The sequence below is a fragment of the Oleidesulfovibrio alaskensis DSM 16109 genome (assembly GCF_000482745.1).
GTDB classification, from domain to species: Bacteria; Desulfobacterota; Desulfovibrionia; order Desulfovibrionales; family Desulfovibrionaceae; genus Oleidesulfovibrio; species Oleidesulfovibrio alaskensis.
Genome location: NZ_AXWQ01000004.1, coordinates 285,353 through 400,695 on the forward strand (window position 1 = coordinate 285,353; position 115,343 = coordinate 400,695).

Genomic DNA, 115,343 nt, shown 5'->3' on the forward strand with positions numbered 1-115,343 from the left:
ACTGTATGCACAGGTCCGTAAACTGCCGCGGGGCGCAACGCCACACCGCGCAGGCAACAGAAGCATCCGGTCAAAATCAGGCCACGGCATGCAGCAGGGCCTGCCGTACCTCCTCGCACTGCTGTTCTTCAAGCAGCTTGTTGCCAAAGACATCGCGCACCGAAAAAGAATCAGACGTCTGCATTCCGTGGGTGGTTATGCGGGCAAACTGGATATCAAGCCGCATGGCCTGCATGGTGCGGGCAATGTCGTACAGCAGCACGGGCCTGTCTGGTGCAGTGATATCTATGACAGAATAAAAATCGGAAATGGCGTTGTCGATGGTTACTTCCGTGCGCCCGCCTCCTGCCTTCTGCACAGGGCTCAGCGACCTGCTGCGCATTTCTTCCAACCGGAAATCAAGCGACAGCTTGCCCGTAAGGGCAAAATGGACAGAACCTCTGACCTTTGCCCAGAAATCTCTGGCATACAGCGGGTCAGGAGGAGGCGATACCCGGAAGACATCCAGCACCACGCCGCCCCCCCAGACAAAAGCATCGGCGGAAAACACATCCAGCCCGTGCAGGGCCAGTACGCCGGTCAGCACCGAAAAAAGTCCCGGCTGGTCCTTGGCGGCAAAAACCAGCTCCCACACGTCACCGGCGTCCCGCGCCTCCAGCAGAACAACCCCGTTGGCACCCCGCTTTTCGCCCAGACGCCTGCGGGCGTCCTCAATGTCTCTTTCCAGCCGCAGCATAAGTGCGATATGGCGCAGTACGTCCTCAGGCTCGGTAGACAGCATGTACCGCGAAGGCACTCTTTCCAGCCAGCTTTCCGCCTGTTCCGGCGTATAGGGCAGCCTGCGTCCGTTTCTGCCCACAAGCTCGCGCACCATATCGTAATGACTCAGCATATCAGAAACAGCCTGCGGCGTTCCCAGTTCGCTGTCACTAAGCATATTGCGCACTTTACGGTACAGTTCTTCAAGCAGGCCGCTTATCCAGCTGTTCCACGCACGCGGGCCGGTGGCCCGCGCATCGGCACAGGCAAGCAGAAAGAGCAGATCAAGGCGCCGCATGCTTCCCGCCGTGCCTGCACAGCGGGCCACCACCGATTCGTCAGCAAGATCACGGCGCAACGCTGTACGGGAAAGCAGCAGGTGATTACGCACCAGAAACACTATTTCCTCGCGCTGCGCATCGCCCAGTTCCCACCGGCGCAGCAGGTTGTCCGCCACTGCGGCACCCGTTACCGAATGATCGGCAGAGCCGGTTTTGCCAAGATCGTGCAGCAGCGCCCCGAACATCACCGAAACCCTGCCCGACGTATCAAGCGAGTTCCAGAGCTCTGCCGCCACGCTGCCGGCAGAAGCGGAATCTTCCAGATGGCGCAGAGTAACAAGCGTGTGCAGCCCTACCGGATAGGTATGAAACCCGTCAAACTGCACACGGTCGCGCACCACCCCGTACTCCGGCACCAGAGCACTCAACAGGCCGGTGTCGTCCAGACGTCCGAAAACATCCCAGGCATTGCCCCCGCTGAGCAGGTCGGCAAACGCAGGCCCCAGATCGGGCAGTGCCGCCAGTTCAGCAGCCCGCTCCGTAGCCAGCCGGACAAGAGAACGGCGCATGCGCCACCCTGCCAGCGCTTTTTCCGGCTGCGCCGCGCTCTGCTTCATAAGGCTGAGCACCGTACGCGGTGTGGCTTCCTGCATTACCTGCTCCGCCGACAACCCGGCGGACGTGTTCATGGCCAAAGCTTCGCGGCAGGCCAGCGCCAGCGCCTTGACAGACCCCATACAGCGGTGCAGTTCGCCCAGAAAATGCTCCACTGCCAAAAGCCCGCCACCGTCGGCATACCCCATCCGGCGTGCCACATCCGGCTGCAGGTCAAGCGGCAGCAGATCGCTGCGCCTGCCGGTCAGGGCGTGCAGCCTGCACCGCACATCGTGCAAAAAGTCCACGTTGGTACGCAGCAGTGCTTCATCTTCTGCAGAAAAACCCACACGCCGCAGCGCCGCGTGCAGCCCGCAGCCGATGCCAAACCGGCACATGAGCATCCAGCGGATCAGGTGATAATCCCGCAGTCCGCCAAGCCCCTCCTTCAGGTTGGGCTCCAGCAGCAGTGCTCCGTCGCCATGCGATGCCAGCCGGCGTTCATGCTCCGTGTCCAGCCAGTCCGCAAAAGCTTTACCGCGCCGCGGGAGCACCTTTTCCTCCAGACGCTCCATCATTTCAGCAAATACAGCCTTGCTGCCGGTAACAAAGCGCGCATCAAGCAAAGAGGCCAGTACCTTATGGTCCTTTGCTGCCAGTTTCAGGCAATCTCCCACAGTGCGGAACCCGTGGCCGAGTGCATACCCTGCATCCCACAAAGGCAGAAACAGCGGCTGCGCAAGGTCGATGGCCTGCGGCGGTATGGAGCGGCGACAGAGAATAAGAATATCAATATCTGAGCCGGGGCACAGTTCGCCCCGCCCGTACCCGCCTGTGGCCACCAAAGCCACTTTGCCGCCGGCGGCTCCCGTTGAAGAAAGGCGCGAGACAAAATACCTGTCCAGCAGGGCGCTCAGTTCGCGCTCGTAGCGGGGCAGCCTTCCGTCGGGCGGTCCCCCGAGCTGCGAGTCAAAGACCGCACGTCCGGCCATGAGCACGGCACAGGAATCAGCGGCTTCATATGCGTCATGGCCGGACGGCGTCAGTTTTTCCACAGACATCAACTCTCCACAGGTTGCTTTTCAGGATGCAGACAGATCAGACAGCGCCGGTTCCGGTCTCTCCCGTCCGGATGCGCACCACGTCATCCACGGGAATGATGAATATCTTGCCGTCGCCGACTTTCCCCGTCCGTGCGGCTTTCATTACTGTTTCCACCACACTCTGCACCTGATCGTCTTCCACCACGACCTCAATCTTGGCCTTGGGCATGAAATCAACCTGATACTCCGCACCGCGGTAAACTTCCTTGTGGCCGCGCTGCCTGCCGAAGCCTTTGACCTCGGAAACGGTCATGCCTTTGATATCAAGCTCGGTAAGACTTTCTTTCACCTCATCCAGCTTGAAGGGCCTGATGATGATTTCAACTTTTTTCATACTGAGTCCCTGCCTTTACATCTGGTAGGCGGTTTCGTTGTGTTCACTCACATCAAGACCGGCAAGCTCGGCTTCACCGGAGACCCTGAGTCCCATGACCGCATCGACAGCCTTGAAAAGCAACCAGCTGGCAACATAGCAAAACAGCCATGTAGCCACAACCGAGACAAACTGCACCCAGAGCTGATATGCGTTGCCGTGCAGCAGACCGTCTGCCCCGCCCACGGCGGCATCGGCAAAAATTCCGGTTGCCAGCGCGCCCCACGTGCCCCCAATACCATGAATCCCCACCACATCAAGAGCGTCATCATAACGCAGCTTGTGCTTGAGAAACACACCGCCGTAGCACAGCACTCCGCCGGCCAGCCCGATGAACACCGCTGAAGCCGGTGTGACAAACCCTGCCGCGGGAGTAATGGCAACCAGTCCCGCCACGGCTCCCGAAGCCGCACCAAGAGTGGTTGCTCTGCCGCCATGCAGTTTTTCCACGGCAAGCCAGCCCACCAGAGCCGCAGCCGCGGCAAGATGTGTGGTTACAAATGCATTGGCTGCCGCGCCGTTGGCCGCCAGCGCGCTTCCGGCGTTAAAACCGAACCAGCCGAACCACAGAATACCTGCTCCCAGTACTGTCATGGGCAGATTGTGCGGAATAAATGCCTCGCGCCCATATCCGCGGCGCAGTCCCAGCACATTGGCAGCCGCCAGCGCAGCAGCGGCAGAGCTCATATGCACCACGGCCCCCCCGGCAAAATCAAGCGCACCCAGCCGGGCCATCCATCCGCCGCCCCAAACCCAGTGCGCCATGGGCGCATACACCAGCACAAGCCATAAAACAGAAAACAGCACCATCGCCCCGAAACGGATACGCTCGGCATAGGCACCCGAAATCAGCGCCGGTGTGATAACGGCAAACATGCACTGAAAAACCATGAACAGCAGATGCGGCAGATTATCGACAGGACCCGGTTCCGTGCCTACGTTATGCAGAAAAAGATACTCCAGCCCGCCGATAATGCCCCCGTGGTCACTGCCGAACGCCAGAGAATACCCCACTGCCCACCAGACAAGCGAGGCAATGCCGAGCAACGCCACGCTGTGCATGGTGGTGCTGAGCACATTGCGCGATCTGACAAGCCCCCCGTAAAACAACGCCAGCCCCGGTGTCATAAACATCACCAGAGCCGAACAGACAAGAATGAAAGCGGTATCTGCCGCGTTCATAGACTCCTCCTGAAGTAAAAACAAAAAATTGCAATCCCCTGCCGTTAGCCGGAAGAAAGCAAGCAGCAGGCCAGAAGAAGTTTTTTTCGCAATCATTGCAGGTTACGAAAGCCAGCTCATCCGCGCGGCATGGCAAAAGCACATATTTTATACATATTTGTTATTTTTTACAAATCAATAAACACAATTTTGTTAAAACAACAAAAGATACTTACCGAGGTAAGTTTTTTGTCTGCGCCCATTCCCATAGCAGCACTCGTGTGTTATGAGAGTAGTTCCTAATAATTCAAGACCTCTCTCCAAAGGAGATCCACTATGAACGAACGTACCGGAATCATCACGTTTAAAGGCAACGGCCTCACCCTGCAGGGAACCCCTGTGGAAAAAGGCGGCAAAGCCCCCGACTTTACAGTGCTTGCCAATGATCTTTCGCCCCGCACACTGGCATACTATAAAGGAAAGGTACTTATCCTCAGTTCGGTGCCTTCGCTCGACACCCCCGTATGCGATGTGGAAACCCGCAGGTTCAATCAGGAGGCAGCCAACCTCGGCGATGACGTGAAGGTGCTGACGGTGAGCGCCGACCTGCCCTTTGCGCAGGCCCGCTGGTGCGGCGCCGCCGGCATTGATGCCGTGGAAACGCTTTCCGACCACAAAGATCTTGCTTTCGGTAATGCATACGGCGTGGTCATAAAAGAACTGCGCCTGCTGGCAAGAGCAGTTTTCGTCGTCAACCGCGATGGCGTCATCACCTATCAGCAGATAGTGCCTGAAGTCACTTCGGAACCCGACTACGAAGCTGCCATTGCAGCCGCCAAAGCGGCATTGTAACCGGACCATGAAGGGCGGCCTGCAGGCCGCCCTTTTTTTTCAATACGTCCACACCTGACATTTGTCGCCTCAGAACCCATGCCACCACGGTATGCCCCGCAAGCATCTCGCCCTGCAGCCGCATGAAAACAGCATCCGGCCCCTCTGACTGAAAAAACGCCGCCGCCCGCAGCACGGCCGCGCAGCGCGTCCTTCTGTCACACTTGCCCGCCGCCCTCTCCTGCGCTAGGTTGCGGACTGCACATAGTCAGCCCAAAGGAGCCGCCCGTGACCACGGAACATATACGAACGCATATCATTACCACGGTGCTCAGCCGTCTTGACCGCGACCACAGCAGCCGTCAGGAAGCGCTGGAAGAATTCATGAGCGTAACCCTGCCCGCAGTGGATCAGCGTGCGGCACGGCAGGTATCGGGGCTGGTGCCCACCATTCCCGACACTATTTATGAAAAATGGGCCGCCATGTTTGCAGACCGCCTGCTGGAAACAGTTGAAGAAAAACAGCTCCAGATGCTGTGTGACGGCAAAAAAGACAATGAGGCCACCCTGTGCCTTGTCTATCTGATGTTTATGGAATCGGAAAAAATGGAAAAGCAGATAGCGGAAGACCTGCACGCGCTGGGCATGCAGTCATCCGCCTCTGACGCGGTGGGCAACATGCTGGGGGTTTATTTCCGCAGCAGGCTGGAACAAAGACAGCAGACAACACAAGAGGCATCTGCACGCTAGTAACAGCAACACGGATTCCGGCGTACACAGCAGGCAAGGGCCGCCGTGGCTGCGGCGGCCCGTACAGTTCAGTCACGCAGCCGCGCTGCCGGCACGGTTATCTTTTTTCAACCCGCAGGCCGGCTTCCTCGGCAATTACACCGTATGTACAGCCCCCGCACTCCAGTTCCCAGTCCATTCCGGGAAACAGACTGGCTCTGGCTGACCATTCATCGTTTACAAAGATGTCCTTGGCTCCGCCGTTTTCTTCATACCGCAGTTGCGTGTCACCGGCCAGCCGGGCAAGCTCCCCCTCTATAAGGAGCAGCGGCAGGGTCGTTGCGCTTTGCGTCGACATGGTAAGCACCTCCTTGGACATGGACTGCAGACACCGCGCACAATCAGACCGGATCCGGACCTGCACGGCGGTTCTGCCCGAAAAACAGTAAACACACACTTACATAATAGACATCAGCGGCGCCATGTCCAGCACCCAGATACAACCCGTAACCACAGAGAAATTCATGTCGCAGCATATACAAATCCTCTCCGCGGAACTCGGCGTTCCGCGCTCCGGCATCACCGCAGCCGCAGCCCTGCTGGACGAAGGAGCCACAGTGCCCTTCATCAGCCGTTACCGCAAGGAAGCCACCGGCGGGCTGGATGAAACCGTCATCACCGCCATACGCGACGGCATGACCAGACTGCGCGCTCTGGACAAACGTCGCGAAGCGGTCATTGCCTCGTTGCAGGAACGCGACCTGCTGACTGCCGAACTGCACGGTGCGGTTATGCAGGCCGCCACCATGACCGCGCTGGAAGACGTATACCTGCCGTACAAGCCCAAACGCCGCACCCGTGCACAGATGGCGCGGGAACGCGGACTGGAACCGCTGGCAGACCTGCTGATGCAGCAGCGCGGACGCAGAGTGCACGACGATGCACTTGCATTTATCACTCCGGACGGCACCCCCAAAGAGACAGCAGTGCCCGATTCCGCATCCGCCCTGGCAGGAGCCAGAGACATAGTGGCCGAACGGATAAGCGAAGATACTGCAGCGCGGCAGGCCCTCCGGCAGCTGTTCCGCGAAAAAGGCATAATAAGCTCCGCCGTAAGCAAAGGGAAAGAAGAGGAAGGCGCCAAATTCCGTGACTGGTTTGCCTGGTCGGAACCTGCGGCCAAGGCTGCGGGCCACCGCATTCTGGCCCTGCTGCGCGGTGAGCGTGAAGGTGTGCTGACGGTACGGCTGCGCCCTGACGACACGGCTGCGCTGACCCTGCTCAAACGCCGTTTTCTGAAAAAACAGGTTCCGCTGCACATGCAGGGATCTGAGGAAACCGACAGCGGCAATGTGGTACTGGCTGTTGAAGACGCATGGAAGCGTCTGCTGATTCCCGCGCTGGAAACAGAAACCATGCATTTTTTCCGTGAACAGGCTGAAGATCAGGCCATCAGGGTATTCGCCGCCAACTTGCGGGACCTGATGCTGGCACCACCGCTGGGGCAAAAACGTGTGCTGGCCATGGATCCGGGCTTCCGCACAGGGGTCAAAACCGTGTGTCTGGATGAGCAGGGCGCCCTGCTGCATCACCAGACAATTTATCCGCATACCGGAACGGGTAAAGCGCAGGAAGCCGCGTCGGCTGTACGGCGCATGGCGGAACAGTTCGGCATAGAGGCCATTGCCATAGGCAACGGTACAGCCGGACGCGAAACAGAGACTTTTGTCAAGGGACTGGGGCTGGCAGACCATATTGCCGTTGTCATGGTGGACGAGGCAGGCGCCTCTGTCTACTCCGCCTCGGAAACGGCCCGCAGGGAATTTCCCGACCACGATGTCACAGTCCGCGGAGCGGTTTCAATCGGGCGCAGACTCATGGACCCGCTGGCCGAACTGGTAAAAATCGACCCCAAAGCCATCGGCGTGGGGCAGTATCAACATGATGTGAACCAGACCGCGCTGAAACAGGCTCTGGATGATACCGTCATGTCCTGCGTGAACCATGTCGGCGTGGAACTCAATACAGCAAGCGCGGAACTGCTTGCCTATGTGTCCGGTCTCGGGCCGGCTCTTGCCAGCGGCATTGTGGCTTACCGCACTCAGAACGGTCCGTTCAAAAGCCGCAGCCAGCTGCTGAAAGTGCCCCGGCTGGGACCGAAGGCATTTGAACAGGCAGCGGGGTTTCTGCGCATAGGCACGGCCCTGCACGACGGCAACCCGCTGGACGCCACAGCGGTGCACCCCGAAAGCTACCCCGTTGTGGAACGCATGGCTGCAGACGCCGGCACCACCGTCGCCAGCCTCATTGCCGATGCGGGGCTGCGCGGGGCCATCCGCCCCGAAGCGTATGTCACAGACACCACGGGGCTGCCCACATTGCTGGATATTGTGAACGAGCTGGCAAAACCCGGACGTGACCCCAGACCGGCCTTCGAGCTGTTCCGCTACGCCGATGTGCATACTCTGGATGATCTGCAGGAAGGCATGGTGCTGCCGGGCGTGGTCACCAATGTGACCGCTTTCGGTGCGTTTGTGGATATAGGCGTACATCAGGACGGACTGGTGCATATAAGCCAGCTGGCAGACAAGTTTGTCCGTGATCCTGCAGAGGTTGTCAGGGTGCGTCAGCAGGTGCAGGTGCGGGTGCTTGAAGTTGATCATAAGCGCAGGCGTATCAGCCTGAGCATGAAACAGTCCGTCTGACAGCAGACTGCAGCGGCATAACACAACAGCGCCCCGCGGCTTTTCTGCCGCGGGGCGCTTTTTGTTATGCATACCTTGTGCAGGTTGTCAGCGGGGTGACGCACCCGCGGGCTGTACCGTCTGCACCGGTCATACGCCGCAATCAGCGGATGCAGGTGCCGTATCAATCCATATTGCGCACATCCGGCGGCATTCCCCGCCGCAGGCAGACACGCAGGGCTGCACCGGTCCCGGAAACAACAGTACGCCGCTCCGGTGAACAGCAGCACACCGCTCCGGATAGACAGCAGCACACCGCTCCGGATAGACAGCGGCACGCCGCTTCAGGCCCAGCCCTGCAGCGGTATCAGGCCTGTTCGTCACGCTGGCGTATTTCAGCCCGCTTGATCTTGCCGCTTATGGTTTTGGGCAATTCGTCCACATAATCTATGATACGCGGATACTTATACGGTGCAGTCACCTTTTTAACATGGTTCTGCAACTCTTTAGTCAGGGCTTCACCGGCTTCATAACCGCCGGCCAGCACCACTGTGGCTTTAACCGCCTGCCCGCGCAGAGGGTCGGGCACGCCGGTAACCGCAGCTTCAATAACTGCAGGATGGGAAACAAGCGCCGACTCAACTTCGAACGGGCCGATACGGTAGCCGGAGCTCTTTATGAGGTCATCCACGCGGCCCAGAAACCACAGATATCCGTCCTCGTCCATCCATGCCTTGTCGCCGGTATGGTAGTAGCCGTCAAACATCACCGACGCCGTTTTTTCCGGCTCGTCCAGATACCCCTTGAAAAGCCCCACAGGAGCGCCTTCGGCCACGCGGACACATATCTCGCCCTCTTCACCGGCGGGACACATATTACCGCCGGCATCCATCAGCACCACATCCCAGCCGGGCACCGGTCTGCCGATGGAGCCGGGCTTGGGCTGCATGTTGCGGAACGTGGCCACCTGCAGAGTGGTTTCCGTCTGTCCGTAGCCTTCATAAATGGGCAGTCCGGTGGCTGCCAGCCAGTCGGCGTAAACGCTTTCGTTCAGCAATTCACCGGCTGTGGTGCAGTGGCGCAGGCAGGAAAGGTCGCACTGCGAAAGGTCTTCGCGCACCAGAAAACGATACACCGTGGGCGGTGCGCAGAAGGTGGTTATCCTGTTTTCGGCCATGATGCGCAAAAGCTCTGCCGGCACAAACTTGCCGCGAAAATCATAAACGAAAACAGCGGCACCGGCCATCCACTGGCCGTAGAACTTGCCCCACAGCGCCTTGCCCCAGCCTGTGTCGGCAAGAGTCAGGTGCAGGTCTCCGGGTTCCAGGTCGTGCCAGTAGGCACCGGTCATATAATGTCCCAGCGGGTACAGATGGTTGTGTTCCACCATCTTGGGCATTCCGGTGGTGCCGGATGAAAAGAAAATCAGCAGCGGATCATCGCCTCCGGCATTTTCAGCCGGAGCGGCAGGTCGGGGAAAATCAGCCGATGCCTGCTGCACCATATCATGGAAGTCGCTCCAGCCCGCGGGCAGACAGCCTTTGCCGGACTGCACCAGCACATCAAGCGTTTCCGTCTGAGGACGGGCTTCTTCTATACGGCCTGTCAGCGATGATTCAACTATCATACCGCGGATGTTGGCGCGGTTGACACGAAAAACAATATCCTTGGGCATCAGCTGCGCGGGCGAAGGCACGGGCACGGCGCCCAGACGATGTAACGCCAGCATGCTTACCCAGAACTCGATGCTGCGGTACAGGATAAGCATCACACGGTCGCCCTTGCGCAGACCGCGCTGTTTCAGCGCATTGGCCATGCGGCAGGACTGACCGTGCAACCACCCGAAGGTGTAGTCGCGCCGGACGCCGGCATCATCCACATGCACCACGGCAACATCATCACCCCGTTCAGAGGCCAGTCTGTCCAGCACATCAAACGCAAAGTTGAAATTTGCGGGCACATTCAGGGTAAAATCTCTGCAAAAATCTTCGTAGCTGGCACTGACTATCTTCTTCATCGCCTGATTTCCTCTGTTCTCTTATACTGTTCTGTTGTGACTGCCTGCTCTGCAGGCCGGTTGCCTGTACTATGAGCCTTGCGGCCTGTTTCCATTCGCAGCGGCATCCCGCACCGGACAGCAGCACACACGGCACTGATTCCGGCCGAATGGAAACTAGCTAATCACATCCAGAAACACGGCGTCGGCGCCGTCAAGAGCACGCAGAGCATGCGGAATCCTCGACTCGAAATAGATGGAATCGCCCGGTTCCAGCACGTTGCGTTTGGACTCAAGCCATATTTCAAGCCTGCCTTCCAGCATATAGATGAATTCCTGACCGCTGTGTTCATTCCACGAAAGGTCGCTTTCGGCTTTAGGCGGCACCCGTACCATAAAAGGCTCCATACGACGGCCTGTCATACGCGAAGCAAGATTACGGTAGTCGTAGTCCTTGCGGCGTTCCACAGCCAGCCCTTCCCCTTTGCGCACCAGCGTAAAATCGTGCAGGTGAGCGTCGCCGCCCGACACAAGCGCCGTCAGATCAACTCCGCAGGCTCTTGCGACATCGGTAAGATAACTGACAGGAATCTCAACCTCTCCGCTTTCGTAGCGCTCAACAACCTGCGACGTCACACCCACTTTCTGCGCAAGCTCCTCTGCAGAAAAGCCTACAGCATCCCTGAGTCCCAGCAGGCGCGGGGCAATTTCCCTGTACGGCTGAGAAAAAGCATCGCTGCTCATTCTTTTCTCCTTTTTTCAAGTCTGCAGCGCTACACGGCGCCAGCAGCACATTCATTATCGAAACAAACGCTCTACCGCGGATTCACCCGCAGGCGCAAGCGCCAAATTACCGGCGTATTCACAGTTGCAGCAGCGGCCCTGCGCAGGATGCAAAAAAGGCACGAACCGGAGCGGTTCGTGCCTTGAAGCTGCTTGTTATCTGCAACCGGCGCCGCATAAAGCGGCCACGCCCCGACTCTGGTCAGGGGTGAATAATTCGTCCGTTGCGTTCCACCATATTTACAGCGTTCACCACCTGTCTGCCCAGCGGTGTTTCCTTATTCATTTCACGCTCTATGTTGGCTATACCTTTGATAACCGTGGAATGCTTGCGGTTGAAACGCTTACCGATTTCTTCCAGCGAAAGGTCGGTATGCTTGCGGGCAAGAAAGAACGCCGTGTTGCGCGCTATGACAAGCTCGCGGCGGCGGCTTCTGGACTGCAGCTGCTCTTTGGAAATATCAAACCCGCTGCATATCTGACGCACGATGGCATCAATATCAAGCACCGCTTCGCGCTTGGCGTAGTGGCCGATAATCTCCCACGCCATGTCCATGGTTATCTGCTGGTTGAGCAACCGCGCCTTGAGCAGCAGGTTACGCAGGCAGCTTTCTATCTGACGCACATCGGCGCGGATATTGTCTGCCAGCAGATCAGCCACCTGTTCGGGCAGCTGCACATGGTGCAGGCGGGCTTTTTCGCGCAGAATCTGTTTGCGGGTTTCAAATGTCGGCTTTTCAATGACGGCCAGCAATCCTGAACAGAAACGCGAGGTGAGCTGCGAATCAAGGTCATTCAGGTCTTTGGGTGCAAACGAGCTGGAAAACAGCACCTTGGCCCCGCGCGACTGCAAAGCCTTCACGGTGGAAAGCACTTCGTCCTGCATGCGCTGTTTGCCCTGAAGAAAGTGGACATCTTCAAGCAGCAGCACATCCACATCGCGGTAACGGGCTTTAAAGCGGTCCACTTCCTTTGCTTTCAGCGCACAGATAAGCCGCGTGGCAAATTCTTCCGCTGTCAGATACTCCACACGGGGCAGGGTACGGTTGCTGATATTGCAAAGCTGCTGCCCCACGGCATGCAGAAGGTGTGTTTTTCCGAGCCCGGGGTCGGAACTGAGAAAAAGAGTGTCGCTGCGGAAAGACTGCTGGCAGATATCCTGTGACGCCGCAAAGGCCATCTGGTTGCTTGGCCCCACAACAAATTCATCAAAACTGTGCATCCATTTGATGCTGTCCGCAGAACGGGACGCATAATGCAGGGGCAGCCCCATCTGCTCGGCACCGCTGGTTCTGGCAGCTGCCGGACGCTTCTGCGCGGGCACCTGCACCGGTCTGGGGGCGGCGGCGGGCTCTTCACCGGATACAACGGTAATGGTGGGCACACTGCCAAGCACAGAGGCAGCGGCTTTTTCGATTTCGTTCATTAGCCTGTCGCGGACCCAGCTGGCAACGAAGGCATTGGGCGCGACAAGACGAAGAGAGTCACCGGCCTGCTCTGCAGCAAGCGGTTTGATCCAGACCTTAAAAAGGCCCGGATTCAGATTGTCGCGGAGAGTATGTTCAATTTGCGCCCAAGCGTTTATCATGACGGGTTGATTACGTTCTATCTAAGGTTGCTGCAAGGATCGAAAACCGGACATCGGCACGAGTCCGGCGACGAGTTTTTCCCAAGTGACGGTACGCCTCAACACACTGTAGTTCCAGACAAAAACAGAAACATGGCGGATGACGCTGATCCCTGCGAGGCTATGCCCAGCAAGCATTTCCACACGGCTTCCACACCACAATCCACAGCTTGTGGAAAAAGTTTTCCACAAGACACAGAACGATTTTCTGCGTTTTGCTTAATAAAACTTCTTATTTTGGCGTTTTTGAGAACTGGCGAAAAGAAATCGCCATGTACGACAGTTCGGAATCAGGGCTGACCGCGCCCCGCATCACGCAGCGGATACCTGCCGCAGGTGAAGCGTTCTCCTTCGGGACAATAGCCCAGACGCACACATTTGGCTCCGGCGTGGCGGAAAATGACCGGAAGCGCGCCACGGCAGCGCTCCAGCATCATATCGGCCATATGGCGGATTTCCCACTGCGCACGGGAACAGCAGCGCTCTTCAAAAAAGTGGAGAAGCACTCTGCAGTTCATGGTCAGCACTATTTTGCTCTCGGCAGCCTGCGGCAGGACAAAGCGGGCGTCCTCATTGGCCTTGGCCCCTTTGCGTCCGTCCTGCTCCAGAATCTGCTTCAAATCGCGGTAGGCACTGCCCACTTCGGCCATAAAGGCCTCGAAACGTGCCCGTGCTGCCTGATTACGGGCAATGGCGGGCGGCAGTATATACTCGAAGTTACTTCCATCCACATACCGCTGGCTCTGCTGCGAATAAGAGGCAAGCCGGTGACGCACCAGCTGGTGCGTCAAAGCGCGGGAAACGCCCTCTACAGCAAAGGTAAAGCTGACATGCTCAATGGGGCTCGCGTGGCCGGATTCAAGCACCTGAGAAATGAAATCGGCCTGTTTCTGCCTGTCAATGTCGCCGGCCACCAGCCGCTGCCACATATCGCCTGCAAAACCGGCATGATAACATTGTCTGAATGCCGCATAGATGAGCGACAGAGGTTCGGGGGTATGGGCCAACAGCTCCACTCGGCATTCTTTACTGGGCATACTACATCCATCCGGTCTGGCTTCCCGCGGGGGAAATCAGTGCACCCGCCCGGAGGCGGGTGGTCTTGTTATTACGCAAGCAGATTCATATGGCGATACGCTTTGGCCGTGGCCATGCGTCCGCGGGGCGTGCGTTTAAGAAAGCCGCACTGGATAAGATACGGCTCATAAATATCTTCAATGGTGCGAACCTCTTCGGAACAGGCCACGGCAAGCGTTTTAACGCCCACAGGCCCCCCTGCAAAGTGTTCGATAAGCACCGAAAGCAGCTTGCGGTCCATCTGATCCAGCCCCAGCTCGTCCACATCCATGCGTGCCAGAGCGTCAGAGGCAAGCGCGGCGGTGACTGCGGCAGAATTCTGCACCGAAGCGAAATCGCGCACCCTGCGCAGCAGCCTGTTGGCTATGCGGGGGGTGCCCCGCGATCTGCGCCCTATTTCCACCGCGCCGTCTTCTGTAAGGGATACACCCATTATGCCTGCCGTACGTTTGACTATGCAGGCCAGCTCCGCCGGAGTGTAAAATTCAAGCCGGCTGATGATTCCGAAACGGTCGCGCAGCGGAGAGGAGAGCAGTCCGATGCGGGTTGTGGCTCCTACCAGAGTAAAGGGCTCAAGGTCAATCTTGACGGTGCGTGCACCCGGCCCCTGTCCGATGACCAGATCAAGCTTGAAGTCCTCCATGGCCGGATACAGAACCTCTTCCACGGCCACGGGCATTCTGTGAATTTCATCCACAAAAAGCAGATCACCTTTGCCCAGATTGGTCAGAATGGCTGCCAGATCGCCGCTGCGCTCAAGCACCGGTCCGGAAGTGCACACCATATTGACGCCCATCTCGGAGGCCATGATCTGGGCCAGAGTTGTTTTGCCCAGACCGGGGTTGCCGTAGAACAGCGTATGGTCCATGGCCTGCCCGCGGCCCCGGGCCGCCTGCAGATACACCCGCAGGTTGGCGCGCAGGTCTTCCTGCCCGATAAAATCATCCAGCGTTCTCGGGCGGATCGAATCATCAACACATTCCTGTTCCATCATCATCTCGCCTTTGCAAGCGCTTTAAGCGCCGCACGCAACGCTTCGCTCACATCCAGATCGGGATCCTGCTTCAGAATGTTTTTCAGCACGGGGGCGGCTTCTTCTTCGGCATAACCGAGATTGCCCAGTGCCTGAACGGCATCGCGCAGCACACTGCCCGGCACACCGGCGGCCAGACCGGCCGAAGCAGGCAGCGATTCCACTTTAAGCTTGTATTTCAGTTCCAGCAGAATGTGCTGGGCGCTTTTTTTGCCGATGCCGGAAACCCGCGTAAGCGCCGTCACATCATCGTCGGCAACAATGCGCCGCAGGTCGTCGGGCCGGTACAGAGAAAGCACGGCAAGAGCCGTCTTGGCCCCCACTTTGGAAATGGAAATAAGCACAAGAAACGTCTGCCGCTCATCCCATCCGGAAAATCCGTACAGTTCCAGCGCGTCTTCGCGCACCACCGTGTGGATGTAAAAAGAAACCGCCGCGCCCTGTTCAGGCAGCCGCGCAAGCAGATGCGAAGGCAGATGCACTTCGTACCCCACCCCGCCCTGCGTAACCACCACACAGCTCTGCTCGGTCACTTCGGCCACTCGCCCTTCAATATATGCAATCATGGCAGATTTCCTGAAGTAGGGTTGTACATCAACGGAACAGAGAATAAAAGGCCGCTGTCCGCATTGCGCGCCGGGTTCACAGCGGCAGGCAGAAGTTACCCCGCGGCCAGCCTGCGCAATCTGCGCATATTCAGATGACAGATGGCCGCGGCCAGCGCGTCGCCCGTATCCGGACCCCAGTCGCCTTTCACGCCCAGCAGGCGGGCCACCATAAAGCTGACCTGCTCTTTTTCGGCACGGCCCACTCCCACAATTGTTTTTTTTATTTCTGTGGGAGCATAGCTTGCTACAGGCAGGTGATGTGCAGCGCAGGCAGCCACTGCCGCACCCCGCGCCTGTCCCAGTTTAAGAGCAGAAGCGGCATTTTTGGCGGTAAAGACATTTTCAACCGATGCTTCGTCCGGCATATGCCGGGCAATCACCTCATGCAGCCCGTGATAAATAGCGCCGAGCCTGTCAGAAAATTCATCGCCCCGGGGGCGCACCGCACCGCAATCCACCAGCGTCAGCACGCCGGAAACCTCGCGCACGATACCCCAGCCCGTTGTTCTCGACCCCGGGTCTATGCCCAGCACCGTTATACCCTGCGTTGTCATTGCGCTCCGGCCGCCTTGTATGTCTGCCCTGCCCCGCCATGCCGGCGGAACAAGCCGGCCGGAACAGAGTTCCGGCCGGCCGTAAAGGCTAGTCTTCCATTTCGGCCAGCACTTCATCAGGCAGGTCGAAGTTGGCAAACACGTTCTGTACGTCGTCGTTCTCTTCCAGCGCATCCACCAGACGCAGCAGTTTCTTGCCGGTTTCCGCATCCACTTCGATGGTGTTCTGCGGCACGCTGGCCAGTTCCACCGATTCCGCGGTCACTCCGGCCTGCTCAAAAGCGGCCTTCACATCTTCAAAAGAAGAAGGATCCACATGCACCGCCCAGCTGTCGCCTTCATCGATGACGTCATCGCAACCGGCTTCCAGCCCGATTTCCATCAGCTGGTCTTCGGAATAGGCTTCCTTGGGAAAAGTCAGCACGCCCTTTTTGTCAAACATCCAGCCCACACAGCCGGCCTCGCCCATGGAGCCGCCGGATTTGGTCAGGATGTGGCGCACTTCAGCCACGGTACGGTTTTTATTGTCGGTGGCCACTTCAATCAGAAAAGCAATGCCGCCGGGGCCGTAGCCTTCGTACACCAGTTCAAAAATATCTCCGCCGGCCAGTTCGCCGGTACCCTTCTTGATGGCGGTCTCAATTTTGTCCTTGGGCAGGTTCACCGCTTTAGCCGCGGCAATGGCCGCACGCAGACGGCTGTTGGCCACCGGATCACCCCCGCCTTTGGCGGCGATGATTATTTCTTTGGCAACCTTGGTGAACGCCTTGGATTTTTTGGCGTCCTGACGTCCCTTGCGGTGCTGGATGTTTTTCCATTTACTATGTCCGGCCATACTTCCTCCTTAAAAAGGCAATGCCGGCAGCCACCGGAGCACCCCGCCGTGTCAGGCACAGCGGCAGCCCCCAGTCAGCGCGCCGCAGCGCGCTCCGGTCATTGCAAAACTGTTCTGCGAAAAAGACCTTTCAGTCTTCGCCCTCTTGTTCAGAAAACTCCGGCAGCCCTTTAAACCCCAGTCCGATATAAAAGGTTTCCTTACTCTCGGAGCGCGAGCTTTTGGGCTTGAACGACTTAACAGCGGTAAACAGCGTACGCATCTGCTTCACATACGCTTCTACATCCGGTCCCATGAAAATCTTGACCACAAAGCTGCCGCCTTCTACGAGATGAAGTGAGGCAACCGCAAGCGCTTCAAAGCACAGATTGGACGATCTGGCCTGATCGGTGAACTTGTGGCCCGTGGTTTTAGGAGCCATATCACTTATGACGACGTCAAAAGGACCGGTCTCGGACAGCGCCTGCTCGAATTCTGCAGAACGCTCGAAGACATCTTCCTGCATAAACGTGACATTGGACGGAAAAACAGTCTCTGTGGTCTGGATGTCGGCAGCCAGCACCCTGCCCGAAGGTCCGATTTTTTCCGCCGCGCCAAGCGACCATGACCCGGGGGCCGCGCCAAGATCGAGCACACGCATGCCTTGCTTCAAGATGCCGAAGCGTTTATCTATTTCTTTCAGCTTATAGACAGACCGCGCGGGATAATTCTCCCGTTTGGCCTTCAGAAAATAATGGTCACGATATTTTTTCATTGCTTCACCTGCGGCACTTGTATCCGAAAGTGCCCCGAACGCCAAGGCCGCTCATGACTGTACGCCGCACAACCAGCTTTCGTCCGCCCCGCATTACCGTGCGCAACTGGAACGGCACGACGCAGACCCTGCCCGACGGCGGGCAGTCGTATGAAACACTCACCGGCACAAAAAATGTTCTGGTGCTGGGCCTGGGCCCTTTTCCGGCTCAGGCGGCCGCGCTGGCTGACGCACTGGCGCGCCGGCAGACCAGCGCCACCGGCGGTCATGACAGCGGGGGGTATGTTTCCTATGTCGAATGCACGGATTTCGCAAGTCAAATGCCCGCATCGTGGCACGAGGCCATACCGCGTCACTGGCAAAACAGCACACCGGATGCCCCGCCGCCATACGACGGCACGGGCTGCGGCTCCGATGACTCTGCGCCTGCCGCAGAAAGTGACAGACTGGCACAGCTGGTGCGGAATCACGTGCGGCAGGGCGGCAGCATTGTCGCCTACAGGCAGAACGCGCGCCTTTTTCCCGGTTACTGGGGCAAAGCCCTTGCAGCGGCACGGCTGGAGCATATGCGGCGCGCATCCAGTACATCCGCCCGCTGTGAAAAAGATACCGTGCTGCTGGCCGGATCGCGCAGCGACCTGCTTGTACTTGAACTGCACCACGCCCTTACCGGTGCCGGACTGCAGGTTCAATGCATATCCCCGGACGACGGGCACGCTCTGCCCGCGGCCCTGCGCCACTGCAGCCCGGCTCTTTTTCTGTGCGTCAACTTCAAGGGGCTGGACACATGGGGCGAGCGGTTCAACCTGCTGGATGCGGCAGGCGTACCGGTGGCAGTCTGGTGCGTTGACAATCCGTGGCACCTTGTGTCCGGCATCCGGAGCCCTTTCTGGAAGCAGGTCAGACTGTTTGTGACCGACAGTTCTTTCTGCCGTCCTCTGCAGGAGCACGGGGCGCGCCATGTACAGCACCTGCCGCTGGCAACCATGGCAGAACTGTTTGACCCGGCACGGGTACAGGCGGCGCAGCTGCCGCCTGCAAAGTCGTGCGGCGCTCTACCGGACGGTCTGGAGCATATGCTCATCTTTGCCGGACGATCCGCCTTTCCCGACAGGGAACGCTTTTTTGCCGGATGCCGGTACCCGCACGCAGCCATGCAGCAGGCGGATGAAATGCTGCGCCACGGCGAGCGCCCCGACTTTGACTGGTGGTGCGCAACACTGCGCACAAGCCCGTTGTGGCCCTCGCATGAAGTACGCTCCGCCGGACTTGCCGCCGAGGAATGCGCCCGCCGCTGGCGTACCGCCTGTCTGACAGCCTGCGCGGCCATACCCGGCTCAGCGTTGACAGTTTTCGGCGATGACGGCTGGCAGAGCCTGCTGCCGCAGGGCACCGCCGTGCATCCGCCCGTGGATTACTATACCGTTCTGCCGCATCTGTATGCCCGTGCCGCCGCCACACTCAACCTGACCAGCATGCTGCTGCCCGCAGGGCTTACCCAGCGCAACTTCGACGTATGGGCTGCGGGCGGTTTCTGCCTGACAGACAACACCCCCGGTCTGGAAATTTTTCCACGGGAACTTGTATGCGAATCCTCCTTCCGCACTGCCGGAGAAATTCCAGAACTGTTCGGCCGGGTGCTGCATGACCACGCATGGCGTCGTCAGGTTGCACGGGCGTGGCACAGCCACATACTGGCCCGTCACACATACCATCACCGCATTGCCGCGCTGCTGGAAGCCTGCGGCTGCCGGTGACAGCTGTGCACCGTTTACAGCATGCAGCAACAGCCGGACCGTAAAAATCCGGCAGACCCGCGGGTCTGCCGGATTGCATTTTATACACGACGCACTGCAAAACCTTCAGGCGGCTGTCAGGCGGCAAACATGGTACGCAGCCTGCGTGCTGCTTCCACCATATTTTCCAGCGCGGCCACGGTCTCGGGCCATGCTCTGGTCTTCAGCCCGCAATCAGGGTTTACCCACAGGCGCTGAGGGGGAATGCGGCGGGCGGCTTTGCACAGCAATTCCACCATCGATTCCACATCAGGCACGTTGGGCGAATGAATGTCATACACCCCCGGACCTATTTCGTTGGGGTAGCTGAAATGCTCGAAAACATCGAGCAGCCCCATATCCGAACGCGAAGTCTCGATGGTGATGACATCAGCATCCATGGCGGCGATGGATTCGATGATATCGTTGAACTGCGAATAGCACATGTGCGTATGCACCTGCGTCCGCGCCTCCACGCCGTTGGCCGCCAGACGGAAGGACTCCACGGCCCAGCGCAGATATTCCGCCCATTCCGGGCGGCGCAGGGGCATTCCTTCGCGCAGAGCCGCTTCATCTATCTGAATGATGCCCACACCTGCCTTCTCAAGATCAAGCACTTCATCGCGGATGGCCGCGGCAAGCTGACGGCAGGTATCCTCGCGGGGCTGATCATCGCGCACGAACGACCAGTTAAGCATGGTCACCGGCCCTGTCAGCATACCCTTCACCGGCTTTCCGGTCAGCGAAGCGGCATAGGTTATCCATTTCACCGTCATGGGAGCAGGCCGCTCGATATCGCCGTACAGGATGGGTGGCTTGACGCAGCGTGAGCCGTAGGACTGCACCCAGCCGAAACGGCTGAAGACGTATCCGGAAAGCTGCTCGCCGAAATATTCCACCATGTCGTTGCGTTCGGCCTCGCCATGAACAAGCACATCCAGCCCAAGCTCTTCCTGCCGCGCCACCACATGTCTGATGTTGGCACGCATGGCTTCTTCATATTCCTGAAGTGAAAGCTCGCCCTTGCGGTATTGCTGTCTTACGGCACGAATCTCCGCCGTCTGCGGAAACGAGCCTATGGTCGTTGTGGGAAAAAGCGGCAGTTGCAGCATCCGGCGCTGCACAAGAGAACGCTGCTCATAGGGCTGGCTGCGGTCTCCCGCCTGACCGGACAACGATGCCACCCTGGCGCGTACAGCTTCATTGCGCACCCGCTCCGAACCGCGGCGGGAAGCGATGCTGCGCGCGTTACGGGCCAGCTCTTCGGCAACGGCGTTTCTTCCGCTGCGCAGGGCTGTTCCCAGCGTGTGCAGTTCTTCCAGCTTTTGCAGCGCAAACGCCAGCCATGAACGCACTTCACTGTCCATTGCGTCTTCTGCGGCAAGGTCTACCGGCACATGCAGCAGCGAACACGAAGGAGCCAGCCAGAGCCTGTCCTGAAGCTGTCCTGCCACAGGTTCCAGCCAGTCCAGCAGCGCCGCAAGATCGGTCTTCCAGACGTTTCTGCCGTCAATGACACCAAGCGAAACAACAGTTTCACCGGGCAGTGCGGCCACAAGACGCTCTACTTCATCCCTGCCGCGCACGGCATCCACATGGACTCCGGCCACGGGCAGCGCGGCAAGGGTTTCGAGATTGCCCTGCAATGTGCCGAAATAGGTGGCCAGCAAAATACTGACCGGCGTGCCGGCAAGATAGCGGTAGGCATCAGTCAGCGCATCAAGCCACGGCTTTTCCAGCTCGGTCACCAGCACAGGTTCATCCACCTGCACCCATCCGGCACCGTTCTGCGCCAGAGTTTCAAGCAGCTCTCTGTAAACCGGCAGCAACTTTTCCAGCAGCGCCAGCCGGTCCGAACCGTCTTTGGACTTGCCCAGCCACAGGTACGTCACAGGCCCGATAATCACGGGCTTGGCCTGCACCCCGCTGCGGGCAGCTTCTTTCAGCTGGCCGGTCAGCCGGTCTGCATCCAGCCGGAAACGGCTCTGCGCGGTGAATTCCGGTACAATATAGTGGTAGTTGGTATCAAACCATTTGGTCATCTCGCCCGCATGTACAGTGTGCGTGTCTCCGGCCGAAGCCCGACCGCGGGCCACCCTGAAATACGCCTCCGTATCGCCGCCGGGCAGATTTTTTACACGCTCAGGCACATTGCCGAGGGTAAAACTCATATCCAGCACCTGATCATACAGCGAAAAATCGCCCACAGGCACATAGTCCAGCTTGTGCTGCCACTGCAGGTTCCGCTGCCGCAAACCGGCGGCCACGGACTGCAGCGCATCTTCACCGGTGCGTTCTGCCCAGTACGACTCCAGCGCGAACTTGAGCTCACGCGAAGCGCCTATGCGGGGAAATCCCAGGTTGTGAATAATCATGCTCTGTCACTCCTTTTATGGTGTTGAATCAAAGGAGCAACGACATTCAAGCTCTGGATGCATCAGCGGTCAGGCAAGCAACCTGCCGCCGGTACGTGTCAGCCCAATCGCGAGACTGCCGTGCTCTTGTGCATGGTCGTCTCCTGGCTTCCGGCCCCATATGACCTGGTCTTCCCGCCTCTGCGGCAGTGACGTCGGCCGGGCTTGCCGGTTACAGTGGCGCGTCCGCTGCGGATTTGCACCGCATTCCGTTTCCATACACAAAACATCACAATATCAAGATTCATCAATATTCAAATATAAAGATAAACGCAACCAGTTTATTGTGCTGCGTGTACAATGCCGCAAAAAAGCCCGCCGTTACGGCGGGCTGAAAAACAACCGGAAAACATAGAAAGCAAATTATACTGAAGCGCTGCGCATGCAGATCACGCCGTGCGCACTGCCGAAACAACGTGCACAGGATCGCTGAGCGCCATCCGGCCTGCATGCCGGTCATCGGCCGGACGCGGCCAGTTGCGTACACTCACCGTGCGGAACGATTCCAGACCGCCCGCCGCCTGCAGCAAGTCCACCATCAACCCCGCCCGCTCAAACTCATGCAGCTCCGGCCAGATGCGTATTGTTCTGCCGGGGAACCACCTGTCAGAAACTGCCAGCACAATGATACCGCCGGGCCTGAGCACCCGCACGGCTTCGCGCAATACGGCCACGGGCTGCAAAAGGTACTCGACCGAAAGTGTGCAGATGACGGCATCATAAGACGCTGACGGCAAAGGCAGCTGCGGATCGGCATTAAGGTCATGCATAATGCGCTCATCCAGCACGGGGTTGTCATTTATTTCCGCCTCGCCCAGTCCCAGTCCTGTCACATGAGCGGCATGCCCTGCGGGCAGATGGGTACGCCATCCCGTCATGAGGTCCAGCACGCGGCCCCCACGCGGAACAACGCGGGCTATTTCATCGCGCAGATGGGCGCAAGCCTGCGCGTCTATATGGTCCACACTGCGCGGCACATCGTAAAAAGCGCGGTCGTCCACCTGATCGCAACGCATGAACGCATGCGGGTCGGACAGCACCTCAACAGGTTCACCGCTGATGCGCGCCTGAATACCCGGACCGCCGTCCGCCACAGCTTCCAGCCAGTGTGTCAGGCGCCCGCCTGTTTCCCCTGTCTTTTCAGCAAGATCAAGAATACGCGCCTCCATGCTGAAGGCTCTTCCGGCCAGCGGATGGTTGGCATCGACCACCATGCAGCGCGAATCCATGCGCACAATACGGGCAGGGCGCATGTCTCCTCCGAAAACACCCGGCAGACAGGCAAAAAACATCAGCGGGAAATAGCGTCCGGCACGGGGAACCGGATGATATCCGGGTACGCACCGGGAACGGAAAGAATTGTGCGGAACAGAATAGACGTAGGCGGGGTTATATGACGGCAATGCCTCTCCGGGAGCGTATTTCAGCAATATGCTGTCTCCGGTGCGGCAGCCCTCCAGAGCCTCACGCATGCGGGGCGGAAAAATATCGCGCCAGAAGTTGACCCTGCGCGCCCAGTAGCGCTCGGTGTGGCAGGCAAGGTCGCAGTTCCAGCAAAGGGTGAATTCAATGGTTGCCAGCGTGTTATCCGTTACATGCATATACTCCTTCTTTGCTCACCCTGAGTTGGGTTCAAGGTTGAAACCGCATACAGGCGGTTTGACAAAGCGGCTCCGCACGGGCGCGGAGCCGCCATCTGATAATTACAACAGCTTATTGCCCCGAACTGAATCTGCGCACACCTTCCACAAAACGGGCCAGCGTGGGGGACAGACTATGCGGAGCCAGACGGGCGTCAATCAGCTGAAAACGTCCGCGTTCGGCATGGGCCTGTGTCAGCGCACGTGCAAGCTCGGCACGGGTGGCGGCCCTGTGCCCCCGTCCGCCCAGACCGTCAGCCACCGCGGCAAAATCCCATTCGCCCAGATTGCTGTATGCTGTCTCGGGCTGGAAGACATGCAGCATTTCCCACGACGAATTATTAAACACCAGCACGATGGGATCGATACCCAGCCGCGTGCAGTTGCCCAGTTCCATACCGGTCATCTGAAAAGCGCCGTCGCCCACCAGAATGAGCGAACGCTCCTTTGTCGTTATCTGCAGCCCCATGCCCGCCGGCACCCCGAAGCCCATGCTGGCATAATACCCCGGTGCCACCATGGGAATGGCATCCACGCTCAGCATGGTGAACAGGCAGTCGCCTATATCGCTGGCAACGGGCATTGCTCCGTGCGAGGCAAAAAAATCATTAAGCAGCGCGGCTATATCCGTGGGAGTGATATCTGCGGCATCTGCCATGAAACCCCGCGGATTCACAGCGAGTCCCGCCCCCTGCAATGCCCTGTCGTCAGAAGAACCGCCGCAGCCCGAAAGAGCCATGTCAGCTTCCTGTCCGTCATCCAGCAATGCCAGCAGACGGTCCACCAGCGCTCCCAGCGGAATGTCATGATACACATGGTAGCCGACACGCACCTGTCTGTCCTCCGCATGCATCACACGCCTGCGGTCCAGCTGGCTTCCGGACACGCCGAAATTGGTATCCGACATGATAACACCCAGCAGCAGAAGCCCGTCGGAAGATTCCACAGCCTCGCTGAGTGTCTCGTCACCGGCCATGCCCAGATAGGTTCCTTCCAGACAGCTGGCCGAAGCTAGCAACCCGCGTCCCATAAAGCTGGTCACCACAGGCACCCCCAGCCGCTCGGCCAGCAGAGCCACTTTGTCTTCTATGCCGTAACGCCGCACCTCAACCCCCACCATCATCATGGGCAGCGCGGCGCTCTGCACGCGCTGCAGCACGTCGCGGGCGCAGGCGTCCACGGCGTCCGCATCCGTGCCGGAAGCAGCAAAAGCAGGCACAGGCGCACACGGTGCCGCAGGCAGATCACGCGGAATCTCAAGATACACAGGGCGGGAATGTTCAATACAGCTCTGCAGCACACGGGCTATGGTTTCAGGCGCAGTGGCCGGATCGTCCAGCACCGCCTGATCGCAGGTGACTTCTTTGTACATGCGGTACTGCGAGTCAAGATGCTTCGCCTGATGGTGCAGCAGCAGCCCATGTCCGCCTTCGTGGGTTCCCGGCGCGCCGGAAATGACAACCACAGGCGACTTTTCCGCATATGCCTGCGCTATGGCGTTAACCATGTTCAATGCGCCGGCTCCGTATGTCACTGCGGCCACCCCCAGACCGCCTCTGAAGCGGGCGGATGCGTCGGCGGCAAACCCCACGGCGGGCTCGTGGCTCAGCGTGACAAGCGGCAGAATACCCGTGGATTCGATTATCTTGAAATACGGCAGGGCAAAGTCGCCCGGAATGCCGTACACTTCTTTGGCGCCACGCTCTTTGAGAGCATGCAGCAACGCTTCGGTCAGATTCATATGATTTGCTCCTCGGTACGCATTCGGTGCGCAGGTTCGGTACGCAGATATAAGCAGGCGGACACCCTGTGCAAAAAGAAGTCACATCCGGCAGCGCCGCAGCACCGCACACCGGCGGTCACGCATAGAGCGGAGCCTCTGCCCGCAGCGGCATATCACATGCCGCACAGCTGACGGAATGCGGAGAAAGAAAGAACGCGTCTGCACCGGAAAAACCGGCACCTGACGAATCCGCCCGCATACACCCCACAGGCACAACCGGCAGCCCCGATTACCCGAGGCGGCCGGACAACCATCTTTTTGCAGTGTCACACACCTTCCTGCATAAAGCATAGCGCGTGCGCGCCCGCTCTACAATCCCCCTGCGGCGTGCTTTTTTCAGCGCAAAAAATCCGGTGCGGTCATTTCCGCTCCTGCGGAGCGGCAACCTGCCGTCAACAGGTTGCACACCTGCTGCACACCGTCATGCCCTGTCAAGAACAGCGCGCATAATGCGCGGCAGACTTGCCAGATCAGGGCAGATGGTAAAACCGGCCTCGCGCATGGCCTGCAGTTTAGCCTCCACTCCGCCGGTGGTTTCGTCCAGAATGGCTCCGGCATGCCCCAGCCTGCGGCCGGGAGGAGCAGTACGCGCCGCCACAAATGAAACCACCGGTTTGGAAAAACCTGTCCTGCGTACGTATTCTGCCAGTTCCTCTTCGGCCCTGCCGCCCACTTCGCCCAGCACCAGCACCGCACGGGTGGCGGCATCGTGGCGCACTCTTTCGCACAGGTCCACAAAGCCGGTGCCCACAAACGAATCTCCGCCCACCCCCACGCATACGGATTGCCCTATGCCCGCAGCGGAAAGGCGCGAAGCTGCCTCATAGGTAAGCGTGCCCGAACGCGAAAACACCGCCACAGGGCCGGGGCTGAACACATAACCCGGCATGATACCTATTTTAAGCTGATGCGGAACCACTATGCCCGGAGTATTCGGCCCCACCACACAAGTGGGCGACGGCTGGATATTTTTCAGAGCCGACAGCATGGCCGCCTGAGGTATTCCTTCAGTAATGCACACAACCCACGGAATTTCTTCCGCTGCGGCCTCCAGCACGGCATCGGGGGCAAATGCGGCCGGTACAAAAATGATGGAAGCATCAATACGGTGATGCCTGCACGCCTCATGCACGGAATCATACACCGGAATCCCCATCACCTCCTGCCCGCCTTTAAAGGGAGTGACCCCCGCCACAACCCGCGTGCCGTATTCCATCATCAAGGCGGCATGCCGCTGGGCAACGCGGCCTGTGAGCCCCTGCACCAGCACGCCGGAGCTGCTGTCCAGCCCCATGCCGTTATACACCGGCACACAGGCGGCAGCTTCCTGCCCGTTATGCTGCGGCACCGGATCAGGTTCCTGCGGCAACGGAAATTCAATACGGGGGACATCTGCGGGTTTCATGGACCGCAGCGCGTCCAGCGCTTCGTGCATTTCCTGTGCTATGGTTACCGAAGGATGAGCAAAGTCATGCAGCAGCGCCCGCCCTTCTGCGGATTCGTGGCCTGCCATACGCACCACGATGGGCTTTGGCGCATCACCGCCCTCCAGTGCATCCACAAGCGCGCGGGCCACATCGGCGCACGAAACAATACCCCCGAACAGGTTGATGAACACCGCGCGCACATTGCGGTTTTCAAACAGCAGATCAAGTGCGCGGCGCATACGCGACGCATCGGCCGCACCGCCCAGATCCATGAAGTTTGCCGCCGACAGACCGGAAAAATTAAGAAGGTCCATTGTGGCCATGGCCAGCCCGGCCCCGTTGACCAGAATCCCCACCCAGCCTTTAAGCTCCACATAGCTGAGTCCGGCTTCGCGGGCCAGATTCTCTTCACGCGAATGATGTTCCGGCGTATAGAACCGTTCGAGATCGGGCTGCAGGTCCACCACACTGTCGTCCAGCTCAACCTTGCCGTCCAGTGCCACCCAGCGGCCGTCGCAGGTAAGCACAAGAGGGTTGATCTCGGCCAGCAGCAGACCGTACTCTCTTACCGCCCTGTACAGTTTTTCCGCCATGGCCTTGAAACCGGCCCAGTGCTCCTTTTCAACTCCCATTTCAAAAAAAGCCGCACGCAGATGATGCTCGCGCAGGCCGCTGTCCAGCGGAACCCGCTGCACAAGCGGCTTCTGCTGACCGGTGGAACTCTCCACATGAATACCGCCCGCTCTGCTGGTGGTAAGCAGCAGGTCGCGCCGTTCGCGCGAAAGTACAAAAGAAAGATAGCATTCTCTGCGTATGTCCGTGGCGGATTCGATACGCAGAAAGGGCACCTTGTGTCCTTTGATTTCCATGGCGAACATGTCCTGAGCCGTCTCTCTGAGCTCCTTCAGGGTGGCGGCACAGCGTATGCCTCCGGCCTTGCCTCTTCCGCCGGTAAGCACCTGCGCCTTGAGAAACCACGGGGCGGACACGGCAGGAGTATATTCCGCCAGCTGGCCGGGCGTCAGCAAGTCGCCCGCAGGGGTATCTATTCCGGCTTCGGCAAACAGCACCTTGCTCATATGCTCATTCAGAAACATGCATCCTCCTTCACTGGCGCCGGTGCGGCGGCAATTCGGCAGCATCCGGCCCGCCGGAAGCTGCAAAAAAAGGCCGTCCCGCAATGGCGGACACGGCCTGAATGTCGTCGGTTTACATCCTGTGACAGCTCCTACAACCCGCAGTCTTCATTTATCAGCACCACACGGATGCGTCCCTTGGGAAACGATTTTTCCGTAATGGTCCAGACATTACATATTCTGTCAGGACTGCTGCAGTCGGTACAGTGCGAAGTCATCCTGCACGGAGTCTTTTTTTCAAGCCGCATGGTGTTGGTGGGCGAAGCGTAATCCTTTATTCTGTCCATGGCCGCGGGCACATCCTCAACCAGCTTGTTGCGGCCTATGAACAGCACCACATGACGGGGACCGAAGTTGATGGCCCCCACACGGTTGCCGATCATATCAAGGTTCACCAGCTTGCCGCAGGCGGTCACGGCGTTGGTTCCCGTAAGAAAAAGGTCACTCAGCAGTGCCTGTCTGCGGCGCTCCAGCGCTTCTTCGGCGGAAACGGACTTGTCAAAAGTATCAATGACCTCAAGCGAGGGATTCTGCCGTACGGCGTCCACTATGCCGGTGGCCGCCAGCGTCATGGAACCGCCGAAACTGACTGTGGAAGCACCGGTGGCGGGCAGAATTTCACGGAGAAAAACCTCTCCCGCCTCGTGGCAGTCGGCAGCCACGAAAACTTCAAAATTATTCCCCTGCAGACTTTCCGCCGCCTCGGCCAGACGCAGAGCCCACCATTTTTCAACCGGAGTGTCAGCCTTCGGTGTCACGGAAAAGGTATTCTTCACTTTCTGCTCCTTACTTCCCACTGCTGTAGGGTTGCTTGTTCCGGTACAACTCAAGCCGCTGACGCCACTTGCCCAGCACCGTTTCCGGATAGGCGCGGTCCATGGCCATCAGCAGCGCGCGCTCCTGTGCGGGCACGGCCATGTCAAACCGGCCCTGAGCTGCATAAGCCGCCGCCAGCGTATCAAAATATGATGCCACGGGCACAGGACTGAGGTCCAGCGCTTCGCGGGCATAGCGCACGGCACGCCCGCCGTCCCGCAGGGCGGCATCAGGCACTGTGGCAAGAAACCACGCAAACTCGTTCAGCAGATATGTATCCAGACTGTTCACGCTGTAAGCCGCTTCCAGATCAGCCAGTCCAGCAGGATACTGCTGCAGAGCCACATGGGTGTACATGCGGGCCACAAGCATTCTGACGTTGCGGGGATGCAGACGCACACCGTTATCCAGATCGTGCAGCGAACGGTGCAGATCAAGCCGCTCACGCCAGAGGTTTCCCCTGTTGAGCAAGGCGCCCGCATGTTCCGGATCAAGCCGCAGAGCCTTGTCAAAGTCAGCCATGGCTTTCTGCGCGTCACCCTGTGCAAGATACATCATGCCCCTGTTGTTCCAGACATCGGGATTTTCCGGGGCAAGCATGGCAACCACTTCCATATCGCGCCGGGCACGCGCCACCAGACCGGCTTCGTGCTCCAGAATGGCACGCTCCATACGCAACAGCGGCCTGTCGGGCTGCAGTGGCACCAGTCTGTCGTACCACTCCAGCGCGGCAGTCGTATCGCCGGCGGTACGCGCCACCAGCGCCATGCCGTGCATGGCGCGCCACGACTCGGCATCGCTCGTCAGCGCGGCATGATAATCTTCCGCCGCACGCTGCGGATACCCCAGAGCCAGCTGGGCATCCCCGCGCAAGGCCAGCAGAACGGCGTTGTCCGGCTCCAGCGCCAGCCCGCGTGCGGCCAGAGTCAGAGCTTCACCGGCACGATCCAGCGCCAGCAGAGCCTCCGCACGGTAACGCACAATGCGCACATCCGCCGACGGCAGGCTGAGGGACGGAGCCACTCCGCCTGTAGCTTTCAGAACTTCTTCCCACTGCCCGGTACGGGCCAGTGTCTGCACTTCGTCCGCCACGGCCGGCGGGGTTCCGGCTGCGGAAGAAGATGCGTTGTGCGCAGGAACGGCGGCATACGCCGCACACGGCCCCGCCACAAGCACGGCAGCCAGCGCCAGCAGGCAGCCCCCGCGGCGCATAAGACCACCGCACAGGCGACGGGAAGCACAAAACACACCTGCTTGCGGACTCCGGCCGGTTGCGGCGCCGGAGCGGCCTGCACCGGCAAAAAAGCGGTTAAAAACCATATTGCACATACTGCTTGTCTTTACGGTTGATCAGCTGAATATAGCGGTAGTTACCCTTGACATGCGCCTCCTCAACGGTGCGTATGCCGATGCCTCTGCATTTTTCACAGGCATTCTGCGGTACCTGCACACCAAGACTGAGGGGATTGGCCGTAGACCATGTTTCAATTTTCATCACGCCCGCACAATCAGGGCATATCCGCACCGACTCCACCTGACTTTCATTGATGCCGTCGGTATCGTAAAAGATGTCTTTTGTACGCACCCACCATTCGCCCGACTTCTCGCCCTGCCGCGGCTGCGAAGGCGGATTGAAATAAACCTTGAGCATCTCTTCGCAGAGGCGTTCCACATACTCGGTGATGCGCGGCGACTGTTCAATGGCGGCAGGGTCGAAATCCGGCTCGCGTACAGAGCTGTAATCAAGTCCGGCCATGGCCAGCGCAATGCCCAGATTCACATACGGCAGTGCCCCCTGAATGGCGTAGCCGCCCTCCAGCACAGCGATGTCAGGGTTCAGCCTGCTGTTGAGCGCGGCATATCCCTGTGCGGAAAAACGCATGTCAGTGATGGGGTCTGAAAAGTGGTTGTCCTGTCCGGCGGAGTTGATGACGATATCCGGTTTGAAGTGCTCCAGCACCGGCAGCACCAAATGGTCGATGACATGCAGGAACCCTCTGTCTGAGGTTCTGGGCGGCAGCGGGATGTTGAGTGTGCGACCGAGCGCATTGACTCCGCCCAGTTCAGCGGGGAATCCCGTTCCGGGAAAAATGGTGCGCCCGTCCTGATGCAGCGAGATGAACAGCGTGTCGGGGTCGTTCCAGTATATATCCTGCGTGCCGTCGCCGTGGTGACAGTCGGTATCAATGACAGCCACCCGCAACGGGCCGAAATGTTCCCGTATGTGCTCGATCATCAGGGCTTCAATGTTGACGTTGCAAAACCCTCTGTTGCCGTGCACCACTTTCATGGCGTGATGCCCCGGAGGACGCACCAGCGCAAACGCCTTGTCCTCTTTGCCTTCCATCACCAGCCGTGCCGCCTGTATGGCCCCGCCCGCAGAGACAAGATGCGATTTTGTGCACACCCTTTCTATGTCGGGAATGCAGAAATGCACCCGCTCCACATCTTCGCGGCCGGCCACCAGCGGTTTGTATTCCGTTATGCCGGGAATATCGAAGAGTCCCTCTTCACGCAGCTGGTCCTGTGTGTACAGCAAACGCTCTTCCCGCTCGGGATGCGTGGGGCTGATGGCCCAGTCATACGCGGGAAAAAAGATGATGCCCAGTTTATTGGCGGCTTCAAGCATGGGTACTCTCCCTGTGGCGGTAAGCAGTTCAGCCGATGGTAAACACATCGGCCACGGCGCTGCGGACCTGTTCAAAAACCTCATCGGGCGAAGCGGCCGCATCAATGATTCTGAATCGTTCCTTATTCAGAGCCGCCCACGTCAGATATCCTTCGCGCACTCTGGTGTGAAAGGCCAGACTCTCCGCCTCGAAACGGCCTTCCGTTGCGCCTGTGCCTTCCCGCAGGTTGCGGGTAGTGGCCCGCTTGAGACCGATTTCCGGCTCCAGATCAAACAGCAGCGTCAAATCAGGCCACAGCCCGCGCACGGCCACGTCGTTGAGCCGGTGCAGCAAAGCAGGGTCCAGCCCTCTGCCGTAGCCCTGATAGACCACGGTGGAATCGGCGTATCTGTCGCTTATCACAGCAACACCTTCTGCCAGCGCCGGCCGGATGACCTGATGCACATGCTGCGACCTGTCGGCAAGATACAGAAAAAGCTCGGTTTCCCCTGTCAGATCGTCATTGCCTATATCCAGCAGAATGGAACGCAGAATACCACCCAGACGGCTGCCTCCCGGCTCGCGGGTCAGCGTCGCACCGTGGCCGTGCTCCTGCAGCCAGTCCTTCAGGCGGGCAAGAGCCGTACTTTTGCCTGAACCTTCTATGCCTTCGAAAGTAATGAACATTGTTCTTCCCGTGGAGTTTCAGGACGCTTCCGTCTGACGGTTTCCGTTTCCGGAGTGCGCACAGGGTTGTACAAAAAGCGCTGCAATGTGGGCTGAAACGGCGTCCAGCCGGTCTCACCGTCCTCAAATCCTTTGAACAGACTGTTCAGCTGAGCCATTTTGGCATCCAGATTGTCGGCGTAATGAAGCACCATTGCCTCGCGCGTTTTGGGTCGGCGCGGCGAGCCGAACTCATATTCGCCGTGGTGGCTGAGAATCAGATGCTTGAAATGCACGGCAAGTTCGTGCTCAAGACCGGACCTGCGCAAAAACGGCTCCAGCTGTTCAAGGCCTATATGGATATGCCCCAGCAGGCGGCCTTCGTCTGTGTAGTCGTTGACCAGCCCGCCGGACAGTTCCCACGCCTTGCCTATATCATGAAAAATCGCGCCTGCCAGCAGTACCTGCCTGTCAATTTCGGGATAGTGGTCGGCAATGCGCATGCACAGCCCCGAAACAGAAAGGATATGCTCAAGCAGACCGCCTCTGTAGGCGTGGTGCACGCTTTTGGCTGCAGGTGCCGCCTTGAGCGCCTCTGCAAGTTCTTCGTTGCGCAGCACGCCGGTGACAAACTTGCGCCACGGCCGGTGGGTGAACACCTCCCGGCACAGCTCCAGCAGCTCGGTCAGCATTTCGGCGGGGTCACGCTCGCTGGAAACCAGAAACTGCCCCATATCAAGGGCTTCCAGTTCGTAGGGGGCAAGCACGCGCATGCGGTCCACGCTGATGTCTATCCTGTCGCGGAAAAGCCCTGCCCGGCCTTCCAGATGCACCACGTCGCCGGGGGTAAGGGTTTCAAACGAGGCACTGAGCGGGCTCCATATTTTGGCATTAAGCGTGCCGGAAGCGTCGCAGATTTCAAGACGCCAGAAAGGGCCGTTCTTTGCCTGCATCTGGTTGGCGGAAGCAATGAGGAACAGCCCGTTCACGTCGCCATTAACAGCAATATCTTTGATGAATTGTCTTTTTTCCATGTACATCGTATGCAAAACGTCAGCCGTCCGACGCGGCTGTCTCCTGATGAGCGGGGTTGCGTTATCGATTCACGGACCATTATCAATTTTCAGTCCGGCTTGCCAGCCGTGCCGCCCTGCGGCAAAAACAGCTTCGGAAGGCAGACCATAACGCAAGCCCCCGCAAGCAGAAAGAACTTTTCTTTTCCGCTTTCCGCCCGGCGCAACAACCGGAAGCCATCCGCCGGCGGGGCACCCCGGCGTTGTGCGCACCGCAAAGCGGACAGTCATCATACCACCCCGTAGGGAGAATACATGTTCATTGCACTTACCAACGACGACGGCATTCAGGCGCCCGGACTGCGCGCCATGTACAAGGCACTGAAAGAAGCCGGACACACCGTGCAGGTGGTGGCCCCGGTCACCGAACAGTCGGCCGTGGGACACGCCGTGACCATAGCCCTGCCGCTGAGGGTAAAAATATTTTCAGAAAACGGCTTTCAGGGCATGGGAGTATACGGCACCCCCACGGACTGCGTTAAACTGGGGCTGAACGCACTGCTGGACAAAAAACCCGACATTGTCGTTTCCGGCATAAACGCAGGTGCCAACGTGGGACCGGACATTCTCTATTCCGGCACGGTATCGGCCGCCACCGAGGCGGCGCACATGGGCTATCCTTCGCTGGCAGTCTCGTACGACAACTTCAAACCGGACGACATCGCAGCCCATGCCCGCTTCGCTGTCGAAATAATGGAATCCATGCCGTGGCAATCGCTGCCGCCGCGCTGCGTGCTTAACCTGAACCTGCCCGATGTCCCCATGCAGCAATGCAAAGGGCTTACCCTGTGCCCGCAGACAAGAGCTGTCTGGAAAGACTGGTACGATCACCGCACCGACCCGCGGGGCAATTCCTACTGGTGGTTAAACGGTATCATACCTCCGGAAACAGTGGCCGAAGGCACCGACAGAGACATGCTGACCCGCGGATACGCCACGCTGACCCCCCTGCGTTTCGACTTCACCGACAGGGAAACACTGGCCCGGCTGCAGCAGAATATGGACAGGCAGCGGCAGGGGTCTGAAGACCTTTGATTTTCTGCGGCTTGTCGTTTAAAGTGCCCGCGCTTTGATTGACAGGATGGTGTATCCCTCACTAGTGTGAAAGGGATAGAGGCAGATTCGTGGAGTGTCGGCCGCGCCATCCTCAATGCCTGGCTGACAAGTACCGGAGCCTTGCCGCTCCTTGTCATAACCGTCATTTGCGACCGGCGCAGCACAGCGCCGGTTTCGCCGAGGAGGACACCATGCCGCTAACAGGCCCAAAAGAAATGTTCGCCCGCGCCTACAAAGAAGGCTATGCCATAGGCGCCTTCAACGTGAACAACATGGAAATCATTCAGGGTATCATGCAGGCGGGCGCCGAAGAAAAGGCTCCGCTCATCCTGCAGGTTTCCGCCGGGGCGCGCAAGTACGCCGGCCAGACGTACATCGTCAAACTCATCGAGGCCGCACTTTCCGAATCCGACCTGCCCGTGGTGCTGCATCTGGACCACGGTTCCGGTTTCGATATCTGCAAAGACTGCATTGACGGCGGCTTTACCTCTGTCATGATCGACGGCTCCCACCTGCCCTATGAAGAAAACATAGCCGTTACCAGACGCGTGGTGGAATATGCCCACGACAAAGGCGTATGGGTAGAAGCTGAACTGGGACAGCTGGCCGGAGTGGAAGAAGACGTATCCGCCGAACATTCCGTTTACACCGACCCTGATCAGGCCGTGGAATTTGTGGAGCGCACCGGATGCGATTCGCTTGCCATCGCCATAGGCACCAGCCACGGCGCCTACAAATTCACGGGCAAAGCCACTCTGGATTTTGACCGGCTGTCCACCATCACCGACAAGCTGCCCGGATTCCCGCTGGTGCTGCACGGAGCCTCATCGGTACCGCAGGAGTTTGTGGCCATGGCCAACCAGTACGGCGGCGAAATAGGCGGCGCTCAGGGCGTACCCGAAGACCTGCTGCGCAAATCCGCCTCTTACGGCGTATGCAAAATCAACATTGATACCGATATCCGTCTGGCCATGACAGCGTGCATCCGCAAACACTTTGCAGAAAATCCCGCAGACTTTGACCCGCGGGCCTATCTCAAGCCCGCCCGCGAAGCTGTGAAAAACATGGTTCAACATAAAATCCGCAACGTACTGGGTTGCTCCAACAAGGCATAAAGGAACGCTAGCATGGCTGTTACGCTTGGCATCAACGGGTTCGGCCGCATCGGCCGCTATCTTGTGCGCCTTCTGGCAAATGATCCCGAACTGAATACCGCAGTGGTCAACGCCCGCGCCGACAACGAATCGCTGGCACGGCTTTTCAAATACGATTCGTGCCACGGCACCTACCCCGCAGAGGTAAAAGCCAACAGCGACGGCTTTACCGTGAACGGCAAGCAGATTGTCGTAACCCGTTACGGGCACAATGAATGGAAATGGGCTGACTACGGCGTTGATATCGCCGTGGAAAGCACGGGGACGGTAAAAGACAGGGCCGGACTTGCCCTGCATATGGAACGGGGCGCAAAAAAGACGGTTATCAGCGCTCCCTGCGCCGATGCCGACCTGACCGTGGTAATGGGGGTCAACGATCATCTGTACGATCCCGCGCAGCACGATGTCATTTCCAACGCATCCTGCACCACCAACTGTCTGGCCCCCGTGGTCAAAGTGCTTAACGACACGTTCGGCGTGCGCCACGGCCTGATGACCACCGTGCACTCATACACCATGAGCCAGCGGCTGCTGGACGGCACGCACAAAGACCCCCGCCGCGGCAGAGCCGCCGCCATGTCCATGATTCCCACATCCACAGGCGCAGCCAAGGCAGTGGGGCTGGTCATTCCCGAACTGGCGGGCAAGCTCAACGGCATGGCCATCCGCGTGCCCACGCCCAACGTATCGCTGGTGGACCTCACCTGCGAGCTGGGCAAGTCCGCCACGGCGGAAGAAATCAACGCCGCTCTGCGCGAAGCCGCAGCCACCACGCTGAAAGGCAACATGGGCTATACCGAAGAGCCGCTGGTATCCTGCGACTACATGGGCAGCACATTCGGCGGAGTTGTTGACGGACCGTGCACATCTGTCATGGAAGGCAACATGGCCAAGCTGATTATCTGGTACGACAACGAAGCAGGTTTCACCAACCAGCTCGTGCGTCTGCTGCGCAAGGTCGGCAACAGCCTGTAGGCCTTTTTTCGTACATATATGCCAAAAGCCCGCCGCACACATGTGCGACGGGCTTTTTTCACATCTGCTGTCAGCGTCAGGCAAACATGACTGCAGCCCAGCTTATGGCCTCGCTGTAACAGCGGCTCACCTCTTCGCCACTTACCCCAAGCCTGCGCGCCAGCTCCGCAGCCTGCTGCCAGTCACCTTTCTCGTATGCCGCGGCAAACCGCAGCCACGGCAGCAGCGGGCCCGGCCGCCCCAAAAGGGCGTCTGTCAGCTGCTCATCCAGAGGCATGCCCGCAATGACGGACTCCATGGAGACAGACAGCAATCCGTCAAGCATGGAGAGCAATCCGAGCATAAACATTTCCGATGCGGGGCGTCCGCAGCCTGTACCGCAGACCAGCTCAAGAAATTTTCCGCGCTGCGCGGCCTGAACAGCCACATGACGCGACAGCGGCGAAGACTCCATATCTGACAGTATGGCAACGCAGAGCCACCGGCGCAGCTTTTCCTGCCCGAGCAGCCCCGCAGCCTGCGAAACGGAAACCACCGGCGAAGGCAGAGCGAAAAATGCAGAATTGAGATAGCGCAGAAGCCGTGTGCTGAGAGCGGCGTCAATCCTGATGATGTCTCCCAGTTCGGCCATATCGTATTCGCCGGAAGCCATACGGGCCAGAAGCCGGGTCTTGACCGTTTCCGAGGATGTCAGCTTTTTTCCCGCCACCAGCTGCGGCCTGCTGAAAAAAAAACCCTGAAACAGGTCAAAGCCCAACTCCGCACACAGATCAAACATCTGCCGGTCTTCCACTTTTTCTGCCAGCAGAGTGCATCCGTACGGTCTGATTCGGGCGACATCGCGGGCAATGGCTTCACGCTCACGCCCCAGCACGTCAACCTTGACGATATCGGCAAGAGGCATAAGCGTTTCTGCAGCCTCCTGCCCTATATAGTCATCCAGCGCCACCATGTACCCGGCCTGCCGCAACCGCAGCAGTGCGGCCAGCACCTCCTGCGTCGGCTGCACGTCTTCCAGCACTTCAACCACGCATATATCGGGAGGCAGCATGGCAGGCACACCGTCCACCAGCATTTCGCCACTGTAGTTGATCAGCAGACGTTCTCCGGCGGCAAGTGCCGGTGCCACCATCTCTACGCCGTCGAACACCACGGACGATGTGGCCACATACGCATCCTCCGCCGGTCTGCAGACATTTTCGGGACACACCCGCGAAAGCAGTTCATACCCCCATATGCCGCCCTGAGCCGTAAAAACAGGCTGCCGCGCCACCCATACGGGTACCCCCGAAACCGTGGTGATGACGCCGTCATCCTGCACCACAGCCCCCTGCGACTTTGAAAGCAGGCTGCGCAAATGCTTCAGCAACATGACCCTCTCCGGAAAAACAGAATATCAGCGGAACACCGGCATGCCTGAACAGCCGTGTCTCCGGCGGCACAGTGGCCAGATGAGGTATTACTATAACAGGCAGGCAGAAAAAAGACAGTATAATGAGGACCGGATACGCAGCGGCTCTTCGCCAGATGCGCAGCGATTCTTCGCCAGATGCGCAGCGGCATTCGTCAAATGCGCAACGACTCTTCAAGAGACGAATCAGGAGCAACCACAAGGCTGCGCAGCACAGCATCAACCCTTACGGCACCGGCCGCAGCCCCTTTGACCTTACGCACGTCGCGCAGCAGGGCGCACATTATCCTCACGGCCGCGTCGTCGCGCTGCCAGCTGCGCGCAGCAGCCAGCGAAGCGGCCTCGATCATGGTCTGCTCCGGCACATGCTGGCCGGGATGATCCAGCCGCACCACCACATGCGCTCCGGGTCCGTCCTGCGCATGAAACCACAGATCAAACGCAGACCCGCCTTTGACCACGGCATCATTTCCCGCAGCATTGCGGCCCCGCAGCATCAGAAAACCGTCGCTGCTGCGAAAACGCAGCACCGGACCGGCGCTCTTTGCGGCGGCAGGACGCCCGGTGCGAACCTTGCCGCCATGGCGCTGCACGGGTGCCTCGCGGATGCCTTCGGGGCGCTCCCCCTGACGCACCCGTACAAGATCATTCTCAAGCACGGCTCTGCGCTGCGCCAGATTTTCAAGCCCGCGTTTACCCTTGGCCGCACGGCGGAACATGGCCTCCATGTTTTCGCGCACGGTAAGCAGCGGATCCAGCGCAATTTTTACCGGTGCGCCGTCTCGCCCTTCCACACGCACATCAGCCCGCCGCTCGTCAGAAGCAAACCGGTACAGACACCGCTGCAACAACACGGCATCCTGCTGTTGCGCCACGTACCCCCTCATCCGCTCTTCTTCCTGCTGCAGACGGGCAAGGGCACGCTGCACACGCTTTACCGCAGCGCCGGTTTCCTTGTCGGCATGGGCACGGCTGCGGCGGGCCATGTCGGTGTACAGCACAGCTTCCCCCGCAAGGCGCGCGCCCTCCATGGCCGATACCGCCACAGCCTCTGTCCAGCCGCTGCATTCCTGCGGGGCAAGAGGCCACGCGCTGACCGCCACGGCAGTGTGCCGCGCATCGTAGTAGACAAAAGTATCCCCGCCTGCGGGATTTTCCAGATCAAGCATCAGCGCGTGGGCGTCGGCAGGGTCCATATGCACAAGAGTACGGCGCAGAGCCGGAGTAAGCAGCGGCACCCCCGCGGGCCTGACTCCCTGCGCCACCTGACGCAGCAGCTCCGGCCAGTGCGGCGGTGCGGGCCAGTGCACATCGTCGCCGAAGCCTGCAGGCAATGACTCGGACAGGCTCAGGCCATGATGCAGGTCGGCAATAAGCCAGCGGCAGCTGCAGCCGGCAAACTCCAGTGCAAAACGCCTGTTGATCCAGTCAGAAACAACATTGGTTATTTTTTTGTTTTTCAAATACTTGCGCAGGCGCATGGTGGCCGCAGGCGGAGAAGACGGGTTATCCGGCCTGAGCGATGAAGGAAACAATAAAGGACAGGAGCGGCCGGAACGCAGCACAAGATTGAGCTTTGTTCCGGCCGCAAACAAGACAAGGGTATCGGTGGCATCAGCGGGGTGAAAAATTTTCTCCACCCTTGCGCCAGCCAGCAGCGGTGTCAGTTCCAGCACCAGACGGCGCAGAAAATGGGCATCCATAATGCGCCCTTCTGCAGAAAGCCGGACCTAGTCGCCCCGCAGGCTTTCGTCCTCTTCCTGCTTGCTTTTGCAGTTAATGCACAGCTTGGTCACGGGGCGGGCTTTCAGGCGGGGAACACCAATCTGTTCACCGCAGTCTTCGCACACGCCGAACGAGCCGTCTTCAATACGATCCAGCGCCTGCCGGATTTTTTTGATCAGACGGCGTTCACGGTCACGGATGCGCAGCGTAAATGCGCGGTCGGATTCCATGGTTGCCCTGTCAGCAGGGTCCGCGCACACCTCGTTATTATCAGTCAGATCTTCCAGTGTCGCGTCACCTTTCTCCTGCGCTTCTTCCAGCATGGAGTTCAAAAGATCACGGAAGTATTCAATATCTTTCTGATTCATGTAGCCCTCCTCGGCACGACGGGGAAGATAAACCACAGGCGTACAGTCCCGAATAACCTGCCTGTGATCATTACAAGCTCACTGCCATAAATCATGGGGGTCGGAAAAGTAAAGAGCCATTCACAATATTTCTCGGCCCCGCATGTGCTGCCTTGCAGGCGTAATCAGCTTGCACCCGCCCTTTTAGCACGACAGAGGCGCGGGCAACAGTAGTGCATGTGCTTTTTTTTCCGCCTGCTACCGCTGGCAGCCCGCTATAAACATAAAGAATTTACCGTAATCTCTAGAGAAAATCTAAAAAAACACTCTTTACACTTTTTTTCTACTTTTCCGCTTGACCACCCTGCGGGCTTTTGCTTATAAGGCTCTCCTCGTTGGGGCGAACAGCTCCACTAAGAGCGGGAATAACTCAGTGGTAGAGTGCAACCTTGCCAAGGTTGAAGTCGCGGGTTCAAATCCCGTTTCCCGCTCCAAACTGTTCTTTGATTTTTCTGAGGCGGCATAGCCAAGCGGTAAGGCAGAGGTCTGCAAAACCTCCATTCTCCAGTTCAAATCTGGATGCCGCCTCCAAACTCTCGCGGGAATAACTCAGTGGTAGAGTGCAACCTTGCCAAGGTTGAAGTCGCGGGTTCAAATCCCGTTTCCCGCTCCAAGAGTATACCCGCCTGCGGTGTGAAAACACCGCAGGTTTATTTCCTGCTTCCGCAGCGCGGAAGAGGCCGTGCGGGAATAACTCAGTTGGTAGAGTGTCAGCTTCCCAAGCTGAAGGTCGCGGGTTCGAGTCCCGTTTCCCGCTCCATGATCAAATGAGACCGCAGGGTCACAGCATATATATTTCCTTTGCGGGAATAACTCAGTGGTAGAGTGCAACCTTGCCAAGGTTGAAGTCGCGGGTTCAAATCCCGTTTCCCGCTCCATTTTCAAGGCCGGTATCCGTACCGGTCTTTTTTTATGCCCGCGTGCCGGTGGCCGGTACCGGCTGCCCGCACCTGACAAGTCAGAACGGATTCGCCTTTGCAGACGGACATCGCGCATGTTGCGGCCTTTCACTGCACGTAATACGGCACCATCCCGACATCTGTCCTTACCTCCGGTAAAAAGCCATCTTCACAGCTTTTACAAGACCGCCGCCCTTTCGCCCTGCGCAGTCCCGCATGTCTTTGCGCGGCATCCGCCGCTGCAGCTTCCGGCATACTCCGCGCTGCGGGCACGCTGCGAATATAAGGCGGCATCGGGTACACCGCCGCAGATACAGCCTTGCCTTTATATTTACGACATGTTCATAATACCTGCCGATACTCCCGTGACGCGGCAGAAAAAACCTATGCCTTCCGTCTACGGGCATGAAAATGCATCACGCCGTAAACCAGCGGCAGTTCAGCTGCCGGACCCGGACAGTCCGCCTGCCGCAGTTGCCTGCTACATTCAGGGTGCACCGCCATGATACAACTCTCCTCATGCCCCAAGGGCTGCTCTCAGGATCTGGATAAAGCCGTTCCCGCGGCAGAAACCGTCAGAATGGCCCGCGGCAGACTGCAAAGCCTGAAGCTTGATCTTCTGGCTGAAACGAGACGTGTAGACACCGGCAGGCTGGGTATTCCTGTTTTTTTAAGTGTGTGCGGGCATGACGCACGCACTGTAATGCCCACGCGTAAACAGATGGGTAAAGGAGCCTCGGCGTCACAGGCCGAAGCCTCGGCTCTGATGGAACTGGTGGAACGCTACAGTTATTTCCGTTTTATGCAGCAGACAGAGACGGTGTTTTCCGGCACCTGGTCAGAGGCAGAGGAGCATTTTCAGGGGCAGATTATGCCTGTGGAGCAACTGCTCCTTTCGGTTGGCGACACCTCGGACGCAGCAGCCGTACGCCCGCTGCTCGACCTTGTCCGCTGGCAGTTCTGTCCGGCTACGCAAATCAGCTCAGGGCAGCGTATCGCCCTGCCGCTGGACTGGTTCCGCACTCTGAATGAGTTCAACGGCTCTTCTGCGGGCAATACCTACGAAGAAGCGGTTCTTCAGGGGCTTTGCGAACTTGTCGAGCGGCATGTGTGCTGCATTGCCGCACGCGACAGGCAACCACAGCCCACAATCATGCCGCAGAGCACGGATGATGCCGTTTTGCTCGGCCTGCTGGACAAATTCACAGCCAACGGTATCGAGGTGCTGCTCAAAGACTTCAGCATGGGACTGCCGGCGCCCACCGTGGCCGCTCTGGCGTACGATCCCTCAACGCTCGGCACACGCTCGGAAATAGTGTTCACGGCCGGTACCGCAGCCACTCCGGCCAAGGCCGCCATCCGCGCACTGACAGAGGTGGCCCAGCTGGCAGGCGATTTTGAAACCGGTTCATGCTATGAAGCCTCCGGCCTGCCCAAGTACACCAGTGAGGCAGAAACCGGCTGGCTGAAAACAGGTCCGCAGGTGGCCTTTTCCGACCTTCCCCACATCGGCGACAACGACATATTTGCCGAGCTGACACACCTGACCGCAAAGCTCGGCATGGACGGCTTCCATGCATATTGCATAGACACAACCGCTCCGGAGCTGGACATTCCGGCAGTATACACCATTGTTCCGGGCTTCCGGTTCCGCGAGCGTGACAAAAACGCCTCTCCGGGCCTGTTCATAGGCCGTATTCTGAGCGAGCAGTACCCGCCGGAAGCCGCCGCAGACGGGCTGGAGCAGATACGCAAAGTATACGGAGACCTGCCCTGCCTGCCTTTTTATCAGGGAATCATCGCTCTGCGGCAGCAGCAGTACCGCCAAGCCGCTTCCTGCTTTGCGCAGGCTCAGCCCGTGCAGCCGGAAAAGGATTCGCAGGCCATGGCGGCCTTTTATCACGGCTACAGTCTTACGCTGGCCGATGCATGGGCAGAGGCTTTGCCCCTGCTCGACCGCGCCGTGTCACTATGCCCGCAGATGAAAGAATACATCAACCTGCGCGGAGTGGCCCGCTACCGGTTGCAGCAATACGAAGCCGCAGCGCACGATTTCCGGCACCTGCTGCAGACTCTGGACAGAGAGTCCGCCGTGGATCATGTGAATCTGGGGCTGTGCCATGAAAAGACCGGTAATACAGCCGCCGCTCTGCAGTGCTACCGCGATGCGCTTGCCATAGACCCTGCCCTGCAACGGGCCCGCCAACGCCTGCAGGCTCTGGAAAGTGCCGTATTGTCCGCGTCTGCCTGAGCGCCGCAGCTCCTGCCTGAACGCCGCAGCCCCTGCCGCTCAGTTTTGCACAGCTCTGCAGCATATTTTGCTTTACCGCGGCAATAGCCTGTGGAATAAAAAATAACACATACGCATACACACATTTCCGTGCATGGAGTATGTTGGGCGCACCGGACCGTTGCGGTCCGGGAATCCCCCCTGCGGGTCTGCAAAGAACCTTAACTATTATCGGAGAACACCATGGAAAACAGAACTCTTACTTCCGGTCCCGGCAAAGATTCCTGCAAAATGGCCACTCTGCCCCCCGCAACTCTGGCCTCCGGCCCCGGTAAAGACAGCTGCAAGATGGCCTCGCTTCCTTCGCACTCTGCCTGCGAATAATCCCCCCGCACCAATTATCAGGCGGCCTTCGGGCCGCCCTTTTTTATGCCCCTCAAAATCAGCCACTGTCCGCAAAAGACCGCACTTTTCCCCCCCTGTTGCGCACGGCATCTGCAGCGGGTCTTTCCGTCTCCGGCACCCGTGCCTGCCTCCGGTATTGTACCGCGTCTCCCGCGGTTGTTGTGTACTGCACTTGCGCAACATGACAGCCTTACGGCGGCATGATTTGCGCGCTGCCGTTATTGACAAAAAAACATACCAGATGGTATGTTTTGCCATGGCAATAGCTCACCGCAAAAAAAAAGAGCCAGAAAAAGTCCGGCGCGCACTGCTGGACTGCGCTGCCGCCATTGCTGTTTCCAAGGGTTTTTCAGGACTTACAGTACAAGCTGTGGCAGATGGAGCCGGAGTGACCAAGGGCGGCTTTTTTCATCACTTTCCCAGCAAGCAGGCCCTGATGGATGAAGTATGCGCGGAACTCCTGCGCTCCATTGATGCCCTTGTGGACGAATATATGGCGCAGGAACCGCAAGGGTACGGTGCATTCACCCGCGCGTATGTACAGGCCATACTCACGCCGGCAGAAAAAAGCAGCCCGTGGGTTTCGCTTTCCGTGGCGCTGGTGGCCGACCCGCAGCTGCGGTCGCTGTGGACAGGCTGGCTGCAACAGCGGCTGAACAGACACCGCCAGACAGACAACCATGCCGCGCTGGCCTTTGCCCGCTACGCGGCAGACGGCATCTGGCTGGAAGACCTGATGCTGGGCAAAAAGCGTTCAGCCGGTGAAACAGCCAGACTGCAGAAACAGCTGCTGGCGCTCATAGACAGGAAACAGGAAGCATGAATCCTACAGTAACATCATACGCGGCACTGGCTCTGGCCATCGTGGTTGAGGTCATCGCCACGTCTGTGCTGCCGCACACAAGAGAATTCACCCGCCCGTGGCCCACGCTACTGGTGGCAGTGCTGTACGCCACGGCGTTCTATCTGCTGACCATTGTCACCCGTGCCGTGCCCATAGGCATTGCCTATGCTCTCTGGAGCGGCTTCGGCATCGTACTCATTGCCGCGGTCAACTGGCTCATATTCCGGCAGCGTCTCGACACGCCTGCCATCATAGGACTGGGACTGCTCATATCGGGCATTGTGGTCATCAACGTTTTTTCTAAAACCGTCTCTCACTGACAACGCGCGCCAGACAGCCGGCCGGTGCTCCCAAAGGCACTCCGCACTGCTACACTCCATCCATCCGGCACAAGGCGTCCCCCCGGCACCGGCATCTGCTGCAGCGCACGCCAAAAACCCCCTCCGCAGACATCTGCGGAGGGGGTTCACTTGTTTTTACGGCGCCGTGTCAGCGTTTCTTTTTTTTCGCACCGCTGCTGCTTTTCTTGCCTTGTTCAAGTAACTTGTTACGTTTTTTATCAAAAACAAGAGTTGTACGCAGCGCGGCAAAGCCCAGAGCGGCAGTGCTCAGTATAAGAATAAGCCCTTTCTGTATCTGCCATTTTTCCTTAACAAGCAGACCGGTAGCCCATTCCGCCCCGGCCCTTTCGCCGTAGTAGACAGAAAGAGGCAGCCCCACCAGAACCAGCAGCAGCCCCACCAGCTCCAGCCAGAAAAATGTTTTGCCAAGGATGAGCATGAACAGAGTGGAATCGCGGACAATACGCAGAAAGCGCAGTTTGCCTTCCAGCCCCTTAAGCCGCTCTTCTTCCGTTTCTCCGACTTTCTGCGCCTTTTTAAACGTCTCGGCCACGCCGAACTGTGTCTGCAACGCCCAGTTAAGATTAGCGGCACAAAGGTTGTAATCTTTGTTAAAATCTACCAGAACACGCGGAAACGGAAACCATGCGGCCTCGTCGCGGATATAGGCCAGCCGGTCCATGTTCCGGCGGAAACGGGCTTTCAGTTCCTTCGTTTCCAGATTCACTCTGGCGTGCAGATCACGTTCCAGACGTTCGCGACCGCGTGACAGCGTGATGAAGGACACATAGTTATTCACCTCGCCCAATGCTCCCAGCTTTTCAGCACGTTCCAGAGCCGCCTTGGCAAAATCGTGTTCTTCGGGAAACCATTCATAAATTTCAGTGCGCAGGCGCTGCAAGGCGGCGGACTCGTCGCCTGCCCTGCTTTCCGCCTCCAGCCACGGTCCGTTGAGAGCCGAAAGCAACTGGATATGTCCACGCTCCAGTTCCGGATCCAGCAGCACGCGATTGAAAAAATGCGGATCGCGCTCGATGAGCGAATTCAGAAACCCCACAGCCTGCTCGGCAAAGCCCATTTTTACCTGACACACCCCCTGCCGGTAGGCGGCATCGGTCCAGCCCGGCGTCAGCCGCACCAGCTGCCGGTACAGAGTGTTGGCATTCTGGTATCTGCCCTGCGACTCCATCAGGCGCCCCTGCAAAAACTGATGATACGCCTGCAGCAAAGGCGAGGGTGACAGTCCTTCCGCCTCCCTCCACAAACTGAGAGCCCGTGCGTGGTCTCCGCGCTCCAGCGCCACAAAGCCGTTCAGGGTGCGCACCCTGAAATCCCGCGGAGCCTTGACGGCCTGCTGACCAAGCTCTTTGTCCACCGCTATATGGTCGCCGGAAATAAACATCTCAAGCAGCGACCACACAGGACTTTCATCCTTGGGAGCCAGTTCATCCAGACCGGCCGGATAATCTTTGCCGCGGGTCAGCCACATGACGCGCATCATGCGCAGCTGCATGGCGCTGTTGATGCTGAATATGGCACGGGTGAGAATGCCGGGAATGCCATCCTGCCGCAGCGCCCCCGAAAGTGCTTCCAGACCGCCTTCGGCAAGCATGGAATCGATACTTTTGAAACCCTTGTTCATGGTTTCAAAATCCAGAAGCGCCACTTCGCGCCATATCCCCCTGTCCAGCGTTGTCAGCTGGCGCGACGGGCATTCGGTAAGCACGTGGTTTCGCAACCCGCAGTAAAAACAATGCGGGCTGTTACCAGTGACCAGCCGGTTGGAAACCTCCACCGGCAGCAGACCGGCGCCTGCATCGCCGTCTGCCGAAAGACTGACGTTGCACCAGTCGTCCATGCTGCTGTGATCAATGCTGAACCGCACGTCATGCACCACAAAGCCTTCTCCCAGCAGATAGGCGTTGCGGAAGCTCATATGCGGAAAATCAGGAACCAGCTGGTCCCAGTCAAGCCGCATTTTCTTAGGAAGATCTTCGTTTATATTCAGCCCCTTGCGGTCTGCAACAGCAACCACACAAGGCCAGTATGCTTCGGGGTCTTCCTCTTTCAGGCGGGCCACCAGCTGCAGCAGTTCCTTGCACCACGTGCGCAGCTGCCTCAGGTTGTCCACCGGAAACATCACAAAAAAATCGTGGATGATAAACTTGCACTTCAGACGCGAAAGCAGCTGTTCCAGATGGGTGAAGTATTCTCGCCAACCGGTCTGAAAAGCTTTTTCCACCGGATTGCCCAACGGCTTCAGCACCACATTCCAGCCCAGTGAAGACTGATAGGGCAAGCGGGGGTCTGCCGTCATGGTAAACCATTCCGCGGCTGCCAGCCCTGTCTGGGTACGCACGCTCTCAAACCGCAGTCCCGGCGTTCCCGTGCCCATATCCTTGGCACGCGAATGCACCCATATTTCAAATTCCTGCGGTGCTATGGCATTTTGCGCACGCAGCGTCTGATCTATTGCAACCGAAAGCTCGCGCTTGTATCCAAAAAGCAGCTTGGCGGGAATAACCTGACAAAATACGGCCAATGTGTTGAACTTGGCCCATATGGCAAGGCGGGCAAGCGCCAGAAAGGCGTCGGCGGAAAAAAAGAACCACAGAGCCTGATCGCGCTCGGAGGCAAGATGCATTCCGCCGTAATCCTGCAGGGTCTGCACCACGGCGGGGTTCAGGTCGCCACGCCACGAAAGCCACAGTCCCAGCCCGTTGGAAACCATGCGGCTTTCCTTAAACTCTGGCAGATGCCCGATAAGTGAAGCTAATTGCGGCATAATACAGTACTATCCGGAAATCGAAGGAGCATGAAAAATGGATATCAACAAAGCCATCGCCGACCTGAAAAAAGAACCCGGTTTTGCCGATAACGTCGGCATGATTATGGTGCACAACGGCATTGTACGCGGCTGGTCGCGCAAAGACCACAGCAATGTGACCGCCATACGTATTACTCCCGACTATGCCCGCATGGAAGAAATCCGCGCGGAAATGGAGCAGCGTCCCGGTATTTTCCGCATACTTGCCCATGCCATCGAAGGCGAACTGAAGCCCGGTGACGACGTGCTGTATCTGGTAGTGGCCGGCGACATACGCGAAAACGTCAAAGCAGTGTTTGCCGAACTGCTGGACCGCATCAAGGCTGAAGCTGTAACCAAACAGGAAATTTTCGGCTGACAGCTATGCAGACGGCTGTCCGCGGCGTCCGGTCACAGACGCCGCGGCAGCCTTTTCCGCACTGATTTATCATGCAAGCATCATACCTTGCGCTTTTCAGCCCTCTGCTCCCAGCAGGGTGATAATGGCAGCCAGCGGCAGTCCCACCATGCCTGAAGGCGCTTTCAGTTCTGCATCAAGCTCCATAAACGCTTTTTCCAGCAAAAACGCTTCCAGCAGCACCTGAACGCCTTGTTCATTTTCGGGCACCAGCCTGCTGCCGCCCACGGCTTCAAGATATGTGGTCATGAAAGCTCCTGAGGCTTCTATGCGCCACAAATCGGCCCAGGGTTCAAGAAACGCGCGGTCTTCGGGCCGGAGAACCGATTCATGCATCAGCACCGTGAGCACGGTGTAATGCACCGACCGTACCAGATCTGCCACATCGCGCAGGGGTGAACGCTTCAGCCTCCGTTCGGAAAGAGACTTGTCCGGCCTGCCCTCAAAGTTCACGATCACATACTCTCTGCCGCTGCGCAGCACATTGCCCAGATGCAGGTTGCCATGCACCCTGATTTTCAGACAATCAAGTTTGCGCGTAAGAAAACCGCGCATGCGCCGCAAAGCTTCTTCGCGCAGTTCCAGCACCCGCGCAGCATCGTCTCTGGCCGATTCCGGCAGCAAAACAAGCGAACGTTCCAGACGGGTCAGGACCTGCTTTACCCGGCTTTGCATACCCTGATACACAGACCGTTGATACAGGGTGGAAAACGGCTCCGGAGCAAAAGCAGAGTCTTCAGAGCTGAACGCCAGCGCGCGGTGCAGTTCGCCCACACGCCTGCCCAGCAGCTGCATGCCGGCAAAATCCATATCGCCCATAAGTTCACGGTATTCCTGCGGCAAAGGTCTTCCGGCGGCTTCCACGGGAGAACGGGCATACAGCCGGGGACGGATATCCATCTCGCCCCGTGCGGCCAGCACCCTGTCAAAGAACCTGCGTACCATATCGCGGCACATTTCCTGTGCGTCGCCCTGCGCCTGCACATATTCATGCAGCATGGCCACAGCCATGGACGATGTGCGCGACCGTCTGTACTCCACAACGCCCATATACGCGGGCACATGAGGATACCCCGCCTCTTCGGTAAGAAAGCGCAGCAGTTCCACATCCGGATTCACACCTTCGTCCATGCGGCGGTACACCTTGAAAAGCACACTTTCACCGCAGACAACGCTGGTGGCGTGGATATGGGGCTTCCACAGGGCAGGAGCATCTTCGGCGCAGGCCGCCCGCACTCTGCCGCGGGTACCGCCGGCGGGGGCCACTGCCAGCTCGCCGTGCCTGCCCTTCACTGTCTGCGTGCGCGAGACAAGCTGCAGCAACGCGCCGCAACGGCAGCTGGCATCAAAGGATTCCACAAGTACGGCTTCCGGCGCGTCTTCACCAAAAGTGCACATGAGATGCACAGGCGCTTCACGCACCGTCTGCCGGGCAGGTTCACCAGCCAGCAACGATACAAGCATGCCGAACCATTCCGGCTGGCGCTCATGATACCGTGCTTCCACAATCAGCAACCAGCTGGGGGCACCCTTGCCGCCCACGGGCACCGCTTCCAGAATGACAGCCTCGCGCAGCTGCACGGCGCTTGTTCCCAGCAATCCGCGACGTGTCAGATAGCCGGGCAGAACTCTGCGCTGCAGCGCCTCGCGTACTTCCACATCAAGAAAACGCGCTCCGGACACCGGCATGAGCATAGGCGGCGAAAATAATCCGGTAAGCGCTTCCGCCGCCTCCTCTCTGCGCATGTGGAAAATATAGTAGCCGTAAGGATTGAGCGTAATTGTATACGCCGGTTGCCTGACAGCGGGAAAGCGCGTGTTGCTGAAGACTTCCACCGGCCGGTAGCCTTCCCAGCCGCTTAAATCCAGCGAAGCTGCCTGTGCGTGCCGCGACAGGTTAGTCACCACCAGCACATGTTCTTCACCAGAGCTGCGCATGTAGGCAAGCACACGGGAGTTTTCCGGCCGGAGAAACGAAATGCCGCCCCGGCTGAAAGCCGTATATCTTCTGCGCATTGCGATGATGCGCTTCATCCACCACAGCAGCGAACTTTTGTTGGACTGCTGCGTTTCCACATTCACAGCCTCGTAGTGGTATTCCGGATCGATGACCACCGGCAGAAAAAGACGCTGCGGATTGGAGCGTGAAAAACCGGCGTTTCTGTCCGCACTCCATTGCATGGGGGTACGCACACCGTCGCGGTCGCCCAGATAGTAGTTGTCCCCCATGCCTATCTCGTCACCATAATAAAGCACCGGTGTCCCCGGCATGGTGAAAAGCAGCACGTTAAGCAGCTCCACCCTGCGGCGGTCGTTGCCCAGCAGCGGGGCAAGGCGGCGGCGGATGCCGAGATTTATCCGCGCACGCGGATCACGGGCATACATGCGGTACATATAGTCGCGCTCTTCGTCCGTCACCATCTCCAGCGTCAGTTCGTCGTGGTTACGCAGAAAAATAGCCCACTGACACCCTTCCGGCAGTTCCGGAGTCTGCTCCATTATATCAATGACCGGATGACGGTCTTCCATTTCAATGGCCATAAACATGCGCGGCATAAGCGGAAAATGAAATGCCATATGACACGAATCACCGTCGCCGAAATAACGGGCCGCGTCTTCCGGCCACTGGTTCGCCTCGGCCAGCAGCATGCGGCCCTGAAATCTGCTGTCTATGTGGCTGCGCAACGCTTTAAGAAAATCATGGGTCCGCGGCAGATTTTCGCAGTTTGTGCCTTCTTCCTCGTACAGATAGGGCACAGCATCCAGCCGCACTCCGTCCACACCCATGTCCAGCCAGAAGTCGATGACCCGGAACATGGCTTTGTGCACGGCCGGATTTTCATAATTGAGATCAGGCTGGTGATGATAGAAACGATGCCAGTAATATGCCCGTGCCACAGGGTCCCATGACCAGTTTGAAGGCTCGAAGTCTTTGAAGATGATGCGGGCGTCCTTGTACCTGTCCGAGGTATCGCTCCACACGTAAAAATCGCGCTCTTCCGAACCGGCAGGGGCCCGCCGCGCCCGCCGGAACCAGGCATGCTGGTCGGAGGTGTGGTTGAGCACCAGTTCTGTAATGACGCGCAACCCGCGGGAATGAGCCTCGCGCAGCAGCTTGCGGAAGTCAGCCATGCTGCCGTAGTCGGGGTTGATGCTCATGTAGTCGGCAATATCGTAGCCGTCATCACGCAGCGGAGAGGGGTAAAAGGGCAGCAGCCACAGCGCCGTGACCCCGAGATCCTGCAGATAGTCCAGTTTTTCAATCAGCCCCGCCATATCGCCCATGCCGTCGCCGTCGGAATCATGAAACGATTTGATGTGCAATTCGTATATGATGGCATCCCTGTACCACTGCGGATCAAGGCCCGCCGGCTCAATCATAATGCTCATGCAGCCTCCGGTATGCGCCCGGCGTCATACCGCCGGACGATGCAAAGAGTTGTTTCATCATACCTCAACCATGCGGAATCGCAACCGGCGCATACAGCGGCAGTCAACCGGCCTGTCCCGCCTGTGTGTACCGGAGCAAAACCTTGAGCAATATGCGTCCATATATTATATATAGGCATGTCTATTTCTATGCGCGTTCTGCATATTGCCGCACAGCTATGCCTGTGGTGTCTTGCCGCTGCGGCACATGCCGGCCCCCTGCAATCTCCCGCGGCGGCTGTAATGCCCTACGCGCCGGCTGCGGCACGGGTCGTCCGCGTGGTGGACGGCGATACTCTGATAGTAGACATAGACACCTATCCTCCGGTTTTCGGGCAGGCCATTCCCGTGCGGCTGGCGGGATGCGACACGCCGGAACTCAACGACCCGGACCCGCGTCTGCGGGCTCTTGCAGTGGCTGCCCGGGAATTTGTCCGGCAGGTGCTGGGCGATGCCCCAGTGGAACTGCACGACATCGGTCGGGGGAAGTATTTCCGCATCATCGCCCGTGTGCGGGTGGCAGGGCAGGACCTGAGCACGCTCCTGCTGCAGGCCGGTCTTGCCGTACCCTATGCGGGCGGCAAACGTCCGGACCACAGCGTGCTGCTTACTGCCGCAACGGCCGCCCCCTAAGCGTCTCTCCGTCACAACGACTCGTTTTTATTTGACTTTTAAAAAGAAACCATCTAATAGAACTGCACGGCGTGTCATGGTATGATCGGAGTGCAACCCCAACCCCCCCATGCGGCATGAGCGAACACATCCTGCTTATCGAAGATGACAACGCCTTTCAGGAGATGCTTTCCGAGGCGTTACGAAGCCGCGGGTACGCCGTGAGCTCGGCCTCCAGAGCGGAGGAAGGCATCAGCATGGCGCGTCAGCATGATTTCGATCTTATCCTGACCGATGTCATGCTGCCCGGCATGTCGGGTGTGGAGGCCATTCCTCAGCTGCGTGAAGCCGCCCCCGGTTCCGATATCATCGTCATGACCGCCTACTCCACCAGAGAACTGGCGCTTGAAGCCATCCGTCTGGGAGCCTACGATTTTTTTTCAAAACCATTCAGCCTGAAAGAACTGGACATCGTGGTGCGCAGGGCGCTGGAAAAACGCCGTCTGCAAAAAGAGGTGACCACTCTGCGCGAAACGCTGCGCCATGACAGCCCGGTACAACGCATCATCGGCGACAGCGCCCCCATGCGCGCCGTAAAAACGCTGGTCGAAAAAGTAGCCCCGCTCGATTCGACAGTGCTTATCACCGGCGAATCCGGCACCGGCAAAGAACTGGTCTCCGACACCCTGCGCGCGCTTTCCGGCCGGGCAGGAGCACCTTTTGTCAAGGTAAACTGCGCCGCCATTCCTGAACATCTGTTTGAAAACGAACTGTTCGGTCACGAGAAAGGTGCCTTTACCGGTGCCACATCTGCACAGCCCGGCAAATTTGAACTGGCGCAGGGCGGCACCCTGCTGCTGGACGAAATTGGCGACATGCCCGCAGGCATTCAGCCCAAACTGCTGCGGGCCGTGGAAGAAAAACAGATCGAACGGCTGGGCGGGCGCAGACCGGTTGCAGTCAACGTACGCATTATCGCCGCCACCAACCAGAACCTGCGTGAACTTGTGGCCCGCAAAGCGTTTCGCGAAGACCTGTATTACAGGCTGGGCGTAGCCGTAATCATGCTTCCCCCCCTGCGCGACCGCAAAGAAGACATACCCCGGCTGGCGGAGCATATTCTCCGCAAACTGGGGCTGACGCTGGGCATACCGGTGCACGGCATCACTGCCGCAGCCGTACAGGCGCTTATGAACCACCACTGGCCCGGCAATGTCCGGCAGCTGGCCAACCTGCTGGAAAGAGCGGCCATCAGCGCACAGGGACGCATTACAGCCCAAGACATAGCCGCTGCACTTGCCGTGCAGAACGGTACATCGACGCAGCCCTGCACCGCACAGTCTCCGCATGACGCCCCCGCGGCAGAAGACTGCCTGCGTATGCCCCTGCGCGAAACCCTGCACCAGATGGAACGCAACCTGCTGCTGGAAGCGCTGCGCAGGGCGGAAGGCAGCCAGAAAAACGCTGCGGCCCTGCTGGGTCTTACTCCCAAAAACATGTGGGCAAAACTGCAGAAGCATCAGATACGCATCTGAGTGCCGTCGCGTATCTAATTTTTTTAGACCCGACGGAACATCTCACCCCGCCGGCAAGCTGCTGTTCATCCATCATTCCCGACGACATCCCCCGCAGGACATCAGTGCTCCTGCTCTGCGCGTACCCTGTACACGCCTTATCATCTATTTTTTTTAGACTCACTTAGACCCCGCGGCACAAGCCGTCTGCCTGTCTGCGTTCTGCCCCGACGGTCTATAAATTTTAGATACACACTGCCGCTCCCCCCTTTCTCTTCGCCGGTCATCCGGTGGGGCCGGACATCTGCCAACAAACATAATGCTATTTTTTACACATAGTTATTGAAAAAAAACAAACCGCGCGGCGCGGCTTGGCACGGTGGTTGCCTATAGGAATGCACAACCGCGGCTTGTCCGCAGCAAACGCTTTTCCGCAAAAAGGAGAAAGAACCATGAAAAAGACCATCATGAACCTGCTCAAGGGTGAAGAAGGCGCCACCGCTCTGGAATACGGACTTATCGCAGCCCTCATTGCCGCTGTCATCGTGGCAGCCGTCACCGCGCTGGGTACCAAGGTGAGCGACACCTTCACCTACATCGACTCCAAGATGCCCACCCCCGGTACCTAACAGGGACACAGCAGAATCATCCGCCGACAGACCCTTCAGAGACGGAGCCGGCCTGCAGCCCCCGCTTACCGACAGGCCGTCCTGCAGTATCCGCAACCTGCTCCGCTTATCCGTCCGGCACGGAAGGGATTATCCGCAGACAGCAAAAAGGGCCGGAGCGCATCTCCGGCCCTTTTAGCCACAAAACAGAGGAACACACCATGCAGACCGTCATGCCCATCCTGCTTGTCAGCATTCTGATGACAGCCGTCGTCACCGACATACGGGCCATGCGCATTCCCAACTGGCTCACTTTTCCGGCCATGTTCGCCGGACTGGCGGGGCACGGTGCCGCCGGCGGCGCTGACGGGCTGCTTTTTTCCCTTGCCGGACTGGGACTGGGCGCAGCTCTGATGCTGCTGCCTTTTCTGGCGGGTGTGATGGGCGCGGGCGATGTGAAGCTGATGGGTGCGGCAGGTGCCTTTCTGGGAGCGCAGGGAGTGTTCGGTGCATTCATATGGACCAGCTTTGCCGGCGGCGCCTACGCTCTGGGCGTTCTGCTGTTTCACCTGCCTCAGCTCCGGGCCGTGGGCCGCGCGCTGCACACATCATTTACCACCATGCTGGTTACCGGCGAGATGACCTACACCCCCGCAACAGGCGGAAAGGCACTGCCCCGACTGTGCTACGGCGTGGCCATAGCAGCCGGTACCGTGACCTCCATGTACTTTTCAGGCGCATTGGATGCTGTCTTTTCCGGCATCATGGCAATCCGCTGACGGAGAACCGGCATGAAAAAATCATCACTCATCCAGATTGCTGTAGCGCTGGTGCTGGCACTTGGGGCCGGAGCACTCGTCTTCCGCATGATGCAGGCCCCCGCCCGCACGGCACAGCCCCCCAAAGTCGCCAGCGTCATGCTGGCCGTGGCGGCAGCTGATATGACCAAAGGCACAAGAATACGTGCCGAACAGATCACCATGGCCGAATTTCTGCTGCAGACCGCCCCCGCGGGGGCCTTTTCCTCCGCAGATGAGCTTACGGGCAGAGTGCTCGCTTCCGCCGTGACAGCCGGCGAACCCATCACTCCCGCGCGGCTGGTGGAAGACACCGTCCGTTACGGCGGCGTCAGCACCATGATCAGCCCCGGCAAACGGGCGGTGGCGGTAAAGGGCAACAATGTTCTGGGTATGGCCGGATTCATCCGCCCCGGAAACCATGTGGACGTACTGGTGACCATAGATGACAACAGGCGCCCCCAAGACAAGGCCGTGACCAAAACCGTACTGGAGAACATCCGCGTACTGGCCACCGGCACCGAACTGGAACAGCAGGGCGACGACACCGCCACATCACCGGTGGACATCTATACGCTGGAAATGCTGCCCCGCGAGGTGGAAGTGCTCTCTCTGGCTGCTTCCCGCGGAGAGGTACACTTTTCCCTGCGCAATCCGGCAGATACTGATTCCGTCAAAACAGCCGGTACGGACGTCCCCCATGCGCTTTCCATGCTGCGTCCTGCAGCCGCGCCCGCCAGCAAAGCGCGTGCCGCCGCTTCTGTGGAAGTCATCAGCGGAACACAGCGCTCAACACTGAGGTTCAGGCAATGACTGCTTTCAACAAAGCCACAACGCTTCTGGTATGTTTCCGCCATTTTCCGGTACTGGCTGCGGTGCTGCTGAGCGCCGTATGCGCGCAGGCGGCCATAGTGCCCGCCGCAGTGCAGCTGGCCGCCGGCAAATCGGTCGTTCTTGAAACCGCATCCCCTGTCCGGAGGGTTTCAGTGGCTGCGCCGGAGGTGGCACAAGTACTGGTGCTCTCTCCCACACAGGTCTACGTAACCGGCGTAAAGCCGGGCGGCACCACACTCACGCTGTGGAACGCTGCCGGTGCGGTGTCCCATGTATTCGATATTCAGGTTTCACCGGATATCGCCCGCCTGAAGGAAATGCTGCACAAGCTGCTGCCGTCGGAAAAAGACATAATGGTCATGACGGTAGGTGAATCCATAACTCTGGCAGGCACGGTAAGCAGCCCCGCGCATATTGCCACAGCCATGGACATGGCCCGTATGTACGCCCCCGACAAAGTGACCAACCTCATGAAAGTCGGCGGAATGCATCAGATAATGCTTGAAGTGAAAGTCGCTGAAATGCGCCGCTCCGTCATGCAGCGTCTGGGCATTGATCTGGCTGCCGCGTGGGGCAACAGTTTTGCCTTTACCATGCTCAACCAGCTGTTCACACTTGACAATCAGGACGGAACCATAGGTGTGGGCCGCACCGCCGCTGTGCTGAGCCCTAACAATACCGGCGTGTTTCAGGCACCTGTAGGCGGCATGACACTGACCGGCTTTCTGGATGTGCTCAAGGAAAACGGCCTTGTAAAAGTACTGGCCGAGCCCACGCTGGTCTGCCGGAGCGGTGAGCATGCCAGTTTTCTTGCCGGCGGCGAGATACCCATACCTGTACCGCAGGGGCTGGGCACCGTGGCCATCGAATTCAAAGAATACGGCGTAACGCTGGATTTCACGCCCACGGTACTTTCGCCGCGCCAGATAAGCCTCAAGGTTGAGCCGGAAGTCTCCGAGCTTGATTATGCCAACGTCATCCAGATCAACGGTTTCTCCATTCCCGGCATCAGCAGCAGGCGGGCCTCCACCACGGTGGAGCTGGGCGACGGTCAGAGCTTTGCCATTGCCGGTCTGCTGCGCGATGAAGTCCGCGAAACCATAAAAAAATACCCCGGACTGGGCGACATTCCCGTACTGGGAACCCTGTTCCGTTCTTCCAGCTGGCAGAAAAATGAAACCGAGCTCGTGATCATCATAACCCCGCGGCTGGCCAAACCGCTGGATATGACCGCACAGACCCTGCCCACAGACGGCTTTCGCGAACCCACGGAATATGAATTTTTCATTCAGGGAAAAATGGAAGGCGATGCTCCTGCCGCGGCCCCTGCCGCCATGCGGGGCTCCGGCGATGTTCAGTCCTCAGACGGCAATCCGCCGTCCGGCATGGAAGGCGAGTTCGGCCACGTGCTCAGACTGCGGTAACTGCGGAGAAACAACATGAGCAGATACATCATTGCCACCTTAATACTGGCAGCGCTGGCCGGATGCACCAATGCAGGCGCCCCGGGCACGCAGCGGCCCATACCCGAGTGGGTGCAACAGACCGGTTCTTCATTCCGCCAGCAGCAGCAGGCACAGCGGGCCTGCCCCGCGCCGGAAACAGGCTATGCACCGGCCGCCATGGACGGCGTGCTGGCAGAAGAAACCATCGGCCTGTACCGCACCCCCGAACAGCCCGCGCAAAAGGCGTCCGGCATCAACCTTAATCTGAACGGTCCCAAATAGCCGGAGGAAATCATGGCTTCCACCTATCCGGTCTGTCTGCTGACCAGAAACCTGCATACCGAAGAAGAGCTTTCGCGCCTCATTGCGCACCAGAAGCACTTTCATCTTGCCACTCCGGGCGTATCCGAAGACATGGGGCTGGTCATAGTGGAACTGGGCGGCACCCCGCAGGATGACTTTGACGCCATTGTGGCGCTGGCGGCCGACCCGCGTGTGGGCGAAGTGTTCATCACCGCTCCGCGCAAAGACCCCGATGTCATCATCCGCGCCATGCGCGCCGGTGTCACCGGCTTTCTGGAACAACCTTTCAGCAGCGACAACATTGCCGCGGCGCTGGAAGGATACGCCGCGCGCATGCGTGAAACCGAAACCGCACCGCAGCCTGCTGTACAGCGTCAGGGACGCATCATCCATGTGCTGGGCGCAAAAAGCGGCAGCGGTGCCACGACGGTTACGGTCAATCTGGGCGTGAACAGCGCGCGGAACGGCCGCAGCACCGCGGTGATGGATATGCGCCTGCCGCAGGGCGAGGTTCCGCTTTTTCTGGACATGCAATACGCGCGCACATGGGCAGATGCGGCGCGTGAACTGCACAGACTGGATCATATGTATCTGCAGAGTCTTATGGAACGGCACGAAAGCGGGCTGGAAATACTGGCCGCGCCGGATGAAAACGATGCGCCCGAAACACTGAGCGAGCGCAGCGTAAGAAGTATTCTGCGCCTGCTGCGCACCCGCCATGACGCCGTGCTTATCGACGGCGGTCCGTATGCCGATGAACTGGCTCTCGTATCCATGCACGAAGCGGACGAGGTGCTTCTGGTTTCAGAACTGTCACTGCCGGCGCTGGCCGGAGCCCGCAGGCTGCTCAACAGCATTGCACAGACGGCTCCGGATCTGGACGGTAAAATCCGTCTGGTCATCAACAGGCATGCCGCAGGAAGCGGACTGTCGCAGGAAGAAGCCGAAACCCTGCTGGAACGCAAAGCCTGCTGCCTTATTGAAAATGACTACGAAGCGGCCGTCTCCGCGGTCAATCAGGGTGTGGCCCTGTGCGATGCGCACCCGCGTTCGCCCGCGGCAAAATCGCTGACCGCACTGGCAGACATACTCATGCCTCAGGCCTCTCCGGCTGATACCGGTTCCATGCGCCCCAGAAGCCTGCTGGCCAGATTCATGCCGCGTCGTCCTTCCCGCGTGCGGACAACACAGGACGCGCCTTTGTCCGGCAACCTTCAGACCGCGGAGAGCTGACCATGAAACTGGCAGAACGACTCATGCGCTCCACCCGGCGCACGCCGGCGCCTTTGTCCGGAGTCCCCGTCCGCAGCGAAGACGACGCGCTGGAACAGGCTTTCCGCCGCAGTCCGCAACCTGCCACGCCCCGGACACCGCATACGGATTCCGCTCACGCTGAAACAACCGGAACGGTCTCTGCGCCCGCCGGAACGCATCCGCCGGACATGCGGCACGCATCCGCACCGGCACATGCACGACAGCCGGCGGCACCGGCAGAGCACACCGGAGCTTTGCAGTCTCCGCCGGACGCAGACGTACCGGCTCCCGCCTCTTCCGGTGCTGCACGTACTGCCATGCGCCAGCAGGCTTTCCGGCCTGCACGGTCCGGCAACAGCACTGTGTCCTGCGCCGCCCCGCAGGAAGAAGACTATTACGAAGCCAAAGCCCGTGTGCATGCCCGCGTGCTGGAGCTTATGGACATCAGTGCGGCCGAACACCTCAATCCGGAGGTACTGGGTACTGAAATCCGCCGGCTGGTGGAAAAGGTACTGCATGAAGAATACCGGCAAATTCCGCTCAACAGTCAGGAGCGCCGACGCGTAGCCGAGGAAATACAGCATGAAATACTGGGCCTCGGCCCGCTGGAGCCTCTGCTGGCCGACCCTTCTGTTTCGGATATTCTGGTGAACAATTACCGGCAGGTATATGTGGAGCGCGGGGGCAAGCTGCACAAGGCGGGTGTACGTTTTCACGATGACGAACATCTGCGGCAGATCATCGACCGCATTGTTTCACGCATCGGGCGGCGCGTGGACGAATCATCGCCCATGGTGGACGCCCGTCTTGCTGACGGCTCACGAGTCAACGCCATAATCCCCCCGCTGGCGCTGGACGGCCCCAGCCTCTCCATACGCCGTTTTTCCAAGGACCCGCTGGAACTGGACGACCTGATACGCTTCAAGGCACTGACCCCGGAAATGGGCGAAGTGCTGCGCGGTATAGTTAAAGCCCGGCTGAACATCATTGTCTCCGGCGGCACCGGATCGGGCAAAACAACCATGCTCAACTGCCTGTCGCGCTTTGTGCCCCACGACGAACGCATTGTGACCATTGAAGACGCTGCGGAACTGCAGCTGAAACAGGAGCACGTGGTCAGGCTGGAAACAAGACCGGCAAACATAGAAGGCCACGGCGAAATAACGGCCCGTGATCTGGTGAAAAACTGCCTGCGGATGCGTCCGGACAGAATCATCGTGGGCGAAGTGCGTTCCGCCGAAGTGCTGGACATGCTGCAGGCCATGAACACCGGTCATGACGGTTCACTGACCACAATCCACGCCAACAGCCCGCGTGACTGCCTGATGCGTCTTGAAACCATGGTGGCCATGTCGGGGCTGAACATCAGCACGCTGTCCCTTAAACGCTATATCACTTCCGCCGTTGACGTCATTGTGCAGGTTTCGCGGCTTTCCGACGGTTCGCGCAAACTGACCAGTCTGACAGAAATAACCGGTATGGAAGGAGAGGCCGTGACCATGCAGGAAATATTCTCCTTCCGGCAGACCGGGGTGGGGCAGGACGGCAAGGTCACAGGCAGCTTTGCCGGTGCCGGTATCAGACCAAGATTCGCCTCGCGGCTTGCCGCGGCGGGCATTCCGCTGGACGGAACCCTGTTTGAAAAAGGCATGGAACAGGCGTGACACCGCCTGAACAGGAGAAACCGCATGATTCTCATAGCCACGCTGCTGGCGGTAGCCGCCTGCTTTATTCTGGTGCTGGGTACCGGAAACCTGCTGTCCGCGCGCAGACACGAGGCAAAAGCGCGTGTGAGCCGCCGTCTGACGGCGCTGGCAGTCCGGCACGAAACAGCCCCCCCCGCAGACATAGAACGCCGCAGAGCCATGTCGGGCATGCAGTGGCTGGACAAAGTTCTGTCAGGACGTTCTGTCATGCGCAGGCTCGATCTTATTCTCGAACAGGGCAAGACCGACATAAACGTGGGGGTCATCATTCTGGCAGCCGTCACTCTGGCCGCTGCGGGCTTCGCCTTCATACGTCTGCTCACTGACAATTTCTGGCTTTGTGCCGTCACCCCGTTTGCCGCCGGTTATCTGCCCTTTGCGTGGATTCTTTCCCGCCGCACACGACGCATGAACAGATTTCACAGACAGCTGCCCGATGCGCTGGACCTTATTGCCCGCGCATTGAAAGCCGGCCATGCCTTTCCGCAGGGCATGCGCATGGTGGCCGATGAATTCGCCGATCCGGTAGGACCGGAATTTCAGATCACGCTTGATGAAATCAACTTCGGAGTGTCTCCGGATGCCGCGCTGCACGCCATGACCCGGCGCGTGGACTGCGCCGACCTGCGGTTCTTTGTGGTTTCTGTAAACATCCAGCGCGAAACCGGAGGCAATCTGGCGGAAATCGTTTCCGGCATCGCCCTGCTGCTGCGCGAACGCTTCAAACTGCACGGCAGAGTAAAGGTGCTTTCGGCAGAAGGCAGGCTGACCGCATGGATACTGTTTGCCCTGCCTTTCGGCATAGGGTTCATCATCCACCTGCTCAACCCCGATTTCATGAGCGCGCTGTACACCACACCGGAAGGCAACATGCTGTTGAACGGTTCGCTCTTTCTTATGACTGCGGGCGCGCTGGCGCTGAAAAAACTGACCACCATACGGGTATAGGAGGCAGCCATGAACATACAGAACATGCTTCCGCTGCTTGTGGCGGCTCTCGCTTCCGCCTCTGTCATGCTGGCCTTTTTCGGACTGCGCGGGCTGCTGAACGGCAGACAGCGGGCAAAACAGCTGCAGCGCCGCGTCCGGCATCACATCAGTCCGACCCGCATCTCCGGCATGCAGCCTGCGGCGGAAACACAGCAGGGACGGCGGCAGCTGACCGCAAAGCTGAACGACCTCATGAGCACCATAGGTGAACGTCTTGCCCCCAGAAATGAAGAACAGATGGGACAGACCAACCTCGCCCTCGTGCGGGCAGGATACCGCAGCCGCAAAGCCCCGCTGATACTCTGGGGCGCCAAGGCGGGATGCATGCTGCTGGGACTGACATGCGGACTGCTGATACGGCTTGCCGCCGGTGAAACCATTCCCGCCGGCATGCTGGCGCTGCTCTTTATCTGCCCTGCTGTTCTGGGACTGTATCTGCCGGATGCATGGGTATCATCCAAAGTACGCACCCGCCGCCGCCAGATGGAAGACAGTCTGCCCGATGCGCTTGACCTCCTTGTGGTCTGCGTCGAAGCGGGCATGGGGCTTGATCAGGCCATAGGGCGTGTCGCCCGTGAGCTGTCGCTCTCCAGCCCTGTGCTGGGTGAAGAGCTTTCCATGCTGGTCAGTGAGCTGCGGGCCGGAAAAACCAGATCGGAATCACTGAAGAATCTGGCGCACCGCGTAGGTCTGGAAGATGTGAACAGTCTGGTTACCCTGATTATTCAGGCCGATGCATTCGGCACCAGCATCGCACACACGCTGCGCGTCTATTCCGACACCATGCGCACCACGCGCTTTCAAAGAGCCGAGGAAATCGCCGCCAAGATGCCTGTCAAACTGCTTTTCCCTCTCGTATTCTGCATACTTCCGGCTCTTTTTGTCGCCATCATGGGGCCTGCGGGCATCCGTCTGATGCAGGTCTTTTCACAAATGGAATAGGAGAGGACACCATGAACCGCCTTGCATACATATTTTCAATTGCCGCGGCTGCCATACTGCTGGGCGGCTGCGCTCAGGGAAAAGAAAACAACTCCGGCCGTTTTTCGCTCATGCAGCGTTATCACAGCGGACAGCCCCTGCTGGCAGAAGAAACCGGGCAGGACACGCGGAACAACCATGACAACAGCGCTGAAGCACGTGAGCATCTGGCACGCGGACTCCGCTTTCTGCAGCAGGAAAGAGACGAGCTGGCTTTTGAACAGTTCAGTCGCGCCGCGTCGCTTGACCCCGCGCTGACTCAGGCCCGTTATCAGCGCGGTCTGCTGCTGCACAGCCGGGGCATGCAGCAGGAAGCCATGCAGGAAATGGAAGCGGTACTGGCACTGGAGCCTGACCATGCAAAGGCGCATGAAGCCAGCGGAGCCATTTTTTTCACCGCAGGGCTGATGGAAGAAGCACTGGATATGTTCACCAAAGCGGTGAGTCTGGATGCCGGACTGGAAAACAGTCATGCGTTCATAGCCGCCATCAGAAACTACCGGGGAGAACATACACAGGCGCTGCAAGCGCTGCAGGCAGCGCTTGCGCTCTACCCCGCATCCGCCGCGCTGCACAATAACGCTGGCATGACCCTTTCCATGCTGCACCGCGATGCCGAAGCCGTCCCCCACTTCCGTCAGGCCATCAGTCTTGGCGCACCCGCGGCAAAAACATGGAACAACATGGGACTGGCCCTGTGCAGAATGAACCGTCTGGACGAAGCGCTCATAGCATTCCGCAATGCAGGCACCGAGGCTGCCGCATACAATAACCTGGGCTACTATCTTTTTCTGCAGAACCGCCACCGCGAGGCCGTCGTGTATCTGGAAAAAGCCATGGAGCTTGAACCGCGCTACTACGCCCGTGCAGCTGAAAACCTGAAACGCGCCCGACTGGCAGCCCGTTTTGACGCGGCCCCCGCCGCTCCTGCCGCCATACGGCAGATACCGGCGCCCCCCGTCGTACAGCCCGCAGCAACACCGCATAACCGGACACAATCCACCGCGTTGCCCTTGGCTGTGCCGGCGGTTGCGGCAGATACCGCAAACATGCCCCCCGCAGCCGGTGCCGTTTCCGTCGCAGACTCTCCCGCCGCCGTTGTGACAAACGCCGCACCGCAGTCTGAGGACAAGGTATGGGCCGTGCATGAAAGTTCGTGGAAAGACGCTCACAAGGCACAACAACGTGCCGGCGAACTGCGCAGCATGGGTTTCGATGCCAGAGTGGCCACATTTGCCATCAGACAACACGGCACATGGCACAGGGTGGTGCTGGGCAGCCATCAGACCATGGAAGAAGCCGACGCCCGCTGTGCAGCGCTTGTACGGCAGGCGGCATTCGAAAACCTGCGTTCGGTACGTGTTCCTGCAACGCTGATACCTGCCGGCACCCCCGCCGCGCAGCAACTGTAGCCGGTGCCCGCACAGGAGGCCACCATGCCGATATCTTTCACACGCGATGAACGCGGCCTTGCCGCCATCGAGGTAGCCCTGCTTGTACCGGTGCTGGCAGCACTGCTGTACGTGCTCGTCGAAGGCGGCAACACCATACGCACCTATTCCGCACTTACAGAAGCCAGCCGTTCTGCGGCAAGGCATGTGGTGCTGACGGGCGAAACCGACAATCTGGACGCTTTTGTCCGTTCGCTTGTCACCTCGCTTGACCCGCAGGCCCTGAGTACAAATGTCAGCGCCGCGGAACAGGGCGCCATGGTCACCGTACAGGTGCGCTACGGGTACAAGTCTGTTTTTACCAGCAACATTATTACGGGAGAAGCCAATGAACCGCTTTACACACTTACTGCGCAGACCAGCATGCCTCTGCCGTAGACTGGGCGGGCAGCTTGCGGCAGGAGCAGAAGGAGCCTCCGCCGCGCTCATGGCTGTCCTGTTGCCGGTCATACTGGGCATCATGGGGCTGGGGCTGGATTCGGGCATGCTGTATCTTTCGCACAGCCGACTTCAGGCCGCGGTAGATGCCGCCGCTCTGGCCGGCAGTCTTCAGCTGCCCTACGACCCCGCCATGGACAAGGGACTGGTACGTGCGGCTGTGGACGAATACATGCACGCCAATTTTCCTCAGGCCGTGGTGCAGTCCGTGCTGCCCGGGGCGGAGGAACGCAGCGTCACGGTAAACGCCGAGGCAACCGTAGGCACCATATTCATGGGCGCGCTGGGCATCGGCTCTTCCACGGTACGCGCGCAGGCTTCAGCGGGGTACAACAACCTCGAAGTCGTCTTCGTCATCGATAATTCCGGCTCCATGAAGGGTTCGCCCATCAATGAAACCAATGCCGCGGCTACCCGTCTGGTGGATCTCATCATGCCCGAAGGCATGGCCACATCGGTTAAAATCGGCCTTGTCCCCTTCCGCGGCAAAGTGCGCATTCCAGCCGATGTCGACGGGCTGCCCTCCGGCTGCCGCAATGCCGACGGCTCACTGAACGAGGACGGCCTGCTGGATGAATACAAAAAGCCCGAATACCGTTACCCGTACAACGACAGGCTGAGAGTGACTCCGTACTCCTGCTCCAGCATCCCCCTTACCCAGGGTCTGACAGCCGACCGCGCCACCATAACACAGGCCATAGGACGTCAGGATGCACGGGGTGATTCTTCCGGCACCGTCATATCAGAAGGCCTGAAATGGGCACGCCACGTGCTGACCCCCGAGGAGCCTTTCACCGAAGGCTCCTCCGCCAAAGACATGCGCAAGGTGATCATCCTGCTGACAGACGGAGATACCGAAGACGGAAACTGCGGCGGCAACTATTCCGTGTATTACCGGCCCAACAACTACTGGACCAACGCCTACTACGGCATGATGGACATGGACTCGCACTGCGAAGACGGCGGCGTGCTGAACAACGCCATGCTCAGTGAAGCGGCTCTGGCCAAAGATGCCGGCATAGAAATATTCGCCATCCGGTACGGCTCTTCAGACGCTGTGGACCGCAATCTGATGCGGGCTGTCGCATCCAGCAAGGAAGGCACCGATGACCACTATTTCGATGCGCCTTCACCGTACGACATTGACGATGTGTTCAAACTGATCGGCCGTCAGCTCGGCTGGAGACTGCTGCGCTGACGCGCAGCAAGGAGACTGCCCATGCACGCATTCCGACTTGTCACAGGCAGGCTGCGGCACGACACGAGCGGACTCAGCTCGCTGGAGCTGGCCCTTACTCTGCCTGTGCTGCTGATGATGGTTTTCGGGCTCATTGAATTCGGCTATAACCTATTTGCCAGAACCACGGTGGACAAAGCCGCACTTATCGGAGCACGCTACGCCGTGACCGGTCAGGGCTTTGACGACGGCACACGCCATGCACGCATTGTGCAGGAGGCCCGGAGACTGACGGGAGTTCTGGCCGGCAGTTCGCCGCAAAGCGTCACCGTCACCATAGGCAGCATTGCCGCCGGTGCGGGAGATGACGCCCTGATAGAAGGCGATGCAGGCCTGCCCTGCGACAGGGTTCAGGTACGGGTGGAATACCGTTACACTCCGGTAACCCCCGTAGTGGGCAGTCTGCTGGGACCGGAAATAACGGTGCAGGGCATCGAACGCATGATCAACGAACCATGGGTGGCATGCCGGTGAGCGTTCCCGTTCTGGCCTGCATGCCGGTAAACACCTGTATGCGGCCTGAAACGGCCGGAATTATCCGCCGGTTGCGCCCGCGCGCTTGCCCGGTGACAAAGGACGCCACCATGCACCATTCGCTCAGCCTGCTTTTTGTCACCTGTTCGGAAGAACTGGCGGACGGCATAGTGCACAGCGCTTCGGAATGCGGTCTGCACCCCGCCTATTCTCTTGTGGGGTCGGCTCAGGAGCTTTCCCGCGCGCTTGCCGAAGAATCCTGGGACATCATTCTGGCCGAACCCCATGTGGCGGGCATGCCGTGGCAGCAGATACTTGCGGCCGTGCGCCGTGTGCACGAAGGGATTCCTTTTGTCCTTGTCATGCCTGCCCCCGACCCGCAGGCCGCGGCGCAGGCCGTCCACGACGGTGCCGATGAAGTGCTGCTGCCTGCGGACTGGCATACCGGCGCCGCCCTGCAGCGGCTGCGCAGTCAGGCAGTGCTGAGCCGCAGACAAGGTGCCCGCCGCCGTTCACGCGCAGATGATGAAAAAGAATGGCGCGCGCTGGTCGAAAACACCATGGTCGGCATGTTCCGCTGCCGCCCGTGGGGCGAGCTGGTACAGGTGAATCCTGCTTTTGCCGCCATATTCGGCTACCGTTCCCCCCAAGAGCTGCTGAATGCCCATGCCGGAAAAAAGGGGCCCCATGTTCCGGCCGCAGAAATAAAAGAACTGCTGCCGGCACTGAGGAATGAAGGCCTGCTGACAGAATACGAGATGCACGCAGCACGGCCCGACGGTTCCGGCGTATGGCTTTCCGTCAATGCCAGAACCATACGGGGGGCCGCCGGAGAAATTTCGGGCATAGAAGGCACGGTGGAAGACATCGGCAACCGCAAGTCGGTCGAAAACATGATTGTCCGGGCAAAGCAGGAGTGGGAAAAAACATTCGACAGTGTACCCGACATAATCGTCCTGCTGGACAGCGACCTGCACATAAGGCGATGCAACATGGCGCTGGGAACGCTGCTGGGCCGCCATCCGCGCGAACTGGTGGGACAGGACAGCCGCAAAACACTTTTCGACGGCGGCACACACGGCCCTGTGCTTGACTCGCTGCCTGCGCTGAGCCGCGGACAAAGCCATACCGAAGAACTGCACCTGCCCGCGCTGGGCGGACATTTTCTGATAACCTTTTCGCCGCTGTTCACCGGTACCGGATCAGATGCTGAACCGGAAGGCACCGTACTGGTGGCACGCGACATAAGCAGCCGCAAACAGCTGGAAGCACAGTTGCGCCAGGCTCAGAAAATGGAGGCCATAGGCACGCTGGCAGGCGGAATCGCTCACGATTTCAACAACATCCTCGGCGTGATGATGGGCTATACTGAAATGAGCATGGATGAAACCACGGAAGGTTCGGCCATGCAGCGGCGGCTGGACGCCGTACTCTCTGCCGGAAGGCGCGCCCGCGACCTCATCCATCAGATACTTACTTTCAGCAGACACGAAGAGCCTTCGCGTCATCCGCTCAACCTTGTTTCCCCCGTCAAGGAAACGGTCAAACTGCTGCGGGCTTCGCTGCCGGCCAACATTGCCATCGACCTGCGTACAGACACTGTGCCTCCCGTCAATGCAAACCTGAGCCAGATTCAGCAGGTGGTCATGAACCTGTGCGCCAACGCAGCCCACGCCATGCGCGGCCCGGGCGGCAACCTGCTGCTTGCGCTGGACAGCACCCTGCTTACCGCCGAAGAAGCGCGCCCTCTTTCCGTCTCTGCGGGCACGTATGTCCGCCTGCGTGTGTCCGACACGGGGCACGGTATCGACCCGCAGATACTGCACAGCATTTTTGACCCGTTTTTCACCACAAAAAAACCCGACGAAGGAACGGGCATGGGGCTGGCGCTGGTGCACGGCATCATCACCGCGCACGGCGGTACGGTATCTGTCTCGTCCGTACCCGGGCAGGGAACAGACTTCACCATACTGCTGCCTGCCACCGACGGACAGAATGTATCGGAACCGGGCGGGTCACTGCGCCACGCGGGCAGCGGCATTGTGCTGGTGGTGGATGATGAAAAAGCGCTGGCAGGCGTCATGGCCGATATGCTGCAAAGCATGGGATACACCCCGCGCATAGCCGATTCGCCGGCTCAGGCGCTGCACATGGTAAGCCGCGCCCCGCAGGAATTTGCCCTTGTGCTTACAGACCAGACCATGCCGGACATGACCGGAACAGAGCTGGCGGCACGCCTGCATGCGGTGCGCCCCGACCTGCCGGTCATTCTGTGCACGGGCTTCAGCGAGGGGCTTACGCGTGAAGCCGCACGCAAGGCCGGAATCAGCGAACTGCTGCTCAAACCCGTATTACGCGGCGATCTGGCAAAGGCGCTGGCATGTCTTGAATTTGACTGCGGGCTGTGACCGCAAAAAACCCCTGCCGCAAAAACGGCAGGGGTCAGGAACTGCAGCGCAGCAGAACAATCAGCCCAGCTTGATAACACCCAGACCGTTGAGCATGACCAGCAGCACCAGCACGGGGGTCACCCAGCGCACCAGCCGGAACACCACGGACACCACAGAGGTGTTGTGCAGTTCTCCGCTGTTGGAAAGCTCGTCCTGCATATTCTTTCTGCCCCACACCCAGCCGATGAAAACACAGATAAGCAGCCCGCCGGCGGGCAGCAGAATATTGGACGACAGGTAATCGTAAAAATCAAAAAAGTTCATGCCGAACACGGTTACATCGGCCATGGTGCTGAACGACAGCGTGGCAGGTGCGCCCGTAACCGCCAGCAGCAACGCGGTAAGCACCGTAGCCGTCTTGCGCGACCAGCCGAGGGCTTCTGTCAGAAAAGCCACCGGCACTTCCATAAGCGACAACATGGCCCCGATGGTCGCAATGCCCGTAAGCACAAAAAAAGCAACCATGAACAGCTGCCCCGCAGGCATGGCACTGAATACCGCAGGTATGGTCATGAACAGCAGTCCCGGCCCGGCCGCCGGTTCAAAGCCGAAGTTGAACACAGCGGGAAAAATGGCAATGCCCGCCAGCATGGAAACCATGAGGTCTGCCAGCATGACACGCGTTGTGGTGACGGGAATGTTGGCGTCGGCGCGGAAGTAGCTGCCGTAAGTCATCATGGTGCCCATGCCGATGGACAGCTTGAAAAATGCAAGCCCCATGGCCATCAGCACCACATTGCCGGTAATCTTGCTGAAATCGGGATTGAACAGAAAGGCAAGCCCTTCCGCCGCCTTGGGCAGCGTAAGCGAGCGCGCGCAGACAAGCAGCAGCATGACAAAAAGAATGGGCAGCAGTGTTTTGGTCGTTTTTTCTATACCTTTGCTCACCCCGCCGATGATGATGTAGCTGATGAGCACCAGAACCCCCCACTGCCACATCAGCGAAGACCACGGCGCGCTGACCATGGCCCCGAAAACCGCTTCGCCTGTTTTAGGGTCTGTGGCGTTCAGCACACCGGTGACAGACTTGACGATGTAAAAAAACACCCAGCCCACCACATTGGTATAAAAGGAAAGAATGACAAACGCGGCGATGCATCCGGAAAGCCCCACCAGCCACCACGGCGTGCCCGGGGCCAGCTTGCGGAATGTGCCCACGGCGTTGCTGCGCGCCCTGCGGCCCATCATTATCTCCGCAATCATGATAGGAAGCCCCACAACCAGTGTGGCTATGATGTAAAGCAGAAGAAACGAAGCGCCCCCGTTTTCTCCTGTCATATAGGGAAATTTCCAGATGTTCCCCAGCCCGACCGCAGACCCCAGAGTCGCAGCCAGCACCCCCAGCTTTGATGAAAAGCCGTCGCGTTGATTTGTTGCCATATTCCTTCACTCTCCTCGTAAAGATACCCCCGGACATACCGGCGGGTGAATTTTCCTAGTCGCAGACGCTGTACGTTTCAACTAATTTTTCCATAATCTGCCAAAAAACAAAAGCGGCACTCTCATCAAGTGCCGCATAAAACGTTCTTATTTATTCATCATATAGCTTTCTCGCGTCGGCTTTAATCTCTTCGCGCACTGCCAGCCACTGGTTTTCAGCCCATTCGGGGCCGGGCTGTCTGCTGGGCATGACAGTAAGCTGTCCCGAGCTGCCCGCGCACGAAAGTTCCACCTGCACCAGTTCACCGCTGCGCACCGCCCTGGGCGAAAAAGAAGCGACAAAAGAAGCGGCATGAGCCACTTCTTCCGGCGTCCACGGGTCATCGTCTATCTGCCGGCCCACAGCTACCGGACCGGGAAAACCGCAGACCTTGAACACAAGATCGCCCTTTCTGGCCAGTTTGCGCAGGCCCTCGTTATCCGCCTTGTTTCTGCCCACTGTCAGCCAGCGGTTTGCCGCCCAGTACTGCCGCCCCACGTTGGCCAGTTTAAAATCGCGGGCCTGCGGGTCGGGCAGACGGCTGAGCACAGGCCAGTAACGGCGTGCATTTTCCTTTTCCGCCAGCTTGCAGCCCCCGGCCGGAGTCGGTATTTCGGGCAACCGGTAATGTTCCGCCAGCGCCATCTGCTCCTTGCGTCCCCTGCCCGATATGGACAGCAGGCGTGAACGGTCTATCCAGCCCCGTTCTTCCGCCTCGGTGGGGTCGAGACGCAGGGCGCATAAAGGCCGTACAAGAATATCGCGGACTTCCGCATCTCTGCGGATTACATTGAGGGTGTCCCGCCGCTGCGACATGGGCCGCTGGCCCACCACTTCGCCGGATATGATGAATCTGGCACCGTATTCCTGCAGCAGCGCGCGGGTACGGCGCATCATCAGTATCTTGCAGTCCACGCAGGGGTTCAGCACCTTGCCGTAACCATGAGCGGGCCGCCCACGCATCATGGAGACAAAGTCATCACTCACGTCCACCACGGCTATGTCCAGCCCGTACATGGATTCCCAGCGGTTCACCTCTCTGGGTTTGCCGAAAAAAGGCGTTACAAAATGCAGGCATTTGACACGCAGTCCCTGTTCCTGCACAACCTTGACCGCAAGTATGGAGTCGAGCCCGCCCGACAGCAGGGCAAGGGCATCGTACTGTTGCTGTATATCGTCGCTCATCCCCTCCTCATAAAGACAGGGGGCGTTGTTGGCAACTGCTCACTTTTTCGCGCGCGGAATTCTGACCCTGAAGCCGGACCGCCTGCGGACGTTGCCCAGCCGTCCGGCTTCTGGTATTGCCTTTGAGCCAGAAACACTTTTTCCGTTCACGGAGTCCCACTCATGTCGAAAAAAACCAGCCTCACTCCTGAGGAAATGCGCCGCGAGGCGCTGAACACCGCGCTGAGCACCATAGAACGCAAGTATGGCTCCGGCTCGGTAATGAAACTGTCAGACGACGCGCATACCAATGTGGCTGTCATTCCTTCCGGCTCCATAGGGCTTGACCTTGCTCTGGGAGTGGGCGGAATCCCACGCGGACGCGTTACCGAAATATATGGTCCCGAATCATCGGGTAAAACCACCCTTGCCCTGCACATGATCGCCGAATGCCAGAAACAGGGCGGCACGGCCGCGTTCATCGACGCAGAGCACGCGCTGGATATCAATTATGCCCGGCGGCTGGGCGTAAAAACCGACGAGATGCTCATCTCGCAGCCGGACTACGGCGAGCAGGCACTTGATATCGCCGACATGCTTGTGCGCTCCAACGCCGTGGACGTGGTGGTCATCGACTCCGTGGCGGCGCTTATTCCCCAGTCGGAACTTGAAGGCAACATGGGTGAAACGCAGGTGGGCTCGCAGGCGCGGCTTATGTCGCATGCCATGCGCAAACTCACCGGCACCATTCACAAATCACGCACATCTGTCATATTCATCAACCAGATCCGCATGAAAATCGGCACCATGGGGTATGGCAGCCCGGAAACGACCACCGGCGGCAATGCACTCAAATTCTACTGCTCGGTGCGTATAGACGTGCGCAAGATACAGACCCTGAAAGACAAGGAAGAAGTGTACGGCAACCGCGTGCGCGTAAAGATTGTCAAAAACAAGGTTGCACCGCCGTTCCGCGAAGCTCAGTTCGATATTCTGTACGGTCAGGGTGTTTCGCGCACAGGCGAGCTGATCGATCTGGGCGTGGAAACGGGCATTGTGGAAAAAAGCGGCGCGTGGTACGCATTCGGCTCGGAGCGTCTGGGACAGGGCAAAGAAAACGTCCGCCAGATGCTGCAGGAAAACACCACCCTGCGCGAGGCTATCGAACAGAAGCTCCTTGAGCATCTGGGCATGCGTGAGCCCGTGCAGAGCGCGGACGAGGCCGAAAAACAGGACTGATAACAGCATCGCACCACGCCACGGCGCAGGTGCTGTGCTTTTCTGTTTGTGTTGTATAAAGTCTCTGCCGCCCCGAAAGGGGCGGCTTTTTTGAACACACGGACTGTCGCGCACGATACCATACTGGACAGGAGAGGAAACTGTGATCACTGCCAACGAAATCAGGCACCGCTTTCTTGAATTTTTCCGGAAGAACGGCCACGAGGTCGTGGATTCTTCGTCGCTTGTGCCCAACGACGACCCCACACTGCTGTTCACCAATGCGGGCATGGTGCAGTTCAAAAAGATTTTTCTGGGGCAGGAAAAACGCGCATACAGCCGCGCGACCACATCGCAGAAGTGTCTGCGTGTGGGCGGCAAGCACAACGACCTTGAAAACGTGGGCCGCACCGCACGCCACCACACGTTCTTTGAAATGCTGGGCAACTTTTCCTTCGGCGACTACTTCAAGGAAGACGCCATACGCTTTGCATGGTCGTTCATTACCGAAGAACTGAAGCTGCCCAAGGAAAAGCTGTACATCACCATATACCGGGACGACGACGAAGCCGAAAAACTGTGGCAGAGCGTTGCCGGCGTGCCGTCCGAACGCATCTACCGGCTGGGCGAAAAAGACAACTTCTGGTCCATGGGCGACACGGGTCCCTGCGGGCCCTGCTCCGAAATTCATATTGATCAGGGTGCCGACATGGCCTGCGGGCCGGACTGCGGCATAGGCAAATGCGACTGTGACCGTTTTCTTGAAATATGGAACCTGGTGTTCATGCAGTACGATCAGGCCCCTGACGGCACCCGCACACCGCTGCCCAACCCCTGCATCGACACCGGCATGGGACTGGAACGCATAGCGGCTGTCTGCCAGAATGTGCGCTCCAACTTCGACTGCGACCTCTTTCAGGCGTTCATCAATTACACGGCCGAACTGGCAGGTGTATCCTACCGCAAAGATTCGGAAGACACCGACACGGCTCTGCGCGTCATCGCCGACCACAGCCGCGCCATCGCCTTTATGATTGCCGACGGCATTCTGCCGTCCAACGAGGGCCGCGGCTATGTGCTGCGCCGTCTTATCCGGCGTGCCTACCGTTTCGGCAGACTTATCGGGCTGGAAGGTTCGTATCTGTACAAAACGGCGCTCAAGGTTGTGGAGGAAATGGGCGGAGCCTTCCCCGAACTGCTTGAAAACAAAGACTTCATGGCCCGCGTGGTGCGTGAAGAAGAAGAACGCTTCAACAAAACGCTGGATAAAGGCCTGCTGCTGCTTGAGGACGAACTGTCTGCACTGACTGCCCGCAACAGCACCTGCGTTGCCGGCGATGTGGCGTTCAAGCTGTACGACACCTTCGGGTTCCCGCTTGATATCGTCAATGATATCGCTGAAAAACGCGGTTTCTCCGTTGACGAGGACGGCTTTAAGAAACTGATGCAGGAGCAGAAAAGCCGGGCCAAGGCCGCATGGAAAGGCGGCGGCGAGCAGACTCTGGCAGCCCGTTTTCAGGCCCTGCTGGAAGAAGGCATCGCATCGGAATTTGTGGGCTATGACCATCTGTCAGCCGAAAGCCGCATCATCGCGCTGCTCGGCGAAGACATGGAGTCCGTCGAAGCCCTGCCTGCAGGTGCCGCAGGCTATCTGGTATCCACCCGCACGCCCTTCTACGGAGAATCGGGCGGCCAGCTGGGTGATACCGGCGACGCAGTTTCCGAAACCGGATCGGCTGAAGTGACTGACACTCTGAAGCCCTCTGCCAAACTGCTGGTGCACGTGGTCAAAGTATCTCAGGGCGAACTGCTGCGCGATCAGGCCGTTACCCTTACCGTACGCGAAGGGCAGCGCTTTGCCTCTGCGCGCAACCACACCTGCACCCACATCCTGCACGCCGCCCTGCGCAAGGTGCTGGGCGACCACGTCAAACAGGCCGGTTCGCTGGTCGGCCCGGAAAGACTGCGTTTCGACTTTACGCATATCAGTGCCATGACGCCTGAAGAAATTCTTGCCGTGGAAAACGAAGTCAACCGCGTCATTCTGTCCGATATAGCTCTCAACTCCGAACACATGGCCTATGACGACGCCGTACAGAAAGGCGCCATGGCCCTCTTCGGCGAAAAATACGAATCGGAAGTGCGTGTGGTTTCCATTCCCGGTGAATCTGTGGAACTGTGCGGCGGAACGCATCTGCGCGCCACCGGACAGGCAGGGTCTTTCTACATCACCTCCGAATCAGGAGTGGCCGCCGGTGTTCGTCGCATCGAAGCCGTCACCGGATGGGATGCCGTACGGCTGTTCATGCAGCAGCGCGCTGAACTGCACGAAGTGGCAGGTCTGGTGAAAGGAAAGCCCGGCGACATTGCAGGACGTGTAAAAACACTGCAAAAAGAAGTACGTACCCTGAAAAAGGATATGGAAAAGCTGGCTGCGCAGGCTGCTTCGGGCAAGGGCCGCAATCTGATGGACAGCGTGGAGGAAGTGAACGGCGTAAAACTGCTGGCCGCCTCGCTGCCGGGTGCCAACGTGAAAGCCCTGCGCGAAGTCATGGACGATGTCCGTTCAAAACTGACCTCCGGCGTGGCATGTCTTGTGGCCGTGGATGGCGATAAGGTGCACATGCTCATTGCCGTAAGCAAAGACCTGCACGACCGGTTCACCGCACCGGCGCTTATCAAGGATGTGGCAGCCAGAATAGGCGGTTCCGGCGGCGGGCGCCCCGATATGGCTCAGGCCGGCGGCACCGACCCTCAGGGGGTTGAAGACGCATTTGCCTGCCTCAGGCAGATCATGGGAGCCTGATCTCTGCGGCGTGCACTGCTGCCCGCCGGCAACAGAGGATGAATGAAAAGCAAGGCCCGCCGCAAGGCGGGCCTTTTTACTGCGCAGGTCCAGACAGCATCGCAGTCCCCGCATAAGCCGCAAAACAGGCTTTTGTTCCGGCGGATGCAGCGTGGTGTGAAAACCCGTCTCCGGCTCATGCGCCCTCCGGCATTCCGGCACAGCCGCTGATGCCGCGTCCGCATCCTGCGCCGCATGTGCCGCATACGCCGGGAACCGGTGCCGGCACACAAAAAAAGAGCCTCCGCACGGGCAGAGGCTCCTGTAGTCGGTCTGCCGACGGCGGGGCTAGTCTTCTTCCACTTCGTAACCGGCCTTGCGCACCTGCTCTTTTACAAGTGACATGTCCACGCACTCTGCGGGGCCGTAAGTGATTTCACCGGTGGCAAGGTTGATGTGAACATCTTCCACGCCGTCCACAGTTTCAATGGACTTGGTCAGGGTAGCAGCGCAATCGGGTGTCTGCATGCCGCGGACTTTCATTTTTTTCATTGCCAACCTCCGGAATTATTCAAAACCATACCGCGCAAGTATGGCATAGCCTGCAGGTGCCCACAAGAACAAAACAAACAGCGCGGACACCGCTTCCGGGTCCGTTCTGTGCAGACTGACGGTGCAGACTGCCGCCGCAGCCTTCCTTGCGCACCTGTCCGTTATGACTTATCTGTGTGCCAGACACGGCAGCAGCGGCACCGGCCCTGCCGCCCCCGGACAAACAACAACATCAGGTGACATCATACCTCATGATTCATTTTTCCTTTACCGATTTAGGCTATGTCTACATGCTGCTTATCTGGCTTATCGCCCCGGCCATCGGCATATACCATGCCCGCAAAAAAAATCTGAATCCCTATTTCTGGGGTTTCATGTGCTTTATCATCCCGCTGTGCGTCTTTGCGGTGGTGGGCATACGGGCAGCCGGCGAACCGGTGCCCGCCATGTTCCGGGAAGAAGACCCCGCGGCGCAGGAAGACGGACAGCAGGCAGAGCCTCCCTCCGTCCCTGAAAAAAACGGAACCGCTTCCCGCAGCTGAGTCTGCTCCTTCCGTGTTGCCCTGTTTTCCACGGTGCGCCCGCTGTTGCCGCGCGCACTGTTTTTTATGAATCTATCGTACCCCGAATGCCATGCATGAAAGAACTTTCCATATAATGACCTTTGGCTGCCAGATGAACGTCAACGATTCCGACTGGCTGGCGCGTGCCCTGGAAGCCCGCGGCTTTACACAGGTTCCGGAACATGAGGCCGCCATATACATCATCAACACCTGTTCTGTCCGCGACAAACCGGAACAGAAAGTCTATTCACTGCTCGGACGCATACGCAGAGAAACAAAAAACAGACGGAATGTGACCGTATGTGTGGGCGGCTGCGTGGCGCAGCAGATAGGCAAAGGCTTTTTCAAACGGTTCAGTCAGGTCCGGCTGGTATTCGGCACCGACGGGGCAGCCAGCGCGCCGCAGGCCATCGAACGGCTGGTGCAGGAACCGCACGCCCGCATCAGCCTGCTGGATTTTTCCGAAGAATTTCCCGAACGCGATGCAGGGTGGGAAAACGGCGAAGTACCTGTCTCCGCGTATGTCAATATTATGCAGGGGTGCAACAACTTCTGCGCATACTGCATTGTGCCCTACACCCGCGGCAGGCAGAAATCGCGCAGTTCGGCCGCCGTGCTGGACGAATGCAGAACGCTGGTCGGCAACGGAGCGCGGGAAATCACCCTGCTGGGGCAGAACGTTAATTCCTACGGGCTTGATCCGCACGGCGACGGAACAACGTTTGCCCGGCTGCTGCATGACGTGGCTGCCATACCCGGTCTTGAAAGGCTGCGTTTCATGACTCCGCATCCCAAAGACATAGCCGGTGAAGTCATTGAAGCCTTCGGAGCGCTGAAAAATCTCTGCCCCAGAGTACACCTGCCGCTGCAGTCCGGTTCTGACAGAGTGCTCAAAGCCATGGGCCGCAAATACGACATGGCCCGCTACATGGACATTGTTACCCGTCTGAAAGCGGTCCGCCCCGACATTCAGATAACCAGCGACCTCATAGTCGGTTTTCCGGGCGAAACGGAAGCAGATTTTGAACAGACGCTGGAAGCCATGCGCACCGTGCCCTTTGTTCAGAGCTTTTCATTCATCTATTCCGACAGGCCCGGCACACGGGCCGAGATGCTGCCCGGCAAGCTTTCGCGCGAAGAAAAAACCGCACGGCTTGTCAGGCTGCAGGAAGTGCAGAATGAATACAGTGAAGCAGCGCTGCAGGCTATGGTCGGCAAAACAGTCATGGTGCTGTTTGAAAGCCCCAGCCCCAAAAGTGCAGCCGGTTCCGGTGCGGACGCACAGAACGCAGCGGAAGAATCGGGCCGGACGGCATCCTCATGGCAGGGACGGGACGAGCACGGCTTTATACTGAACGTACACCTGCCCGCACCCGCAGACCTGTACGGCAAAATAATGCCCGTCACAGTGACCGCCGCACGCAAACACTCGCTGACGGGCGAACCCGCGGGGGAATCATGCTGATTGAAATGAAAGTTCTGGGCCTGTCGCTGGACGAGACCAGCAAAGCCCCCATACTCATCCTGCAGCAGAAGGACGGCAAGGATGTCCTGCCCATCTGGGTGGGCGCCATGGAGGCCATGGCCATATCCATAGCTCTCAACGAGGTGGAAACGCCCCGTCCGCTCACACACGATCTCATGCTGTCCACGCTGTCTTCGCTGGGTGCCCGCCTTGTTTCCGTCAATGTGACCGGACTGCGGGAAGGAACCTACTACGCGGAACTGGAGATCACCTGCGGCAGCACCCTTTCCAGAGTGGACTCGCGCCCGTCCGATGCGGTGGCGCTGGCTCTGCGCGCCGGAGCCCCCATCCGCGTAAGTGATGAAGTGCTGCGGCTGGCCGAAGAGTCGCGCCTTAAACCGTCTCAGGGCGATCCCGCCCTGCTGCGCAGACCCGCTGACGCCGCTGCTTCTTTTCTCCGCCCCGAAGAAGCGGAAAAACAGTCCGACGAAGAACTGGAAGAGCTGCTACGCAAACTGGACCCCGTCACAAAATATAAAATGTGACCGAAGACCTTCCGGCACCGCCGGTATTCACCACAAGGACGCACGATGATAGAACTGCGAGTCTGCTCTTCTCTGAGCCGGGGAAGCATGTCTCCGGCACAGGCCGCACGCATGGGGCGCTTGGCCGGACTGCGCGCCATGGTACTGACCGAACAGGTGGATTCCGTCACCATGACGGCCACTCTGGCACAGCTGGTGCCCGCAGTACGCCGGCTGTCTCTTTTCGGCGGCATAGAAGTTATCGCCGGTTGCGAAATAGCCCACATGCCTCCCGCGCTGATTCCCGACGCGGTGCAGGAGGCCCGCTCGCTGGGCGCACGGTTTGTATCTGTGCGGGGGCAGTACCTCGGGTCGTACGCGGAAGAAGGTACTAATCTGGCAGCCATCGACGCAGGCTGCGACCTGCTGGCCGCCCCCGGCCTGATAAGTGAGGAAGAAGCCGCCTTTGCGGCCGAACGCGGCACGATGCTGGATATCACCGCCTGCGGTACGCAGGCTCTGGCCAACGGACATGTCGCCGTTGCGGCACGCGCCGCAGGTGCACCCGTTGCCGTCACGGGCGGCATATGCGAGCCGTCGCAGTTCATCAATGCCGACCTGCGGCGCGCCGTGGCTCTGGGCGCGGGAATGACTCCGCAGGAATATGCAGAGACGCGCAGCCGCACCGGCGCGCTGCTCTCCGGACTGCTGCGTTCATAGCAGCTGACCGGCATTACCCTTCTGCCGGCCGCATACGACATGCGCCACCCGAACCTATTTTCCGGACGGCCTGCAAACCCTGCCCCTCTGCTCCGGCGTCCGGTCATGCCGCCACAGCCGTCCTCTTGCCTGTCCTTAAACCTTGTCTCCGCATGCCCGCAGGTCCGGCCCGCGGGGGCTCCCGCAGCATCTCACCTGTTATAAATGCCCTCCGCGCGCAATTTGCGCATACTTGCACGCAGCAAAACTGCAGCCTGCGCATGTGCCGCCCTCAGGCGCAGCACCACCGTTTCCCTTTATTTCACACTGCCATTCATGTATGAATGCCATGTTTTTCACTCTTGCACCCCAACCCTGACCAGCGGACGCACCATGGACTTCTTACAATTTTCCATTCGCAAGCCTGTCTCCATTCTTGTGGGGGTCATTCTCATTGCGCTTTTCGGCACACTCGGACTGCTGGGCATGCCGTACCAGCTCAGCCCCACGGTAACCGAACCCGAAATAACCGTGCGAACCACATGGACAGGCGCCACGCCCTACGAAGTGGAACGTGATGTACTGGAAGAGCAGGAAAAAGCCCTCAAAGGGCTTACGGGGCTGCTGGTCATGGAAAGCACGGCTTCCAACGGACGGGGTGAAATCACGCTGCGCTTTGCTGTGGGAACCAACCTTGACGATGCAGTGCTGCGCGTATCCAACAAACTCGACGAAGTGCCTTCATACCCCGACAACGTGGACCGTCCTGTCATCTCTGCCACAGGCGCCTCATCTTCGCCCATCGTCTGGATGGTGCTCAAGGCGCTGCCGGACAATCCGCGCTCGGTGGAAACATACCGCACTTTTTTTGAAGACGAGGTAAGGCAGGATCTGGAACGCGTCAAAGGCGTGGCCGAACTGATGGTTTACGGCGGCACCGAACGTGAAATGCAGGTGATGATAGACCCTTCCCGGCTGGCCGCGCACGGTCTGACCATAAATGACCTGCGCCGCGTACTGGAAGCTGAAAACGTCAACATATCGGCAGGCAATCTGGATGTGGGGCGCCGTGCCTACCGCATCCGCACTGTGGGCAATTTTTCTTCGCCCGACGATATCGAGCAGGTTGTCATCCAGTCCACCGGACAGAACAGGATACGGGTGGGCGACGTGGCCAGAGTCAGCTTCGGGTATGCAAAGCGCACGGTGTCCATCCAGCACAACGGCGATGCCGGTATCGTATGCGGCATCAAGGCCGAGCCGGGCGCAAACGTGCTGGACGTGACCAACGACACCGAAGCTGTCGTAAACGCTCTCAATGACGGTATTCTCAAAGAAAACGGCCTTTTCTTTGAATGGTCTTCCGACCAGCGCCCCTACATCAACGGCGCCATCGATCTGGTGAAACAGAACATCATCATAGGCGGTGTGCTGGCTGTATGCGTGCTGCTGGTGTTCCTGCAGTCGGTATCATCCACCGTCATTGTGGCCGTAGCCATACCCATATCTGTTGTCGGCACATTCATTTTCATGAATCTGTTCGGCCGCAACCTCAACGTTGTCAGTCTGGCGGGCATTTCATTCGCGGTGGGCATGCTGGTGGATAACGCCATCGTGGTGCTGGAAAACATCGACAGGCACAGAAGCATGGGCAAGTCTCCCTATAAGGCCGCCTACGAAGGCACACGCGAAGTGTGGGGGGCGGTGCTTGCATCCACGCTAACCACGGTGGCGGTGTTTCTGCCCGTGGTCTTCATAGAACAGGAAGCAGGCCAGCTTTTCAAGGACATCGCCATCGCCGTCACCTGCGCCATCATTCTGTCACTGTTTGTTTCCATATCTGTCATCCCCATGCTGGCAAACCTCTTTTTTTCCTTTGCCCGCAAAAAAGGCCCCAGAAAAGGCATAGCAGCCGTCAATGCCGCAGGCAGAGGTTTTTCCGCTGTCATGATGGGCATTGTGCGCATGGCCCTGCGCAATGCGCTGACCAAATCGGTAACTATTCTGCTGCTTACAACCCTCTCGGTAGGGTCGGCAGTGCTCTTTTTTCCCAAAATGGAATACCTGCCGCAAGGCAACAGAAACCTTGTGCTTTCCATTCTCATACCGCCTCCCGGCCTTTCCATGGAAGAACGGCAGGACATCGGCCAGTACATCTACGCGCAGGCACAGCCCCATGTGCAGCAGGACACGGGAGGCATTCCCGCCATCGACAACCTGTTTTACGTGGGTGCGCCTGATTTCATGATGTTCGGTGCCACCAGCATGTACGAACAACGCGCCGGCGAGCTGGTGCCGTTGTTCAGCCGCATCATGAATTCTATTCCGGGCATGTTCGGCGTCAGCCTGCAGGCGGGTATTTTTCAGACTTCGCTGGGTAAGGGCAGAACCATTGAAGTGGACCTGCGGGCCGCAGACCTTGACCAGCTGGTGGCCGGTGCGGGGGCGCTTTTCGGCACGCTGATGGCCGAAATTCCCGGCGCCCAGATACGCCCGCTGCCTTCGCTGGAGCTGCTGTTTCCCGAAGTGCGCCTGATCCCCGACCGCGAACGGCTGCGTGCCGCTGGCATGAGTGCCGAAGATCTGGGCATTGCCGTAGACGTGCTGATGGACGGCAGAAAAATCAGCGAGTTCAAAGAAGAAGGCAAAAAGAAAATCGACCTTGTGCTCAAAACCGATGATACGGCGCTGAGCACCCCGGAGGCCGTATACAAAGCGCTGGTGGCAACACCGGCCGGCGGTACGGTGCCGGTTTCTTCACTGGCGCTGCTGGAACGTACCTACGGCATAACCCAGATACGGCATCTGGAACGCCAGCGTACCGTCACCCTGCAGGTGACGCCCCCGAAAGACGTACCGTTGCAGCAGGCCATGGAACAGATAGAAAACGACATCATTCCTAAACTGGAAAAAGGCCCCCTTGCCGGAATCAAATCGTCCATATCCGGTGCTGCAGACAAACTGACCCAGACCCGCAACGCCCTGCAATGGAACTTTCTGCTGGCGCTGGTTATCACCTACCTGCTGATGGCGGCTCTTTTCGGCAACTTTGTCTACCCGCTGCTCATCATGTTCACTGTTCCGCTGGCCGCAGCCGGCGGTATCATCGGGCTGCGTCTTGAAAACCTGCTGGTAGCCCCGCAACCCATGGACGTACTGACCATGCTCGGATTCATCATTCTTATCGGGGTGGTGGTCAACAACGCCATTCTCATCGTCCATCAGTCGCTGAACAATATCCGCGAACTGGGCATGGACCCGCAGCAGGCCATACGCGAATCCGTACGCACCCGCCTGCGGCCCATTTTCATGAGCGCGACCACCTCGCTTTTCGGCATGCTGCCGCTGGTGGTTGCGCCCGGCCCCGGGTCCGAACTCTACCGCGGTCTGGGTGCCGTAGTGCTGGGCGGGCTTGCCATTTCCACTCTGTTCACCGTGTTCGTGGTGCCTGCCCTGCTTTCTTTCTTCATCGGCATGGAAAAAACACCACCGAGGTACGAATAGCACGAAAACAGCCTCAACCCGTTTTTCCCGTACAGCAGCTCTAAAGAAAATCTGCCGGCTGCCGATTGCATAGGGTGTGGTAAAGCGCGTAACAGTCCGCACACGGACTACTGCGGAGTACACTCATGCTCGATTATTACCGTTTTAAACAGGTTCATGAACTGTATCTGAAAGGCCGCCCCGAAGAGGCGAAAAGCCTGCTGCAGGAACTGCAGACCAGCTATGTGGCGGCATGTGACGAAAACACGATGCTGAAAGCTCAGGTGCAGGAATACGAAGATATTTTATATATTTCTAAAAATCTCGTATTTGACGGTGCCAGCTACTGGCTGCAGACAGGCAGTATACGGCAGGGGCCGTTCTGCCCGGAATGTTATAACAAGGACGGCCTGCTGGTCAGGCTGGCCGAACAGGGCGGAGAGTGGCGCTGCCACCAGTGCGCATCAAATTTCGGCTACGAACGCACACTGAACCGCCAGCCGGAACGACCCGCCGTTGCGATGAGCCAGCGTATCGCCAAGGTCATTCCGTTGTACAAATAGGCTCGGATTGCGGGAGGGGATGATGACGACCATCAACCCGGGGGATCGCATATGTCATTCGAGCGCCTGTATATCGCCACAGGCTTGTTCTCCATACTGGCACTGGTATCTCTTGCCTGCAAGGTATGGGGATGACCCGAAGTCCCGACCGCCCGCTTTGCGGGCGGTTTTCTTTGTACAAGGCTAAAGCCGCCGCAGCTTCAGCCGATATGATTGTCAGTAACGGCCGCTCTTCTCTCCCCCTTGCGGGCGGCACGGCAACAGGCTGACCATCATGAATGAATCTACGGCGCGTACGGCGCCTGCATTTTCCGCTTCTTCCGGCAACGGGTTTGCGGCGCTGGCCGTTTCTGCCAGCACCGGTGTTCTGTCGCTGGACAAAGCCTCGCTGCGCAGCTGCGGCATACGCACAGTGCACACGTTCAGTTCCGGTGTGCAGGCCGCGCAGTGGCTGGATACCGAAAGCACACGGCACAGTCAGACCCACTGGGCCGGTGTAGATGTCATCCTGTGTGACGACACCCTGCAGGATATGTCCGGTCTTGAATTCAACGCCATACTGTCAAGACACCCCCTGCTGCAACGTATCCCTGTCATTCTGCTCAGCGCCTCCGCCACGCGGGCATCGGTTGCCCGGGCACTGCAAAGCGGCTGCTGCGGCATGCTGCTGCGGCCCTATACCATGGAACGCTTTGCAGCCCAGATGCAGCGTGCCCGTACCATCATGCGCAGAAACACCGCCGCCGCCCTGCTGATGCACACAGGCGAACAGACGCTGGACAAAAAACAGTTCGACGAAGCGCTGGCCGCATTTACCAGCGTACTGACGGCGCGCGGCGAACCGGATGATGAGTATTTTGCCAGAGGCATGGAATACCTTTCCGAACAAAGGTACGACGCGGCACTGAAAGCTTTCGGCCATGCCGCCCGCATCAACATGCTGCACGCCGAAGCCCTGAACGGAATGGCCCGCTGCTGGAAAGCCAAGGGTAATACCGATAACTATCTGCGGTGTCTCAAACTTGCCGGAGAAGCCCACCTGCGATGTGAACGGTTCCGCGAAGCCCGCACGGTATTTGCCGAACTGATGCAGGTGAGCGGCACAGAAGCCAACCCTATGCTCCAGAGTGCCGCGGCACTGGTGCGTGAGGGCAGGCTGTCAGTGGCCGCGGGGGCGTTTCTGCACGGTTCGCTGCTATCGCCCGAAATCCCGCTGCACGAAAGCGTGGCAAGGGCCTGTCAGTTCACTTCGTGCCCGCAAAGCGCCATGGAACAGATATGCTGCGCCATTGAAACCATTGCAGGGCCTTCGCGTGCAGAACCGCTGCGTAAAAGGCTGCTGGCGCCCGCTCCGCAGCGGCACGACTCCGCGCCCCGCAGCGAAAGCCACTTTCCCCGCCTGGAAGAAATTGTGGCAGTGGCACGGCACACCATACGCCTGTACAGGCAGTCCGCGGCCTAGGCCCCATAGCAAAAGACGCCGACCCTCAGGGCCGGCGCCTTCATAACCTCACCGGGCCGTTAGGAATGCGCTCTGCGCATCCCGTCTGTATGGCTGCGATTACTCAAAAAACCGGTGCTTGATGTTCTGGCCGTCCACAATAAACACAACGGCTTCGGCAATATTGGTGGAAAGATCGCCCACGCGTTCCAGCGCACGCGAAACAAGAATGGTATGCACAGCCCGTTCAACCGCGGGGCTTTCTTTCGACATATAATCCATAAGCGCCTTGAGCAGGTCGACCTCCAGCGCGTTGCACTTCAGATCCATCCTGCACACTTCAAAAGCCGTCTCAACGTTGCTGTCACGGAAACACGCCAGCGCATGGGCAAACATGTTTCCCGCCACATCGGCAAGCTCTGTCAGCTTCTCACTGAACGGCAACGGCGGGCGCGATGCCAGAAACATTGCCTTTTCCGCTATATTCACGGCTTCATCGCCTACACGCTCCAGATTGATGCTGACCCGCTGTATACCCACCACAGTCCGCAGGTCCACAGCCATGGGCTGTTCCAGCGCAAGCAGTTTCAGGCTCAGATCATCAATCTCGCATTCCATCATATTGATATCGCGGTCATGATCAATGACATACTGCGCCAGCTCATAATCGCGCTGGTGAAGCGCCTTGACGGCAGTTTCGAGGTTCCGCTGGGTATATGCCGCCATCTCAAGCAGCTTGACGCGCAGAGTGGCCAGTTCCTGATGAAAATGTGTTGCCTTGGGCATAAGGTGCTCCTGCTAGCCGAAGCGCCCGGTTATGTAGTCTTCGGTCTGTTTGTTGCCGGGCCGCGTAAACATCACTTCGGTGTCGCCCGTTTCGATGAGACGGCCCATGTAGAAAAACGCGGTCACATCTGACACGCGCGCTGCCTGCTGCATGCTGTGGGTCACAATAATTATCGTGTACTTCTGCTTGAGCGTGTGAATAAGCTCTTCGATTTTCTGCGTGGCTATGGGATCAAGAGCGGATGCAGGCTCGTCCATAAGCAGCACTTCCGGTTCCACGGCAAGCGCACGGGCAATACACAACCGCTGCTGCTGCCCGCCGGAAAGTCCCAGTGCCGAATCATGCAGCCTGTCTTTCACTTCATCCCATAGCGCCGCATGGCGCAGGCTTTCTTCCACCTTATCTTCAAGACAGTTTTTATCTTTAACCCCGTTCACCCGCAGACCGTAGGCCACATTTTCGTAAATGGACTTGGGAAAGGGATTGGGTTTCTGAAACACCATGCCCACACGCCGACGCAATTCCACCACATCAACCTGCGGATCATAAATATTGTCATTATCGAGGCATATCTCACCCTCGACCCGCGAAATGGGAATAAGATCATTCATCCTGTTAAGACAGCGCAGGAACGTGCTTTTGCCACAACCGGAAGGCCCTATGAGCGCCGTCACCTGATTGTTGCTGAATTCCAGACTGATGTCGTGCAGGGCCTGAAAATCTCCGTAAAAGAAGTCCAGTCCCTTCGAATGCATCTTTGTCAAGCTTGCCATGTGCTTACCGTCACTCCGGTTATTCTCTGAAGCGATACCCAACGCCGCGTATGGTTTCGATATACCCGGCATAGTCGCCTATTTTCTGGCGCAGCCTGCGCACGTGGGTATCCACAGTGCGGGCATAACCTTCAAATTCATATCCCCAGACCGTGTTCAGCAGCTGGTCGCGGGTCCGCACGCGTCCCCTGTTGCGTACCAGCTCGAAAAGCAGCTTGAACTCGGTGGCGGTCAGGGTCACCTCATCGCCGTCAATCTCCACCCGGTGGGCTTCGGTATCCAGACTCAGCCCGTTCACCCGCCAGCGGGTCCGTTCTTCCTGCTCGGTAAACGGCGCCCCGCGCTTAAGCACCGCCTTGATGCGCAGCACAAGCTCGCGGGGACTGAACGGCTTGACGACATAATCATCAGCGCCCAGCTCCAACCCTACGATGCGGTCTACCTCTTCGCCCCGCGCCGTCAGCATAATAACGGGCGTTTCCTGTGTTTCAGGCATTCTTTTCAGATCCTTGCAGACATCAAGTCCGCTCATGCCGGGCAACATCAGGTCCAGCACCACAAGATCCGGTTTCTCACGCATCGCCAGCTCCAGTCCGGTTTTTCCGTCCATGGCGGAAAACACCTCGAAGCCTGCGGACTCCAGCGTAAATGTGAGCAGCTGGAGGATATCCCCGTCGTCCTCGACGACGAGCAAGCGATCCTTCGCCATATCGTTCAAGCCTCCGGTTAGTTACGGAATGCCTTACAACATCCCAGAGTGACAACTTGATGGGCACATGGTTACAATCACGTTACGCCGGAGCAGCATACTGCAATGATTGTATAAAAATATTTTATTCTTGCACGACGGTAACATGTTGTAACAAACAACCGGCCCTGCCCGCCATGAAAAACGACAGCCGCTCCGGAGTACCCGAAGCGGCTGTCGTTTTTCGTGCGCAGTACGAAAACAGAATATCGTTAAAATGAAACAAGTCCCAGTTCGCGCATCCGCAGGTGGATTTCGCGGCTTACCCAGGCATCTGTGGCGGCATAACTTATCTGTTGCCTGGACAGTTCCAGATTACTCCAGTTTGAACACTGGGCAGCTTTGGAAATGCGAAATTCAAGCAGATTTGCCGCAAGGTTACGCAATCCGTGAGTTTCCATGCCCAGTTCACGCGCCACCTCGCCCAGATCGACCACTGCGGCGTCTTCAAAACAGGCCAGTTTTTTCAAATCCTTGATGTCGTCACGCACCGCAACACCGGTCTTCACGATATGCGGAGACGACAATACGTCCTGTATGCCTTCACTGAAGGCCACCCAACCAAGATGGATAAGATAGACCATATCCCGCGCCGCAAACTGGATAAGCGAAGGCAGATTCATCTTGCCCTTGCGGAACGTGGGACGGGTCTCTGTGTCAAATCCGATCAATTCTTCAGAATGCAGCGCCCGCAGCGCCGCTTCCAGCTCGTCTTCTGTACGCACAAGCGTAACAGGACCGGTATACCGCCGGAGAGGCAGTGAATTGATCTCATCCTTACTGAATTTTTTTGTATACTTTTCTGGAATATTCTTCATTGAGCAGGGTCCGGTAAGTCGTGGCCGGAAGAAGCCGGCGGCGTTCTAATACATGAAGCGCCCCCCTTCCGTAAACCCCCGGATGCCACAAACTGCGGCTACATACGCGCCACAACCAAAAAAACAGCATGCAAAGAAGCTGCAACCGCGGAAAAAACAGCCCGTGCCGTGTCTGGCCGCATGCCTGCCAAAGTCAGCTGCATTGCTGCTGGACGGCACACTGCCGTACAGTCGCGGCACAGTGTGCACGAAATTTCCGGCCGGCCTCTTTGCAGCGCTGCAGGAGTAATGGCGGAATAGCGGCACACCCGCATGCATGCGCCGCACTGCGTGCACCCCTGCCCCACGCGCATGCGCCACGGCGAAATCCGGCCCGCCAGAGCCGCCACCATACCAAGCGGACACCACACCGAGCAGTGCACCATACGCCCGGCCCGGCGGCTGAAATAAACCATCACCCCCACGCTGCACAGTCCGAAAAAAAACGCCGCCGTCGCTGCAGTAAAAGAAGAAGCCCCTGCCATGCGCAGCAGCACCGCACCGCCGAACACAACACCGGCAAGCATCCCGCGGTACAGCACACGGGCCCTGCGCGATACCGGCGCCTGAGCCCCCTGTGCCAAACGGCTGCACCGGTCATCCCACGCCCCCACATAGCAAAGATGGCTGCACCACGCAGGCCCCAGCAGCAATACCGAAACACCGAACAACCCCAGCATGAAAAAGCCGTCGCCTCTGAATAACGGTGCCGCTACAATCAGCGCAGGCACCGGCAGATGCAGATTGCCCGTCATAAGCAGCATGTCGGCCCCCAGCAGTCCCAACGCCAGCTGACCGAAAAACACCGCAGAAAACAACGCCCATATCCGCGGGCGCACAACCCGCGAAGAAGCAGGGGCATACAGCAGACGGGCAACCCATGCGGCATATACCGAAGCCGCCAGCATCTGCACCCATCCGGCCCCCGGCCAGAAACGGTCGGCCAGCAGCGGCATAACCGAGGCGGCCCTGTGCCGTACCGCCCACAGCAGCGCAAAAGCCATCAGGCAGGCCGCAACCTGCAGTCCCGCCGTCTGCCGGTGACGGCTGTACCGGCGGGCCGCGGCCTTGCCCAGCAGAAGCAGCATGGCCCCGCCGGTGAAAGCTATGACCGCACCCATGATGACCGCGGGTCGCACCCAGTCCGCACCGTCTGCAATGCGCCCCTGAACAAGCAGGGAAGCCGTATGCGCCCAGCTGTAGCCCGCGCCGGTCAGCAACACCGCCCCTGCAGCACGCAGCCAGGCACTGCGCAGCCACAGCAGCATGGCGGCAGCGGCCAGCGCTGCGGCCAGCCAGATATGACCGGCGCGCAGCCAGTGAGCGGCAAAAAGCAGTACGGCAAGACAAGGTGCCACAGGCAGCAGCCACAATGTCACGGTGCCGCAGACCGTCAGGTCATCGCGTCCTGCAGACATAGTCTTCAAACTCCTGCCGCCTGCTTTCCACTAATGTGCCGAACCGCAGACCGGCTTCGTAGTGCAGCATGTAAAAATCAAGACTGCGTCTGAGAATTTCAAGAGCAGATGCGCCATCGTAAACACCGGGCAGCGGTGTGGCCAGACGCGGTCTGCGTCCCAGCCGGCCGCCCGCAATCACACGCAGCCCCTGCCGGCGGCAGCTCAGCGCTTTTTCCGGACAGCGCAGCAGACACTGCCCGCAATCAATGCACCGCAACGGGTCAAATGCAGGTACGCCGGAGCCCATGTCTATGGCGTCATCAGGGCATGCCGCGGCACAGCGCCCGCACCCCGTGCACACGTTTTCGTGCACGCCGGGCGTGCACACACTGATAAATCCCATATCGGCGATATGCGGGCGCGCGCAGCCGTTAGGACAGCCGGACACCGCCACACGGAAAACATGGTGCCGGCGCAGAGGCCCGCGCAACGAGTTACGCAAAAAAGCATCCCATGGTGATGCCTGAAGCACTCTGTCCACCTGAGCGGTAAATCCTTCGGGCACATGCAGCCCGAAACGGCAGTTTCTACCCTGCGCTCCCCGGCAGGCGGTCACTTCCGCAGTCTGTGTCACTAATTCTGACATGTCAGCTCCATCATGATGTTATACAGGGCAGGCAGGCAGTGTATCGCCCGGCAGAGCCTTGTCTGTGATGCAGGTCACATTGTCTGCACACAAAAAAAGCCCGTCCTGCACGGACGGGCTTGCACGGCGGCAGAATCACTTGCCGATGCAGAACGAATCAAAAATCCTGTTCAGAATATCATCCGGCGTGGTTTCGCCCGTGATTTCTGAAAGAACCGAGCAGGCAGACTCAAGGCGGACTCCCGCAAGGTCATACGGCACTCCCGAAACGATATCGGCAGCCAGCGCTTCCAGCTCTTCAAGCGCGCGCCGCAGGGCTTCCGTCTGGCGCAGGTTGGGTGCCATATCCGATGCGGCAGCATCTGCGGTCAGCGCGTTGCTGCGGCGCAGCACCATCTCGCGCACGGCTGCGGCCAGAGAATCCATCCCCTTTCCTTCACGGGCAGATACAGCCACATAAGGGCGACCGGCAAGTGACCGGACACACCTGTCCAGTTCATCCTCGGTCGCGGCATCGGTCTTGTTCAGCACAACAAGTACAGATCCGGCTTCCATGGCGGCCATAAGTTCCTGCTCATGCGGGCCGGTGCCCAAACGGGAATCCACCACCAGCAGCACCAGATCAGCCTGAGCGGCAAGGTCACGGCTCATGCGCACACCTTCCTGCTCCACGATGTCGCCTGTCTCGCGCAGACCGGCGGTATCAACCAGACGCACGGCCAGCCCGTCCAGCGTAATGCTTTCTTCCAGAAAATCACGTGTGGTGCCGGGAACGTCCGTCACTATGGCCCGCTTTCTGCCCAGCAGGGCATTAAGCAGACTTGATTTGCCGGCATTCACCTGTCCGGCCAGCACCACCTGAGCTCCTTCACGCCAGCAGCGGGCCCGCTCGTAGTTACCGATAAGCTTGCGGATAGCATCCGCAGTTTCTTCAACTGCGTGCATAAAATCGGCCGGGGCAAGACATTCCACTTCATCCTCTGGAAAATCGACCGCCACACACAACTGCACACGTACCAGTTCAAGCCGTTCGCGCAGGGCGTTTATGTGTCTGCCAAGCATGCCGTCAAGACGGGCCTGCGCCAGCCGGACGCCTTCCGCCGCCGGGGCCGCTATCATCTCGGCCACAGCCTCAGCCTGCGTCAGGTCCATGCGACCGTTAAGAAAAGCCCGTCGGGTAAATTCGCCGTGCGCCGCGGGCCGTGCGCCCTGCCGCAACACCGCATCCAGCACCGCGGCAAGAATGGCAGGCCCGCCATGGCAGTTGATTTCCACCACATCTTCACCGGTAAACGTACGCGGTGCAGGCATGTGCACCGCCAGCACATCGTCCAGAATCCTGCGCTGCGGCGTACCGTCATGAATGCGCCCATGATGCAGCACCCGCGGTCGGAAACCGCTGAAACCGGGCGATGTGGAGTCGAACAGGGCTGTAAGTATGGCATGGCTGCGCGGACCGCTCAGCCGGATGATGCCCACCCCGCCCTGCCCCAGCGGGGTGGCGACGGCGGCTATGGTATCTGTTCCGTGATGCTGTGACATGATGCTGTGTTCCTGAAAAAAATGAACCGGCGTTGAATGGACGCCGGAAACAAACCGTTGCGGCACGGCACGGGCGTACCGGCTGACTATACATAAAAAGCGGAGGAAAATCCTGTGGACTTTCCTCCGCATATCTTCGGCTGGCGGCGGGTTAGCCTTTGCGCCGGCGCAGGATGACCACCCTTTTCATGGGGCCTTCACCTTTGCTTCGGGTCTGGATTTCTCCATCTTCCTGCAGTGCAAGGTGCACTATGCGCCGGTGATAGGAACTGAGCGGACGCGTGGACTGGGGTTTGCCCAGCGTTTTTGCCCTGTCGGCAAGATGCAGTGCAAGATCGCGCAGCTTGTCGTCCTGACGTTCGCGGTAGTCACCGGTATCCAGCTGGATACGCACCGGGGTTCCCAGCTCCTTGGCCACAATGCGGTTTACCAGATACTGGAACGAAGCCAGCGTCTGACCTTCGCGCCCGATGAGCAGCCCGGAATTGTCACCGCAGTCTACAGAAACCTTGACGCGGTTGTCGTCGATGCGTGCGGCAAGCTGCACCTCTCCGATGACAGGCAGAATAAGTTTTTCAACGGTTGTCTGCACCAGCGAAAGAACTTTTTCCTGATCCAGATCGGCCAGATTGACGTTGCCGGCAGAATCGCCGTTGTCTTCGTCACCGTTCTGACTGTCATCAAAATCGTCGTTCTGCAGCCCTTCGGGCAGCAAGTCTTCCGGCGCAGCGTCCGGGGCGGCGTTTTCATCCTGACCGCGGGAAGCGTCGTCGCCTCTGCTCCCTGACTTGCGGCGCGGACGCGGACGCCGTCTGCGCGAACGGCTGCGGCCGTTTTCATCTTTTTCCGCCGGTTCTGCAGCAGACTGTTCTGCTGTTTCTTCCGCCTGCGGGGCTGCCGCAGCAAAAGCTGCACCTGCAGCGGCTTCTTCAGCTTCACCGTTTCCGGAAACAGGCCCCTTGCGGACGTTACCGGCTTTAGGTGCGCCGCCGGAAGCGCCCTGCTCTTTTCTGCCCCTGCTGCCGCGCCGCGAACGCGATGAACGGGGTCTGGACTCCTGTCCTTCTTCCGTTTCCGGACGTGCGGTGTTTTCCGGCTGCGCCTGTTCGGCGTCTTTTTCAGCCTTTGCGGGGGCGGAATCCTGACGGGGCTTTTTATCCGTCTGCTTACCTGCGGTATCTCTGGTGTCGCGCTCCTTTCTGGCGGATTCATCCTTTCTGGACTGTGAATCCTCCCGCGACATAAAGCCCGTCGAACGGCCGCGCTTGTCGGCCACGGGCTGGTCGAACGACATTCTTCTTGCCCTGATGCGCGCTTTGCGTGCGCCCACAAGCCCGAAAATTCCGGACTTGGCATCATTCAGAATATCAATCTCCAGTTTTTCCCGTTCGGTATCAAAGTGGCGGCATGCCTCCCTGATGGCGTCGTCCAGACTTTTGCCCTGAAACTCCTTGAATTCATCCATTTATTCACCTCGAAGTCAAACGCAGTTGTCAGGCGAAGCCTAGGACTTGCGGAGCATCCACCACTGCTGTCCGATGGAAAGCACGTTGTTGACGAGCCAGTACACCACAAGCCCTGCGGGGAAGTTGAGGAACATGAAAGTAAAGACAACGGGCATGAACATCATGATCTTCGCCTGAGTGGGGTCGGCGGGCGCAGGAGTGAGCCGCTGCTGCAACAGCATGGTGGCACCCATCACAACGGGGGTGATGTAGAAGGGGTCCTTGGCCGACAGGTCGGCCAGCCACACGATGTCGGTAAAAGGCAGATGCGCGATGAAAGGCGCATGACGCAGCTCGATGGCGTTGAGCAGGCCCTGATACAGACCCAGAAAAACCGGAATCTGAAGCAGCATGGGCAGACACCCGCCCGCGGGGTTGACCTTGTAGGTCTTGTACAGCTCCATGACTTCCTGATTCATGCGCTGACGGTCGTCCCCGTATTTTTCTTTGATTTTCTGCACCATGGGCTGCAGCTTTTTCATCTGCTCCATGGACTTGTAGCTTTTCTGCGACAGAGGCCAGAAAAGCAGCTTGACCAGAATGGTCAGGATGATGATGGCCACACCGTAGTTGCCGGCATAAGAGTAGAAGAACTTCAGGCCGGAAACCAGCGGTTTAGCAAGGAAGGTGAACCAGCCGTAGTTGAGAGCCTCATCAAGATGATAAGGCATGGCGGCCAGTCTGTCGCTTTCCTTGGGACCAATGTAGTAGCCGATGCCGAACTCGGCAGAGGAACCGGACGCAATGGAAAGAGAGCTGTTTTCCACCACGGAACGGTACACACCGCCTTCCAGCACGCCCTTGAAAGGCAGCGCGCCTTCGGCGGGGGCCATGACAGCCATGAAATAGTTGCACATCACGCCGCCCCAGTTCACGCCCTCGTCAACCTTGACGCCGGTTTCGCGCAGATCATCGGCAGATGTTTCCTGATGAAAACCGTCCTGATACCACGCCATGCGGGTCAGGTTGTAAGCGCCGCCCTCGGGGCTCAGGCTGGTCGTGCTCAGCGTCATGCCCAGACGCACGTCGCGCGAAACACCGGCAGTATCGGTCAGGCGCACCTTTTCGCTGATGAGGTAGGTTTCCGGATCAAAGCTGAGGGTTCTTTCAAACCGCACACCGTCCATTTCACCTACAAAGACCAGCTCGCCTTTGCCGGAACCGTCCAGCTTCAGGTCATCGCCTTCAAACTGCCATGCGGCCAGCTTCCACGTGGGCTGACCGTTCAGCAGCAGCCCCATGGGGGCCTTTCCGGCGGCTTCCGGCGTGACAAGCTCCACCAGCGGAGCACCTTCTTCGATGCTTTCGGTATACTTTTTCAGCCGGAAATGCTTAAGCACGCCACCCTGACTCTGAAACACCGCGGTGTACAGCGGGGTGTCCACTTTTACCTCGCGCCCTTCGGTGGGGGCAAAAGAGGATGCGGCAGGGGCGGAAGCGGTCTGCACCGGCTGCGCTACAGGCTCGGAAGCCTTCTGCTGTACGGCGGTGGCGTTTTGTTCCACAGGGGCGGGAGCAGGTGTCCAGCCCATGAACTCTGAAAGATAAGACCAGCCAATGAGAACAAAAAGGCTGAGCACAACGGCAATGATCGGACGCTTGTTTTCCATGAGACGTCAACAGCTCCTGACGCGTTTCGCGTCTTGATGTCGGGATTCTGGTACGGGGTCATAGCCACCGGCGCACAAAGGATTGCACCGGAGAATGCGCCGGAGGGCAAGAAATCCGCCTTTGATGATGCCGTGCCGCAGCACGGCTTCCGCGGCGTATGCGGAACAGGTGGGAACAAAACGGCACGACGGCGGGAATAGCGGCGAGATGAAACGCTGATAAAACCTGATGGGAAGGATCGCGATTTTGCGCAGTTCGATGGTCATGGCGTTCCGTCATTAGCCTCGCGGCACAGGCTGTCGCGGATCTCGCGCATCAGGGGCAGCAGCTCCTGCACGGCAAGATCAAGCGTTACACGCCTTGGATCGAGGCGGCGCTTGGGCACAACAACTAAGTCCATGCCCCCCGGCATATCATCCTGATAAAGGCGGAAAAATTCTCTGAGAACACGCTTTGTCCTGTTGCGGCGGACAGCGTTTCCCACCTTGCGGCTCACGGCGAGCCCGTAGCGCCACACCGGCGCGGCACCCTCTCGTTCAAGGGCAAATACGATGAAATGCTTAGAAAAGTAACGGCGGCCTGTATTGTAGCAGGCTACGTAATCAGGCCGCCGTGTCAAACGACTTGGACGAGCCAGCACTATGCAGACAGCTTAGCTCTGCCCTTGGCTCTTCTGCGGCGCAGAATAGCGCGGCCACTGGGGCTGCTGGAACGAGCACGAAAACCGTGAGTTCTTTTCCGGCGGATCTTGCTCGGCTGATACGTTCTTTTCATGGGACACTCCTTACAAAAAAATGAACGGACCTTCTTAGGAAAAAGGCTGGGCCCGCGTCAAGGATTACTTTCAAGAGAAGCCAAAGGGGTATAATGCCCGACAGCCGCACAAAAAGCAAGCAGCCGGCAACCGGTCCGGAACCGCCTCGGCCTCGCGATTGCAGGCGGTGAAGCCCGCATCCGGAGCGAAGCCTTGCAACGGGGCGGCGCATCTTCTTAGGCTGTTTTGCGCAGCAATTCAAGCAGAAAGAACGCAAAACACAACCCGCCCGCCCGCCCGCCGGCGGACACAGCCGCTGCAAAGCAGCCTGAACAGGCGCAGAAAAGCTACTTGAACGGGGCGAACCCGCCGGTAACCGTATCACCTGCTTCTTCCCGCTGTACCGGAACTTCCGGCACCGCGGATTCACCGGGCGCAAACACCCTGTGCCGCTGCGCATACCGCGACCACAGTCCGCTGTCAAAGGGCTTCGGCGTGCTGAGCAACGCCCGCACCGCACCGGTGTTGGGCACCGAAAATTCATGAGCCGCAACAATGGAACGGTCATCCAGCCGCAGCACCCGCAGCGAGACAAAAACCTCTCCGCGTGCAACCACATAGTTGCCCAACAGCACGGCCTGCGCGGCATACCGTGTTTCCAGCATTTTTGCAGTTTCACGGGTCATCATGAATTCTCCTTCATGCCGGCGCGAAACCAGTTCCGCCCCCAGCCGCACATCCATGACGCGGTATCCGTGCTGGCCCAGGCGTGATGCCACCTGCTGCGAAACCAGCCTGCCGAATGTCGATGTCTGCCCGAAGTCATTAAGCTCCACCAGCGAGGCCACCAGAACGGGACTGCGGGTACTGAGACGCCGCGCCAGCGCCGCGTGCAGTGCATCCGCTGCGGCAAAATCCGCTCTGGTCAGAAAAGATTCACTCTCTGCCTGTCCTGCGGCGCTGTCTCTGTATTCCGGCATTCTGGTGGCGGCACCGTTTACCGCCGCGCGTACCGGACTGTGCACCAGCGCGCACAGCAGCAGAGCGGTTGCCACCGCTGCCGTCAATACCTTCATGCCTTCCTGCCCGAAAACCATAGCGTGCTCACGCATTGTCTGTCGCTCCATGCGGACACCGCCGCGGTTACCGGTTCACCACACGTACCGGCAGCGCCTCGTACTCTTCCACAAAGGTGCCGCTTTCGCCGGGGGCCATATACAGCTCCCAGTCCGGGTCGTTGATGTAATAAACCGAAGAGGTGTGCACCACATACCGGTTGTTGTGCGACATGCTCACACTGATGACCACCTCGTTGTCGGAAGGACGAGCCACGGCCCCTGATGCCAGATCAGCCAGAATGCCCGCGCCTATGGCTGCGGGAATCCATTCCGATATGGATTCAAGGCCCCGCGCAGCGGAAACACCCGCCGCAATGGCTGTAAAGGTGCCCACAGGCGGACGCTGATACCGCGGCGAATGATGCACCACATACATGGCGTAATCCACGTTAACGTTATCTTTTTCCCTGTTCAGAGAAACCTGCAGGCCGCGTGAAACCAGTTCGGAAGTAAGCAGCCGGTAAAACCCCACGGCAAAAGGCCGGCTGCCGGGCGACCGCAGATACAGCGGCACCGTAAGCAGGTCGTCCCTGTCGCCCAGAGCTTTTTCAATTCTGTCGGCCACGTCTGACGCCAGCACCTGCCAGTGACCGGCAGACTGCATCTTGTACTGCGGCGTTGCCGGATACGTGGCTGCCACGGGCAGCTGAGACCGGTAGGCGGCGCAACCGGCAAGCATGAACGCGGCGAAAAATAATATAATGACATTACGCATGAAGGCACCCTGAAAGTAATCGGTGAAAACAGAGCGGAACAGAGAAAGACTCTCATACTCTGTTTCGGCACAATCAGTCCGTTACTTTAGAGACACCGGCTTCTTTACCTTGCCATCCGTCATGCATTTCCTGCGCAAAGGCTTCCAGCTCCGCCAGCAGCGCCAGGCGCAATTCTTCGGTCTGCACCCTGCAGGAACCGGAAAGAATGGCACTTTCAAGTGCAAAGGCAGCCGCCCGCAGTGCCTGCGCTCCCAGATTGGCGGCTTCACCTTTCAGCCGGTGAGCCGCAGCCCGCAGCAAATCAGGCTGCACGGCCACAGTTTCCAGCGTTTCGCGCCATGCTTTCACATCCTGCAAAAACATGCCTGCCAGATAAAGCACGTCCTCACGCCGCAGCCCCAGATGCTGTGCGGCTTCGTCCGGTGCAAAAACCGGCAGTTCCATAGGTCTTGTGGCCATCAGCCCCTCCTCGGTTTCTGCGCCCCCGCCCTGCACGGCATCCGGTCGCTGCCGGAAGACGTCATGCAAGGCCATCCTTGCACAAAATGCACTGTTATCCCCCACAAATCAACAGGAAGCCCGCCTGAGGTTGCAACAAGCGGCAAAAGCGCATAATAGGCCGCTTCTGTCATGCCGCATACGGCAGCACACAAACCCACCGGAGCAGACCATGGCCGCAAAAACAGCAAACGACCGTAAACTGAAAAAACGCATCGCACAGATAAAAAGCCGCAAGGCACAGCAGATGACGCAGAAAGGTGATTTTTCCGACCTGCTGTATACATTCTGCAGACCGCTTCTGGCTGTGCAGGACGAACTGAACGGCCCGGAAAACGCCATCGGCATGGGGGTATTTGCCTGGAACGCCGCTTTTCTGGAAAAAGACCGCTGGCAGCGAAATCTTGCCAACTCGCTGGGACAGTACGGACTTTCCTCCGAAGTGCAGGATTCGCTGACCGGCATCGTTGAAGAAATGATCCGCCAGAAACACCTGATGTATCCCGGCGACCGGCGCGTCATTGTCGATTACGATGTGCGGGTGGAAAAAGGCACAGTGCATGTCACGGCAGATTACCGCGAAGCCAGCAAAACAATCATGCCTAAATTTCAGGATATTTCCGAAGACCCCTCCGCCACCTGCACCGGACGGAACGGGCAGACACAAGACAGCGGACAGGATGTTGCGCAAACCGGACAGGACGGCTGCTGAACAAAAACTCCGCCTGCACCGGAAAAAATCATCCGCGCCGCGTCACCACGCGGCGCGTTTTTTTACACCGCTACGCGCATCCCGCCTTTTCTGCAGGCACACCGGCATGCTAGGGGCAGGCAAGCCTCCGGAGCACAGCCATATTCATCATGTCTTCTTCCGGCCCTTTTCCCTTGGGGGTTTCAAGCACCTTGGGCACATGGTGCAGCCGCTCGTCACGCATCAGCAGGCGGAAAGCCGCTTCGCCCAGTTCTCCCTGCCCTATGTGGGTATGCCTGTCTCTGCGGCTGCCCAGTCCGGTCAGCGAGTCGTTGGCATGCACCAGCCGCAGCCTGTCCAGTCCCGCACAGACATCCAGTTCACGTATGGCAGCATCATATAATGCCGCGTCTCGCAGATCATATCCGGCACCGAATGCATGCGCCGTATCAAGGCATATGCCATAGCGTTCCGGCATGCGCGAAGCTTCAATGACAGCCGCCAGTCCGGCAAATGACGCCCCCAGCATGGTGCCCTGCCCCGCCGTGTTTTCCAGCAGCACCATAACCGCGGGACTGCCGCAGCGTTCCAGCGCTTCATCCAGACGCGCCGCCGCCAGCGCGGCACCGGCTGCTTCTCCCTGTCCTTTATGCGCTCCGGGGTGCACCACAACCATTTCAATGCCCAGTCTGCCCGCACGCTGCAGTTCGTCAGCCATCAGCGCCACCGAGCGCTCAGCCCCTTCCGGCGTGTCCGCAGCGGGGTTTATCAGATACGATGCATGTGACGATACCGGATATCCGCCCCAGCGGCGCACGGCCGCCGTAAACAGCTCTGCGTCATGCTCTTCCAGCGGCGGGGCGTTCCACTGACGCTGGTTGCGTGTAAACACCTGCAGCGCTGTGGCTCCTGCTGCCTCTGCGCGCTCAACGGCCTTGTGCACGCCGCCCGCCGCGGACATATGCGCCCCGATCAACTGCTGTTGCGGCTTGTTCTGACGTGATATAGTTTCCATAATCCACCTGTGGGTATATGACTTTCCCTACCCTGTACTGAGGGAAACCCCTCATTTCCTCAAAGTATGGAACACAGTACAGTGCCCAAAATATAATTGACACGGGAGGAGGCATGAAAACCTCCGTCATTGTTTTTGTTCTGCTTCTGCTTTGCGGAGCAGGCGCATTTTTCAGCTATCTGTACCTGCCTGCATATTCGCTGCGCATACCGCAGGTGCGTATAAGCATACAGTTGCCCGACGCCGATGAAGCCCGGCCGTCCGCATACTTCACCGAAGAAGAAAGAAAAGACCTGCAGCGCATCCTTGCGCCCTACAGGGACAATATCAGCAATGTGAAGATCATGCTCGACCACTTTCACACGCCGTCGCCCGCCGACGGCATGTCCAGCTTTCAGCTGATCATCACCACGGCCGAAGGATGCATACTGCAGACCCGGCCGCAGGTCACCAGACGCATGTACCTCACATCCGACATCGACGCCAAGGTCAGACGTTCTTTTGAGCTGTTTGACAGTCTTTCACGCACCTCAACCTATCAGAAACGCAACCTTGCCCGCATTTCAGATATCTGACCAAGCCCCCCGAAGCCTCCGGCGGCATCACCTCTTGTGCTCCGTCCCCCGCGGATCGCAGGAACGCTGACGGCGTTCCGTGCTGCCGGAGGCACTTATACCGCACTATGCGGACATGCTGTACAAAAACGGCGCCTGATGGCGCCGTAATTTCATGTGGATGTTCTGCACCATCAGCTGATGTGCAGCATGGCCAGCCCGCAGGTAAGCAGGGCAATTCCGGCCCATGCACTGGGCGCCATTTTCTGCCCGAACAGCACCCAGCCGCCCAGCGAGGTACCCAGAATACCGAAACCGCCCCACATGGCGTAGGCAACGGCCAGATCCATACTGCGCACTGCAAAAGACAGGCAGACAAAAGCAAGCCCCACAGCTGCCAGCGCCATCACGCCGTACCGGCGCACGGTAAATCCCCGGGACTTTGCCAGCAGCAGGTTGGCAGCCACATCCAGTGCCGCCGCCAGCATTACCAGCAGCAGTCCTGCTGTCAGTATCGACGAAAATGTCATGACTGTTCCCCTCTGCGCGGCTGAACCACACCGGCGGGTTCCGCCTGTTGCCGGTTGCCGGAAGAAGTGCCGTGGTGCACCAGCAGCACGCCGCCCAGCACAGCACACAGCGCAGCAAAACGCAGCAGACTCATCTGTTCGCCCAGAATGAACACACTGGCGAGCGTGATGAATGCAAGTCCGACCCCCTCCCAGAAAGCAAAAGCCACCCCCACGGGCAGCGCCGTGGTGGAAAGTGAAAGCAGATAGTACGAAACACCGATGAACAGCAGCATGATCACCACTCCGGCCTCGGCCCCGAAAGCCATGCTCCAGCTTTGTGAAGCCTTCATCAGTGTGGTACCGGCCACCTCGAAAAAGACCGCGCCGGTAAGACACAGCCAGTGATACGCACGTGGTGCGGACATGATAAAATACCCTCGTGACGCGGCGCGCAGCACCGCTTCTATGTATAATTACGAAAAAAGAAAAAGAAAAAAGGACCGGTTGCGCAACGGCAGCCGTTACAGCCCCGAACGCCAGCAGTGTTCGGAAGAGACGATGCCGGCTCCGCAGAGCGGCGTATGGCGGGTAGTGCCTGTCAGCATGGAATGCATGCTACTGCGTCGGAACAGGAAAAGCAACTCCGCCCGCGGGCAGACCTCGCCGGATATCATGCGGCCCACAAACCGGACTGAAAAGGTATGCTTTGCGGACAGGCAAAAAAAAGCTATACCGGCGGCACACCAGACGGGGAGAATATCAGATGTCCGCAACAATGCATTACACATACACACTCACCGGCACAGAGGCCACCACAGGGTATTTTTCATGCGAGCCGCCGCGCGGTCTCAGCTTTGCCGGAGGACTGGCATGGCTGGAGGAACACCCCGCCGATGACTTCATGCACCTGTGGCTGCTCCGCAGGCTTGCCACCTTTGAGCAGAAAAAAATCCGCACCATGATCACCAGAGAATGTGCCGGACGCCCTGTACTGGAAGCGCTGCTGTACGAGCTCTGCCTGCTTACGCCCCGTTTCGCCGCCCTGCGCGAACGCTTTGCCCCCGGAGCCCCCGCGCGGCTTTCAGCCTGTACCCCGCTACCCTACATCAAATGGTCACTGCAGCCAGACAGCGGCCTGCATGCCCGGTGGACAGAACTTTTCCGGGCCAACATGCACGATCACCGCATGCTGCCGCACCCCGACGATGAAGAGCTGCCCCCGCTGTTTGATCTCGGGTCGGTCTCTGCACTGTGGCTGCCCCGCAACACAGTGCCGGTGGCCGATCTGCGGCAGCAGGTTGCAGACCGGCCGCGCGATACGGGCTGGCGGCGTCCGCCTGCGCACGAAACAGCCATGCTGGCGCTGGAACGCCTGGTCGAGCATGATGTGATCGGGGGCGTGGAAATGCGACACGTGGCTTCGCTGAGCCCCATCGCGCTGCTGCGCCAGTGGCGGCTGGACACCGGAATACAGGCGGGCCGCAACAATCACACACTATGCGGACTTGCCACCACATACGGAAGAGGGCTTTCACTGGCGGACGCCCGTGTTTCATACGCCATGGAAATGGTTGAACGGGCTTCTTCGTATGCTTCGGTGTCTGTTCAGGACGGTGTATTGCAGGTGACCGGCAGAGCCTGCCGTACACCTGTGACCGTGGCGCGCCTTTCCGAACTGCGGGCCCGCGGCATTGAAGCTGTCGACCCTGCCGATTTTCCGCTGGAAGCGCCCTATCAGGACGAGCCGCTGCACTGGATGGAAGGCCGCTCACCGGGGCCGGACGGCGAAGTGACTGTACTGGTGCCCGTACAGATGGTTTTTCTGTTCTGCAACCTTGATGAAGTGTCTTTATACACGGCTCCCGGTTCCACGGGGCTTGCCTCCGGCAATATACCGGAAGAAGCCAAAGTGGCAGCCCTGACGGAAATCATCGAACGTGATGCGGAAGCCACCATGCCGTACAGCTGGCAGCGGTGCTTCACGCTGACCACGGAAGACCCCGCCCTGAAAATGCTGCTGGACGATTACGCCGCCCGCGGTGTGCATCTGCAGTTTCAGGATATCACCACCGACTTCGGGGTGCCCTGCTACAAAGCATTCGTCACAGGCCGCGACGGCACTGTCACCCGCGCCACAGGCGCCGGGCTGGACGGCCGGCGGGCCATTGTGTCATGCCTTACCGAAACGCCGTATCCGTATCCGGACAGCCCGCCTTCGGCCCCCGCGCCTTCACATATTCCTGTGCGCAGGCTTGAAGAACTGCCCGATATGAGCATGGGTAACGTCCATGACAATCTGGCGCTGCTGGAAGCCATGTTCACCGCCAACGGCAGAACACCCGTTTATGTGGATATCACCCGCGATGATCTGGGCTTTCCCGTTGTCAGAGCGTTGGTGCCCGGCATGGAACTGACAGCGGACTTCACGCCGTTCACCCGTATCAATCCCCGGCTGTACCGGCGGTATCTCGACATGTTCCGCTGACCTGCAAAAACCGAGGCGCGCACTGCCGCGCACGGCACGGCAGCCCCTGTTTTCGGGCCGCCCGCCTGCCCCGCAGGCCGGCGGCCTGCATGTGTATATATTCCACCCTTAACCGGTTTCGGGCTTTTCATCCGCCGCAAAACCCAGTATTCAATCAATCATGCCTATTTTCGATCTCTTTTTCCTCGCACTGGGCGGCCTGCTGCTGTGGTTCGGCGCCGACAGACTGGTGGAAGGCGCCTCGGCGCTGGCCCGCCGCGTCGGCATCTCCGAACTGGTCATAGGCCTTACCATCGTGGCCCTCGGCACGTCTCTTCCGGAATTTCTCGTGTCTTTCACAGCCGCGGTCACCGGATATTCCTCCATCTCCGTGGCCAATGTGGTGGGGTCAAACATATTCAATCTCGGACTCATTCTGGGCGGCGTGGCCATGCTGCGTCCCGTCATGCCCGAGCGCGACATAATGCAGCGCGACGCCCCCATTCTGGTCTGCTGCACCACCTTCATACTGGTCTGCGCTTCCGTCACGGGGTCGCTGCCACGCTGGGCCGGTGCCGTGCTTACCCTGACGTTTGCGGGATACATCGCATGGCTCATCATCAAAAGCCGCATGGAATTCGCAGCAGTAAACGCTTCGCTGCAGACAGTGCTGAGCAGCCGGACGGGTTCGACTCTGAACAGTCCCGTGCTGCCCGGCGAACCGGACAGGACAGCAGCAGAACTGCCTCTCTGGCGGGCTCTTGGCGGAATAGCAGCCGGCCTCATTGCCCTTACACTGGGCAGCAGGCTGGTGGTCAACGGTGCAACCGCCATTGCCGCATGGCTGGGGGTAAGTGAATGGCTTATCGGGCTGACCATTGTGGCGGGCGGCACTTCGCTGCCCGAACTGGTCACCTGCGTCGTGGCATCGTTCAAGGGACGCAATGAAATGATGCTGGGCAACCTCATCGGCAGCGACCTGTTCAACTTTGCGGGAGTACTGGGTATAACGGCCCTGCTGCGACCACTCAGCGTTGATGCATCGGCACTTCCCAACCTTGCGCTCAGCGTCTTTACAGTGCTGCTTATTCTGCTGCTGCTCAGACTGCGCGGCAGGCTGGGCAAAGCGGAAGGCCTGCTGCTGCTCACATTCGGACTGGGACGCTGGGTGCTGGATGCATTCAGCACGCCCCCGCTGTAACCGGCGGTCCGCCACCGGCAACCGGACCGGCATCCCTCTGCGGGTGCCGGTCTTTCAATACTCAGTCAGTACTGTTCCGGTCTGTCAGATGCCTTCCTCGTTTTCCCACACAATGCCCTCTTCTTCCTCTTGCGCCACCTGCAGACCGCAAAGCCCCAGCGCCTCCGCCACACATGCCGCCTGCTGCCCGGGGGTGCGTTCCGGCTGCAGCATAAAGTCCAGCGCTTCAAAACACAGCGGCTCCACAGCATGCACTCTGGTTATAAAATCCTCGCGGGCCGCTTCCGGCATATGCCGGACCAGCTCAGGAATATCAGGCATCACATAAAAGACTCTTCCCTGCTTTTTCAGCAACCGGCGCGCATCGGCATCCTGCAGGCACAGCTCGCTCACGGCCACCGCTGCTCCCTGCGCAGCAGTAATATCATTCATCAGCAGGCCGGGGTCCTGTACGGTCAAAAACTGCATCCCCAGCCTGTCTGCCACTGCAGCGGCCACCCGGTCCACTCCTGTACCGTCCAGCCCGATGCAGAAAACGCAGTCAGAGGCGGCATTGAAAACAGGGCGGAACATGCCGCGGGCAAAAGCCTTCTGCGCTCCGGCATTTTCCACGGCGACTTTGTCGCAGACAAAACCGGACGTATCAAATTTTTCTTTACTCATTACATTCTCTCAAGATTTAGGATATATTTCCGATAAACCGGATATACAGTGTTTCACAACCAGCTAATCAGGGCTTTGCCGTCCGACCGTAAAGGAGCCTGTGCATGTTTGATAAAGTGACACTCTCGACAAAATTCTACTCCGGCAGCATCGGGGTTCTGGTGCTGGCCATTACACTGCTGTGCAGTGTGACCATGTGGCTTGTGAGTGACGGCATGACGCAGCTGGGCACAGCCACACTGCAGTCGACCACTGAAAATCTGGTTACCACCATAGAAATGCAGGACGCCATCACACAGGAAAAGGTAAGCTCCGACCTCAGTGTGCTTGAACGCGAAATGCAGGGCTACGGTTCGCTGATGCTGAGCGAGCTGCATGCGCATCAGACCCGTATGGTCAATCAGGTCACCAAGGAAGCCGCCACCGCAACCATACCCGCACTGGTGCTTACCTCAGACGAAGGTATGACCCCGTTGTATGAAAACTTTGAAATAGTGGACAGAGTGCAGAAGCTCATCGGCGGCACGGCCACTATTTTTCAGGTGCTGCCCGGCAAACTGCTGCGCATATCGACCAACGTGCTCAAACTGGACGGACAACGGGCCACCGGAACATACATACCGGAATCAAGTCCTGTATATAAAACAGTCATGCGCGGTGAAACCTACAGGGGCAAAGCCTTTGTCGTCAACGCATGGTATATCACTGCGTACAAGCCTCTGCGCGATCTGGGCGGCAATATAGTGGCTGTGGCCTATGTGGGCCGTAAAATAATGACTCCCGCCCTTACCGAAGCCCTCGCCAGCATCAGCGTGGGGGGCCTCGGTTTTGCCTTTGCCTACAACGACAAGGGCGAAATGATATACCACCCCGAGCATCAGGGCAAAACACTTTCAGACATCGGCGTGGAACAATACTTTGCCGGTGTGCAGAACGGACTGGTGACCTATATGCGCGACGGGGCGGAACAGATAGCCTATGTCAGACATTTTGAACCATGGGGCTGGCACATCGGCGTGCAGATGAGCCGCAAAGAAGCACTGCGCGGCATGGACACCATGGTGCTTACCGGCTCGCTGGGGGTGGCAGCTCTGGCACTGGTGGCCGGCTGTATCTCCACATGGCTGCTGCTGCGCAGTATCACCGGTTCGCTGAACAAGCTGGAAGGCTTTACCGCGGCAGTGGCAACGGGCGACTACAACGCCTCGGTGGACTACAAGGCCGACGATGCCATAGGCAAAACCATTGCAGCCGTCCGGCGCATGGTGGAAGTCATCAAGGAACGCCTCGGCTTTTCCAACGGTATCCTGCAAGGTATGGCCACACCCTGCATCGTTGTGGATACGCAGGAAAAAATATCCTACATCAACCAGCCGGCCCTCACGCTGCTGCATGCACAGGGTTCCGCAGACAGCTGGACCGGACAATCCATCGGCAAACTGTTCCACAACGACGCATCACGCCGCACCATTCTGGGCGATACAGTGCGCGACAGGCAGTCGCAGACCAACAAAGAACTGGTGCTGCAACGCAACGGAGAAGACATTTTCCTGCGGGTGGACACCGCGCCTCTGCATGACCTTGACGGTGCCCTGCTGGGAGCTTTCGGCCTGTACACCGACATGACCGAAAACCACCGCCAGAACAAAGCCATGCAGGATAAAAACGACATCATAGCGCAGGCTGCCGAACAGGCCGACGGTGTCTCGCAGAACGTATCAGCCACAGCTGCCGAGCTGTTCGGACTCATCGAAGAGGCCAATCAGGGGGCCGAGGTACAGAAAGAGCGCACCGGCGAAGCCGCCACAGCCATGGAGGAAATGAACGCCACAGTCATGGAAGTTGCGCGCAGTGCCGCAGAGGCCGCATCGGGCGCGGATGAAGCGCGTGCCAGAGCCGAAGAAGGCGCGCGCATCGTCAGAGATGTCATAAGCGCCAGCCGCAAGGTTTCGGATGAAGCGGAAAACCTGAGCAGCAACATGCAGCTGCTGGGCACACAGGTGGAAGGCATCAGTCAGATTATGAACATGATCAACGACATAGCCGACCAGACAAACCTGCTTGCCCTGAACGCCGCCATTGAAGCCGCACGGGCAGGCGATGCAGGACGCGGATTTGCCGTGGTAGCCGACGAAGTGCGTAAACTGGCAGAAAAAACCATGGACGCCACCAAACAGGTGACTGTGGCCATTACGGAAATTCAGGAAGGCGCCCGCCGCAACCTTGAAGCAACCCGCAAGGCCGTCAGCAGCATCGAGGAAAGTACCGACCTTGCCAACCAGTCGGGCGACGCACTGCAGCAGATTCTGAATCTTTCCGTGGAAACTGCCGATCAGGTACGCTCCATCGCCACCGCCGCAGAACAGCAGTCCGCGGCATCCGAAGAAATAAGCCATGCCACGGCAGAGGTGGACCGCATTTCAACGGAAACCCTGCAGGCAATGAACCGGTCGGCCGACGCAGTGAGCCAGCTGGCGGAAGAAGCACGCCGCCTTCAGCAGATTATTGAAATGATGACCAGCGAATAGACGGCGCGCGTAACACTGCGAGGTATCTGCAAAAGGCCGCTCCCCGCGGGGAGCGGCCTTTGTTATTTACAGGCACGGCGCAAAGAACGGCTGCGCAAGCCTGCCACGCGGGGTGCAGCGCTGGAATAGATACTTTTTCTGCACAATGCTCCCGCCAAAAGATACAGGCAGCGGGCGCCCGGCTGCACCGGCTTAGGACTGCGGCGGCTTAGGGCTGCGGCGGAGCGCGTTATGCACGGCGCAGAATGACGCGCGAAATTTCTGCCGGTGCGCCCAGCCGGAAAGGCGGCCCCCAGAAACCCGTGCCGCGGCTTACATAAAGCTGCATGGCACCATGACGGTACAATCCGGCCAGATACGGCTGCACCATGCTGACAACCGCCATAAAGGGAAACACCTGCCCGCCGTGGGTATGTCCGCACAGCATGGCGTTCCATCCTGCTTTTTCCGCCGCAAAGACGCTGGCGGGCTGATGGGCCAGCAACAGTTTAAAATCCGTGTCCTCACCATGCAGCATGGCCTTGCGGCTGTCGCTGGCGTACTGCCGCCCGAAACGGTGGGCGGCATAATCGCTCACACCGCCCAGCAGCAGCGTAGCCTCACCGCGGCGGATGCGCACACTGCGGTTTTCAAGCATATTCAGCCCCAGCGACTCCAGCACAGGCAGCCAGCGGCTTATTCCCGAATAATATTCATGATTTCCGGAAACACCGAATACACCGTCAGGCGCCTGCAGGCGGCGCAGAGGCTCTACCTGTTCCCGCAGATGCCGGGGCGAACCGTCCACAATATCGCCGGTGACGGCAATCAGGTCTGCACCGGCGGCATTGGCGCGCTCCACCACACCTTGCAGCCAGTCCACTCCCAGAAAGGCACCCACATGCAGGTCAGAAAGCTGCACAACGGTGTACCCGTCCAGCGCGGGGTGCAGCCCGTGCACGGGCATCTGTATGTCCCGCACGGCGGGAACACGCATGGCGCCGTACATGGCCGTACCGGAAAACACGCCCGCAAGCGCCATGACACCGGTACCCGAAGCCCCCTGAATAAACTGCCGCCGTGAAGCATCGTGCAGCGGACGCGGCCTGCGGCGGGGCAGCACACGCCGTGCATGCCACAGCAGAAGCAAAGAGTCGCGCGAAAGCAGCAGAACAAGCAACAGCGAAGCCACGCCGAACGCAACGGCCCCGCCGAAGGCGATTACGTCAATGGTCCGGCTTTCAACACCGGCATGACGCAGAAAACCTTCAGCGGGAATGCTGCCCCACGCATAGCACAGACAGCACCAGGCCACTGTGCGGGCCCAGAACCCCAGCCGCGACGGCCTGATAAGGCGCAGACCGGTATACAGGGCAAAAAAAGCCGACAGGCCTATAAAGACGGTGTACAGCACAGGCAGCTCCTTGCGGCGCTGTTTTCCCTGCCGTGCGCCGCTGTCAGGAAATCCAGCGCACGGGCAGTTCTTTGCGCATGGGAACGCGGTGGTATCCGTAACGGGCATAGCCGAGCATCTGCGCACCGCAGATGCGCTGCCCGTCATTCAGCCCCAGCCTGACGCGCAGGGCTTCCGATTCGCGCACGGCATGAATGAAATACCCTGCCCAGCAGGCACCCACACCGTGGGCATGGGCCGCAAGCTCAAGATACGTCAAAGCGATGGAAGCATCCACATCGGACCAGCCTGTGGCGGTATCGGTGTAGGCAACAGCCAGATGCGGGGCACCGCGCAGAATGCAGTCCTGTCCCTTGCGCCATGCGGCAATAAGACCGGCCACGCCGTACTGTTTTGCCACATCGGGCTGTTCACGCCGCAATTCCGTCATCCAGTCGATGACCAGCGACGCCATGTGCTGGGTGGCGTTGGGGTCTTCCACCATCAGCCAGCGCACCGGCTGTCTGTGACTGGCAGAAGGCGCCCAGTCGGCAGTACGCACGATGCGTTCCAGCGTATCATGCGGCACGGGCCGCTGCCGGAAGCAACGTATGGATCTGCGGCTGCGCAGAAACTGTTCCGCCTGAACGCCGGATATACGCAGACCTCTGTCCAGCGGAACAAACTGCCCGTCAGGCATGGGGGCCAGTCGCACCGCCCCGAATTTGCACACGGAAACACAGTGACCGCACTGCAGACACACGTCTTCTCCGCCGGTACGCATTTTGGGCGCACCGGTTTCCTTGTCTGCAATAAGCACCAGCACGGGACACTCTTCCATGCATCCCCCGCAACGCCTGCAGGCGTCGCCGTCAACTTCAAAAAAACTCATGGATCTGTTCCTTGGCAAAAAAACACAGCGCACCTGCGCTGTCCGGATAATAATATTATACTGTTACGTTTTCTGCCGTCCAGCCTGCAGCACCGCTCCGCTCAAGTCGGCGGCGATGCCGCCGGCCCCTCGTGGCCGGCAGAAGCGTACATGTCTGTTCGCACAATCGGCCCGCTTTGTCATCCGCTGTTTTGTACTGCCGCGCTTTGTCAAGCGCGACACTTTACGATATGAAGCGGACACACCTTACGCAGGAGACAAAATGCCGCAGCAGCACGCCACCCCCGCGCCCGCCATTCCCGTTACACCGCCTGCCGGAAACCGCAGCAGACACGCCGTTTATTTACTTTTTCGCTTACTGGCCGTCTGCACTCTTCTGTATCTTGCCGGTACCTGCCTGCAGGGCTGCGCCCCCCGCACCCCGCAGGGGCAGGAGTCGGGCCTGCCGTCCAGCGACGTGCCCAGAGCAGACCCCGGCTATGTGCAGTGGCTTTCGCGCCAGTCCATGCTGAGTGAATCGCAGCGACTTGCGGATATTGTATCAGGCTCTGCACTGCAATGGCGCAAAGGAGGACTGCGCCCCGCCCCCGCCGCGCTACTGCGCGAGGCTGACACATGGCTCACCGTACGACCGGAATCAGTACTGGGCAAAAGCAGCGAGCCGCTTTTCGGCGTGCTGGCAGACAGGAGAGTGTGGCAGGCGCTGCAAAAGCTGGGCATCCGGGGCATGCTGCCCGCTCCGGTACATGTGACGGGCGGCCTGTGGGGATACGACCTTACAGCAGTCCGCGGAGACGACATCATACAGTACGGCTTTGCCGATGCCTGCGGCACACAGGAACATTTTCTGCACCTGCTCCGCATGGCCAATGCCCACGGAGCGGTGCTGGGCACCATGCTCACCCCCGCGGCCACCGGCATGGGGCCGGACTTTTTCCTCGCGGCACGGGGCAAGCCGGGCTACGCGGGAATCTACTGCATGATAGACCTGCCGCGTGACAGCTGGAAACTGCTGCCTGCCGTACAGTCGGAATGGCAGGGTACCTTTCCCGACGAAGCGGCGGTTACTGCCCTGCGCGGCAAAGGGCTGCTGCCGCCACCGCTTGCAGCCGCGCGCACAGGCAACCCGCTGCGCTGGGCGGTAACAGGCGAAGTGCGCGGCATAGACGGCGAATTACGCAGGTGGGCATATCTTGCTCATGAAGTGCCCACCCGTCCGGTGCTCAACTGGACCGATCCTTCCGCCGCGGCGCGGCGCATCATGTCCGGCTCGGTGATACGGCAGACAGGAGAACTGGGAACCGCTTTGGCGGGGCTGACCCTGCAGCCGTTCAGCGGGGCCGTCATAGACGAAAACGACCAGCGCGGCCCTGCCGCACCGCTGCTGGATGCCGCCCGCACCCTTGCCGCCGAAAACAGACGCTACGGCGGATGGTCGCTGCTGACAGATACCATGCAGCTGCCGCTGCTGACAGCGCTGCTGGACAGCGGCCCCGACATGGCCGTTGACATGTACACCCCGCCCATGGCCGCACACGCGCTGCTGACCGGCAATGCGCAGGCACTGCGTCTGTCGCTGGACATGCTGCGCACGGCGGGCATCGACCACCGCAGGCTCATGCATCCGGTCATGTGGGGACACGGCATTGACTACACGCTGGCGCATCTGGCTCCGCCCCCTTACGGGCCTGAACCTGTCGTGCAATGGCAGGGCAGCCGCATCAGAGCTTCGGCAGTGCAGCGGCACATCATGGACCAGCTGAGGGCCGCAGTGGACGAGCCGGTACTGCACCGCGCAACGGCCGGACGCGTTTACTGCACCACCCCTGCAGGCATCGCCGCGCAGTCGCTGGGACTCAAGGACCAGCGCACGGGACTGCGCGCCATAACACCGGAGATAATCCGCGGGACCCTGCTGCTGGCCTCATGGAACGCGCTGCTGCCGGGGGGCTTCATGCTCGACGGCCGCGATCTGGCCGGTGCCATGCCCCTGCCTGCCGCCAGTCTGCCGGAAGAAGATGTCGAACAGCATCCTGAACTGCTTGGCCGCGGAGCATATGCACTGGGGTCGGGCTATGATTCCGTCATGATTTCACGGCAGGGACTGCCCGCAGCCAGAACTCTGCACGACAGCCTGCCCGCCCAGATGCTGCACGACGGTTCATACGGCAGCGCCATGGCCGCGGTGCTGTCCGCCAGAAGGCGGCTGGGCGTTCCGCTGGCGGAACTTGTCGATACCCCCGCGGTTTCGGGCAGCGGCACCGCGGCCACAGTCCTTGCACTGCCGCCGGACAACGTCCGCGCCGCACCGCGCTGGCTGCTGGTGTGTGCCAACTTCAGCCGCAAGCCGCAGCACGAACGCTTTACCCTGCGCCTGCCGCCCGCCGTGATAGAAACAGCAAAAGACATACTGCCCGCAGACGGTGCGTTTGCGCCAGCAGCCGCCCCGACGCAGGAACCGCAGCGGACTCCCCCCGGCCTGCAGAACGGCCGGCTGAGCATCCGGCTGCAACCGTGGGAAATACGCGCCCTGTTGCTGGAAGCTGCGCCCGCCCCCGCGCGCTGAGCCGAAAATGCAGCGCGCACAACAACACCGGCACGGCGTAACCGGCCATGCTCCGGCAGTCCCCGCCTGCCTTCTTTACGGTCAAAAAAACGACACCGGAGACAAAAACAGACCGCGGATACCTTGCCGGACACTGTCGGCAAGCTTTTTGCTACTACCGCGTCATGAACAGCGCACTTTTTTCCGCTCCCAACATGCAGGCTCTGGCCGCCACCTGCCGCCCCGCAGCGCAGTGGCTTTCGCACATGTCACCGGATATCTCTCCGCTGCTGGCAGCCATGGGCAAAAACAGCCATGGCATGACAGACCTGCAGTTGCCGGACGGGCGCTATCTTTTTGACGCCGCCCCTCCCGCTGTCTGCTACGGTAAATGGATTCCGGATTCCGCACACCGCAAAGACAGCGGTCCGGCAGCAGACCGGCATAATCTGGCACGCAGCGCCACTGTGGTGATAGGCTGCAACGTGGGCTACGGGCTGGTGCATCTTATCGACAACACACCGGATACACATAAGATACTGTTACTCGAACCGGATGCCGCCATGCTGGCTCTGTGCCTGTCGCAGTCCGACTTCAGCCCTTTTATCCGCTCCGGCAAGCTTACCGTGCTTCCGCCCGACCGCACCGTGGTACACGACATCATCCGCAGGCTGGATGTACAGTACCTCTTCGGCAGTATTCACCTGCGTGCCGACCTGCCCAGCCAGCAGATATCGCCGCTGTATGCCGAATGGGCGAACATAGTGCACGGCATGATGGACAGTTTCGGGCTGGAGATGCTGACACTGCGCAAGGTGCAGGACACCATGGTGTCCAACGAGCTTGCAAACTTCCGCACGGCACTGCGCAACGGCAGTCTCAATCCGCTTGAAAACATGCTCAGGGGACTGCCCGCGCTTATCGTCGGCGCCGGACCTTCGCTGGAAAGCAACGGACCGGTCATCGCCCCGCACACCGCCGACGCAGTCATCGCCACATCGCTGCAGGCGCTGCCCGCCTGCCGCAAAGCAGGTATAAAACCCCACTTCTGCCTTGCCATCGACTGGGGTGAAGTAATGACCGCAGTGTACAACCGGCTGGATAATGAATGGGCGGCCGATATCCCGCTCATCTATTCCACCAAAACGCGCCATGAAGTTGTCGCCCGCTACCCCGGACCCGCACTGCCGCTCTGGACTGTGGGCGGTCTGGCCACCTTTATCGGAGGCAGCGGTGATCTGGTGCTGGAGGCAGGCAGTAACGTCAACGTGGCCATTGTGCGTCTGCTCTACTGGGCAGGAGTACGCAGATTCACGCTGCTGGGGCAGGATCTGGGGTGGAAAGGCGACCGCAGCCACGCCAGCGGACACCACGCCACCATGCTCAGATCGCATCAGGCAGCCAGAGACATCGACGGCAACCCCATACGCACCGACAACAAATTTCTGGCCGCAGCCCGCGAACTGGAGCAGGATTTCCGCATTCACACGGACATCGAAGCCTACAACATATATGGCGGCGGACTTCCCATACACGGAGCGGCCAACATAACGGCACAGGATGCGCTGGACAACAACCTGCTGCAGGCCCGCGGGGCAAGTCTTGACAAACTGCGTCTGGCATTGCAGCAGGCCATGATTCCCTGCAACCAGCCGGCATGGGAACCTCGCGAAGAACAATGGCGTTCAAGCCTGCGGCACGTCCAGCGCCGGCTGGAAAAACTGCTGCGCAAAGCCGCCCGCAACCACGATGACATCACAGCCACCCTGCGGCAGGTACACGCATTTCTGCGGCAGGACCCGCTTTATCTGCCGTATCTGTACAACGAAATCATGGACATAGCCGGAATGGGGCTGGGCAGACTGCGGTACGGTCCCGCCGACCTTAAAGCCTTCAAGGATATCGTGCGCAGAGTGCTGCACAAAGTCCGGCATATGGACAGCGTGCTGTGCACTCCGGCCCATGACAGCTGCGTTCCGGTGTCCGCCGCCTCGTCCGCATCGGGCGGTTCTGTCCGTCCGCAAGCGCAGACACTCTGACCGCCAGCGACACAGCCAGGCCGCCGCTGCCGTAAACGCGACGGTACCGGACGGCCTGTGTCCGGCCGCGTCAAACAGCACCTGCCGCAAAAGCCCGCACCGGACCGCAGTCAGGGGGGATTGCCCGCAGGCTGTGACGCACACGCATTGCCATCTGCCGCGATCCGGCGCTATCATTCATTTTTCAATCAATCTTTGCGTGCCGTGCGCGCTCTGCCGCCGCACGGCGCCCGCACAGGAGCTGCATATGAGCGTAATGGCAGAACTGGCCATGTTTCCCATGAATCCAGCCACAGGCGGCAGCCTGAGCCCCTATGTGGCAAGGGTTCTCAATATTGTCCGCGCCAGCGGCCTCGGCCACAGTCTGGGCCCCATGGGCACAGTCATCGAAGGCGAATGGGATGAAGTGATGCAGTGCATCACAGCATGCTTCCGTGAGCTGGAAAAGGACTGCGACAGAGTCTACATGACTCTGAAGGTGGACTGGAAACGCGGAACACGCCCCCGCATGGAACAGAAAACACAATCCGTGCTGCAGAAACTGTAGCCGCGCATCAAAAAAGGCCTTCCACGGGGAAGGCCTTTTTTACGGTATCAGCAGGGTCCGGCATCCGGACTGCGGCGAACTGTTTCAACCACTTTCATGGAACGCCATTTGCCGCCCCTGTAGCGCAGCAGCGCCGAAAGACTGAGCGCCACGGCGTAACAGGTAAGCACCACCCACAATGCGATGAGACCGGCGTCGAACCACAGCCGCATGATGACAATGACCGCCACCATGCATGCACAGCCCACCACCATGGCCCACATGACAAAATAGGTGTCTCCCGCCCCTTTGACAGCGCCGAAAAACACCAGCGACAACGCGTCGAACAGACAGTAGAACGCCACAAAACGCATCAGCACCACACCGGCTTCGCGAATGGGAACATACTCCTGCACACTGACATCCTGCGGCCGGAACATATCAAGCAGCACACCCGGAAAAATGATGAACATCACACCGATGCACAGCATCCACGCCAGCGCCAGATGCAAAGTATTCATGGCGGCGGTACCTGCCGCATCGGGTTTGCCCGCGCCGATGGCCTGCCCCACCATGGTGCTGACTGCTATGTTCAGCCCCAGCATGGGCAGAAAGGCCAGCGAATCAATGGAAAACACGATATTGGTTGCCGCCAGTTCCACTCTGCCCAGACGTCCGATGACAAAAACAAAAAACGTAATGGCAAAAATCTCAAAAAAATAGTTCACACCGCTGGGCAGGCCGTAACGCATCATGCGCAAAAAAAGCGCCCGTTCAAAACGCCAGTTGCGCAGAACGCCGAACATGGCATCGTGACGGCGGGTAAACGTGGCAAGCGCCAGAAAGAAAAATGTCAGCGCCCAGCCGGCCACCGTGGCAATGCCCGCCCCGGCTATGCCCAGTTCGGGCAGCCCCCACGCACCGTAAATCAGCGCGTAATCAAGCGGGATGTTGATGATCATGGCCGCGATGTTGGCCACCATTACAGGACGGGTAAGCCCCCGACCGGAAAAAAAGCAGCTCAGCGCGCTGGAAAGCAGCATGAACACCGCTCCCACAGTCAGTACGCGGAAATAGATCACCTCCAGCCTGACCACCGGCGCAGGGTGTCCGGCAAAGGAAAACATAAACGGCGCGACAAACCACAGCAGAGCCAGCAGCACTCCGCCCATGAGACTGAAATGAATGGCCTGC

Annotated in this window: 97 protein-coding genes, 5 tRNA genes and 1 riboswitch (1 of these 103 cut by a window edge); of the genes, 50 read left to right on the top strand and 52 right to left on the bottom strand. The window is 59.0% G+C overall.

What is annotated here, in order from left to right; translation table 11 throughout:
- Positions 1-76: 76 nt before the first annotated feature.
- The 3 genes from H586_RS0101540 to H586_RS0101550 are packed head-to-tail and all read right to left on the bottom strand — an operon-like array spanning position 77 to position 4,292.
- Positions 77-2,695 carry a bifunctional uridylyltransferase/uridylyl-removing protein GlnD gene (locus tag H586_RS0101540; RefSeq protein ID WP_027181193.1) on the bottom strand — a complete coding sequence of 873 codons (2,619 nt, stop codon included), beginning with the start codon at positions 2,693-2,695 and terminating at the stop codon, positions 77-79.
- A gap of 37 nt (positions 2,696-2,732) precedes the next feature.
- Positions 2,733-3,071, bottom strand: coding sequence for a P-II family nitrogen regulator (locus H586_RS0101545; RefSeq protein ID WP_011368189.1), 339 nt, complete (start codon positions 3,069-3,071; stop codon positions 2,733-2,735).
- Positions 3,072-3,086: 15 nt separating this feature from the next.
- Positions 3,087-4,292 (bottom strand): ammonium transporter, encoded by a 1,206-nt coding sequence (locus H586_RS0101550; protein ID WP_027181194.1) that lies wholly within the window; start codon positions 4,290-4,292, stop codon positions 3,087-3,089.
- A 315-nt stretch (positions 4,293-4,607) separates the two neighbouring features.
- On the opposite strand from H586_RS0101550, the gene tpx reads away from it, so the two are divergent.
- Together tpx and H586_RS0101560 are read left to right on the top strand one after the other, a co-directional pair.
- Entirely contained in the window at positions 4,608-5,123 is a 516-nt protein-coding gene (tpx, locus tag H586_RS0101555) for a thiol peroxidase (protein ID WP_027181195.1), read from the top strand.
- 267 nt (positions 5,124-5,390) lie between these two features.
- Positions 5,391-5,852, top strand: a complete 462-nt coding sequence (locus H586_RS0101560) for a hypothetical protein (protein WP_027181196.1) — start codon at positions 5,391-5,393, stop codon at positions 5,850-5,852.
- A gap of 97 nt (positions 5,853-5,949) precedes the next feature.
- Here the strand turns inward: H586_RS0101560 and H586_RS0101565 are convergent, their stop codons facing one another.
- Entirely contained in the window at positions 5,950-6,189 is a 240-nt protein-coding gene (locus tag H586_RS0101565) for a hypothetical protein (protein ID WP_011368193.1), read from the bottom strand.
- 166 nt (positions 6,190-6,355) lie between these two features.
- Between H586_RS0101565 and H586_RS0101570 the strand changes: the two genes are divergently transcribed.
- Positions 6,356-8,536 carry a Tex family protein gene (locus H586_RS0101570; RefSeq protein WP_027181197.1) on the top strand — a complete coding sequence of 727 codons (2,181 nt, stop codon included), beginning with the start codon at positions 6,356-6,358 and terminating at the stop codon, positions 8,534-8,536.
- A gap of 346 nt (positions 8,537-8,882) precedes the next feature.
- Here the strand turns inward: H586_RS0101570 and H586_RS0101575 are convergent, their stop codons facing one another.
- The 9 genes from H586_RS0101575 to H586_RS0101615 form a co-directional block, all read right to left on the bottom strand.
- Positions 8,883-10,532, bottom strand: a complete 1,650-nt coding sequence (locus tag H586_RS0101575; protein ID WP_027181198.1) for an AMP-binding protein — start codon at positions 10,530-10,532, stop codon at positions 8,883-8,885.
- Positions 10,533-10,688: 156 nt separating this feature from the next.
- Positions 10,689-11,255 (bottom strand): helix-turn-helix domain-containing protein, encoded by a 567-nt coding sequence (locus H586_RS0101580; protein ID WP_027181199.1) that lies wholly within the window; start codon positions 11,253-11,255, stop codon positions 10,689-10,691.
- 241 nt (positions 11,256-11,496) lie between these two features.
- Positions 11,497-12,882: a chromosomal replication initiator protein DnaA gene (gene dnaA, locus H586_RS0101585; protein WP_011368197.1), complete on the bottom strand. Its 1,386-nt coding sequence runs from the start codon at positions 12,880-12,882 to the stop codon at positions 11,497-11,499.
- Positions 12,883-13,211: 329 nt separating this feature from the next.
- Positions 13,212-13,958: an FAD-dependent thymidylate synthase gene (thyX, locus tag H586_RS0101590; protein WP_011368198.1), complete on the bottom strand. Its 747-nt coding sequence runs from the start codon at positions 13,956-13,958 to the stop codon at positions 13,212-13,214.
- Positions 13,959-14,029: 71 nt separating this feature from the next.
- On the bottom strand, positions 14,030-14,992 hold the full coding sequence (gene ruvB / locus H586_RS0101595; RefSeq protein ID WP_027181200.1) for a Holliday junction branch migration DNA helicase RuvB: 963 nt from the start codon (positions 14,990-14,992) through the stop codon (positions 14,030-14,032).
- A complete protein-coding gene (gene ruvA, locus H586_RS0101600; RefSeq protein ID WP_011368200.1) occupies positions 14,992-15,597 on the bottom strand; it encodes a Holliday junction branch migration protein RuvA in 606 nt (201 codons plus the stop codon). The genes ruvB and ruvA overlap by 1 nt, the downstream gene beginning before the upstream one ends.
- 95 nt (positions 15,598-15,692) lie before the next feature.
- Complete coding sequence (gene ruvC, locus H586_RS0101605) at positions 15,693-16,193, bottom strand: crossover junction endodeoxyribonuclease RuvC (protein ID WP_011368201.1); 501 nt, start codon at positions 16,191-16,193, stop codon at positions 15,693-15,695.
- Between the two features lie 88 nt (positions 16,194-16,281).
- On the bottom strand, positions 16,282-17,028 hold the full coding sequence (locus H586_RS0101610; protein WP_011368202.1) for a YebC/PmpR family DNA-binding transcriptional regulator: 747 nt from the start codon (positions 17,026-17,028) through the stop codon (positions 16,282-16,284).
- Positions 17,029-17,158: 130 nt separating this feature from the next.
- Positions 17,159-17,782 carry an RlmE family RNA methyltransferase gene (locus H586_RS0101615; RefSeq protein ID WP_027181201.1) on the bottom strand — a complete coding sequence of 208 codons (624 nt, stop codon included), beginning with the start codon at positions 17,780-17,782 and terminating at the stop codon, positions 17,159-17,161.
- Between the two features lie 53 nt (positions 17,783-17,835).
- Here H586_RS0101615 and H586_RS0101620 point away from each other — a divergent pair, with 53 nt between their 5' ends.
- Positions 17,836-19,539, top strand: a complete 1,704-nt coding sequence (locus tag H586_RS0101620) for a glycosyltransferase family protein (RefSeq protein ID WP_027181202.1) — start codon at positions 17,836-17,838, stop codon at positions 19,537-19,539.
- 116 nt (positions 19,540-19,655) lie between these two features.
- Here the strand turns inward: H586_RS0101620 and metE are convergent, their stop codons facing one another.
- The 9 genes from metE to H586_RS0101675 form a co-directional block, all read right to left on the bottom strand.
- Positions 19,656-21,932, bottom strand: coding sequence for a 5-methyltetrahydropteroyltriglutamate--homocysteine S-methyltransferase (gene metE, locus H586_RS0101625; RefSeq protein ID WP_027181203.1), 2,277 nt, complete (start codon positions 21,930-21,932; stop codon positions 19,656-19,658).
- A 117-nt stretch (positions 21,933-22,049) separates the two neighbouring features.
- Positions 22,050-22,222: riboswitch (cobalamin riboswitch) on the bottom strand.
- 138 nt (positions 22,223-22,360) lie between these two features.
- Positions 22,361-23,572 carry a methyltransferase domain-containing protein gene (locus H586_RS17765; protein WP_034618412.1) on the bottom strand — a complete coding sequence of 404 codons (1,212 nt, stop codon included), beginning with the start codon at positions 23,570-23,572 and terminating at the stop codon, positions 22,361-22,363.
- A gap of 112 nt (positions 23,573-23,684) precedes the next feature.
- Positions 23,685-25,352, bottom strand: a complete 1,668-nt coding sequence (gene ipdC / locus H586_RS0101640) for an indolepyruvate/phenylpyruvate decarboxylase (protein WP_011368207.1) — start codon at positions 25,350-25,352, stop codon at positions 23,685-23,687.
- Positions 25,353-25,815: 463 nt separating this feature from the next.
- Positions 25,816-27,918 carry a succinate--CoA ligase subunit alpha gene (gene sucD, locus H586_RS0101650; protein WP_027181205.1) on the bottom strand — a complete coding sequence of 701 codons (2,103 nt, stop codon included), beginning with the start codon at positions 27,916-27,918 and terminating at the stop codon, positions 25,816-25,818.
- 131 nt (positions 27,919-28,049) lie between these two features.
- Positions 28,050-28,733, bottom strand: a complete 684-nt coding sequence (locus H586_RS0101655; protein ID WP_011368209.1) for a lactate utilization protein — start codon at positions 28,731-28,733, stop codon at positions 28,050-28,052.
- Between the two features lie 10 nt (positions 28,734-28,743).
- Positions 28,744-30,021 carry a tetratricopeptide repeat protein gene (locus H586_RS0101660; RefSeq protein WP_162147934.1) on the bottom strand — a complete coding sequence of 426 codons (1,278 nt, stop codon included), beginning with the start codon at positions 30,019-30,021 and terminating at the stop codon, positions 28,744-28,746.
- Positions 30,022-30,082: 61 nt separating this feature from the next.
- The gene (locus tag H586_RS0101665) at positions 30,083-31,402 is read right to left on the bottom strand and encodes a histone deacetylase family protein (protein ID WP_027181208.1); all 1,320 of its coding nucleotides are present in this window, start codon (positions 31,400-31,402) and stop codon (positions 30,083-30,085) included.
- A gap of 28 nt (positions 31,403-31,430) precedes the next feature.
- On the bottom strand, positions 31,431-32,069 hold the full coding sequence (gene tmk, locus H586_RS0101670) for a dTMP kinase (RefSeq protein ID WP_011368212.1): 639 nt from the start codon (positions 32,067-32,069) through the stop codon (positions 31,431-31,433).
- The gene (locus H586_RS0101675) at positions 32,045-33,082 is read right to left on the bottom strand and encodes a 3'-5' exoribonuclease YhaM family protein (protein ID WP_027181209.1); all 1,038 of its coding nucleotides are present in this window, start codon (positions 33,080-33,082) and stop codon (positions 32,045-32,047) included. The genes tmk and H586_RS0101675 overlap by 25 nt, the downstream gene beginning before the upstream one ends.
- A gap of 294 nt (positions 33,083-33,376) precedes the next feature.
- Between H586_RS0101675 and surE the strand changes: the two genes are divergently transcribed.
- The 3 genes from surE (at position 33,377) to gap (ending at position 36,306) form a co-directional block, all read left to right on the top strand.
- Complete coding sequence (gene surE, locus H586_RS0101685) at positions 33,377-34,156, top strand: 5'/3'-nucleotidase SurE (protein WP_027181211.1); 780 nt, start codon at positions 33,377-33,379, stop codon at positions 34,154-34,156.
- A 212-nt stretch (positions 34,157-34,368) separates the two neighbouring features.
- Entirely contained in the window at positions 34,369-35,292 is a 924-nt protein-coding gene (gene fba, locus H586_RS0101690) for a class II fructose-1,6-bisphosphate aldolase (RefSeq protein WP_011368215.1), read from the top strand.
- 12 nt (positions 35,293-35,304) lie between these two features.
- The gene (gap, locus tag H586_RS0101695) at positions 35,305-36,306 is read left to right on the top strand and encodes a type I glyceraldehyde-3-phosphate dehydrogenase (protein WP_011368216.1); all 1,002 of its coding nucleotides are present in this window, start codon (positions 35,305-35,307) and stop codon (positions 36,304-36,306) included.
- A gap of 76 nt (positions 36,307-36,382) precedes the next feature.
- Here gap and H586_RS0101700 read toward each other — a convergent pair whose 3' ends face one another.
- From H586_RS0101700 to dksA, 3 genes are all read right to left on the bottom strand, one after another.
- A complete protein-coding gene (locus tag H586_RS0101700) occupies positions 36,383-37,678 on the bottom strand; it encodes an EAL and HDOD domain-containing protein (protein WP_051363809.1) in 1,296 nt (431 codons plus the stop codon).
- Positions 37,679-37,872: 194 nt separating this feature from the next.
- Positions 37,873-39,420, bottom strand: coding sequence for an NFACT RNA binding domain-containing protein (locus tag H586_RS0101705; protein ID WP_027181213.1), 1,548 nt, complete (start codon positions 39,418-39,420; stop codon positions 37,873-37,875).
- A gap of 27 nt (positions 39,421-39,447) precedes the next feature.
- Positions 39,448-39,810, bottom strand: a complete 363-nt coding sequence (dksA, locus tag H586_RS0101710; RefSeq protein ID WP_027181214.1) for an RNA polymerase-binding protein DksA — start codon at positions 39,808-39,810, stop codon at positions 39,448-39,450.
- Between the two features lie 398 nt (positions 39,811-40,208).
- Here dksA and H586_RS0101715 point away from each other — a divergent pair.
- From H586_RS0101715 to H586_RS0101765, 9 genes are all read left to right on the top strand, one after another.
- Positions 40,209-40,283: transfer RNA gene (locus tag H586_RS0101715), tRNA-Gly, on the top strand.
- Positions 40,284-40,305: 22 nt separating this feature from the next.
- A tRNA-Cys gene (locus H586_RS0101720) sits at positions 40,306-40,380 on the top strand.
- 7 nt (positions 40,381-40,387) lie between these two features.
- Positions 40,388-40,462 (top strand) — tRNA-Gly (locus H586_RS0101725).
- Positions 40,463-40,533: 71 nt separating this feature from the next.
- Positions 40,534-40,609, top strand: a tRNA-Gly gene (locus tag H586_RS0101730).
- Positions 40,610-40,652: 43 nt separating this feature from the next.
- Positions 40,653-40,727 (top strand) — tRNA-Gly (locus H586_RS0101735).
- 523 nt (positions 40,728-41,250) lie between these two features.
- On the top strand, positions 41,251-42,999 hold the full coding sequence (locus H586_RS0101750) for a YcaO-like family protein (protein ID WP_027181216.1): 1,749 nt from the start codon (positions 41,251-41,253) through the stop codon (positions 42,997-42,999).
- A gap of 222 nt (positions 43,000-43,221) precedes the next feature.
- Positions 43,222-43,362: a hypothetical protein gene (locus H586_RS20590; protein WP_011368222.1), complete on the top strand. Its 141-nt coding sequence runs from the start codon at positions 43,222-43,224 to the stop codon at positions 43,360-43,362.
- Positions 43,363-43,639: 277 nt separating this feature from the next.
- A complete protein-coding gene (locus H586_RS0101760) occupies positions 43,640-44,206 on the top strand; it encodes a TetR/AcrR family transcriptional regulator (RefSeq protein WP_011368223.1) in 567 nt (188 codons plus the stop codon).
- Complete coding sequence (locus H586_RS0101765; protein ID WP_011368224.1) at positions 44,203-44,547, top strand: SMR family transporter; 345 nt, start codon at positions 44,203-44,205, stop codon at positions 44,545-44,547. The genes H586_RS0101760 and H586_RS0101765 overlap by 4 nt, the downstream gene beginning before the upstream one ends.
- Before the next feature lie 169 nt (positions 44,548-44,716).
- On the opposite strand, the gene H586_RS0101770 is transcribed toward H586_RS0101765, so the two are convergent.
- Complete coding sequence (locus tag H586_RS0101770; protein WP_027181217.1) at positions 44,717-47,353, bottom strand: tetratricopeptide repeat protein; 2,637 nt, start codon at positions 47,351-47,353, stop codon at positions 44,717-44,719.
- Positions 47,354-47,390: 37 nt separating this feature from the next.
- On the opposite strand from H586_RS0101770, the gene H586_RS0101775 reads away from it, so the two are divergent.
- Positions 47,391-47,753 (top strand): molybdenum cofactor biosynthesis protein MoaE, encoded by a 363-nt coding sequence (locus tag H586_RS0101775; protein ID WP_011368226.1) that lies wholly within the window; start codon positions 47,391-47,393, stop codon positions 47,751-47,753.
- A gap of 96 nt (positions 47,754-47,849) precedes the next feature.
- Here the strand turns inward: H586_RS0101775 and treS are convergent, their stop codons facing one another.
- Positions 47,850-51,182: a maltose alpha-D-glucosyltransferase gene (treS, locus tag H586_RS0101780; RefSeq protein ID WP_027181218.1), complete on the bottom strand. Its 3,333-nt coding sequence runs from the start codon at positions 51,180-51,182 to the stop codon at positions 47,850-47,852.
- A gap of 282 nt (positions 51,183-51,464) precedes the next feature.
- On the opposite strand from treS, the gene H586_RS17770 reads away from it, so the two are divergent.
- From H586_RS17770 to H586_RS17780, 16 genes are all read left to right on the top strand, one after another.
- The gene (locus H586_RS17770) at positions 51,465-51,854 is read left to right on the top strand and encodes a thermonuclease family protein (protein WP_162147935.1); all 390 of its coding nucleotides are present in this window, start codon (positions 51,465-51,467) and stop codon (positions 51,852-51,854) included.
- A gap of 116 nt (positions 51,855-51,970) precedes the next feature.
- Entirely contained in the window at positions 51,971-53,368 is a 1,398-nt protein-coding gene (locus H586_RS0101790; RefSeq protein ID WP_027181219.1) for a sigma-54-dependent transcriptional regulator, read from the top strand.
- 431 nt (positions 53,369-53,799) lie between these two features.
- Positions 53,800-53,976, top strand: a complete 177-nt coding sequence (locus H586_RS0101795; RefSeq protein ID WP_011368230.1) for a Flp family type IVb pilin — start codon at positions 53,800-53,802, stop codon at positions 53,974-53,976.
- A 200-nt stretch (positions 53,977-54,176) separates the two neighbouring features.
- Positions 54,177-54,734 carry an A24 family peptidase gene (locus tag H586_RS0101800; RefSeq protein ID WP_027181220.1) on the top strand — a complete coding sequence of 186 codons (558 nt, stop codon included), beginning with the start codon at positions 54,177-54,179 and terminating at the stop codon, positions 54,732-54,734.
- A gap of 12 nt (positions 54,735-54,746) precedes the next feature.
- Positions 54,747-55,565 carry a Flp pilus assembly protein CpaB gene (gene cpaB, locus H586_RS0101805; RefSeq protein WP_011368232.1) on the top strand — a complete coding sequence of 273 codons (819 nt, stop codon included), beginning with the start codon at positions 54,747-54,749 and terminating at the stop codon, positions 55,563-55,565.
- The gene (locus H586_RS0101810; RefSeq protein ID WP_011368233.1) at positions 55,562-57,010 is read left to right on the top strand and encodes a type II and III secretion system protein family protein; all 1,449 of its coding nucleotides are present in this window, start codon (positions 55,562-55,564) and stop codon (positions 57,008-57,010) included. The genes cpaB and H586_RS0101810 overlap by 4 nt, the downstream gene beginning before the upstream one ends.
- A 15-nt stretch (positions 57,011-57,025) precedes the next feature.
- Positions 57,026-57,313: a hypothetical protein gene (locus H586_RS0101815; protein ID WP_011368234.1), complete on the top strand. Its 288-nt coding sequence runs from the start codon at positions 57,026-57,028 to the stop codon at positions 57,311-57,313.
- Positions 57,314-57,325: 12 nt separating this feature from the next.
- A complete protein-coding gene (locus H586_RS0101820; protein WP_027181221.1) occupies positions 57,326-58,567 on the top strand; it encodes a CpaE/TadZ family protein in 1,242 nt (413 codons plus the stop codon).
- Between the two features lie 2 nt (positions 58,568-58,569).
- Positions 58,570-60,252 (top strand): ATPase, T2SS/T4P/T4SS family, encoded by a 1,683-nt coding sequence (locus H586_RS0101825; RefSeq protein WP_027181222.1) that lies wholly within the window; start codon positions 58,570-58,572, stop codon positions 60,250-60,252.
- A gap of 24 nt (positions 60,253-60,276) precedes the next feature.
- Complete coding sequence (locus H586_RS0101830) at positions 60,277-61,242, top strand: type II secretion system F family protein (protein ID WP_027181223.1); 966 nt, start codon at positions 60,277-60,279, stop codon at positions 61,240-61,242.
- A gap of 9 nt (positions 61,243-61,251) precedes the next feature.
- Positions 61,252-62,226, top strand: coding sequence for a type II secretion system F family protein (locus H586_RS0101835; protein WP_027181224.1), 975 nt, complete (start codon positions 61,252-61,254; stop codon positions 62,224-62,226).
- An 11-nt stretch (positions 62,227-62,237) separates the two neighbouring features.
- Entirely contained in the window at positions 62,238-63,677 is a 1,440-nt protein-coding gene (locus H586_RS19805) for an SPOR domain-containing protein (protein ID WP_051363811.1), read from the top strand.
- Between the two features lie 24 nt (positions 63,678-63,701).
- Positions 63,702-64,094 carry a TadE/TadG family type IV pilus assembly protein gene (locus tag H586_RS0101845; protein ID WP_011368240.1) on the top strand — a complete coding sequence of 131 codons (393 nt, stop codon included), beginning with the start codon at positions 63,702-63,704 and terminating at the stop codon, positions 64,092-64,094.
- A complete protein-coding gene (locus tag H586_RS0101850) occupies positions 64,045-65,352 on the top strand; it encodes a vWA domain-containing protein (protein WP_420835297.1) in 1,308 nt (435 codons plus the stop codon). The genes H586_RS0101845 and H586_RS0101850 overlap by 50 nt, the downstream gene beginning before the upstream one ends.
- A gap of 21 nt (positions 65,353-65,373) precedes the next feature.
- Positions 65,374-65,865 (top strand): TadE/TadG family type IV pilus assembly protein, encoded by a 492-nt coding sequence (locus tag H586_RS0101855; protein WP_011368242.1) that lies wholly within the window; start codon positions 65,374-65,376, stop codon positions 65,863-65,865.
- Positions 65,866-65,975: 110 nt separating this feature from the next.
- Positions 65,976-68,273: a hybrid sensor histidine kinase/response regulator gene (locus tag H586_RS17780; RefSeq protein WP_034618453.1), complete on the top strand. Its 2,298-nt coding sequence runs from the start codon at positions 65,976-65,978 to the stop codon at positions 68,271-68,273.
- A 60-nt stretch (positions 68,274-68,333) separates the two neighbouring features.
- Here the strand turns inward: H586_RS17780 and H586_RS0101865 are convergent, their stop codons facing one another.
- Both H586_RS0101865 and H586_RS0101870 read right to left on the bottom strand, forming a co-directional pair.
- The gene (locus H586_RS0101865) at positions 68,334-69,695 is read right to left on the bottom strand and encodes a sodium-dependent transporter (RefSeq protein ID WP_011368244.1); all 1,362 of its coding nucleotides are present in this window, start codon (positions 69,693-69,695) and stop codon (positions 68,334-68,336) included.
- 151 nt (positions 69,696-69,846) lie between these two features.
- Positions 69,847-70,920: a DUF814 domain-containing protein gene (locus tag H586_RS0101870; protein WP_011368245.1), complete on the bottom strand. Its 1,074-nt coding sequence runs from the start codon at positions 70,918-70,920 to the stop codon at positions 69,847-69,849.
- A 162-nt stretch (positions 70,921-71,082) separates the two neighbouring features.
- Between H586_RS0101870 and recA the strand changes: the two genes are divergently transcribed.
- Together recA and alaS are read left to right on the top strand one after the other, a co-directional pair.
- Complete coding sequence (recA, locus tag H586_RS0101875) at positions 71,083-72,138, top strand: recombinase RecA (RefSeq protein ID WP_011368246.1); 1,056 nt, start codon at positions 71,083-71,085, stop codon at positions 72,136-72,138.
- A gap of 142 nt (positions 72,139-72,280) precedes the next feature.
- Positions 72,281-74,923 (top strand): alanine--tRNA ligase, encoded by a 2,643-nt coding sequence (gene alaS / locus H586_RS0101880; protein ID WP_011368247.1) that lies wholly within the window; start codon positions 72,281-72,283, stop codon positions 74,921-74,923.
- Positions 74,924-75,250: 327 nt separating this feature from the next.
- Here the strand turns inward: alaS and H586_RS0101890 are convergent, their stop codons facing one another.
- A complete protein-coding gene (locus H586_RS0101890; RefSeq protein WP_011368248.1) occupies positions 75,251-75,454 on the bottom strand; it encodes a heavy-metal-associated domain-containing protein in 204 nt (67 codons plus the stop codon).
- A gap of 251 nt (positions 75,455-75,705) precedes the next feature.
- Here H586_RS0101890 and H586_RS0101895 point away from each other — a divergent pair, with 251 nt between their 5' ends.
- The 7 genes from H586_RS0101895 to H586_RS0101925 all read left to right on the top strand — a co-directional run bounded on the left by H586_RS0101895 (position 75,706) and on the right by H586_RS0101925 (position 84,213).
- Positions 75,706-75,996 carry a hypothetical protein gene (locus tag H586_RS0101895; protein ID WP_011368249.1) on the top strand — a complete coding sequence of 97 codons (291 nt, stop codon included), beginning with the start codon at positions 75,706-75,708 and terminating at the stop codon, positions 75,994-75,996.
- Between the two features lie 91 nt (positions 75,997-76,087).
- Positions 76,088-77,482, top strand: coding sequence for a tRNA (N6-isopentenyl adenosine(37)-C2)-methylthiotransferase MiaB (gene miaB / locus H586_RS0101900; RefSeq protein WP_027181226.1), 1,395 nt, complete (start codon positions 76,088-76,090; stop codon positions 77,480-77,482).
- Positions 77,476-78,027: a bifunctional nuclease family protein gene (locus H586_RS0101905; RefSeq protein ID WP_081701740.1), complete on the top strand. Its 552-nt coding sequence runs from the start codon at positions 77,476-77,478 to the stop codon at positions 78,025-78,027. Before miaB ends, H586_RS0101905 begins: the two co-directional genes overlap by 7 nt.
- Before the next feature lie 45 nt (positions 78,028-78,072).
- Positions 78,073-78,726 carry a histidinol phosphate phosphatase domain-containing protein gene (locus H586_RS0101910; RefSeq protein WP_027181228.1) on the top strand — a complete coding sequence of 218 codons (654 nt, stop codon included), beginning with the start codon at positions 78,073-78,075 and terminating at the stop codon, positions 78,724-78,726.
- Between the two features lie 372 nt (positions 78,727-79,098).
- Positions 79,099-82,209: an efflux RND transporter permease subunit gene (locus H586_RS0101915; protein WP_027181229.1), complete on the top strand. Its 3,111-nt coding sequence runs from the start codon at positions 79,099-79,101 to the stop codon at positions 82,207-82,209.
- Positions 82,210-82,334: 125 nt separating this feature from the next.
- On the top strand, positions 82,335-82,751 hold the full coding sequence (locus tag H586_RS0101920) for a hypothetical protein (protein WP_011368254.1): 417 nt from the start codon (positions 82,335-82,337) through the stop codon (positions 82,749-82,751).
- Positions 82,752-83,025: 274 nt separating this feature from the next.
- On the top strand, positions 83,026-84,213 hold the full coding sequence (locus tag H586_RS0101925; RefSeq protein ID WP_027181230.1) for a response regulator: 1,188 nt from the start codon (positions 83,026-83,028) through the stop codon (positions 84,211-84,213).
- Between the two features lie 99 nt (positions 84,214-84,312).
- Here the strand turns inward: H586_RS0101925 and phoU are convergent, their stop codons facing one another.
- The 15 genes from phoU to H586_RS0101995 form a co-directional block, all read right to left on the bottom strand.
- Positions 84,313-84,978 carry a phosphate signaling complex protein PhoU gene (gene phoU, locus H586_RS0101930; RefSeq protein ID WP_027181231.1) on the bottom strand — a complete coding sequence of 222 codons (666 nt, stop codon included), beginning with the start codon at positions 84,976-84,978 and terminating at the stop codon, positions 84,313-84,315.
- A gap of 12 nt (positions 84,979-84,990) precedes the next feature.
- On the bottom strand, positions 84,991-85,752 hold the full coding sequence (gene pstB / locus H586_RS0101935; protein WP_011368257.1) for a phosphate ABC transporter ATP-binding protein PstB: 762 nt from the start codon (positions 85,750-85,752) through the stop codon (positions 84,991-84,993).
- 19 nt (positions 85,753-85,771) lie between these two features.
- The gene (locus tag H586_RS0101940) at positions 85,772-86,461 is read right to left on the bottom strand and encodes a response regulator (RefSeq protein ID WP_011368258.1); all 690 of its coding nucleotides are present in this window, start codon (positions 86,459-86,461) and stop codon (positions 85,772-85,774) included.
- A gap of 251 nt (positions 86,462-86,712) precedes the next feature.
- Entirely contained in the window at positions 86,713-87,318 is a 606-nt protein-coding gene (locus H586_RS0101945) for a 3'-5' exonuclease (protein WP_011368259.1), read from the bottom strand.
- 98 nt (positions 87,319-87,416) lie between these two features.
- Positions 87,417-88,775, bottom strand: a complete 1,359-nt coding sequence (locus H586_RS0101950) for a 4Fe-4S binding protein (protein WP_081701741.1) — start codon at positions 88,773-88,775, stop codon at positions 87,417-87,419.
- A complete protein-coding gene (locus tag H586_RS17785; RefSeq protein ID WP_051363812.1) occupies positions 88,756-89,403 on the bottom strand; it encodes a 4Fe-4S binding protein in 648 nt (215 codons plus the stop codon). Before H586_RS17785 ends, H586_RS0101950 begins: the two co-directional genes overlap by 20 nt.
- A 135-nt stretch (positions 89,404-89,538) precedes the next feature.
- Positions 89,539-90,945: a tRNA uridine-5-carboxymethylaminomethyl(34) synthesis GTPase MnmE gene (mnmE, locus tag H586_RS0101960; protein WP_027181233.1), complete on the bottom strand. Its 1,407-nt coding sequence runs from the start codon at positions 90,943-90,945 to the stop codon at positions 89,539-89,541.
- 151 nt (positions 90,946-91,096) lie between these two features.
- The gene (gene jag, locus H586_RS0101965; RefSeq protein ID WP_027181234.1) at positions 91,097-92,410 is read right to left on the bottom strand and encodes an RNA-binding cell elongation regulator Jag/EloR; all 1,314 of its coding nucleotides are present in this window, start codon (positions 92,408-92,410) and stop codon (positions 91,097-91,099) included.
- Between the two features lie 39 nt (positions 92,411-92,449).
- Positions 92,450-94,060, bottom strand: coding sequence for a membrane protein insertase YidC (gene yidC / locus H586_RS0101970; RefSeq protein ID WP_011368264.1), 1,611 nt, complete (start codon positions 94,058-94,060; stop codon positions 92,450-92,452).
- Positions 94,061-94,066: 6 nt separating this feature from the next.
- The gene (yidD, locus tag H586_RS0101975; protein WP_011368265.1) at positions 94,067-94,327 is read right to left on the bottom strand and encodes a membrane protein insertion efficiency factor YidD; all 261 of its coding nucleotides are present in this window, start codon (positions 94,325-94,327) and stop codon (positions 94,067-94,069) included.
- The gene (rnpA, locus tag H586_RS0101980; RefSeq protein WP_027181235.1) at positions 94,324-94,701 is read right to left on the bottom strand and encodes a ribonuclease P protein component; all 378 of its coding nucleotides are present in this window, start codon (positions 94,699-94,701) and stop codon (positions 94,324-94,326) included. Before rnpA ends, yidD begins: the two co-directional genes overlap by 4 nt.
- On the bottom strand, positions 94,701-94,835 hold the full coding sequence (gene rpmH / locus H586_RS20330) for a 50S ribosomal protein L34 (protein WP_081428123.1): 135 nt from the start codon (positions 94,833-94,835) through the stop codon (positions 94,701-94,703). The genes rnpA and rpmH overlap by 1 nt, the downstream gene beginning before the upstream one ends.
- A 327-nt stretch (positions 94,836-95,162) precedes the next feature.
- Positions 95,163-95,942: a FlgO family outer membrane protein gene (locus H586_RS19810; RefSeq protein ID WP_148204146.1), complete on the bottom strand. Its 780-nt coding sequence runs from the start codon at positions 95,940-95,942 to the stop codon at positions 95,163-95,165.
- Positions 95,943-95,958: 16 nt separating this feature from the next.
- Complete coding sequence (locus H586_RS17795) at positions 95,959-96,648, bottom strand: YajG family lipoprotein (RefSeq protein WP_011368268.1); 690 nt, start codon at positions 96,646-96,648, stop codon at positions 95,959-95,961.
- Between the two features lie 73 nt (positions 96,649-96,721).
- Positions 96,722-97,108, bottom strand: a complete 387-nt coding sequence (locus H586_RS0101995) for an Hpt domain-containing protein (RefSeq protein WP_011368269.1) — start codon at positions 97,106-97,108, stop codon at positions 96,722-96,724.
- Between the two features lie 211 nt (positions 97,109-97,319).
- Between H586_RS0101995 and H586_RS0102000 the strand changes: the two genes are divergently transcribed.
- A complete protein-coding gene (locus tag H586_RS0102000) occupies positions 97,320-97,859 on the top strand; it encodes a hypothetical protein (protein ID WP_027181237.1) in 540 nt (179 codons plus the stop codon).
- 109 nt (positions 97,860-97,968) lie between these two features.
- On the opposite strand, the gene H586_RS0102005 is transcribed toward H586_RS0102000, so the two are convergent.
- Positions 97,969-98,853, bottom strand: coding sequence for a deoxyribonuclease IV (locus H586_RS0102005; protein WP_011368271.1), 885 nt, complete (start codon positions 98,851-98,853; stop codon positions 97,969-97,971).
- A 113-nt stretch (positions 98,854-98,966) separates the two neighbouring features.
- Here H586_RS0102005 and H586_RS0102010 point away from each other — a divergent pair, with 113 nt between their 5' ends.
- On the top strand, positions 98,967-99,428 hold the full coding sequence (locus H586_RS0102010; protein WP_011368272.1) for a hypothetical protein: 462 nt from the start codon (positions 98,967-98,969) through the stop codon (positions 99,426-99,428).
- A 173-nt stretch (positions 99,429-99,601) separates the two neighbouring features.
- Here the strand turns inward: H586_RS0102010 and H586_RS0102015 are convergent, their stop codons facing one another.
- Complete coding sequence (locus H586_RS0102015; protein WP_011368273.1) at positions 99,602-99,937, bottom strand: SMR family transporter; 336 nt, start codon at positions 99,935-99,937, stop codon at positions 99,602-99,604.
- A complete protein-coding gene (locus H586_RS0102020) occupies positions 99,934-100,344 on the bottom strand; it encodes a DMT family transporter (RefSeq protein WP_027181239.1) in 411 nt (136 codons plus the stop codon). Before H586_RS0102020 ends, H586_RS0102015 begins: the two co-directional genes overlap by 4 nt.
- Before the next feature lie 338 nt (positions 100,345-100,682).
- Here H586_RS0102020 and H586_RS0102030 point away from each other — a divergent pair, with 338 nt between their 5' ends.
- Together H586_RS0102030 and H586_RS0102035 are read left to right on the top strand one after the other, a co-directional pair.
- Positions 100,683-102,404 carry a YcaO-like family protein gene (locus H586_RS0102030; protein ID WP_027181240.1) on the top strand — a complete coding sequence of 574 codons (1,722 nt, stop codon included), beginning with the start codon at positions 100,683-100,685 and terminating at the stop codon, positions 102,402-102,404.
- Positions 102,405-102,564: 160 nt separating this feature from the next.
- Positions 102,565-103,584, top strand: coding sequence for a calcium/sodium antiporter (locus H586_RS0102035; protein WP_034618414.1), 1,020 nt, complete (start codon positions 102,565-102,567; stop codon positions 103,582-103,584).
- Between the two features lie 84 nt (positions 103,585-103,668).
- On the opposite strand, the gene H586_RS0102040 is transcribed toward H586_RS0102035, so the two are convergent.
- Positions 103,669-104,247, bottom strand: a complete 579-nt coding sequence (locus H586_RS0102040) for a hypothetical protein (protein WP_027181242.1) — start codon at positions 104,245-104,247, stop codon at positions 103,669-103,671.
- A gap of 104 nt (positions 104,248-104,351) precedes the next feature.
- Here H586_RS0102040 and H586_RS0102045 point away from each other — a divergent pair, with 104 nt between their 5' ends.
- Positions 104,352-106,775 carry a methyl-accepting chemotaxis protein gene (locus H586_RS0102045; RefSeq protein WP_027181243.1) on the top strand — a complete coding sequence of 808 codons (2,424 nt, stop codon included), beginning with the start codon at positions 104,352-104,354 and terminating at the stop codon, positions 106,773-106,775.
- A gap of 229 nt (positions 106,776-107,004) precedes the next feature.
- Here the strand turns inward: H586_RS0102045 and H586_RS0102050 are convergent, their stop codons facing one another.
- Entirely contained in the window at positions 107,005-108,168 is a 1,164-nt protein-coding gene (locus H586_RS0102050; RefSeq protein ID WP_162147936.1) for a metallophosphoesterase, read from the bottom strand.
- 43 nt (positions 108,169-108,211) lie between these two features.
- Positions 108,212-109,039 carry a nitroreductase family protein gene (locus H586_RS0102055; RefSeq protein ID WP_027181245.1) on the bottom strand — a complete coding sequence of 276 codons (828 nt, stop codon included), beginning with the start codon at positions 109,037-109,039 and terminating at the stop codon, positions 108,212-108,214.
- Between the two features lie 262 nt (positions 109,040-109,301).
- On the opposite strand from H586_RS0102055, the gene H586_RS17800 reads away from it, so the two are divergent.
- From H586_RS17800 to H586_RS0102070, 3 genes are all read left to right on the top strand, one after another.
- Positions 109,302-111,605, top strand: a complete 2,304-nt coding sequence (locus H586_RS17800; protein ID WP_051363813.1) for a hypothetical protein — start codon at positions 109,302-109,304, stop codon at positions 111,603-111,605.
- Positions 111,606-111,769: 164 nt separating this feature from the next.
- Positions 111,770-113,623, top strand: a complete 1,854-nt coding sequence (locus H586_RS17805) for a motility associated factor glycosyltransferase family protein (RefSeq protein WP_162147937.1) — start codon at positions 111,770-111,772, stop codon at positions 113,621-113,623.
- 247 nt (positions 113,624-113,870) lie between these two features.
- Positions 113,871-114,170 (top strand): MTH1187 family thiamine-binding protein, encoded by a 300-nt coding sequence (locus tag H586_RS0102070; RefSeq protein WP_011368283.1) that lies wholly within the window; start codon positions 113,871-113,873, stop codon positions 114,168-114,170.
- Positions 114,171-114,217: 47 nt separating this feature from the next.
- On the opposite strand, the gene H586_RS0102075 is transcribed toward H586_RS0102070, so the two are convergent.
- Positions 114,218-115,343, bottom strand: partial view of an MATE family efflux transporter gene (locus H586_RS0102075; protein WP_011368284.1) — the 3' portion only. 290 nt of this gene lie beyond the right edge of the window; only the last 1,126 of its 1,416 coding nucleotides appear in the window; its start codon lies off the right edge, out of view; the stop codon is at positions 114,218-114,220.

Excerpts from the sequence above, each read along its gene's own strand:
- H586_RS0101540 (WP_027181193.1), bottom strand. The coding sequence starts at position 2,695 with ATGTCTGTGGAAAAACTGACGCCGTCCGGCCATGACGCATATGAAGCC.
- H586_RS0101545 (WP_011368189.1), bottom strand. The coding sequence starts at position 3,071 with ATGAAAAAAGTTGAAATCATCATCAGGCCCTTCAAGCTGGATGAGGTG.
- H586_RS0101550 (WP_027181194.1), bottom strand. The coding sequence starts at position 4,292 with ATGAACGCGGCAGATACCGCTTTCATTCTTGTCTGTTCGGCTCTGGTG.
- tpx (WP_027181195.1), top strand. The coding sequence starts at position 4,608 with ATGAACGAACGTACCGGAATCATCACGTTTAAAGGCAACGGCCTCACC.
- H586_RS0101565 (WP_011368193.1), bottom strand. The coding sequence starts at position 6,189 with ATGTCGACGCAAAGCGCAACGACCCTGCCGCTGCTCCTTATAGAGGGG.
- H586_RS0101570 (WP_027181197.1), top strand. The coding sequence starts at position 6,356 with ATGTCGCAGCATATACAAATCCTCTCCGCGGAACTCGGCGTTCCGCGC.
- H586_RS0101575 (WP_027181198.1), bottom strand. The coding sequence starts at position 10,532 with ATGAAGAAGATAGTCAGTGCCAGCTACGAAGATTTTTGCAGAGATTTT.
- H586_RS0101580 (WP_027181199.1), bottom strand. The coding sequence starts at position 11,255 with ATGAGCAGCGATGCTTTTTCTCAGCCGTACAGGGAAATTGCCCCGCGC.
- dnaA (WP_011368197.1), bottom strand. The coding sequence starts at position 12,882 with ATGATAAACGCTTGGGCGCAAATTGAACATACTCTCCGCGACAATCTG.
- thyX (WP_011368198.1), bottom strand. The coding sequence starts at position 13,958 with ATGCCCAGTAAAGAATGCCGAGTGGAGCTGTTGGCCCATACCCCCGAA.
- ruvB (WP_027181200.1), bottom strand. The coding sequence starts at position 14,992 with ATGATGGAACAGGAATGTGTTGATGATTCGATCCGCCCGAGAACGCTG.
- ruvA (WP_011368200.1), bottom strand. The coding sequence starts at position 15,597 with ATGATTGCATATATTGAAGGGCGAGTGGCCGAAGTGACCGAGCAGAGC.
- ruvC (WP_011368201.1), bottom strand. The coding sequence starts at position 16,193 with ATGACAACGCAGGGTATAACGGTGCTGGGCATAGACCCGGGGTCGAGA.
- H586_RS0101610 (WP_011368202.1), bottom strand. The coding sequence starts at position 17,028 with ATGGCCGGACATAGTAAATGGAAAAACATCCAGCACCGCAAGGGACGT.
- H586_RS0101615 (WP_027181201.1), bottom strand. The coding sequence starts at position 17,782 with ATGAAAAAATATCGTGACCATTATTTTCTGAAGGCCAAACGGGAGAAT.
- H586_RS0101620 (WP_027181202.1), top strand. The coding sequence starts at position 17,836 with ATGACTGTACGCCGCACAACCAGCTTTCGTCCGCCCCGCATTACCGTG.
- metE (WP_027181203.1), bottom strand. The coding sequence starts at position 21,932 with ATGATTATTCACAACCTGGGATTTCCCCGCATAGGCGCTTCGCGTGAG.
- H586_RS17765 (WP_034618412.1), bottom strand. The coding sequence starts at position 23,572 with ATGCATGTAACGGATAACACGCTGGCAACCATTGAATTCACCCTTTGC.
- ipdC (WP_011368207.1), bottom strand. The coding sequence starts at position 25,352 with ATGAATCTGACCGAAGCGTTGCTGCATGCTCTCAAAGAGCGTGGCGCC.
- sucD (WP_027181205.1), bottom strand. The coding sequence starts at position 27,918 with ATGTTTCTGAATGAGCATATGAGCAAGGTGCTGTTTGCCGAAGCCGGA.
- H586_RS0101665 (WP_027181208.1), bottom strand. The coding sequence starts at position 31,402 with ATGCTTGAAGCCGCCAATAAACTGGGCATCATCTTTTTTCCCGCGTAT.
- tmk (WP_011368212.1), bottom strand. The coding sequence starts at position 32,069 with ATGTTCATTACTTTCGAAGGCATAGAAGGTTCAGGCAAAAGTACGGCT.
- H586_RS0101675 (WP_027181209.1), bottom strand. The coding sequence starts at position 33,082 with ATGGAAAAAAGACAATTCATCAAAGATATTGCTGTTAATGGCGACGTG.
- surE (WP_027181211.1), top strand. The coding sequence starts at position 33,377 with ATGTTCATTGCACTTACCAACGACGACGGCATTCAGGCGCCCGGACTG.
- fba (WP_011368215.1), top strand. The coding sequence starts at position 34,369 with ATGCCGCTAACAGGCCCAAAAGAAATGTTCGCCCGCGCCTACAAAGAA.
- gap (WP_011368216.1), top strand. The coding sequence starts at position 35,305 with ATGGCTGTTACGCTTGGCATCAACGGGTTCGGCCGCATCGGCCGCTAT.
- H586_RS0101700 (WP_051363809.1), bottom strand. The coding sequence starts at position 37,678 with ATGTTGCTGAAGCATTTGCGCAGCCTGCTTTCAAAGTCGCAGGGGGCT.
- H586_RS0101705 (WP_027181213.1), bottom strand. The coding sequence starts at position 39,420 with ATGGATGCCCATTTTCTGCGCCGTCTGGTGCTGGAACTGACACCGCTG.
- dksA (WP_027181214.1), bottom strand. The coding sequence starts at position 39,810 with ATGAATCAGAAAGATATTGAATACTTCCGTGATCTTTTGAACTCCATG.
- H586_RS0101750 (WP_027181216.1), top strand. The coding sequence starts at position 41,251 with ATGATACAACTCTCCTCATGCCCCAAGGGCTGCTCTCAGGATCTGGAT.
- H586_RS20590 (WP_011368222.1), top strand. The coding sequence starts at position 43,222 with ATGGAAAACAGAACTCTTACTTCCGGTCCCGGCAAAGATTCCTGCAAA.
- H586_RS0101760 (WP_011368223.1), top strand. The coding sequence starts at position 43,640 with ATGGCAATAGCTCACCGCAAAAAAAAAGAGCCAGAAAAAGTCCGGCGC.
- H586_RS0101765 (WP_011368224.1), top strand. The coding sequence starts at position 44,203 with ATGAATCCTACAGTAACATCATACGCGGCACTGGCTCTGGCCATCGTG.
- H586_RS0101770 (WP_027181217.1), bottom strand. The coding sequence starts at position 47,353 with ATGCCGCAATTAGCTTCACTTATCGGGCATCTGCCAGAGTTTAAGGAA.
- H586_RS0101775 (WP_011368226.1), top strand. The coding sequence starts at position 47,391 with ATGGATATCAACAAAGCCATCGCCGACCTGAAAAAAGAACCCGGTTTT.
- treS (WP_027181218.1), bottom strand. The coding sequence starts at position 51,182 with ATGAGCATTATGATTGAGCCGGCGGGCCTTGATCCGCAGTGGTACAGG.
- H586_RS17770 (WP_162147935.1), top strand. The coding sequence starts at position 51,465 with ATGCCCTACGCGCCGGCTGCGGCACGGGTCGTCCGCGTGGTGGACGGC.
- H586_RS0101790 (WP_027181219.1), top strand. The coding sequence starts at position 51,971 with ATGAGCGAACACATCCTGCTTATCGAAGATGACAACGCCTTTCAGGAG.
- H586_RS0101795 (WP_011368230.1), top strand. The coding sequence starts at position 53,800 with ATGAAAAAGACCATCATGAACCTGCTCAAGGGTGAAGAAGGCGCCACC.
- H586_RS0101800 (WP_027181220.1), top strand. The coding sequence starts at position 54,177 with ATGCAGACCGTCATGCCCATCCTGCTTGTCAGCATTCTGATGACAGCC.
- cpaB (WP_011368232.1), top strand. The coding sequence starts at position 54,747 with ATGAAAAAATCATCACTCATCCAGATTGCTGTAGCGCTGGTGCTGGCA.
- H586_RS0101810 (WP_011368233.1), top strand. The coding sequence starts at position 55,562 with ATGACTGCTTTCAACAAAGCCACAACGCTTCTGGTATGTTTCCGCCAT.
- H586_RS0101815 (WP_011368234.1), top strand. The coding sequence starts at position 57,026 with ATGAGCAGATACATCATTGCCACCTTAATACTGGCAGCGCTGGCCGGA.
- H586_RS0101820 (WP_027181221.1), top strand. The coding sequence starts at position 57,326 with ATGGCTTCCACCTATCCGGTCTGTCTGCTGACCAGAAACCTGCATACC.
- H586_RS0101825 (WP_027181222.1), top strand. The coding sequence starts at position 58,570 with ATGAAACTGGCAGAACGACTCATGCGCTCCACCCGGCGCACGCCGGCG.
- H586_RS0101830 (WP_027181223.1), top strand. The coding sequence starts at position 60,277 with ATGATTCTCATAGCCACGCTGCTGGCGGTAGCCGCCTGCTTTATTCTG.
- H586_RS0101835 (WP_027181224.1), top strand. The coding sequence starts at position 61,252 with ATGAACATACAGAACATGCTTCCGCTGCTTGTGGCGGCTCTCGCTTCC.
- H586_RS19805 (WP_051363811.1), top strand. The coding sequence starts at position 62,238 with ATGAACCGCCTTGCATACATATTTTCAATTGCCGCGGCTGCCATACTG.
- H586_RS0101845 (WP_011368240.1), top strand. The coding sequence starts at position 63,702 with ATGCCGATATCTTTCACACGCGATGAACGCGGCCTTGCCGCCATCGAG.
- H586_RS0101850 (WP_420835297.1), top strand. The coding sequence starts at position 64,045 with ATGAACCGCTTTACACACTTACTGCGCAGACCAGCATGCCTCTGCCGT.
- H586_RS0101855 (WP_011368242.1), top strand. The coding sequence starts at position 65,374 with ATGCACGCATTCCGACTTGTCACAGGCAGGCTGCGGCACGACACGAGC.
- H586_RS17780 (WP_034618453.1), top strand. The coding sequence starts at position 65,976 with ATGCACCATTCGCTCAGCCTGCTTTTTGTCACCTGTTCGGAAGAACTG.
- H586_RS0101865 (WP_011368244.1), bottom strand. The coding sequence starts at position 69,695 with ATGGCAACAAATCAACGCGACGGCTTTTCATCAAAGCTGGGGGTGCTG.
- H586_RS0101870 (WP_011368245.1), bottom strand. The coding sequence starts at position 70,920 with ATGAGCGACGATATACAGCAACAGTACGATGCCCTTGCCCTGCTGTCG.
- recA (WP_011368246.1), top strand. The coding sequence starts at position 71,083 with ATGTCGAAAAAAACCAGCCTCACTCCTGAGGAAATGCGCCGCGAGGCG.
- H586_RS0101890 (WP_011368248.1), bottom strand. The coding sequence starts at position 75,454 with ATGAAAAAAATGAAAGTCCGCGGCATGCAGACACCCGATTGCGCTGCT.
- H586_RS0101895 (WP_011368249.1), top strand. The coding sequence starts at position 75,706 with ATGATTCATTTTTCCTTTACCGATTTAGGCTATGTCTACATGCTGCTT.
- miaB (WP_027181226.1), top strand. The coding sequence starts at position 76,088 with ATGCATGAAAGAACTTTCCATATAATGACCTTTGGCTGCCAGATGAAC.
- H586_RS0101905 (WP_081701740.1), top strand. The coding sequence starts at position 77,476 with ATGCTGATTGAAATGAAAGTTCTGGGCCTGTCGCTGGACGAGACCAGC.
- H586_RS0101910 (WP_027181228.1), top strand. The coding sequence starts at position 78,073 with ATGATAGAACTGCGAGTCTGCTCTTCTCTGAGCCGGGGAAGCATGTCT.
- H586_RS0101915 (WP_027181229.1), top strand. The coding sequence starts at position 79,099 with ATGGACTTCTTACAATTTTCCATTCGCAAGCCTGTCTCCATTCTTGTG.
- H586_RS0101920 (WP_011368254.1), top strand. The coding sequence starts at position 82,335 with ATGCTCGATTATTACCGTTTTAAACAGGTTCATGAACTGTATCTGAAA.
- H586_RS0101925 (WP_027181230.1), top strand. The coding sequence starts at position 83,026 with ATGAATGAATCTACGGCGCGTACGGCGCCTGCATTTTCCGCTTCTTCC.
- phoU (WP_027181231.1), bottom strand. The coding sequence starts at position 84,978 with ATGCCCAAGGCAACACATTTTCATCAGGAACTGGCCACTCTGCGCGTC.
- pstB (WP_011368257.1), bottom strand. The coding sequence starts at position 85,752 with ATGGCAAGCTTGACAAAGATGCATTCGAAGGGACTGGACTTCTTTTAC.
- H586_RS0101940 (WP_011368258.1), bottom strand. The coding sequence starts at position 86,461 with ATGGCGAAGGATCGCTTGCTCGTCGTCGAGGACGACGGGGATATCCTC.
- H586_RS0101945 (WP_011368259.1), bottom strand. The coding sequence starts at position 87,318 with ATGAAGAATATTCCAGAAAAGTATACAAAAAAATTCAGTAAGGATGAG.
- H586_RS0101950 (WP_081701741.1), bottom strand. The coding sequence starts at position 88,775 with ATGTCTGCAGGACGCGATGACCTGACGGTCTGCGGCACCGTGACATTG.
- H586_RS17785 (WP_051363812.1), bottom strand. The coding sequence starts at position 89,403 with ATGTCAGAATTAGTGACACAGACTGCGGAAGTGACCGCCTGCCGGGGA.
- mnmE (WP_027181233.1), bottom strand. The coding sequence starts at position 90,945 with ATGTCACAGCATCACGGAACAGATACCATAGCCGCCGTCGCCACCCCG.
- jag (WP_027181234.1), bottom strand. The coding sequence starts at position 92,410 with ATGGATGAATTCAAGGAGTTTCAGGGCAAAAGTCTGGACGACGCCATC.
- yidC (WP_011368264.1), bottom strand. The coding sequence starts at position 94,060 with ATGGAAAACAAGCGTCCGATCATTGCCGTTGTGCTCAGCCTTTTTGTT.
- yidD (WP_011368265.1), bottom strand. The coding sequence starts at position 94,327 with ATGACCATCGAACTGCGCAAAATCGCGATCCTTCCCATCAGGTTTTAT.
- rpmH (WP_081428123.1), bottom strand. The coding sequence starts at position 94,835 with ATGAAAAGAACGTATCAGCCGAGCAAGATCCGCCGGAAAAGAACTCAC.
- H586_RS19810 (WP_148204146.1), bottom strand. The coding sequence starts at position 95,942 with ATGGAGCGACAGACAATGCGTGAGCACGCTATGGTTTTCGGGCAGGAA.
- H586_RS17795 (WP_011368268.1), bottom strand. The coding sequence starts at position 96,648 with ATGCGTAATGTCATTATATTATTTTTCGCCGCGTTCATGCTTGCCGGT.
- H586_RS0101995 (WP_011368269.1), bottom strand. The coding sequence starts at position 97,108 with ATGGCCACAAGACCTATGGAACTGCCGGTTTTTGCACCGGACGAAGCC.
- H586_RS0102000 (WP_027181237.1), top strand. The coding sequence starts at position 97,320 with ATGGCCGCAAAAACAGCAAACGACCGTAAACTGAAAAAACGCATCGCA.
- H586_RS0102005 (WP_011368271.1), bottom strand. The coding sequence starts at position 98,853 with ATGGAAACTATATCACGTCAGAACAAGCCGCAACAGCAGTTGATCGGG.
- H586_RS0102010 (WP_011368272.1), top strand. The coding sequence starts at position 98,967 with ATGAAAACCTCCGTCATTGTTTTTGTTCTGCTTCTGCTTTGCGGAGCA.
- H586_RS0102015 (WP_011368273.1), bottom strand. The coding sequence starts at position 99,937 with ATGACATTTTCGTCGATACTGACAGCAGGACTGCTGCTGGTAATGCTG.
- H586_RS0102020 (WP_027181239.1), bottom strand. The coding sequence starts at position 100,344 with ATGTCCGCACCACGTGCGTATCACTGGCTGTGTCTTACCGGCGCGGTC.
- H586_RS0102030 (WP_027181240.1), top strand. The coding sequence starts at position 100,683 with ATGTCCGCAACAATGCATTACACATACACACTCACCGGCACAGAGGCC.
- H586_RS0102035 (WP_034618414.1), top strand. The coding sequence starts at position 102,565 with ATGCCTATTTTCGATCTCTTTTTCCTCGCACTGGGCGGCCTGCTGCTG.
- H586_RS0102040 (WP_027181242.1), bottom strand. The coding sequence starts at position 104,247 with ATGAGTAAAGAAAAATTTGATACGTCCGGTTTTGTCTGCGACAAAGTC.
- H586_RS0102045 (WP_027181243.1), top strand. The coding sequence starts at position 104,352 with ATGTTTGATAAAGTGACACTCTCGACAAAATTCTACTCCGGCAGCATC.
- H586_RS0102055 (WP_027181245.1), bottom strand. The coding sequence starts at position 109,039 with ATGAGTTTTTTTGAAGTTGACGGCGACGCCTGCAGGCGTTGCGGGGGA.
- H586_RS17800 (WP_051363813.1), top strand. The coding sequence starts at position 109,302 with ATGCCGCAGCAGCACGCCACCCCCGCGCCCGCCATTCCCGTTACACCG.
- H586_RS17805 (WP_162147937.1), top strand. The coding sequence starts at position 111,770 with ATGAACAGCGCACTTTTTTCCGCTCCCAACATGCAGGCTCTGGCCGCC.
- H586_RS0102070 (WP_011368283.1), top strand. The coding sequence starts at position 113,871 with ATGAGCGTAATGGCAGAACTGGCCATGTTTCCCATGAATCCAGCCACA.